Source organism: Rhodococcus sp. BP-160, assembly GCF_019836205.1.
Taxonomy (GTDB): domain Bacteria; phylum Actinomycetota; class Actinomycetes; order Mycobacteriales; family Mycobacteriaceae; genus Rhodococcoides.
In genome coordinates, this window is sequence record NZ_JABUEK010000004.1 from 1 (window position 1) to 115343 (window position 115343).

Consider the following 115343-nt stretch of genomic DNA (forward strand, 5'->3'; position numbering starts at 1 on the left):
CGGTCCCTCCCCGACGGGAAGAAGGAGAAGAACCAGCAAACCAAAACAAAATATTGGCACTGACATTCATCGACACACTGTTGAGTTCTCAAAGAACACGCACACACCACCACCACCCACACGAAGCGGGAGGATCCGGGGCAACCGTTCCAGCCTAACCACACCGCAACACCCGAGTCAAACACCAGGCACCACGTAGATCAGGAAGTTGGACTGTACGCTCAGCCTACACGACGTGCAGACGAACCTTTTCTGTCCGATCGGCCATGCGACTCCGTCCCACCTCGTTCGCCCAGCCCCGTAAGGCCTTCGGTCGGTGTCCGTGTCGCTCTGACTCGAAGAAAGTTACGCCTGTGGACCGCTCCATGCAAATCGGCAGGTGTTCCGCGGTCCACGCGGCGTCGGCCCAGGTCAACGCGTATGTCGGGGCCCGCGCCCGCTCACCCTGGAGCGACAGTCCGACTATGACGCCGCTCACATCGGTGGGGATGCCGCGCCGATCTCGTCCAGATCGGGCGCCGGGACGGGTTCGCCGACCTGCGTCCTCAACGGGAGGACGCCGGCCCACACTCCCCCGGCGGCGATGTCCCCCTCGTCGTCGTTCGGTCCGCCCGACCGTGCCTTCACCGACGCCTCGTACAGCGGCAGTGCCACCACGCGAGTCGCGGCCAGCTCCTTGCGAGTGTTGGCCCTGACCACATCGGTTCGGCCGGGGACCAGCTTGTTCACGATGAGATCGAGTGCGACGGCGCGCTCGCCCTCGTCGTCCACGACACGGGGTGTCCCCCGCACCACGGCACTCCGGTAGTTCATCGAGTGATGGAACGCGGAGCGCGCCAGCACCAGACCGTCCAGCACCGTGATGCTCACGCAGACGTCACCGGGAGCGCCCAGGGTCGTCGCGGCCACCGAGCCGTGGAGGTACAACGTCCCGTCGGCATCGGGACCGTCCAGGTCGTAGGCGAACGCAGTCGGGACGACGAGGGGACTTCCCTGCACCACCACTCCGAGGTGACAGAGCTGTGCGGCGTCGAGCACGTCCGTCAGAGCAGCGCGATCCGCCTGGGCGCGAGCTCGGTTGCGTCGCAACGTCGTTCGGGGTGTCGGAGAGAGAGCTGTCGCCGTCGACGAGGTGTCGGGCCGCCGGCCATGGGCATCGTGCATCGTCATGCGAATCAGTGTGCTGAACGAAGTGGTCCGCCGTCACGGTCCACTTCGATACTGTTCGGCTGGACCACTTCGACCAGCGGGAAGGCATCGACGTCATGGCCTCACACGCGCTACCACTTTCCGTGGACCGATCCTCGACGCGTCCACTCCCGTTGCAGATCGCCGACGCACTACGCACCGCCATCGTCGACGGACTTCTGGTCGCCGGCGATCGTCTCCCGTCGACCCGATCGCTGGCCGCAGAGCTGTCGGTCTCCCGCGGCGTCGCCGATCAGGCCTTCGACCAGCTCGCAGCAGAGGGATGGATCGAGGGCCGCGCCGGATCCGGGACATTCGTCTCCCCCGACCTGCGGTCCGTCACACCGACCACCGCCGCCGTATCCGACGCGCGTCCACGCGCAGAGGCGGACAGCGCTCCCCCCACGCTCGCGCTTCGACCGGGCATCCCCTGGACACCGCCCTCGGCGACCGCGGCATGGCGGCGGGCGTGGCGCATCGCCGGCACGGAGCCCGCTCCCCCCGGTTACCCCGATCCGGCGGGGCCCGTCCGTCTTCGCCGCAGCGTGTGTTCGCTGCTCGGCCGTGCGCGCGGAATGAGCGTCGATCCCGATCGCGTGGTCGTGACGACGGGTGCCACCCATGGGCTGACTCTGGCACTCGCGGCGATTCGCGCGGACCGTCCGGAACCGAGACCTGTTCTGGCGATGGAGGATCCGGGATATCGGACTGCGGCGTCGGCGGCGATCGCGATGGGCTGGGACCTGTACGACGTCCCCGTGGATGCCGGCGGCATGAGGGTCGACACGCTCGCGTCCACGCCCGAGACCACACGCGCCGTGTACGTGACACCGTCTCACCAGTACCCCACCGGCGGAACCCTCGACGTGGGACGTCGTGCCGCTCTCATCGCCCATGCGCAGAGCACCGACACCGTCGTCGTCGAGGACGACTACGACTCCGAGTACCGCTACGACGTCGCGCCGCTCCCCGCCTTGGCGCACCTTGATCCGCATCGCGTCGTCTACCTCGGCACCATCGCCAAGACCCTGGGCGCAGGCGTGCGACTCGGGTGGATGGTGCTGCCGTCGTACCTCGTCCGGCCGGTGCTCGACTACCGCCTGGCCACGGGCGACTTCCCGTCGACACCCCTGTGCTCGGCGATGACGTCACTGCTCGACGATGGCGAGTGGGATCGCACGGTGCGAGCGGCGCGGCGGCGCTACCGCGATCACGATGCAGCAGTACGGGATTCGCTGTCGCCGTTCGGTGAACTCCGTGGCCTGGGCGCGGGTATGCACACGACACTCGTCCTGTCGCCGGGACGAGCGGAGGCGGTCGCCCGCGGCGCAGCACACCGCGGAATCGAGGTACCGACCGTCGCGCTGTCCACTCGATCGCACACCGACGTGGGCGGGTTGGTGATCGGCTACGGCCGACTGACCGACACGGAGCTCCGAACGGCACTCACCGTTCTCATCGACGAACTCCGACGCCACCGCGACTGACGTGCAGCGGCGCGAGCGTCACTGCACGCGTTCGATGTCTCCGCCGAGATCCTGCAGCTGCTCGACGAACCGCGGGTAACCGCGGTCGATGTGATAGACGTCGTGCACCTCGGTGGTGCCGTCGGCCACGAGGCCGGCGAGCACCAGACCGGCGCCCGCGCGGATGTCCGAGGACCAGACCGGTGCACTCGACAGCCGCGACACTCCGCGGACCACCGCGTGGTGGCCGTCCGTTCGCGCGTCGGCACCGAGCCGGATCATCTCCTCGACGAAGCGGAACCGGGCCTCGAAGACGTTCTCGGTGATCATCGACGTGCCGTTGGCCACCGAGGCGAGGCCGATCGCCATGGGCTGCAGGTCCGTCGGGAACCCGGGGAACGGGAGCGTGGCGAAGTTGACGGCCACCGGTCGTTCCTCCTGCACGACGCGGAATCCGTCGGGGCGGAGGGTGACGGTGCTGCCGGCCGCCTTCAGCTTGTTGAGCACGAGGGTGAGGTGCTTGGGATTGACCCCCGACACCGTGACATCGCCACAGGTCATCGCCGCGGCGATGCCCCACGTCGCGGCCACGATGCGATCACCGATGACGCGGTGTTCGGTGGGCTTCAGGCTGGGGACACCGATGATGGTCAGCGTCGGAGTTCCGGCACCCTCGACGCGAGCACCCATCTTGTTCAGCATCGCGCACAGATCGGCGATGTCCGGCTCGCGGGCAGCGTTGTCGATCACGGTCTCGCCGTCGGCCAGCACCGCCGCCATCAGGATGTTCTCGGTCGCGCCCACGGACGGGAAGGCCAGCCGGATCGTCGCGCCGTGCAGCTTCTCCGCTGTCGCGACCACACACCCGTGCTCGATCTCGCTGTGCGCGCCGAGCAGGCGGAGACCCGACTGGTGCATGTCGAGCGGACGCGAGCCGATGGCGTCGCCGCCGGGCAGTGCCACCACGGCCTTGCGACACCGCGCGACCAGCGGTCCCAGGACGCACACCGACGCACGGAACTGGCGTACCGCCGCGAAGTCGGCGTGATACTTCGGCTCTGCGGGGGTGGTGATGCGCACGGCATCCCCCTCGAGTTCGACGTCGCACCCCAGCCCGCGGAGAACGTCGGCCATGAGGGGGACATCGAGAATGTCGGGGCAGTTGGTGAGGGTGGTCGTGCCCTCGGCGAGCAGCGCCGCGGCCATCAACTTCAGCACGCTGTTCTTCGCCCCACCGACCGACACGTCGCCGGAGAGACGACTACCGCCGGTGACCAGGAAACGTTCACTCACGACGTCAACAGTAGAGGCATCGGTCGTCGATCAGAGCATCGGCCGACTGCCAGTAGGGTTGATCCATGGCGGTTCACCTGACCTCGATCTACACCCGTACCGGCGACGACGGGACGACGGGTCTCAGCGACTTCTCCCGCGTCTCGAAGAACGACCCGAGGGTCGTGGCCTACGCGGAGTGCGACGAACTGAACGCTGCTCTGGGACTGGTGTTGGCGGTCGGATCACCGCCCGAGGGCGTGGCGACGGTGTTGCGCCGGATCCAGAACGATCTGTTCGATGCCGGAGCCGACCTGTCGACTCCCATCCAGGAGAACCCGAAGTACCCACCGCTGCGCGTCACGCCGGAGTACGTCACGCGGCTCGAGACGTGGTGCGACGAGTTCAACGACACTCTCGCGCCGCTGACCTCCTTCGTCCTTCCTGGCGGGACGGCTGCTTCCGCGTTTCTACACCAGGCGCGCACCGTCGCGCGACGGGCGGAGCGGGCAGCGTGGGCCGCTGTCGAGGCACATGCCGAGACGACGGGGCCGCTGCCGGCGACCTATCTCAACCGACTGTCGGATCTGCTGTTCATTCTCGGGCGGGTCACCAACCCGGACGGCGACGTCCTGTGGAAGCCGGGCGGCGAGCGTTCGCGCGACTGACCACGGGCCCGAGCGAGCGAGGTGTCAGGCCGGGCCGCTGCCCGGCATGTTGCGCTGCGACCGGTCGGACGGCCTCGACTCGAGCCACGACGTGAATGCAGTGAACGGGCCACGCTCCATGGCGATCTCGTAGCGGCGGTCCCCCGCGTCGAGTTCGACGATCGCGGTCTCGTCACTCATGATGTCGAACTCGGAGCTCTGCGGACTGCGCCGCTCGCCCTGGATCAGAGTCTGGCGGATCATGCGGCGGTCCGGACCCGGACGCAGACTCGACAGCTTGTAGAACACGAGCACGTTCTCGCCGTAGCGGACGATGCCGTGACGCCACCCACTTCCCGCCGCGGCGGGAAGACTGCGCAGGATCACGGCAGTGCCCCCGCGGCGGAGAAGCACCAACCGATACAGAAAAGCCGCGGCGAGCCCTCCGAGCAGCACGACCAGAACGACAAGCACTGTCATCCAGGACGTCATCTCTTCGGAACCCGCCGCGGCTTCTTCTCGTGTACCTAGGCCCGCTCGACCGCGCGGACACGCCCGCGTGCGATCGCGAGCGCCTCCTCGTCGTCGGAGCCCTCGGACAGCACGGACCGCGCAGCCTCGACGTCGATGTCCTCCGCGAACTCGGCGGACTCGGCGAGGATGGTGACGGTCCGGCCGGTGACCGACAGGAAACCACCGTGCACGGCGGCGACGCGCCGTTCACCGTCGCCCGTCGTGATGGCCACGGTGCCGCCCTCGATCAACTGACCGAGAACCGGCTCGTGTCCGGCCATGATGCCGATCTCGCCCTCGGTGGTCTGAGCGCTGACCAGCGTGGCCGTTCCCGACCACAGGCGTTCCTCGACTGCGACCAGTTCGACGTCCATCTCAGCCATCTCGGACTACTTTCCGGAGATCTTCTTGGCTGCGGCCTCGACGTCGTCGAGTCCACCGCAGCTGTTGAAGGCCTGCTCGGGAAGGTGGTCGTACTCGCCCTTGGTGACCTTGTCGAACGCCTCGATGGTGTCGGCCAGCGACACGACCGAACCCTCTTCACCGGTGAACTTCTCGGCGACGATGAAGTTCTGGCCGAGGAACTTCTCCAGACGACGGGCACGGGAGACCGTGACCTTGTCCTCCTCGGACAGCTCGTCCATACCGAGGATGGCGATGATGTCCTGCAGCTCCTTGTACTTCTGCAGGATGCGCTTGACCTCGTTGGCGACGCGGAAGTGCTCGTCTCCGACGATCGACGCCTCCAGGATGCGCGAGGTGGACGTCAGCGGATCGACAGCGGGGTAGATGCCCTTCTGCGAAATCGGACGCGACAGCTCGGTGGTGGCATCGAGGTGGGCGAAGGTCGTCGCCGGTGCGGGGTCGGTGTAGTCGTCGGCGGGCACGTAGATGGCCTGCAGAGACGTGATGGAACGACCACGCGTCGAGGTGATGCGCTCCTGGAGCTCACCCATCTCGTCGGCGAGGGTGGGCTGGTAGCCCACGGCGGACGGCATGCGGCCGAGGAGAGTGGATACCTCGGAGCCTGCCTGCGTGAACCGGAAGATGTTGTCGATGAAGAGCAACACGTCCTGGTTCTGCACGTCGCGGAAGTACTCGGCCATGGTGAGAGCCGAGAGGGCGACGCGCATACGCGTGCCCGGCGGCTCGTCCATCTGACCGAACACCAGGGCGGTGTCCTGCAGAACGCCCATCTCCTCCATCTCGAGGTGGAGGTCGGTGCCCTCACGCGTGCGCTCACCGACGCCGGCGAACACCGACGTGCCGGAGAACTCACGTGCGATACGGGTGATCATCTCCTGGATGAGCACGGTCTTGCCGACGCCTGCGCCGCCGAACAGACCGATCTTTCCGCCCTTGACGTACGGGGTCAGGAGGTCGATGACCTTGATGCCGGTCTCGAGGATCTCGGTCTTGCCCTCGAGCTGATCGAAGGCCGGGGGCTTGCGGTGGATGCCCCACTGCTCGCCGTCACGGCCGAGTCCGGGGCTGTCCAGGCAGTCGCCGAGGGCGTTGAACACGTGGCCCTTGACGACGTCACCGACGGGAACCGAGATCGGCTTGCCGGAGTCGACGACGGGGGTGCCGCGGACGAGGCCGTCGGTGGGCTGCATCGACACGGTGCGCACGAGGTTGTCGCCGAGGTGCTGGGCGACCTCGAGCGTCAGCGTCTTGGCGACGGCCTTCAGCTCGATCTCTGCGTTCAGCGCGTTGAACAGCGCGGGGATGGATCCACGGGGGAACTCGATGTCGACGACGGGACCGATGACGCGCACGACGCGCCCGTTCTCGGACGACTTGGCGCCGGAACCCGTGCTATCGGTTACTGCTGCGGTCATGTTCAGTCTCTTCCTGAGCTCGCGGCAAGCGCGTCGACGCCGCCGACGATCTCGCTGATTTCCTGGGTGATCTGAGCCTGGCGTGCCTGGTTGGCCTGGCGTGACAGGGCATTGACCAGATCGTTGGCATTGTCCGTGGCGGCCTTCATCGCGGTGCGACGAGCGGCCGACTCGGATGCCGCCGCGTCGAGCAGTGCGGCGTAGATGCGGGTGCTCACGTACTTCGGGAGCAGCGCGGACAACAGCGTGTCCGCCTCCGGCTCGAAGTCGTACTGCGCGGTGACCTCCTTCGACGACGGCGAGTCGCTGAGCATGTCTGCACCCAGCTCGATCTCCTCGTCGTCGTAGTCGATCTCCAGAGGAGCCATGCGGCGCACCGTCGGCTTGAGCGACAGCATCGACACGAAGGTGGTGTAGACGATGTGGAGTTCGTCCACACCCTCGACCGTGCCCTCGCCGTTCGGTGCCTCGATCTCCTCGCCGGACCCCGCCATGAACAGCTGGACGAGGTGCTTGGCGGCCTTCGCGGCATCGGTGTACGCCGGCTGCTGCGAGAAGCCCGTCCACGCGCCCTTGACGTCGCGATCACGGAACGTGTAGTACGTCAGGCCCTTTCGGCCCAGAACGTAGATGACCGGCTCCTTGCCCTCGGACTTGAGGAGCTGCTGGAGCTCCTCGGCCTCACGAAGGATGTTGGAGTTGTAGCCACCACACTGACCCGAGTCGCTGGTCACGACGAGCACGGCGGCCCGCTTGGGCTCCGAACGCTCGGTGAGCAGCGGATGGTCCAGCGAACCCGAGGCACTGGCCAACGCCGAGAGCACCTTGGTGATCTCGGTGGCGTACGGCTTCGACGCCTCGACGCGGGCCTGCGCCTTGGTGATGCGCGAGGTCGCGATCAGTTCCTGCGCCTTGGTGATCTTCTTGATCGAGTTGGTCGACCTGATCCGGGAGCGCAGCTCACGAATGCTGGGCATCTGTCACCTCACTCCCTGTTCGACGTGCCACGGGTCCGCTCATCACTTGCTGACAGTCTTGCGAGTGACGGTGACCTTCTCCTGGTCGACGTCGCCCTTGTCGAGCGCGTCGGCCTCTGCCTCGTTGACGATCCGCTCGCCCGAGGACGTCAGGAAGCCCTGCTTGAACTCGTCGGTCGCCTTCGTGATCGCGTCGGCGGCCTCGTCCTTGAGAACCTTGCCGCCGGCGATCGCCTCGTAGGCGCTCGACGCGTTGCGGTGCAGATCCTCGAGGAGCTCGCGGTTGAAGCGACGAACGTCCTCGACCGGGACCGTGTCGTAGTAGCCGGCGTCGACGAGGTAGATCGAGACGATCTGGTCCTCGACGGACACCGGGGTGTACTGGTCCTGCTTGAGCAGCTCGACCCAGCGGGCACCGCGCTCGAGCTGCGCCTTGGACGCGGCGTCGAGGTCGGACGCGAAGGCGGAGAACGCCTCCAGCTCGCGGAACTGAGCCATCTCCAGACGGAGCGAACCGGCAACCTTCTTCAGACCCTTGGTCTGCGCCGCGCCACCGACTCGGGACACCGAGGTACCGACGTTGATGGCGGGACGGACACCCTTGTTGAAGAGGTCCGACTCGAGGAAGACCTGGCCGTCGGTGATGGAGATGACGTTGGTCGGGATGAAGGCCGAGATGTCGTTGGCCTTGGTCTCGATCAGCGGCAGACCCGTCATCGAACCGCCACCGAGCTCGTCGGACAGCTTCGCGCACCGCTCGAGCAGACGGGAGTGCAGGTAGAAGACGTCACCGGGGTACGCCTCGCGGCCCGGCGGGCGACGCAGCAGCAGCGAGATGGTGCGGTACGCCTCGGCCTGCTTGGTCAGGTCGTCGAACACGATGAGGACGTGCTTGCCCTGGTACATCCAGTGCTGGCCGAGGGCCGAACCGGTGTACGGGGCGAGCCACTTGAAGCCGGCCGAGTCGGACGCGGGAGCGGCGACGATGGTCGTGTACTCCATGGCGCCGTGCTCGTCCAGAGCGGACTTGACGCCCGCGATGGTCGAACCCTTCTGGCCGATGGCGACGTAGATGCAGCGCACCTGCTTGTCGGCGTCGCCGGTCTCCCAGTTGGCCTTCTGGTTGATGATGGCGTCGACGCAGACGGCGGTCTTGCCCGTCTTGCGGTCGCCGATGATCAGCTGACGCTGGCCGCGGCCGATAGCCGTCAGGGCGTCGATGGCGGTGATGCCGGTCGCGAGGGGCTCCTCGACGGGCTGGCGCTCGAGCACCGATGCCGCCTGGAGCTCCAGGACACGCTGTTCGTTCGACTCGATGTCACCGAGACCGTCGATGGGCTTGCCCAGCGGGTCGATGACGCGTCCGAGGAAGTTGTCGCCGACGGGGACCGAGAGGACCTCGCCGGTGCGCTTGACTTCCTGGCCTTCCTCGATGTGCTCGTAGTCACCGAGGATGACGGCACCGATCTCACGGTCGTCGAGGTTCAGTGCCACGCCGAGGATGCCGCCGGGGAACTCCAGCAGCTCGTTCGACATCGCGGACGGGAGGCCCGTCACGTGAGCGATTCCATCGCTCGTGTCGGACACCAGACCGACCTCTTCACGAGAGGACTCCGGTGCGTAGTTCGCTGTGTAGCTCTCGATCGCGCTACGGATCTCGTCGGAGGAGATCGTCAACTCCGCCATGTTTTCCTGCTCTCACTGTCTGGTGTTTCGTGGCCGGACCGGCTGTGCGGTCGACGTCCGAAACGCGGGGTGGGGCTTGTTACCGAACTGGGCTTGCTACAGAACTCGGGTGCTGCGATGCGTACCGCTCACCGGAGCGACTTCCTCAGGGAGGCGAGACGACCCGCACCACTGCCGTCGATGACCTCGTCGCCGACACGGACGACCAGTCCGCTCAGCAGTTCCCGGTCCACCTCCACGTGGACGGTCACGGACTTGCCGTAGATACCTTCCAGCCTGGACGTGAGCCGAGAGATCTGATCGTCGCTCAGCTCGGTGCTGCTGCGGACGTGAGCGACCTCCTTGTCACGACGAGTGGCCGCGAGTGCGGACAGTTCGCCGAACACGGATGCCGGTGCAGCACCCTTCAGTCGACCGACGGCCTGGATCGCCAGGGCCTCGGTGATCGCGGTGACCTTGCCGTAGAGCAACGTCGACAGGAGCGATCCCGACGCCTCGGCGGGCTTGCTTCGATCGGACAGCGCCTGCTCGAGGGCAGGATCGCCGGCGATGATGCGGCCGAGACGGAACAGCTCGTCCTCCACGGTGCCCAACTGATCCTGGTCCTGCGCCGCGCGCAGAAGTGCCTCACGGCCCAGGAGTACGAGCGAGTCGGTGAGGTCACGGGCCGACGACCAGTTCTGTGCGACGGCGGCCTGCAGTGCGGCGGTGGCCGCTGCACCGATCTTGCCGTCGAACAGGCGGCCCGCGAGCGCGCGTCGCGCATCCGGAGCAGCCGACGCGTCCGCGAGTGCGGCGCGCAGTGGACGCTGTCCGTCGAGCACCGACACGACCCCGAAGAGGTCGGATCCGGCGCCGGCGGCAGCCGACGTCGCATCCGACGCCGCATCGAGCTCGGCCGTCAGGACGGTGCGGGCCTCGGCGAGGGCTTCACGACTCGCTGCGTACATGGTGCTCACTTCCCGCTAGCGGAATCTGCGCCGACAGAATCGAGTTCGTCGAGGAAACGATCGATCGTGCCGGCACGCTTGACGTCGTCGGACAGCTGCTCGCCGATGACCTTCTCGGCCAGCTCGACAGCCGTACGACCCAGATCGGCACGCAGTTCGGTGACGATCTGCTGACGCTGAGCCGCGAGCTGCTGGTGACCGGAGGCCACGATGCGGTCGCTCTCCGCCTGTGCACTGGTCTTCATCTCCGCGAGGATCTGCTGACCCTGGGTGCGTGCGTCTTCACGGATCTTGGCGGCTTCCTGGCGTGCGTCGGCCAACTGGGCGCGGTACTGCTCGAGCGCCTCCTTGGCTTCGGCCTGTGCCTCTTCGGCGCGCTTGATCCCGCCTTCGATCTGCTCGGACCGGTCGGAGAGCACCTTCTGGAAACGAGGAAGAACGTACTTCCAGAAGAAGAACCCGATGACGGCGATGCAGATCGCAGACCAGACGATGTCGTAGGTGGCGGGAAGGAGAGGATTGACGTCCTCTCCTCCTTCCGCTGCTGCGAGGACTGCGATTGGCGTCGTCATGGCGATGTCAGGCGAAGACGAAGCCGGCGACGAGGCCGATCAGCGCGAGGGCCTCGGTGAACGCGATGCCGAGGAACATGTTGGTGCGGATCTGGCCGGCGAGCTCGGGCTGACGCGCGATGCCCTCGATGGCCTTACCGACCACGATGCCCACACCGATGCCGGGGCCGATGGCCGCGAGGCCGTAGCCGATGGCTCCGTAGCCGCTGCCGGTGATTTCCTGGGCTTCCTGCGCGAGGTAGCTGAGGCTCATTGTGATTCGTTCCCTTTCTGTTGCCCACGACCGGACGGCAGCGGGTCAGGTTCTGTCAGGTGGCTGGTGGTTCGGATGGTCAGTGCGAGTCTGCGTGCAGGGCGAGGTCGATGTAGACCGCCGTCAGCAGCGCGAACACGTAGGCCTGCAGGAAGATGACGAGCATCTCGAACAGAGTGAAGCCGAAGCCGGCCACGAGAGAGAAGATGCCGAACACCTTCATGCCCGCAGCGGCCTCGAAGAAGAAGAACTGCGTCGCGCTGAAGAACAGCACCAGCATGATGTGGCCGGCGAGCATGTTGGCCATGAGTCGCACGGTCAGCGTGAACGGCCGCAGGATGAAGGTCGAGATGAACTCGATGGGGATCAGCAGCACGTGCATCGCGATCGGCACACCCGGAACCACGATGCTGCTCTTCACGTACTTGAAGAACCCGTACTTCTTGATGCCGACGTAGTTGAAGACGATGTACGCGAGGGCCGCCAACACGATCGGCATGCCCACTCGGGCATTCGACGAGATGTTGATGAACGGGATGATGCCCGACACGTTCAGGAACAGAACGGCGAAGAAGATCGTGGCGATGACGGGCAGGAAACGCTTGCCCTGCTCCTTGCCGAGAACTTCGTTCGCGATCTGGTCCTTGACGAAGCCGAGAGCGATCTCGCCGATGTTCTGGATGCCGCGAGGCACGATCTTCGGGCTGCGCATCGCCAGTGCGAAGAAGGCGATCAGCACGACGGTCATCAGGATGCGGACGAGCATCAACCGGTCGAGCTCGAACGGGGTGCCCTCGAACAGGATGGCCGGTGGGAAAAAGTCGGACAGTGACGGCGGATGGAACTCCGCGGCCAAGTTGGTGACGCTCAGCGGTCTCTCCCGTGTTCGGCCGCAGGCGAAGGACACCCACGGTTCGATCGGACGTATGGCATTCGGGCACGATCGAGCTAGGACGATCTACAAGTCGACTCGGGTCGGCTCGAGTAGTCGTCAGCCGCGTCGGACCGTGCTCACGGTCCCGCGTCTGTCGGGTGTCGGCGACTTCGTCGACTCGGTGACGCGACGTCTCGAAACGGACGCTTCGTCGCGGTACACACTCTCACATGGCGTGGACTACGAGAAACAGCTTCGGTGACGTCGATCACCTGCAAAGACGGTTCCGGGCGGCGCGATGTGTCCGTTACGCCCGGTAAGCCCTCGCTCGAAAGGAACTTTATCAACACAACACGCTGAGTTGTGTCGGGGGTCGCTCCGCGGACGACACTACTACAAAATGTCGTACTACTGAACGTCCGAGTCGGGGTCGCCCGCGGGGGAATCGACGTACGGAACACGCTGCCGGAAGATGCCGTACATCTCGGCACCCAGGACGATGACCAGGGACGCGAGCACCACGATGCCCAGTGTCGGGCGGTTGTAGAAGTCCATCCCCCGCAGCAGTCCCAGCACGATCACCGCGATCAGCATCTTCACGATCCACCCGCCCAGCAGGACGGCCCCGACCGCGGTCGGCGGCAACTTGGCCGAGAACAGGACGGATGCGGCGGTGGCGAGGATGAACAGACCACCGACCGCGGACCCGAGCAGCGCGCCCCACAGACCCTCGAGGCCGGCGACGAGCACCGCGATGATCGCGGCGACCACGGCGAGGCCGAGCAGGGCGATGACGCCGTACCGGACGGCGGCGCGGAGCGGTGCGGTGGAGGACGGGATCGGTGCGGGCGAGAAGGTCACGACACGCAGGTTACCGGCGGCCCGGATCCCGGAACGACGGCACCGCGGTGACCACCAGGGCGAAGACGAGTCCGCCGGCGAGCAGCAGCACCACGAGGCGGCGATCGAACAGGGACGCGCCGACCGCCCCGAACGCGAGCACACCGACCCACAAGTAGATGAGCAGCACCACGCGGCGATGCGAGTGACCGATCTGGAGCAGACGGTGATGCAGGTGCATCTTGTCCGGGCTGAAGGGGCTGCGGCCTGCACGCGTGCGACGCACGATCGCGAGCAGCAGGTCGAGGATCGGGATGAACATGATCGCGCCCACCAGCAGCAACGGGGTCAGCAGACCCAGGAGGTCCCGCGTGCCGTAGGCACTGAGCCCGATACGTCCGGACGCACTGGTCGCGACGGTGGCGAGCATGAGGCCGATGACCATGGAACCCGAGTCGCCCATGAAGATGCGCGCCGGCTGGAAGTTGTGCGGCAGGAACCCCAGGCACGCACCGGCGAGGGCCGCGGCGATCATCGCGGGCGGGTAGGCGCTGACGTCACCGCCCTGCTCGTGCAGCAGTCCGACGGAGAACAGACAGATGGCCACCGCGGCGATCAGGCCGACGCCCGCGGCGAGGCCGTCGAGACCGTCGATGAAGTTCATCGCGTTGATCATGACCACGGCGATGAGCACGGTGACGAGACCCGCCTGCAGCTGGTCCAGGATCAGCGTCGACCCCTCGCCCCACGGCAGATACAGCAGGTACCAGCTGACGCCCATCAGCACCAGGACACCGGCCGCGGTGACCTGACCGGCGAACTTGGTCAGCGCGTCCAGGCCCCACCGGTCGTCGACCACACCCACGGCCATGATGATGAACCCGGAGACCAGGGCCGCCTGAACGTCCGTGGTGAACTCGAACCCTCGGGTGAGGGCCGGCAGCTTCTGCGCGAAGAGCAGCGCGACGAGCAGCCCCAGGTAGATACCGATACCCCCGAGCCGGGGCGTCGGGGTGACGTGGACGTCGCGCTCACGCGGTACGGCCACCGCGCCGAAACGCAGAGCGCCGAGCCGGACGGCTCCGGTGACCAGGAACGTCACCACCGCTGCCGTGAGCATGACGAGAAGAAGCTCGCGGATGGGGACACCGGCGCCCCCGTCCGACTGGGCCAGGAGCGCACTCGCGTGCGTGGGCACGGCCGTCACCACGGTGACTCCCGCGGCGGAGCCGAGTGCGGCATTCGTCAGGCGCTTCCGGCGACGAGCGACTCGGCGGTCACGCCGAGGACCTCGGCGATCTCGCTCGTCGAGACCGCGCCGACGCGGAGAATGCGCGGGGTGTCCCCCGTCAGGTCGACGATCGTCGACGCGAGCGCGTGCTCGGCCGGACCGCCGTCGAGATACACGGCCGCGGACCCGCCGAGCTGTACGCGGGCGTCCTCCGCCGTGACGGCGGGCGGGCGGCCGGAGATGTTCGCACTCGAGACGGCCAGGGGGCCCACCTCGCGCAGCAGTTCGAGAGCCACCGGATGCAGCGGCATGCGGAGCATGACGGTGCCGCGGGCGTCGCCGAGGTCCCACGCGAGCGACGGCGCCTGGTGCACGACGAGACTCAGGGCTCCGGGCCAGAACGCGCGGATGAGATCGCGCGCCGCCTGCCGCACTCCCAGCACGAGGCCGTCGATCGTGTGCCAGGACCCGACGAGCACCGGCACCGGCATGTCGCGGCCGCGCCCCTTTGCGCGGAGCAGATCCGTGACGGCGCTGCTGTCGAAGGCGTCCGCGGCCAGCCCGTACACGGTGTCGGTGGGCATCACGACCAGTCGGCCGGACGACAGCGCACGCTTGGCGGCATCGAGACCTGCCGCGCGAGAGGCGGAATCGGAGCAGTCGTAGACGGTGGACACCCGGCCCATCTTGCCACTGCGTGCACGGCACGCCTGCGCAGCGGTGGCGCGATCTCGCGTCCTAGGTGATCCGGCGCTGCCGACGAGCGACGACGAAGCGTGGGCGGTCCGCGAGATCCCGATGCTGGGACACGTCTCCGAACACCGCTCGCCCCTCCAGGAGGGCGACCACCCGGTCTCCGTGGGAGTCGTCGTGCTCGATGCCCACTCCCCCGTCGATCCGCAACCACCGCGCGATGTTCGCGATCATCGGCTCGATGACGGACAGCCCGTCCGGGCCACCGAACAGCGCGACGTGCGGATCGTGGTCGATCACCTCGGGATCGAGCCGCGCACTCGTCGGCACGTAGGGCGGGTTCGCCACGACCAGGTCGACGGTGCCGTCGAGCTCCGTGAGCACCGTCCTCTCGGTCACGTCACCGTGATGCAGATGCACGGGAGTGTCGCCGTCCGACGCCCGCAGGTCGGCGTTGCGCCGCGCCCACGCCAACGCGTGCGGATCCTTCTCCACCGCGTGCACCACGGCGTCCGGGCGAGCGTGGGCGATCGCGAGGGCGAGTGCGCCGCTTCCGGTGCACAGGTCGAGGACGACGGGCGGATGCCGCCCGGCGGACTCGAGGAACGCGAGTGCCCAGGCGAGCAACAGTTCCGTCTCCGGGCGGGGGACGAACACCCCGGGGCCCACCTCGACGTCGATCTCCCCCAGTGACGACGTTCCGATGATGTGCTGCAACGGAATTCGCTTCGCACGCTGCGCGACGGTCGCACGGTAGGCCTCGGCGACCTCGGGCTCCACCAACGGGGTCAGGCCGAGCCGCCCGCGGGGAACCGACAGCAGATGCGCGGCGAGCAACTCGGCGTCGACCCGCGGGCTGGGGACGCCGGCCTCGGTCAGGACGCGGGTTGCCTCGACGATGGCCAGACGTAGCGGGACGCGACTCACCGACACAGCTTCGCACTGCCGGTCGGCCCGGCGATCACGCGGAGGTCATTCCGCCTGGAGCCGCGCCTGTCGGTCGGCCGCGGCGAGCGCGTCGAGGAGCGCGTCCATGTCACCGTCGAGAACGGCGTCCAGGTTGTGCGACTTGAAGCCGATGCGGTGGTCGGTGATGCGGTTCTCAGGGAAGTTGTACGTGCGGATGCGCTCGGACCGATCGACGGTGCGCACCTGGCTCGCACGCCCGGCCGCCGCCTCCTTGTCGGCCGCTTCCTCGGCCGCCGCCTGCAGCCGCGAGGCGAGCACCTGCATCGCCCTCGCCTTGTTCTGCAGCTGGGAGCGTTCGTTCTGACAGGTGACGACGATGCCCGTGGGCAGATGCGTGATGCGCACCGCGGAGTCCGTGGTGTTGACGCCCTGGCCACCCTTGCCGGACGAGCGGTAGACGTCGATGCGCAGATCGGTCTCGTCGATCTGGACGGCTTCGACCTCGTCCTGCTCCGGGTAGATCAGGACGCCGGCCGCCGACGTGTGCACTCGTCCCTGCGATTCGGTGACGGGAACACGCTGCACCCGATGCACGCCGCCCTCGAACTTGAACCGCGACCACACACCGTCGGCGGTGTCGGTGCGCGCCTTGATGGACAGCGTCGCGTCCTTGTACCCACCCAGATCGGAGACGTTCGCGTCGAGGATCTCGACCCGCCAGCCGTGGCGCTCGGCGTACCGGACGTACATCCGAGCGAGATCGGACGCGAACAGGGCGGACTCCTCGCCGCCCTCACCCGACTTGACCTCCAGCACGACGTCGTCGGCGTCGTGAGGATCACGGGGCGCGAGCAGGTCGGTGAGGGTGGTGTCGAGCTCGGCCACGGTCGCCTCGAGCGCCGGGATCTCGGCGGCGAAACTCGCGTCGTCGGCAGCGAGCTCGCGGGCCGCCTCGAGATCGTCGCGCGCGGCACTGAGCTTGGAGTACACACTCATGATCGGGGCCAGCTGCGCGAACCGCTTACCGGCGCGGCGAGCCGCGGCCGGATCGTCGTGCAGCGAGGGATCGGACAGGTCGCGCTCGAGTCCGGCGTGCTCGGCGAGGATGTCGTCGATCGCGGACGGTGTCGCGGAGGCGGCCACGGTGTTCTCCCTGTCGAACCGAAGAATGTCAACGAACAATGGTGCAGAAACGACCGACGCCCGCCCCGAGACGAATCTCGGAACGGGCGTCGGCGGAAGAGCTAGCTGTCGGCGTCGGCCTTCTTGCCTGCGCGCTTGCCGTAGCGAGCCTCGAAGCGAGCCACGCGGCCGCCGGTGTCGAGGATCTTCTGCTTGCCCGTGTAGAACGGGTGGCACTGCGAGCAGACCTCGACGTTGATGCGCTCCGCCGAGTTGGTGCTGCGGGTCTCGAAAGTATGTCCGCAACCACACACGACTGTCGTCGCTGTGTAATCGGGGTGGATTCCTGCCTTCATGGTGTCCCTTTCATGGTCGCCGGGTCGCCTCGACTGTCGAGTGCGTGAACCGGAACCGGACTCGGCCGATCAGTATGCCAGAGCAGCTGTCCGCGCTGGTAATCGTCTCAACATCGGTGCCGAAACGTTTGTTCCGTCGATCCTCGGGGGTCAGTCCTCCGGCGAACCGGGCGCCGTCTTGGAGACCGACATGAGGAACTCGATGTTGTTCTTGCTCTTCTTCAGTCGGTCGATCAGCAGATCGATCGCCTGGTGCGAGTCGAGCCCGGAGAGCACCCGACGCAGCTTGTGCAGCACGGCCGCCTCGTCGGGACTGAGCAGGAGCTCGTCCTTGCGGGTGCCCGACGGATTGACGTCCACCGCCGGGAACACGCGCCGCTCGGCGATCTTGCGATCGAGCTTGAGCTCGGCGTTGCCCGTGCCCTTGAACTCCTCGAAGATCACCGTGTCACCTGTCGAGCCGGTCTCCACCATCGCCGTGGCGATGATGGTGAGCGATCCACCGTTCTCGATGTTGCGCGCGGCGCCGAGGAAGCGCTTGGGCGGGTAGAGCGCCGTGGAGTCGACACCACCGGACAGGATGCGACCCGAGGCCGGCGAGCTGTTGTTGTACGCACGGCCCAGACGCGTGATCGAGTCGAGCAGCACCACCACGTCGCGGCCGTCCTCGACCAGACGCTTGGCGCGCTCGATCGCCAGCTCGGCGACCGAGGTGTGGTCGCCCGGCGGGCGATCGAAGGTGGAGGCGATGACCTCACCCTTCACGCTGCGCTGCATGTCGGTCACTTCTTCTGGACGCTCGTCCACGAGCACGACCATCAGGTAGCACTCGGGGTTGTTCGTCGCGATGGCGTTCGCGATCGCCTGCAACACGCTGGTCTTACCCGCCTTGGGCGGGCTCACGATGAGCGCACGCTGTCCCTTGCCGATCGGCATGACCAGATCGATCACGCGCGTCGTCAGGATGTTCTGCGTGGTCTCGAGGCGCAGCCGCTGATTCGGGTACAGCGGCGTCAGCTTGTTGAACTCCGGCCGCTTGCGGTTGCCGTCCGGCGGCGCACCGTTGACCGTGTCGAGACGGACCAGCGGGTTGAACTTCTGCCGGGAGTTGTTCTGCTCCCCCTCGCGGGCCACTCGCACGGCACCGGTCAGTGCGTCACCGCGACGGAGGCCGTTGCGGCGCACCATGTTCATGGAGACGTACACGTCGTTCGGTCCCGCGAGGTATCCCGAGGTCCGGACGAACGCGTAGTTGTCGAGCACGTCGAGGATGCCGGCGACGGGCTGCACGACGTCGTCGTCGCGCAGTTCGGGCTCGCGCTCACGATCACGCTGGTTGCCGCCGCCCTCGGGAGCACCGTCCCGATCGCGCCCACGGCGACGCTCGCGGAAACGACGTCCCCGCCTGCCGCGGCCCTCGCCGTCCTCGTCGTCGCGGGGACCGTTGTCACGAGGCCCGTTGTTGCGGTCACCCTGGTTGCGGTCGCCCTGGTTGCGATCGTTGCGGTCGCCCTGGTTGCGATCGCCCTGGTTGCGATCGTTGCGGTCACCCTGGTTGCGATCGTTCCGGTCGCCCTGGTTGCGATCGTTCCGGTCGCCCTGATTGCGGTCGTTCCGGTCGCCCTGATTGCGATCGCCCTGGTTGCGATCGTTGCGGTCGCCCTGGTTGCGGTCGCCCTGGTTGCGGCCCTGGCGCTCGCGGCGCGGCCGGTCCCCGTTCTGACGATCACCGTCGCCCTGGTCGCGGTCGTCGCCACCGTCGGTGCGGGTGGTCTCGGCCGGAGCTGTCGTGGTGGACGCTGCCGCGTCGGTCGACTGGTGCGCGCGGCCGTCCTGCGTCGGCGCAGCGTCGTTCTGCGACTCGGCGGCGGTGTCGGTCGACTCCGCGGCGCCGGCACGGCGGGTCGCTCCGCGACGGTTTCGCGTGCGACGCGGGCCGTCGGGGTTCGCGCCGTCGGACGCTGCACCGTCGGAACCCGAGGTGTCGGCGCTGGGGGTACCGGCGTCGGAGCTGGAGGCGCCGGCGCTCGCACCGTCGGCTCCGGAATCCCGGGGGGCCACGGCGTCGGACACACCGGCGGACGGTGCGTCCGACGTGGCGGCGGGCGCGGACCGGCTCACGCGGGGTGCGCGCGACGGTGCCTCGGTGGCAGCCGCGGACGCGGGCACCTGCTTGGCCTCGATCGCGGACACGAGGTCGCCCTTACGCATCCCGGAGACACCTTTGATGCCGAGTTCGGACGCGAGTCCGCGCAGCTCGGTGAGCACCATCCCGGAGAGTCCGGCACCGCGGCGCGACGTGCGCGGGCGCGTGTCGGACTGGGTCGCCGGAGCAGCGATAGATTCCGTATCGGTCACGGAGGTCCTTTCCTTCCCTCGCGCGCCTGGTGCGCAGATCGAGGGTTCGTTCCGCCGTTCGACTCTCGTGTCGAACTCGGATGCCGCGTACGTTCGCGTCGTGCAGAAGAGCGAAGGCTGTTCCAGGATGCGACTTCCCTGGCGGCCGTGGCGCGCCGATCGACGACGGCGGCACCGCTGGAGCTCGAGGCCGGGAAGTAATGCCCTGGAGAAATCGGCGCGCTGACTGCGCACGATGTACGGACGCGTACCACAATAGCCGTGATGCGAGGTACGGGCAAGAATGTCCGCGTCAGCGCGTCGTGACGCCGTCCGCGATGTCCAGCTCCAGCACCGTCATCCCGTCGTCCCCGGCGCGGTCGGCCAACTCGCGCGCGATGCTCGCCGTTCCGAGCACGAGCACGGTGGGTCCGGCGCCCGAGACCGTCGCGGCGTGCCCGTGTGCGCGCAGGGTCTCGACCCATCGCGACGTCACCGGCAGGGCGGAGGCCCGGTAGGGCTGGTGCAGGCGATCCTCGGTGGACACCATCAACAGATCGGGTCGCGTCGTCAGGGCCACGACCGCGAGCGCGGATCGGCTCGCGTTGAACGCGGCGTCGCGGTGCGGAACGAGGTCGGGCAACAGTCCGCGCGTGTGCGCCGTGGACGACCGTTCGGTCGGGATGAGCACCGTCGCACCGATGTCCGGGTGCACGTCGAGACGGGCGGCCGCATAGGCCCGCGGCCCCTCCGGCGGGCCGGACTCGCGGCTCCAGGACACCACGGCGCCGCCGAGCACGCTGGCCGACGCGTTGTCCGGATGACCCTCGAACTCGGCGGCCAGCTGCACCATCTGCTCGGGCGACAACGCGAGAGCCGGATCCAGGGACGCCGCGAGGCAGTTGGCCGCGGCGAGCCCACCGACCACTGCCGACGCCGACGAGCCGAGGCCGCGAGAGTGAGGAATCCTGTTGTGGCAGCGTACTTTCAAGCCGTCCGCCCACACGCCGGCCGACTCGAGACCACGCTCGATCGCTCGCACGACGAGATGCGACGGACCCCACGGAACCTCGCGCGCACCCTCACCGTCGACCTCGATGTCGAGCCCGGACTCCGCCACGGTGACGACGACGTCGTCGAACAGACCCAGGGCGAGCCCCAGTGTGTCGAACCCTGGTCCGAGGTTGGCACTGGAGGCAGGCACGCGGGCGTGCGCCACCGTCCCGGTGGTGAGTGTCCTCGTCACGTCGGCCGGCCCGGCCACTATGCCGACTCGGGAGCAGCCGGGTTCACCGACGACCCTGGTGCCACAGTCGATCCCGCGATCGAGATCCCGATCATTCGGACGTTCCCTCGAGTCGGAGAACGCTGGTGACGGCGGTGACGATGTCGAGTTCCTTCAGCGCGTCCACGGTGGCCGCCAGAGCCGAGTCCTTGGCGCGGTGCGTGACGACGACCAGACGGGCATGCTTGCTCGCGCCCTCCTGGCGCACCGTGGAGATGCTGACGTCGTTCTTGGCGAACTCGGCCGCGACGGCGGAGAGCACTCCGGCGCGATCCGCGACCTGCATGTTGACGTGGTACCGCGTGGGGGTGTCCCCCATGGGCGCGACGGGGAGCTTGGCGTACGTCGACTCCCCGGGTCCACGGCCGCCGTAGAACTTGTTGCGCGCCGCCATCACCAGGTCGCCCATGACGGCGGACGCGGTGGGAGCGCCGCCCGCACCCTGGCCGTAGAACATGAGCCGTCCCGCGGCCTCGGCTTCGACCACGACGGCGTTGAAGGCACCCGACACCGAGGCGAGCGGGTGCGACAGCGGTACGAGCGACGGGTAGACGCGGACGGAGATGCGGTCGTTGCCGTCGTCGTCACTCACACGCTCGCACAGCGCGAGAAGCTTGACGGTGCAGTCGAACGCACGCGCGGTGGCGATGTCCGCCGCGGTGATCGAGGAGATCCCTTCGCGGTGTACGTCGGCCGAGGTGACCCGGGTGTGGAACGCGAGTGAGGCCAGGATGGCGGCCTTCGCCGCAGCATCGAAGCCCTCGACGTCGGCCGTCGGATCCGCCTCCGCGTATCCCAGCCGTCCCGCCTCCGCGAGCGTGTCCGCGTAGTCCGCACCCGTCTCGTCCATGGCCGAGAGGATGAAGTTCGTCGTGCCGTTGACGATGCCGATGACACGGTTCACCCGGTCACCGGCGAGAGACTGCATCAGCGGCCGGACCACCGGAATGGCCCCTGCCACAGCGGCTTCGAAGTACAGGTCGGCGCGGTGGCTCTCGGCGGCGTCGGCCAACTCACCGGTGTACTCGGCGAGGAGTGCCTTGTTGGCCGTGACGACCGACTTGCCGGCGTTGAGCGCGGCGAGGATCAGTTCGCGGGCCGGCTCGATGCCGCCGAGCACCTCGACCACCAGGTCGACATCGTCGCGCGCGACGAGTGCGCGCACGTCGGTGGTCAGCAGGTCGGGGTCGATGCCGCGGTCCTTGCCGATGTCGCGCACCGCGACTCCCCGAAGCACGAGCGGCGCACCGACGCGGGCGGTGAGATCGGTGGCGTGATCGAGCAGGATGCGTACGACCTCGCTGCCGACGTTCCCCATACCGAGGACGGCGACGCCGATCGGCTTGTCCACGGGACTGACGAAGGCCGCGGCCTCCGACGACACTGACGATTCTGGAGCGGTCACCGGTCTACCTCCAAGCTGAGCAGGTCGTCGAACGTTTCGCGGCGGAGTACCAGCCGCGCTTGCCCGTCCCGCACGGCGACGACGGCCGGACGGGGCAGAAGGTTGTACCGGGACGACATCGAGTAGCAGTACGCACCCGTCGCGCCCACGGTGAACAGGTCACCGGGACCGAGATCCTCGGGCTGCCACGTGTCGCGGATGACGATATCGCCACTCTCGCAGTGCTTTCCGACGATCCGGGCCAGAACGGCCGGAGCCTCCGACGTACGCGACGCGAGGCGGCCGACGTACTCGGCCTGATAGAGCGAGGTCCGGATGTTGTCGCTCATGCCCCCGTCGACGCTGATGTAGCGGCGCGTGTGGGTGCTGTCGACGGTGACGTCCTTGACGGTGCCCACCTCGTACAGCGTCACGGTGCCGGGTCCCGCGATCGCACGTCCGGGCTCCACTGCCAGTGTCGGAGTAGGGATCCCGGCGGCCGCCGACTCGGACTCGACGATGTGGGCGAGCTTGGCGGCCAGATCCTGCACGGGGGGCGGGTTGTCCCCCGGCACGTAGTGGATGCCCATGCCGCCGCCGAGATCGACCACGGTGATCTGCGAGGTCTTCTCGGTGCCGAACTCGGCCTTGATGTCGCGCAGCAACCCGATCACGCGGTGAGCCGCGAGCTCGAACCCGTCGACCTCGAAGATCTGGGATCCGATGTGCGAGTGCAGGCCGACGAGGCGCAGATTGTCGGTCTCGAACACCCGACTGACGGCCCGGAGCGCGCTGCCGTCGGACAGGCTGAAGCCGAACTTCTGGTCCTCGTGGGCGGTGGCGATGAACTCGTGCGTGTGTGCCTCGACCCCGACGGTGATGCGGATCAGGACGTCCTGCACCGTTCCCGCCGCGGCAGCGACCTCGTCGAGCCGGTCGATCTCGATCATCGAATCCAGCACGACGTGCTCGACACCGGCGCGCACTCCCGCCTCCAGTTCGGCCCGTGACTTGTTGTTGCCGTGCATCGCGATCCGGTTCGCCGGGAAGCCCGCGTTCAGTGCGATCGCCAGCTCGCCGCCCGAGCACACGTCGAGGGACAGACCCTCGTCCGCGACCCAGCGAGCGATCTCCCCACACAGGAAGGCCTTGGACGCGTAGTGCACCCGCTCGGGGGCACCGAACGCCTCCGCCATCTCGCGGCAGCGCGACCGGAAATCGTCCTCGTCGATGACGAACAGCGGCGTGCCGTACGTGGCGGCGAGTTCCGTCACCGGAACACCGGCCAGCGTCACGACGCCGTCGTCACCACGAGCTGCGTTGCGGGGGAACACCTTCGGATGAAGGTCCGTGAGTGCCGCGCTGTCCGCCGGACGCTCCGGGGTGCCGGGGCCCGACTGCTCGGCGTGCCGCGGCCCGGCGGGATGCGCGCTCACATCTTCTCCGGTGCGCTGACACCGAGCATGGCCAGGCCATTGGCCAGGACCTGCCGGGTGGCGTCGCCCAGGGCGAGCCGCGCTGTGTGGACGGGCATCGGATCCTCGTCTCCTCGGGGAAGTACTCGACACGCTCCGTAGAACCGGTGATAGGCACCCGCCAACTCCTCGAGGTACCGGGCGATCCGGTGGGGTTCGCGCAGCCCCGCCGCACTGGCGACGACGCGGGGGAACTCCCCGACGGTACGGACGAGGTCACCTTCCGCGGCATGGGTCAGCAGCGCGAAGTCGGGATCCGCGGCGGAGACGCCCAGCTCCTCGGCACCGCGGGCGAGAGAACACAACCGGGCGTGGGCGTACTGCACGTAGTACACCGGGTTGTCGTTGCTCCGGCTCGCCCACAGCGCGAGATCGATGTCGATCGACGAGTCGACCGACGACCGCACCATCACGTACCGCGCGGCGTCGATCCCGATGGCCTCCACGAGGTCGTCGAGAGAGATCACCGTGCCCGCACGCTTGCTCATCTTCACGGCGACACCGTCGCGGACGAGGTTGACCATCTGACCGATGAGCACCTCGACGGTCGCCGGATCGTCGCCGAAGGCTGCGGCAGCGGCCTTGAGCCGACCGATGTAGCCGTGGTGGTCCGCGCCGAGCATGTAGATGCACAGGTCGAATCCGCGAGATCGCTTGTCCTGGAAGTACGCGATGTCGCCGGCGATGTACGCGGCGTTGCCGTCGCTCTTGACCACGACGCGATCCTTGTCGTCGCCGTACTCGGTGCTGCGGAGCCACCAGGCCCCGTCCTTCTCGTACAGGTTGCCCGAGGATTTCAGCGTCTCCACAGCGCGCTCGACCGCGCCGGACTCGAAGAGCGAGTTCTCGTGGAAGTACACGTCGAAGTCGGTGCCGAACTCGTGCAGGTCCGACTTGATCTTCGTGAACATCGCGTCGACGCCGAGGGCTCGGAACACCTCCTGCCGCTCGTCGTCGGGCAGACCCATCACGTCCGGTCGCTGCGTGACGACGGCCGCGGCGATCTCGGCGATGTACTCGCCCGCGTAGCCGTCCTCTGGTGCGGGCAGACCCAGCGCCGAGGCGACCAGCGAGCGTGCGAACCGATCGATCTGCGCGCCGTGATCGTTGAAGTAGTACTCGCGGGTGACCGCGGCACCCCGCGAGGTGAGGATGCGCCCCAGGGCGTCGCCCACCGCGGCCCAACGGGCGCCGCCCAGGTGCACGGGACCCGTGGGGTTCGCCGATACGAACTCCAGGTTGATCGAGGTCCCGGTGAGCTCGTCGGACCAGCCGTAGCGATCGTTCTCGCGCTGCACGCGCTCCACGATGGCGCCCTGAGCGGACTTCGCGAGCCGGATGTTGAGGAATCCGGGACCGGCCACGTCGACGGCCTCGACAGCGTCGGCACCGGCCAGAGCGTCCGCGAGCCAGGTCGCCAGGTCGCGGGGGCTGACGCCCGCCTTCTTGGCCACCTGCATCGCGACGTTGGTCGCGTAGTCGCCGTGCTCGGGATTGCGCGGGCGGTCCACCGTCACCGTCGCGGGCAACACGGCAGGATCGAGTCCGTGCTCGGTGAGCACGGCCGCTGCGGTGGCATGCAGCAGTTCGGCGAGGTCGGCGGGAGTCACGGGGCCTTATCCTATGGTCTCGCTGCACAGCACCCCGACCGCGGTCACCGGTGGGTCCGACGGGAGCGCTTCAGCGAGGGCTCGGACTCCCTCCGTACAGTGGGGCTGCCTCGAGTAGGCGGCCACTCATCTCCTCGATCGAAAGAGCGCTCCGACCATGCCAAGCGGTTCCGACAAGAAGTCAGCCAAGGCCATCAAGGTTGCCAGCAAGACCGGCACCCGGAACAAGGGTGGTGTCCCCTCCAGCGTGGGATCGGGCAAGCGGCGCCAGATCCCGTGGCTGACGGTGGCGGCATCCGTCGTGGTCATCGCGCTGATCGGCGCCCTGGCCTGGAACCTGGTGCCCAAGTACCAGGACCGCGCCGAGGCGCAGCGCTTCGCTCCCACCGAGGAGAACCAGGACCCGTCGACCGGCATCGACGGCGTGGTCACGCAGGACTATCCCGCTGCGCTGCACGTCACCGGCTCGCAGCGTGTCGCCTACGACCAGTCGCCGCCGTTCGGTGGCCCGCACGACCAGGTGTGGGCCAACTGCATGGGCACGGTCTACCCGGACGGCCTGCGCACCGAGAACGCCGTGCACTCGCTCGAGCACGGCGCCGTCTGGATCGCCTACAACCCGGACGACCTGAGCGAGGACCAGATCTCGACGCTGGCCGCCAAGGTCGAGAACCAGCAGTACATGCTCATGTCCGCCTACCCCGGACTCGACTCCCCGATCTCCCTGCAGTCGTGGGGCCACCAGCTCAAGCTGGACAGTGTCGACGACCCCCGGATCGACCACTTCATCGCCGCACTCCGCCTGAACCGCTACGCCTACCCCGAGGTCGGCGCGAGCTGCTCCACGACGCCGGAGACCTTCGACCAGGACAGCCCGCCGCCGTTCGACGGCAGTGCACCGGGCCCCGACGCGGTGCCGATGAGCGGCGAGGGCCTGACCCCCGACGCCTCCGAGACGGGTGCGGGTCAGCTCCCGGGCGGGCTGGGCCTGCCCACCGACGGCCTGCCCACCGACGGCGCGGCAGTGCCCACACCGTGAGCGTGACGACGGAGGAGCGGCCCACGGCGCAGCGGAGTCAGCGATCGGCTCTGCTGGTCCTGGGTGCGGTGGCCCTGCTCGTCATCGGGTTCGCCGTCGGCTTCCTCGCGCAGACCCCGTTGCGGGACGATCCGGCACCCACACCGGGCGCCGATTCGGTCGACGTCGGGTTCTCGCAGGACATGACCGTGCATCACAACCAGGCGATCGAGATGGCGACCATCGCGCTCAGTGGCGCCTCCGATCCGCTGGTCAAGAATCTCGCGTACGACATCCTCACGACCCAGCAGAACCAGGCCGGGCAGATGCAGGGCTGGCTGGCGCTCTGGGACGCCGCTCCGTTGCCGACGGGCGGCTACATGGGCTGGATGACGGAGGACGGCGGACACTCCATGTCCGGCTCGTCGATGTCGTCCATGTCCGGGTCCGGTTCGTCCACCGGTCCCGTGCAGACCATGCCGGGTATGGCGAGCACGCAGGACATGACGGCGCTGCGCGCCGCCACCGGTCCGGCACTGGACGTGCTGTTCCTCCAGTTGATGCTGCGCCACCACGAGGGTGGTCTGCCGATGATGGAGTACGGCGCGGTGCACGCGGAGACGCCCGCGGTGCGCAATCTCGCGCAGACGATGGTGAACACCCAGACCTCGGAGGCTCAGCTGATGACGCAGATGCTCACCGAGAAGGGTGCTGCTCCGCTCTGATCGCGTGATGCGCTACTGTTGGCACCGCCCGAAACGGCACATCGGAGTTCGCTCCGGTGCGCCCCCGTAGCTCAGGGGATAGAGCGTCCGCCTCCGGAGCGGAAGGCCGCAGGTTCGAATCCTGCCGGGGGCACCCATCACTCGCCCGGTGCGAGCACCGTCAGTCGTTCGCCAGGAGCGCCGTCATCACGGCGTCGGCCGTCAGCCGGGCCGTCGGTTTCCTCGCAGGCGCCAGGTCGTGTCCCGCAGCCTCGATCGTCACGATGGTCACCGCTCCCCCGATCCGCGCCGTGTGCTCGCGCAGCTCGTCGCCGGTGGCGAACGGGTCCCGCGAGCCGTGCACGATCACGGTCGGCGCGGCGATGCCCGGGAAGTGCTCGGTCCGCAGGGTGTCCGGCTTCGTCGGCGGGTGCAGCGGATAGGACAGTGCGAGAAGAGCGTCCGCGATGTCGGGGTCCTCGGCGAGGAGCATCGAGGCCTGACGGCCGCCGTACGAGTGACCCCCGACGATCACCGGTCCCCGCGCATCCAGCGCCCGCACCGCGGCGGCGATACCGGCACGATCCGCGGCGGCGCCCGCTCGGTTCGGAGGGCCCTTGGGCCGAGCCTGACGAAACGGGAGATCGATCCGCGCCGTCAGTACCCCACGGTCCGCGAGCTCGTTGGCGACGGCCACCAGAATCGCTGCGTCGCAGTTGCTTCCCGCACCGTGGGCGAGCACGGCCGTCGCGACGGGTGCGCCGGCAGGTTCGTGGACGACGCCGTGGATCCCGTCGGCTCGCCACTCCCGCACCGTTCCCTCCGTCATGCCGCGACCGTAACGCAGAACGGGCACCGACCACAGTGGTCGATGCCCGTTCTTCTCGTGCGTCCGGTGTCAGGGAACCTGAGTGAGCCCCACCGTCGGGAAGAACGCGCAGGTCTTGCCGTCGTGCGAGACCTGGCCGAAGATCGCCGACAGCACGGTGCCCGAGCCCGTGGCGACGGGTGCCAGGCGGACACCGGCGTTGGGGAACTTCGAGAGGTTGTTCGTCAGCAGGTCGCGTCCGATGGAACGGAACGGCTCACCCAGTGGCTCGATGATCTCCGCGAGGACGATGTCGGTGAGACCACCCATGTCGGCGAAGCCACCCTTCAGCGTGTTGACGTTGAACCACGCCACCTGCATGCCGGACTTGTTCGCACCGTCGTTCACGATGCCGCCGGGCGCCGGAACAAAGGCGTACAGCGTCTCGCCCGGATCGGCGATCGTGGTGTCGATCCCGGGCAGTGTCGGAATGGTGACACCCGGCACCTTCGGCGTGTACGGGCCGGGAGCCGAACCGGCGACCGCGGGCACGATGCCGAGCGGCGCACCCGGGAGCGCGGAGCAGTTGATCGCGGCCGTCGGGTAGAAGAACGGCGTGAGACCGAAGCCGCCGAGCAGTCCGTTCGCAGCGTCCAGCAGCGCCAGCGGGTTCGTACCGGCGGGCTCCGCGACATCGACCGACGGTGCGGCACCCAGCACGGCGCGCGCCGCCTCGAGGGCGACGTCCCCCGGCGCAGCGGATCCCTCGAGAGTGGCCAGCGCCTGCTGGAACGGGTCCGGAGCGGGTGCCGGATCGGCAGAGGCGACGGCCGGCAGCGCGAGCGCTCCGGCGCAGGCGATGGCCAGGGCGGCCACCGTTCGACGAGGCCGACGGAATGTACGCATGCATGCTCCTGAATGGCTCGGGGTCGACGATCTCGGGATCGAGATGCGCGTGCGGTCCCGTGGGAACCGTGTGGTCCGATTCGATCACGGGTTTCGTCAGGTCACGGTCGTCGAGACTGCATTGATACCAAAGTGTCGCATGATGCAGATGTGACGGATGTGGCGATCGACTCGGTCGCGCGCCGAGTCGATCCACCGTGCGAACGTGGGAAGATCGACCCATGTCGTCAGCGCCGAAGCTTCCGCTGGACCCCATCGCGGAAGCTCACCGTCAGTGGATCCGCCACGGATGGTCGGATGCCGCCGACGGCATGGCCGCGGTCACGTCCATCATGCGCGTCCAGCAGATCATGATGGCGCGCGTCGAAGAGGTCCTCAAACCCACGGGGCTGACCTTCGCTCGCTACGAGTTGCTCACCCTTCTCACCTTCACGAAGACCGGCGCCCTGCCGATGGCGAAAGCCAGCGCACGCCTGCAGGTCCATCCCACCTCGGTGACCAACGCCGTCGACAGGTTGGAGAAGGCGGACCTGGTCACGCGGGTACCGCACCCCACGGATCGCCGCACCACACTCGTCGAGATCACCGAGGCGGGACGGCAATTGGCGGTCAAGGCGACGGAAGATCTCAACGACCGCGTGTTCAGGCTCCCCGGAGTCGCGGGTGCGGATCTGGACAGACTGGTGTCCATCCTCGCAGGGGTCCGGCGGCGCGCCGGGGACTTCGACGACGAGGACACGTCCGGCTGGTGACAGCAGAGATCCGGTGCCACTCCCCTCGCTCGGGCGAGGAGCGTCGCACCGGATCTCGGTACGGCCGGATCAGCGGTGGCGGAACACCGGCTGACGCTTCTCGGTGAAGGCGGTCATGCCCTCGGTCTGATCGTCGGTGGCGAACGTCGAGTGGAACAAGCGACGTTCGAACCGAACACCCTCCGCCAGAGTCGATTCGAACGCCCGATTCACGGCTTCCTTCGCCATGACAGCGATGGGCAGCGACTTCGCGGCGATCGTCTCGGCCGTCTCCAGCGCATCGGCGAGCAGATCGGCCGCCGGCACGATCCGCGACACGAGCCCTGCTCGCTCCGCCTCCTCGGCGCCCATCTTGCGGCCGGTCAGACACATCTCCATGGCCTTGGCCTTGCCGACGGCACGGGTCAACCGTTGGGAGCCACCGATTCCGGGGATCACCCCCAGAGCGATCTCCGGTTGGCCGAACTGAGCCGTGTCCGCTGCGATCAAGATGTCGCACATCATGGCCAGCTCGCAACCCCCACCGAGGGCGTAACCCGCCACGGCGGCGATGGTCGGTGTGCGCACTGCGGCGAACGCGTCCCACTCGGAGAAGAAGTCCTGCGTGTAGACCTCCATGTAGGTCTTGGACTGCATCTCCTTGATGTCGGCACCGGCCGCGAACGCCTTCTCGGAACCGGTCACCACGATCGCCCCGATCGCCGGATCACGATCGAACGCCACGGCAGCCTCGACCACCTCGGTCATCAGCTGAGAGTTCAACGCGTTCAGCGCCTTCGGCCGGTTCAGCGTGATGACGCCGACGCGGCCCCTGGTCTCGACCGTGATCGTCTCGAATTGCTGCGTCTCCACTTTCGGCGTCCCGATGTCGCTCACGCGGTACCGCCCGAACGCTCACGGATGTCCTGCACGATGCCGGAGAAGTCCCTGTCGCCGTGCTCGGCGGCGTACGCCTCGTACATCGCCGAGGCCAGCATGCCCAGCTGCGCCTCGACACCGTTGGCGCGCACGGCCTCCGACACGAGACCCAGATCCTTGCGCATCAACGCGGCGGCGAATCCCGGCGTGTAGTCGTTGTTCGCGGGACTCGTCGGCACCGGCCCCGGAACGGGACAGTTGGTGGTCAACGCCCAGCACTGTCCCGATGCCGTGCTGGCGACGTCGAACAGTGCCTGATTGGTCAGCCCCAGCTTCTCCCCGAGCACGAAGGCCTCGCTGACGGCGATCATGGAGACCCCGAGAATCATGTTGTTGCACAGCTTGGCCGCCTGGCCGTTGCCGCTCTGTCCGCAGTGCACGATCTTGCGACCCATGATCTCGAGCAGCGGATTCGCCTCGGCGACGGCAGCGTCGTCGCCCCCGACCATGAACGTCAGCGTGCCCGCGGTGGCTCCACCGACGCCGCCCGAGACGGGAGCGTCGACGGCGCGGTGGCCCGCGGCCCGCGCGACGTCGGCCGCCGTTCGGGCATCGGCCACGTCGATGGTCGAGGAGTCGATGAACAGCGTGCCGGCGCCGGCAGCGGGGACGACGTCGGCATAGCAGTCGAGGACGTGCTTGCCACTGGGCAGCATCGTCACCACCACCGAGGCACCCGCCACGGCGTCGGCGGCCGACTCGGCGACCGTGATGCCCTTCTCCCGCGCCTGGTCGAGCGAGGCGGGAACGAGGTCGAAGCCTCGGACGTCGTGGCCGGCCGCGGCGAGGTTGGCCGCCATCGGCCCGCCCATGTGCCCCAGCCCCAGGAAGGCGATCACGGTGCTCACGATTGTGGTCCTTTCGAGACGGAGTCCGCCGCAGCGGACGTCAGACCCAACTCGGCGTCGCCGAGCGGTGCGAAGAAACGATCGACGTCGGAGGTGGTGACGTCGTCGAGGTGGGCAGGCGTCCAACGCGGTCGACGATCCTTGTCCACCACCTGCGCGCGGATGCCCTCGACGAGGTCGGGGCTGTCCAGGCAGGCGATGGACACGCGGTACTCGTCGTCGAGGACCTCGTCCAGCGACGACGCCGCGGCCGCGCGGCGCAGTGAGCGGAGCGTGACCGCCACCGACGTGGGGGACTTCGCCTCGATCGCGTCGGCGGCAGCGACGGCCTCGTCGCGGCCGTCGGCACGTAACCGCGCGACGATGCTCGCCGCGTCGTCGCCCGTGTAGGCCGCGTCGATCCACTCACGCTGCGCCGCCAGAGCCGACTCGGGAACGGGCGAGACGAGCGACAGGGCGGTGTCGACGGTGCCCGTGTGCAGGGCCTCGACGAACGCCGGCAGATCCTCGGTGGGCACGAAGTGGTCGGCGAATCCGGCAGCGACGGCGTCGCCCGCCGTCATGCGCGCGGTGGTCAACGCGAGGTGGGTGCCGATCTCGCCGGGCGTCCGGGCGAGGAGATACGTCCCGCCGACGTCCGGAACGAAGCCGATGCCGACCTCGGGCATCGCGACCTTCGACTTCTCCGTCACGATACGGACCGTCGCGTGAGCGGAGATACCCACTCCGCCGCCCATCACCGCACCGTCCATCAGAGCGACGATCGGCTTGCCGTACCGGTTGATCCGCGAGTTCATGACGTACTCGTCCCGCCAGAACTTCGCGGTGGCGGACCCCGTCGGCCAGTTCTCGCCCGCCTTCGCCTTCGCGTCGTCGTGGATCGCGACGATGTCGCCGCCGGCGCACAGACCACGCTCACCGTTGCCGGTGATCAGCACGGCGCGCACCGACGGGTCGTCCTCCCACCGCACGAGAGCCGCGTCGATGTCGCGCACCATCGCGTGGCTGAGCGCGTTGATCGCGCGCGGCCGGTTCAGGGTGACCGTGGCGACCCCGCGGTCGACCGTCAGCAGGACGTCGGAGTTCTCCGCGGCGGTGTCGCTCACGCGGCACCCACCACCGATCGGGCGATGACGATTCGCATGACCTCGTTCGTTCCTTCCAGGATCTGGTGCACTCGGAGATCGCGGACGATCTTCTCCAGACCGTACTCACTGAGATAGCCGTAGCCACCGAGCAACTGGAGCGCGTCGTTGGCCACGGTGAACCCCACGTCGGTGGTGAACTTCTTCGCCATCGCACACAGCTGCACCTTGTCGGGAGCATCGGCGTCGAGAGCACTCGCGGCCCGCAGGAGCAGGACCCGGGCCGCCTCGAGATCTGTCCGCATGTCGGCCAGGCGGAACTGCAGTGCCTGCGCGTCGAGCAGCCGTGATCCGAACGCACGACGGTCGGCGAGGTAGGACACCGCGGCGTCGAACGCCGCCGTCGCGCCGCCCAGCGAGCAGGCCGCGATATTGATGCGACCGCCGTTGAGGCCGTTCATCGCGATGCGGAACCCGTTGCCCTCGCCGCCGAGCAGATTCTCGGCCGGCACCGTGACGTCCTCCAGGATCACCTGGCGGGTGGGCTGCGCGTTCCAGCCCATCTTGGCCTCGTTGGCGCCGAACGACAGTCCCGGCGTGTCCTTCTCGACGACGAACGCGGAGATGCCGGACGGGCCGGGCCCGCCGGTGCGTGCCATGACGACGTAGACGGCGGACTCGCCGGCACCCGAGATGAACTGCTTCACGCCGTTCAGGACGTAGGTGTCCCCGTCGCGCACCGCCTTGGTCGACAGCGCGGCCGCGTCGGATCCGGCGCCCGGTTCGGTGAGGCAGTAGCTGCCCAGGGTCTCCATCGAGCACAGAGCCGGAAGCCACTGTCGCCGTTGATCGTCGGAGCCGTAGGTGTCGATCATCCACGCCACCATGTTGTGGATCGACAGGTACGCGGCGATCGACGGATCACCTGCGGCGAGCTTCTCGAAGATCCGCACGGCGTCGACGCGGCGCAGACCGGAGCCGCCGACGTCCTCGGCGATGTAGATCCCGCCCATACCGAGTGCGGCGGCCTTGCGCAGGACGTCGACCGGGAAGTGCTTGGTCCGGTCCCACTCCACGGCGTTCGGAGCGAGGAACTCCGCGGCGAAATCCGCTGCCGTCTCGCTGATCGCGCGCTCGTCCTCGTCGAGCGCGAAGATGTCCGCCACCGTCAGTCCATCGTCGGGATGACGAAGTGGTTCTGCGCCACAGCTTCCTTGCGGCCGCTGGGCCACCGCTGGGTGACCGTCTTGGTCTTGGTGTAGAACCGCACCGAATCCGGGCCGTGCTGATTGAGGTCGCCGAATCCGGACCGCTTCCAGCCACCGAAGGTGTGGTACGCGATCGGCACCGGAATGGGAACGTTGACGCCGACCATGCCGACGTTCACCCGCGCGGTGAAGTCGCGCGCCGTGTCACCGTCGCGCGTGAAGATCGCGACACCGTTGCCGTACTCGTGAGCCGACGGCAGGCGCAGCGCCTCCTCGTAGTCGGCCGCACGCACGATCTGCAGCACCGGTCCGAAGATCTCCTCCTTGTAGATGCGCATGTCCGTCGTCACCTTGTCGAACAGCGTTGCGCCGGTGAAGAACCCGTTCTCGTGGCCGGCAAGGGAGAAGCCTCGGCCGTCGACCACCAGGTCCGCACCCTCGTCGACACCGATCTGCACGTAGTCCGTGACGCGCTGGACGGCCTCGGCCGTGATGAGCGGTCCGAAGTCGCTGCCCGCATCGTCGCTGCGTCCGACGCTGAGCTTCTCGACGCGCTCGACCAGCTTGGCGCGCAGGGCCTCCGCGGTCTCCTCGCCGACGGGCACGGCCACGGAGATGGCCATGCAGCGCTCACCCGCACTGCCGTAGCCGGCACCGATCAGCGCATCGGCCACCTCGTCGAGGTCGGCGTCGGGCATGACGATGGCATGGTTCTTCGCACCGCCGAAGCACTGGGCGCGCTTGCCGTGCGCCGCCGCCGTCTCGTAGATGTACTGGGCGATGGGCGTGGAGCCGACGAAGCCCACCGCGCTGACGCGGGGGTCGGTCAGGATCGCGTCGACTGCTTCCTTGTCACCGTTGACGACGTTGAAGATTCCGGGAGGGCCACCGGCTTCGAGGAAGAGTTCGGCCAACCGCAGCGGCACGGAGGGGTCCCGCTCGGACGGCTTGAGGATGAACGCGTTGCCGCAGGCGATGGCGGGCGCGGCCTTCCACAGCGGGATCATCGCGGGGAAGTTGAACGGGGTGATACCGGAGACGACACCGAGAGGCTGACGCATCGAGTACACGTCGATACCCGTTCCGGCACTCGCCGTGAACTCACCCTTGAGCAGATGCGGGATGCCGGTGGCGAACTCGACGACCTCGAGTCCGCGCTGGATGTCGCCCTTGGCATCGGCCACGGTCTTGCCGTGCTCGGACGAGAGCAACTGGGCGAGCGGCTCCATGTTCTCGTTGATCAGGGCCAGGAAGCGCATCAGGACACGGGCACGCTTCTGCGGGTTCTGCAGCGCCCACTCGACCTGCGCCTCCTCGGCGTTCGCCACGGCCGCCTCGACCTCCGCCGTACTGGCGAGCGGAACGCGGGCCTGCACCTCGCCGGTGTTCGGGTCGAAGACGTCGGCGAAACGGCCCGACTCCCCCGCTACGTGCTGTCCACCGATGTAGTGCGTCAGTTCTCGGGTCACGGATCCACCTTCGTCGTCGTTGAGTGAGGTGATCCTATAGTCGGACGTCCATGTATGTCCAGGATCACGCCCCGCCCATCCGCCGATAGAGCGCATCGAGCTCCGCCATCGCGGACCGCACCCCGCGCTCGTCGACGTCCGCAGTCCGCAACGCGATGCGCAGCAACGACGCCTCGAGATCGTCCGACGCCGGCGAGAACAGCGGGTCCGGCAGCGCGGGCAGCGTCGTCGCGTCACCGAAGTGATCGTCCGGATCGACCGTCGCCTCCGCGTCCTCGACGAACCCGACCAGGGCATCGAGGTCGACTCCGCGCAGCGCCAGCAGGCGGGTCGGGTCCTCGTCGATCCGCTCCGCGGCGAGATACGTCAGCGCCGCGGCGTGCTTGCAGGGCCACCCGCTGTCGGGGCAGGTGCAGTCGAAATCGAGCTGCGACGCACTCGACAGCAGCAGCCGCGGCCCCAGCGCCCGCGGAACCGAGCCGGAGGCGAGCTCGGTCAGCATGCCGGGCGACTCCTGTACGTCGGACATCAGCGCGTCCATGTCGAACGGATCCAGGACAGCGATGCTCACGGACGCCGAGAACGGCTCCACCTGACTGCCCTGGACGTCGCCGTCGATCCGCCCCGGTCGGAGTTCGAGGGAGATCACCTGCCCGCCGCGGGCGTACGTCCGTCCGCGCGAGAGCCGCCCGGCGTCGGCGATCGACTCGATGGTCTCCACGAACTGCTTGCCCCACCACGTGCGACCGAAGGCGCCCCGAGAGGTCTTCGCCGCGATGCCGTCCGGGATCCGCCGCCGGGGGCCGAACTGGTCGAACTGCGCCATCAGTCGCCCACCGCGTCCTCGGAGAGCGTGAGCAGATCGCGCAACTCCCCCGTCGACAACTCGGTGATCCAACTCTCGCCGGAGCCCACCGCAAGATCGGCCAGATCCTTCTTCGTGGTGAGCATGGTGTCGATGCGCTCCTCCACAGTGCCGACGCACAACAACTTGCGCACCTGGACGTCCTTGCGCTGGCCGATGCGGAACGCGCGATCCGTCGCCTGGTTCTCCACCGCCGGATTCCACCACCGGTCCAGGTGCACCACGTGATTGGCGGCCGTCAGGTTGAGGCCGGTGCCACCCGCCTTGAGCGAGAGCACCATGATCGGAGGACCGCCGGCGGACTGGAACTCCTCGACCATCGCGTCCCGTCGGCCCTTGCTCACACCACCGTGCAGGAACGGGACGGGAACGCCGAACCGGCGTTCGAGGTACGGCGCCACCATCGATCCGAACGCCGTGAACTGAGTGAACAACAACGCCTTCTCGCCGTCGCCGAGGACCGAGTCGAGGATGTCGTCCACGAGTGCGAGCTTGCCGGAGCGGTGTTTGCCACGACGCAACACCGTCGACCCGTCGTCGAGGAAGTGCGCCGGGTGGTTGCACACCTGCTTGAGCCGGGTCAGCGCGCCGAGCACCGCACCCTTGCGCGCCATGCCCTCGCTCTCGGCGATCTGTCGCATCATCTCGTCGACGACGGCCTGGTACAGGCTCGCCTGCTCGGCGGTGAGGTTCGAGCGCACGGTCATCTCGAACTTGTCGGGCAGATCCGCGATGACCGTCTTGTCGGTCTTCACCCGCCGCAGAACGAACGGTGACGTGAGGGAGCGCAACCTGGCCACGGCGGTCTCCTCCTTCTCGCGTTCGATCGGGATCGCGAAGCGTGCCCGGAACGTGGCCGGGGTGCCCAGGATGCCGGGGTTGCAGAAGTCGAAGATCGACCGGAGCTCGTCCAACCGGTTCTCCACGGGCGTGCCCGTCAGCGCGATCCGGTGCGCCGCGGGAATCGCCCGCGCCGCGCGGGCCTGCGCCGTGCTGCTGTTCTTGACGTGCTGGGCCTCGTCGAGCACCACCCGTCGCCAGGTCTGCGCCGACAGTTCGCCCACGTCGCGGGCCAACAATGCGTACGTCGTGACCACCAGATCGTGCGAGCGCACCGCAGCCGTCAGGTCGTCCCCCGTCGCGCGATCCGGCCCGTGGTGCACCAGCACGCGCAGGGTCGGCACGAACCTCGCCGCCTCGCGCTGCCAGTTGCCCACCACCGACATGGGCGCGACGAGCAACGTCGGTGTCACCGATCGCTCGTGCGCCAGGAGAACCAGCAGCTGCAGCGTCTTCCCCAACCCCATGTCGTCGGCCAGTACCGCCCCGAGGCCGGCCGAACTCATGAAGGCGAGCCACTCCACACCGCGCTGCTGATACGGCCGCAGCGTCGCGTGCACCGAGTCGGGCACCTCCACCGGTTCCGGCCGGCGGTCCGGGTCGAGCAACTTCTGCGCCCAGCCGGTGGCCTCGATCCGCTCGACGGGAACCGGCGGCGGCTTCTCGGCGGACAACTGCCCCAGCACGTCGGCGAGCGGCAGGGCGCGGTCCCGGTTCTGCTTCTTCACGTACTCGATCGCGCGGCTCAGGGCGGTTCCGTCGGCCTGCACCCAGGTGCCGCGCAGTCGCACCAGGTCGCCCTTCGTCGACGCGAGCCGGGCCATCTCCTCCGGCGTCAGTTCCATGTCGCCGATGGCCAGTTGCCAGTCGTACGAGACGATCTCGTCCAACCCCACCGCCCGGTTCTCCGCGGTGGGCGACGGCGGCGAGTCGACCTTCAGCCGCAACGACGCGTCGAGGCGACTCCACGCCCGCGGAAGCAGCACCCCGACCGACACGGCACGCAGCTTCTCGACCCCGTGCAGCACGAAGTCGGTCACCGCCGCCGTGGGCAGCAGCATGTCGAGCGAGCCGGTGTCCGTCGCCATCGAGCGCAGCGGCTCGTACGCGGCCATCGCCTCGCCGAGCTTCGCCACCGCGACCCGGAACAGTTCCGCGTCGCGCACACCCGGCGCTCCGCCACCGTGTGCACCGGGCGCGCCGCCGCGGTGCACCACCACCGGCGTCGGCGCCTCACCGTCCGGACGCAGCAACACCTCGAGCGGCCACAACGGCTCCCCGGTCTCCTCGTCGTCGTCCGGTTCGGTGAGCCGCAGGACCAGCTCGGGCTCGTCGCCGCGCAGGCTCGCCCGCCACTGCTCCAGTGCCGCCTCGGAGCGAGCCGATCCCTCCTGGTACGGCTCCTCCTCGACGAGGGACCACAAGAGCGGATGCTCGACTCCGGGGCGTCCGATGACGCGGCGCACGATCGGATCCGTCACCTCGGCGAGCAGGTCGTCGAGGACGGCGCGCGCACCGCCCTCCGCACTCTGCACCGGCGGCATCGCGGCCGCCAGTTCCGCGCGCCACGCGCGCTGTGGCTCCCCTCCGACCAGTCGCCACCGCAGCCACCACTGCGACTCGAACCGCACCTGCACCGGGACCACCCGCGCGGCACGGACCCACCGCTCCACCCCGGCCACCACGAGGGCGAGATAGCGCAGATCACCGGAGATCGCGGGGTGGCGGGGCGGAACGCGCAACAGCAGTTCCGCTGCGTCCGCCGGCGCCAGCGCGATCGACGGCATCGACACCGCCACGTGTCCGCGCGGCGTCGGCAGGGTGACGTCGGCACGGTGCCGCATCCGTCGGGACATCACCTTGGCCAGGTGAGGCGGGAGCTCCGGCGTGTCGGCCGAGTGACGGTCGCCGCTCGGGGCGTCGTCGTCCTCCCACAACATCAGGCCTCGACCGGGGGTCCAGAGGCCGTGGAGCATGGTGCCATCCAATCACTGCGAGGCCTGTGCAGAACGTCCCGCGTCCTGTCGGACCCACCCGGCATACTCGCTCCTCGTGACCTTCTCCTCGACCCGGCCGACGCGGCGTCTCGCGTCCGCGCTCGTCGCCGCGATGGTCCTGGCTGTCCTCACCGGCTGCTCGACGCTGCTGGGCGCGCCCACTCCCGCACCGGGCAGTCCCCCCGCGACGACGATCGAGTCACTGCTCGCGCAGGTCGCCGTCGTGGACTCCCGGCCCGACGTGCCGGGGTACGAGCGCAGTTGCAAGGCCGGGGACGGATGCGTGTTCGGTCCCGCCTGGACCGACGACTACGACGGTCCGGGCGGACACGACGGCTGCGGCACCCGCGACAACGTGCTGCAGCTCGCGCTCACAGACGTGCAGTTCCGGCCGGGAACCAACGACTGCGTCGTCGTGGCGGGATCGTTGAACGATCCGTTCACGGGATCGGTGCTGCCGTTCAGCAAGCAGAGCGCAGGCGACGTGCAGATCGACCACACCTACCCGCTGGCGGCGGCGTGGGACATGGGCGCCTGGCAGTGGCCGCTCGATCAGCGCATCCGTTTCGCCAACGACATCACGTACAACCTCATGGCCGTCTCGGGTGCGGAGAACCAGTCGAAGAGCGACAAGACCCCCTCGGACTGGATGCCTCCCAACGGCGCGTACCACTGCTACTACGCGGGGCGGTTCCTCACGGTGGCCGTCCGGTACGGGCTTCCCGTCACGGTGGCCGACCGGGACGTGCTGACCACGGTGTCGAACTCCTGCCCCTGACTCCGTCCGAACCCGAGCCGTCGCCGGAACCGTTACGCTGCCCGTCATGTCGCGTGTGTTCACCAAAGACACCCAGCTCTGCATGTCGTTGTCCGGGCGGCCCAGCAACATCGGGACCCGGTTCCACAACTACCTCTACGACGAGCTGGATCTGAACTTCGTCTACAAGGCGTTCACCACCACCGACCTCCCCGCGGCCGTCGCCGGAATCCGTGCGCTCGGAATCCGCGGCTGCGGAGTGTCCATGCCGTTCAAGGAGGCCTGCATCGAGCACGTCGACGTCATGCACGACTCGGCGTCCGCGATCGACTCGGTGAACACCATCGTCAACGAGGACGGCGTGCTGCACGCCTACAACACGGACTACCAGGCCGTCGCGGACCTCGTCCGGGAGGCCGGTCTCGACCCGTCGTGGTCGGTCGCGGTCACGGGCAGTGGCGGCATGGCCAAGGCCGTCGTCGCCGCGCTGCGGGACACGGGCTTCACCACGGGAACTGTCGTGGCGCGCAACGAGAGAACCGGACCGGCTCTCGCCGAGAAGTACGGCTACGGCTGGTCGGCCACCGCCGACGACGTCTCGGCCGACGTCCTCGTCAACGTGACACCCGTCGGGATGGCCGGCGGTCCGGACTCCGACGCGCTGCCGTTCGCCACCGAGCAGATCGCCGCCGCTCGCGCCGTCGTCGACGTGGTCGCGGTGCCGTCAGAGACACCGCTGATCGTCGCGGCGCGCGCCGCCGGAAAGCCCGTGATCACCGGTGCGCAGGTGGTGGCACTGCAGGCCGCGGAGCAATTCGCGCTGTACACCGGCGTGCGCCTGCGCACCGAGCAGATCCAGCGGGCCTCCGAGTTCAGTCGGCGCTGAGGTCGTTCGACCAGCCGACTACTCACGGAACATTCTGGCGGTGACCTCGAGGGCGGCGCGACGTGGGAGCAACCGCACACCGGCCGACTGCAGCTTGTTGTTCACTCCGGACACCACCGAGGCCGGGGGCCGCTTGGCCGCGAGCGCCGCGAACGTCGTGTCCATGACCTGTTCCGACGTCTGCATCTTCCCGAACGCGGCGTCCTTGCTGCCGAGCACCTCGAAGAACTCGGTCTCGGTGGGACCCGGCGAGACCGCCATGACGGTGACACCGGTCCCGCGAGTCTCGACGGCCAGCGCCTCGGTGAAGCTGAGCACGAACGCTTTGCTCGCCGCGTAGACGGCCATTCCCGGGAGCGGTTGGTACGCCGCCGTGCTCGCGAGCGTGACCAGCACACCCGCGCCGTGCTCGATCATGCCCGGCAGGAACGCACGCGAGAGATCGACGACAGCAGCGATGTTCACGGCGATCTCGTTGCCGAGCGTCACCGGATCCTCCTCGACGAACGGCTGGTGCGTCCCGAATCCCGCATTGTTGATCAGCGAGTGCACCGTGATGCCGCGGTGACCGAGAGTCGCCTTCAGCGCCGATCCCGCACCGGGCACGGCGAGGTCCGCGGCGATCGGGGTGGCGGTGACACCGTGCCGGGAGGAGATCTCCGCCGCCAGCTCCTCGAGGCGATCGAGTCGCCGCGCGACGAGCACGACGTCGCACCCGAGGGACGCGAAGCGTCGTGCGAAATCGGCACCCAGGCCCGAGCTCGCGCCGGTGACGAGGACGGTGGATCCGCGGAGACGCGTACGCAGTGTCGACATGGTCATCCGCTCACTGTAGGGACCGGACGTCCGACGATCAGAAGTGCTGCCATGTGGGTTTCTCCGACAACGCGTACCGGTAGTAGTCACTCGACCCCAGCGCCGACGCCGCGCCCTCGTCGACGACCACGGTCACGTGCGGATGCATCTGGATCACCGACGCCGGACAGGACGCGGCCAGCGGCCCCTCCACCGACGCGGCGAGAGCGTCCGCCTTCCCTTCGCCGAGTGCGACGAGGACCAGATGGCGGGCCTCGAGAATCGTGCCCAGACCCTGGGTCACCACGTGATGCGGTACCTCGTCGGCGGAGTGGAAGAAGCGTGCGTTGTCCTCCCGCGTGCGGCGCGTGAGGGTCTTGACCCGCGTGCGGGAGACGAGCGACGACCCCGGTTCGTTGAAGCCGATGTGGCCGTCGGACCCGATGCCCAACAGTTGCACGTCCACACCGCCCGACGCGGCGATCGCGGCGTCGTAGCGAGCGCACTCGGCCGCGACGTCCGCCGCCTCGCCGTTCGGACCGTCGATGGCATCCGGGTCGATGTCGATCTCCGCAGCGAACTCCGTGGCGATCACCGAACGGTACGACTGCGGATGGGCGGCCGGCAGACCCACGTACTCGTCGAGGAGGAACGCCCGGCAGGACGCGAACGACAACGCCTCCTCGCGATGCCGCCGACCGAGCTCCCGGTACGTCCCCAACGGGGTGGACCCCGTCGCCACGCCCAGCACCGCGGCACCCTGCCGAACCCTGCGTTCGACGATGTCCGCCACGGTGCGGTGCACCGCCGCTGCGTCGTCACGGATGACGATCTCCATCCGGCACACCCACTTCCACTCGTCCGCGCCTCACGACGCTCGTCACGGTCAGATCGGCATCGGTGATCACGATGTCCGCGCGCATCCCGGCCGCCAGGCGCCCCACCGTGTCCTGCAGGCCGAGGAACCGAGCCGGTGTGGTCGCCCCCATGCGCACCGCCGACACCAGGTCGACTCCCGACTCGGCCACCGCCCGTCGCACGATGTCGAGGACTGTCGACGTTCCGCCCGCGATGGCTCCCGGCTCGTCGCCGTCCTGCGTCAGGCGCGCCACCCCGTCCGCGACCGTCACGTCGAGCGAGCCCAATCGGTAAGGGCCGTCGCTCATCCCGGCCGCGGCCATGGCGTCGGAGACGAACACGATGCCGTCGGGTCCGACGAGGTCGACCACCATGGCGACCGTCCAGGAATCGAGATGCACTCCGTCACCGATGAGTTCGAGCACCATCTCGCCGCGTCCCGCCGCCGCGAGACACGCGGCCACCGGTCCGGGCGACCGATGGTGCAGCGGCGGCATCCCGTTGAACAGATGGGTGGCGCTCACCGGCCCGGTCAGCCGCGCCAGCGCTGCCGTGACCGTGGCCGCATCGGCGTCGGTGTGGCCCACGCTCGGACGGATGTCGTTCTCGGCCATCACCCGAGCGAGGGCGTCCAGGTTCGCGGTCTCCGGTGCCAGCGTCATCGACCGCACGGCTCCCCCGCCGGCCGTCACCACGGCCTCGAGAAGACGCGGATCACCCGGAACGATCGCCGCCGGATCCTGTGCACCGCAACGGCTACGGGCGAGGAACGGCCCCTCGAGATGAACGCCCGCGATGTCGCCGCGGCGCCACAGATTCGCCAGCAGTGTCGTCCTGTCGACGAGCACCTCGCGCGGGGCGGACACGAGGGAGGCCAGCATGGTCGTCGTCCCGCTGCGCACGTGATGCGCGACAGCGGCATCGACGGCGTCGGCCGTGGCATCGGGAAAGCCTGCTCCCCCGCCGCCGTGGCAGTGCACGTCCACCATGCCCGGCAGAATCGTCGAGGACGACGGCGGGACGGCGATGTCCGTCCGCCCGCGGGCCGGGCCCACCCGGACGATCCGATCGTCCTCGAACTCCACCACCCCGTCCTCGAGCACGCCGTCCACCAGGACGACGCGCCCGCGGAGGAGGGTCACGCCGAGCCGCCGCCGGCCGGCTTGTCCGTCGGCGCGGTCGTGGCGTCCGTCGATGCGGTGGTGGCCGCCGGTGCGCCGGTGGTCACCGCCGCGTCGTCGAGGGTCACGTCGTCCTCACGTCCGGGCGTGCGCAGGTTCCACCGCTTGATGACGAAGCTGAACAGCACGTAGTAGATGACGGCGTAGACCAGGCCGATCGGGATGAGAAGCCATGCCTTGGTGGCGATGCCGTAGTTCAGCAGGTAGTCGATACCGCCCGCGGAGAAGAAGAAGCCGTCGTGGATGCCCAGTGCGTTGGTCAACGCCATCGAGGTACCGGTCAGCACCGCGTGCACGATGTAGAGCGGCCAGGCGACGAACATGAACGAGTACTCGAGCGGCTCGGTGATACCGGTGACGAAGGCCGTGAGACCGGTCGAGAGCATGATGCCGCCGACGAGCTTCTTCTGCGACGGCTTCGCGTTGCGGTAGATCGCGAAGGCAGCGGCGGGCAGCGCGAACATCATGATCGGGAAGAAGCCGGTCATGAACACTCCGGCGCTCGGGTCCCCGGCGAAGAAGCGGTTGAGGTCGCCTCGGACGATCTGGCCGCTCGCGTCCGTGTAGTCACCGACGAGGAACCACACGACGGAGTTGAGGATGTGGTGCAGGCCGGTCGGGATGAGCATGCGATTGGCGAAACCGTAGATACCGCTGCCCACGACGGAGTGATCGGCGACGGTGGTGCCCACCCAGTTCAGGGCGCTGTAGAACAGCGGGTACACGAAGGACATCAGGACGCCGACCACGAGACCGGTGATCGCCGTCAGGATCGGGACGAGGCGTCGGCCGCTGAAGAAGCCCAGGTAGTCGGGCAGCTTCTGACGGTAGAAGCGTTGCCAGAGAACGGCGGAGAGCAGACCGATGATGATGCCGGCCAGCACGCCGTAGTCGATGACGGCAGGGTCGCCGTTCGCGTCGACCTCGCCGTCGAGCACCACCGGCGACATGGCCGTGAAGACGCCGTCGACCACCATGTAACCGACCACCGCGGCCAACGCGGTGGAGCCGTCCGACTTCTTCGCCCAGCCGATCGCGATGCCGACTGCGAAGATGAGGGGAAGCCACGTGAAGACCGACTGCCCCGCGGCCGAGATCACCGATGCGGTGGTCTCGAGCGGGGTGAAGCGTCCGAGCAGATCGGGCTGGCCGATGCGGAGCAGGATGCCTGCGGCGGGGAGCACTGCGATGGGCAGCATGAGACTGCGCCCGAATCGCTGCAACCCGGCGAGTGCGCGGGAGTCCTTCTTCTCGGTGGGCGTCTGTGGTGCGGTGTTCCCGGTGGCAGTCGTGCCGGCCATGGCGACCTTCTTCTCGTGTGTGTTGTGGACCGGTTCCATCACGGGTACTGTCCGGTCATAACCAGTTGTAGTTTGACCAGGTGGCAGCCTGATGTCAAACAGAAAGTGTGAGCACGCCCACCTGCATCGCATCGCGCCGGGGGCGGGTCACCGAGCGGAAGGAGCACCGCATGTCCAAGGCGGACGCCATCGTCGCCGGGCTCGGAGGAGCCGGGAACATCGTCGAGATCGAAGCCTGCATCACGCGGCTCCGCACCGAGGTGCGAGACGGAGCACTCGTGAACGAGGCCGCTCTCAAGGCCGCCGGAGCACACGGGGTCTTCCACAAGGGGACGGCCGTGCAGGTCATCGTCGGGCCCGAGGCGGACACCCTCGCCGAGGACATCGACGACATCCTGTGACCGACACCGCCGTGGGCAGCCCGCTCGCGGGCACCGTCATCGCACTGGCCGACGTCCCCGACCCGGTGTTCTCCTCGCAGATGGTCGGCGCCGGCGTGGCTGTCAGACCCGCTTCGACGACCGGAATGGTGGACGTCCACTCGCCCGTGTCCGGGCGCATCCTCAAGCTGCACCCTCATGCCTTCGTGGTTCTGACGGAGGACAGGAAGGGAGTGCTGGTGCACGTCGGTATCGACACCGTGACGATGAAGGGCGAGGGTTTCGAACTCGTCGCGGCCGAGAAGGACTCGGTGTCGGCCGGAGACGTCGTCGTGCGCTACGACCCGGCCGCCGTCGCCGCCGCCGGATTCGACGACGTGTGCCCCGTCGTCGTGATGGACTCCGCCGCGGACTCCTTCGCGACGCCGTCGGTCGGGTCGTCCGTCACTGCCGGCGAGCCGCTCTTCGTCCTCTGACGGGCCGGGGTCAGGCCAGCCCGACCAGCTTCTCCGACTCTCTCCACAGCCCGTCGACCACGGCGGGATCGTCGACCTGCCCGTTCGTGCGACCGCGAGCCTTGTGGCGGCTGTAGTAAATCCCGGCGACCTCGGCGTCCGGCTTGTCGACGGCCACCGACACCAACGGCTCGGCGCCCGACTCGGCACTGATCGAGGCCACGTACTTCAGCGGAGTCCGGTAGATCACCCGGAACAGGACGTTGGCGTTGCCGAAGTTGCTGCGCACCGCTCCGGGATGGACGGCCACCGACGTGATGCCGCGGTCGGACCACCGCTCCGTGGCGCCGCGGGTGAAGCCGATGTTCATCAGCTTGCTGGTGCAGTAGGCGCGGAACTCGGCCGGCGAGGAACGGTCGTAGGCGATGTCCTGCAGATCGATTCGTCCACCGAGGTTGCCCACGGACGACGTGTTGACGATACGACTGCCCGCCGTACCGCCGAGTCGGTCGAGCAACAGATGGGTGAGCAGGAACGGCGACAGGTGATTGATCTGGACGTTCGGCTCGCGCCCGTCGGCGGTGCGCTTCGACGGATCGAACGTTCCACCCGCGTTGTTCAACAGGACGTCGATGTGATCGACGGAATCCCGCAGCTCGTCCGCGACCCGTCGTACGTCGTCGAACGAGGCGAAATCGGCCACGAACGCGCGACCACCGATCTCCGAGGCCGCGGCGGCGGTCTTCTCCGGTGAGCGGCCCACGACGAGCACCTCCGCACCGCGTTCCGCCAGGGTGCGCGCCGCGATGCGCCCGATCCCGTCGCTCGCTCCCGTCACGACGATGGTGCGACCGGTGAGCGAACGGGGAGTGGGCACGGAGGAGCCTTTCGATCTGCGGATGGAACGCCTCGACCGAAGTGTACGAGCGGACGGCGTCAGCGACGCTGTCGGCCGTGGACGTCAGCGACGCTGTGGCCGCCGCCCGCCCTGGACCTCCATCGTGAGCTGGTACCGATCGCAGCGGTACCAGCTCTCCGTGTGTTCGATCGGCCGGTCACCGCTGAACGACACCCGGTCGAAGTACAGCACCGGCGCCCCACGCTTCGTCCCCAGCAGCGTCGCGGTGTCGTTGTCGGCCGCCGTCGCGCTGACCGTCTGCTCGGCGCGATCGATGGTCTGCCCGTAGTGGGAGGACACCGCGTCGTAGATGGACTTGCTCAGATCGAGATCGACCAGGCCCGGCAGCACGGCGGCGTCGTACCACCCGTCGTCGACGCTGACGGGCTCTCCGTCCGCCAGTCGCAGCCGCTTGATGTGGTACGCCTTGCCGCCCGCGGCGATGTCCAGCGCACGGATGGTGGCCACCGACGGATCCTCGAGCCGCGCGAAGAGAACGACCGTGGTGGGTTCGAGACCCTGAGCGCGCATCTCCTCCGAGAACGACGCCAGGTGGAGCCTCGACTGGACGGGCCGACTGGCGACGAACGTGCCCTTGCCGCGCACCCGCACCAGGTGGCCCTCGTTGACGAGCTGACCGATGGCCTCGCGCACGGTGATCCGACTGACCCCGTAGTCCTCCATGAGGCGCCGTTCGCTCGGCATCAGATCGCCGGGCTGGAGTTCCTTGGTGCACCGGTGCAGCAGGATCGCGCGGAGCTGCTCGTGCTTGGGTACGGCACTGTCGCGAAGGTGGACGGGCATCACCACGGCGTGTACTCCCGAGAATCGGCGCGACCGGAGCGATCTGTGGCGCGAGCGGTACGGACTGGTCCCGTCCAACTTACTACCGTGGCTTCGCCCCGTGCGCCTTTTGCGCACCCTGGGATACGCGAAAGGCGCACGGGGATGGAATCCTCACCCGCATGACCGAGAGCACCGTCCCGTCCGCAGCCGACTGCCCCGTCCTGTGGCCCGTCGCCACCCGCTGGGAGGACAACGACCACTACGGGCACGTCAACAACGTCACGTACTACTCGTACTTCGACACCGCGGTGAACGGGTGGCTCATGCAGAGCACCGGCCTCGACATCCGCACACTCCCGGCCATCGGCGTCGTGGCCGAGACGTCCTGCAGGTTCCTCAGCCAACTGAGCTTTCCCGACGATCTGCAGGTGGGTATCGCCGTCGAGAGACTCGGCAACACCTCGATCGTGTACGCACTGAGCATCTTCCGGGTGGACGGCGAAAACCTGACCCCGGCGGCGGCGGGACGGTTCGTGCACGTCTACGTCGACGCCGAGACCCGCCGCCCGACACCGGTCCCCGACGAGATCCGCGCGGTCGTCGAGGCACTCGGACAGTGACAGCCCCCGGCCGGGTGTCCCTCGCCGTGCCGATCGGCGCGGGGGTGGTCACCGCGCTCGTCGGGTTCACCAGCTCGTTCGCGGTGGTCCTCACCGGCCTCCGATCCGTGGGTGCCAGCGAGGCGCAGGCCGCCTCCGGGCTCTTCGCCATGTCTCTGGTGATGGCGCTGGGGATCACGGGTCTCGCACTGCGCTACCGCATTCCGATCACACTGGCCTGGTCCACACCCGGTGCCGCGTTGCTCGCGGGTACCGGAGCGGTGGTCGGCGGATGGCCGGCGGCCGTGGGGGCGTTCGTGACCGTGGGCATCGCAATCGTGCTCACCGGAGTGTGGTCCGGCCTCGGCCGCGTCATCGCGGCGATCCCGGTGTCGTTGGCACAGGCGATGCTCGCCGGCGTCATCCTGCCGCTGTGTCTCGAACCCGTGCGGGCCCTCGCGGACAATCCCGCGGCGGTCGCCCCCGTCGTCGTCACATGGGTCGTGCTGCTGCGCTTCTCCCCGCGCTGGGCGGTACCGGCGGCCTTCGCCGTCGCCGCAGTGGTCATCGGCATCTCGCTCACGACGGGCGACACCGAGATCGGCGCCCGATCGCTGCTCCCGAGCCTCGACCTCGTCGCACCCACCTGGACGTGGCAGGCGCTGATCGGCATCGCACTGCCGCTCTACATCGTGACGATGGCGTCGCAGAACATCCCGGGAACGGCCGTCATGGCCTCCTTCGGCTACGCGGTACCGTGGCGAGCCTCGATGACCGTCACCGGCGTCGGCACAGCGATCACCGCACCCGCCGGCGTTCACGCCGTCAACCTCGCTGCCATCAGCGCAGCGCTCGCGGCCGCCCCGGACGCGCACCCGGACAAGGATCGTCGGTGGATCGCGGCGGTGGCTGCCGGGGCGTCCTACCTGGCCCTCGCGCTCGCCTCGGCGGCGCTGGCGACCCTCGTCGCCCTCGCGCCGGCCGGCATCGTGGAAACCGTTGCGGGACTGGCGTTGCTGGCCACCCTCGCGGCATCGCTGGCCGCCGCGTTGAGTACCGAGGCGGACCGGGTGCCGGCAGCCATCACGTTCGCGGTCGCCGCCTCGGGTGTGGCGATCGCGGGGATCGGCTCGGCCTTCTGGGCGCTCGTGCTCGGTCTCGTCGTCCGACTGGGCCTCACCCGACGCGCCTGAGGACCGGGGCTCCTCGTGCGCCTTTCGCGTACCCAGGGGTACGCGAAAGGCGCACGGGGGCGGAGCCCACTCAGAGGATCCCGGCCTCCTCCGCCGTGGCGACGGCGCGGCCGATGATGCCGTCCACCAGATCCGTCGTCGGCGAACCGTCGCGCGCCCGGTTGCGCTCGTCGTCGATGGCCCGGCGCATGACGCCCTCGGCGATGACGGACAGCTTCCACAGCGCGAGGGCGTGCCAGTACCCCACCGCGGAGACGTCGCGGCCGGTGGCGGCGGCATAGAGCTCGACCAGCTCGTTCCTCGTCGGGAAGCCCGGCAACGTGGAGGACATGAACATGCCCGCGTTGTCGTCGTCGGCCTCCGACCAATAGGCCAGCAACGCACCGACGTCCGCCAGTGGATCGCCGAGCGTGCACAGCTCCCAGTCGACCACCGCGACGATCGCATCGTCGACACTTCCCTCACCGGATCCGCTGGTGATGATGTTGCTCAGATGGAAGTCGCCGTGCACCAACGAGACCTCGGCCTGCTCCGGAGCCGACGCCGCCAGCGCGGTGGCCAGGCGCTCGATGTCCGGAACGTCCCGCGTCTTCGATTGCTCCCACTGAGCCGACCACCGCTTCAGTTGCCGTGCAGCATACGGCTTGTGACTCGCCAGGTCGGTGAGTCCGGTGCTGTCGAGATCGACCGCGTGGATCTTGCCGAGCGTGGCGGGCATGGCCTCACCGATCGTCCGACGACGTGCCTGCGACAGTGTCTCCGCGACAGTCGGGCTGTCGACCACCAACCCGTCGACGTGACTCATCAGCACGAGGGGCGCACCGGTGACGGCGGGGTCGTCGGTGAGGGCGATCGTCGTCGGAACGGGCACCGCGGTGTCCTGCAGCGCGGACAGGATGCGGTACTCGCGAGCGACGTCGTGCGCCGACGCGAGCAGCGTGCCCAGTGGCGGGCGCCGCAGCACCCACCGACCGTCGGCAGTATCGGTGACCGCGAACGTGAGATTGGACTGCCCGTTGCCTATGCGCTCGAAGGTCAGTGGCCCCGAGGCCCCGATATCGAGGCTTTCCATCCAGGCCGTCACCGCACCGTCGTCGAGGCCCGGCGTGGTTCCGGTGCTCACTTGTCGACCTTGCGGTACGGCGCGAGCTCGGTGCGCGCGATGGTCCGCTTGTGCACCTCGTCCGGACCGTCGGCGAGACGCAGGGTCCGCAGGTGGGCGTACATGCTGGCGAGCGGGAAGTCGTCGGAGACACCGCCGCCGCCGTGGACCTGGATGGCGCGGTCGACGATCTTCAGGGCCATCGCGGGCGCGGCGACCTTGATGGCCGCGATCTCCACGCGCGCTTCCTTGTTGCTGAACTCGTCCATCATCCAGGCGGCCTTGAGCGTGAGGAGGCGGGCCATCTCGATGTCGATGCGGGCTTCGGCGATCCAGTCCTGGATGTTGGCCTGCGCCGCGATCGGCTTGCCGAACGCCACGCGTGACGACGCACGGTCACACATGAGTTCCAGTGCGCGCTCGGCCATGCCGATCGCACGCATGCAATGGTGGATACGGCCGGGGCCGAGACGTGCCTGGCCGATCATGAAGCCGGCACCAGGTCCGGCGAGCACGTCCTTGCCGGGGACGCGGACGTTCTCGAACAGGACCTCGGCGTGACCCTCGCGGTCCTGGTACCCGAACACGGGCAGTCCGCGCAGGACGGTGACGCCCGGCGCGTCGATCGGCACGACCATCATCGACTGCTGTTCGTACGTCGACGCCTCGGGCGCGGTCTTGCCCATGACGATCAGCACCTTGCAGTTCTGGTGCAGGGCGTTCGAGGTCCACCACTTGCGGCCGTTCAGGATCCAGTCCTCGCCGTCGGCCACCATGGACATCGCGATGTTGGTCGCGTCGGAGCTGGCGACATCGGGCTCCGTCATGGCGAAGGCCGAGCGGATGGTGCCCTCGAGCAACGGGGCGAGCCACTTCTCCTTGTGCTCGTCCGTGCCGAAGCGGGTGAACACCTCCATGTTGCCGGTGTCCGGTGCGGCGCAGTTGCAGGCCTCGGGCGCGATCGCGGGGCTGCGGCCCATGATCTCCGCGAGCGGTGCGTACTCGGCGTTGGTCAGACCGGGGCCGTAGGCGGGATCCGGATGGAAGAGGTTCCAGAGGCCGCGCGACTTCGCGTCGGCCTTGAGCTCCTCGAGGATCGGCGGCTGGAAGTGCGGATCACCGGACTCCAGGATCTGCTGGGCGTAGACCGCCTCCGCCGGATAGACCTTCTCGTCCATGAACGCCAGCAGGCGCTGCTGGTAGTCCTTGCACCGATCCGAGTACGCGAAATCCATGTCAGCGATCCTGTCCTGGCCGTGCGGCCGTCTCGAGAGATGTTCGGTACCGACGCATCCCGGCGATCCACCGGTCGTAGTCGGCACTCTTGTGCGAGTAGAACGTGAGCACCTCGGGGTGCGGGAGAACGAGGAACTTCTCGGTCTCCATCGCCTCGAGGACGATGCGAGCGACGTCCTCCGGTTCGAGGACGGTGCCGGCGCCGGTCACGGCGGAGGCCGCCACCGAGGCACCCTCGGCGTCACTGTCGAAGCCCGAGTTCAGGAGCGCCGTGTTGACGCCCATCGGGCACAGGCAGCTCACCGCGATGCCCTTGTCGCCGTAGGTGACCGACAACCATTCGGCGAAGCCGACGGCGGCGTGCTTGGACACCGAGTAGGTGGCCGATCCGATCTGGGTGAGCAGGCCCGCCGCGGACGCGGTGGACAGGAAGTAGCCGTGCGTTCCGCGCTCGATCCATCGCGGGATCACCACGCGCGCAGCGCGCACATGGGCGAGGACGTTGACCGACAGCGCGGTGTCCCAGGCGGCGTCGGTGCTGTCGAGCCCCATCCCTGCCGTCGTCCCGGCATTGGCGATGTAGATGTCGAGTGGCCCGAACGCCTCCTCGACCCGCTCGATCATCTGGGCGATCACCGCGTCGTCGGCGACGTCGCCGCCGACGGCGATGCACCGCTCCCCCAGTCGCGCGGCGACCGCATCGGCGGCCGCCCCGTCGAGATCGGCGACCAGGACCGAGTTCCCGGCCTCGACCAGTGCAGTGGCGAGGGCGGCGCCGATACCGGCGCCACCTCCCGTGACGATGGCGACCTTGTCTGTGACCCGCATCATTCAGATAGTAGGCATGCGCAGTGGGTGACGGGCTTTCAGGGTCAACGAACTCGAGGTCGACCTCGAGTTCAGAAAGAGGTCCGGTGCCGCTCCTGCTCGACGATCTCGTCGATGTCGCCGAGCCGCTCCATCGAACTGACCGCTCGGCGCGTGCGCATGTTCTTCGCCAGCCGCTCGCGGTGCTTGTGCGTGAACGCCCAGTACCCCGCCGTGAACGGACACGCGTCCTCCCCGACCCGCTTCTTGGGGTCGAACGCGCAGCCCTTGCAGTGGTCGGTCATGCGGTCGATGTACGCGCCGCCGGACGTGTAGGGCTTGGTCGCGATCACTCCCCCGTCGGCGTGCTGACTCATGCCGAAGACGTTGACGGGCATGACCCACTCGTACCCGTCGACGAAGTGCTCGGTGAACCACCGGGTGAGCGCCCGCGGGTCGTACCCCCGTTGCAGCGCATGGTTTCCCAGGATCATCAGGCGCGGGATGTGGTGCACCCACCCGCGATCGCGCACGCCGGCGAGGGCGTCGGACAGGCACGCTGCGGTGACCTCCTCCGCGTCGAGGGTCTGGAACCATCCGGGCAGCGGGGTGTCGGCGTCGAGCGCGTTCGTGCGCATGTAGTCCTCGCCCAGATGCCAGTAGAGGTGCCACACGTACTCGCGCCACCCGAGGATCTGGCGTACGAACCCCTCGACGCTCGCCAGCGGTGCCGTCCCGTCCCGGTAGGCCTGCTCGGCGGCGCGCGCCGCGTCCAACGGGTGCAGCACACCGAGGTTGAACGGCACCGACAGCAGCGAGTGCGACATGGTCCAGTCCGCCGCCATCACGGCGTCCTCGTAGGGACCGAACGTGGCGAGACGGGTGGCCACGAAGGTCTTCAGCGCCGACGCCGCCTCAGCTGCGGTGACGGCGAAGAGACGCGGTCCGTCCTCGCCGGACCAGTCGACGTCCATGGCGTCGAGATCCGCGCGCACACCGGCGTCGATGTCGTCCTCCTCCGGCCACCACGGTTCGGGAACACCGAGTGTCGTCCGCTTCTTGGGCGGCTTCTCCCTGTTCTCCGCGTCGAGGTTCCAGGTGCCGCTCACCGGGTTCTCGCCGTCCATCAGGATGTCGAACCGGCGGCGCTGCTCTCGGTAGAAGTTCTCCATCAGGAACGACTTCTTGCCGCCCGCCCACTCGGCGAAGTCCGCACGGGACAGGGCGAACGTCGGGGTCGGCACGATCTCCTCGACCAGACCCTCGTCGGCCAGCCGACGGACGAAGGCCTCCGCACGCCGCGACGTCGGTTCGTGCACGACGACCGGGCGCCCGACGCGGGCGAGGCCCTCGCGGTAGGTGTCGGCTCGGATGTACGTGGCACGGTCGCCGAGTTCGTCCGCGAGGTGCCGCATGCCGCTGAGCAACAGATGCGCCTTCTGCCGATGACCCCGTCGACGGCCCAACGCACGCGCCGACTCGATGATGACGACGTCGCGGTCCACCATCTCCTCGGACGAGTGGACATGGGGGCCGAGCTGATCGGCGAACACCCAGAGCGGAGCCGGAGAGGACATGCTCTGCTGTTCCCCGTCCTCCGCGGAGCCAACCGGCCGGGCACCGCTACGCGTGACCGTCCGCCACCGTCATCCGATGCCCATCCTGCTCGTTCTGTGCGTGTCGGTGAGGCAATCGCCGAGCGAGTTGCTCACTCTCGTACACATCACTTGCGCAATGCGGTCAGGCGAGCATGCTGTGAGGTGAGCCACACCCGGTTCGTCCACACTGTGCGCCCTCCTCTCACGACGAGGTCCGCGCACCGGCGGAGAGGAAGCCCATGACCCGATCGGACACATCACCGCGGGGCCATCGCATCGCGCATCCCGTGCAGCTCGTCCAGCCCGACGGCCGGCGAGTGCACGACCCCGAGCACTGGCGACTCGTCGCCGACGTCGACGCCGCTCACATGCTCGACATGTACCGCGACATGGTGGTCGCTCGCCGCATCGACACCGAGGCGACCGCGCTGCAGCGCCAGGGTGAGCTGGGACTGTGGGCACCGCTGCTGGGTCAGGAAGCAGCCCAGGTGGGCTCGGCCCACGCCGTCACCGGGGACGACTACATCTTCACGAGCTACCGCGAGCACGCGGTGGCGTACTGCCGAGGCGTGCCGGTGGAGAAGCTCACCGCACTGTGGCGCGGCACCGCACACTCCGGCTGGGATCCGGACGAGTACAACATCACCAACCCGGCGATCATCGTCGGAGCGCAGGGTCTGCATGCCACCGGCTACGCCATGGCGGCGCGACTCGACGGTGCCGAGATCGCCACGGTCGCCTACTTCGGCGACGGCGCCACGAGCGAGGGCGACATCTCGGAGGCGTTGTCGTTCTCGGTCTCCTTCGGGGCCGGCGTCGTCTTCTTCTGCCAGAACAACCACTGGGCCATCAGCGAGCCCGTCGCGCTGCAGAGTCCGCTGCCGCTCGCGTCCCGTGCCGCCGGCTTCGGCATGCCCGCCCTGCGGGTCGACGGCAACGACGCCCTCGCCGTCCTCGCCGTCACCCGTGCCGCCGCGCACCGCGCCCGCACCGGCGGAGGCCCCACGTTCATCGAGGCGATGACCTACCGCATGGGCCCGCACACCACGTCCGACGATCCGACGCGGTACCGCGCCGACGCCGAGCGCGACGTGTGGGCGGCGCGCGATCCGTTGGACCGCCTCGACAGACTGCTCACCCGCGAGGGCGCCCTGACACCGTCCGTGCGCGAGGACATCGCCGCGACCGCGGACGACGTCGCCGCCCGGCTGCGCTCCGCCACGATCTCCGCCGTCGATCCGGAGTCGTCCACCCTGCTCGACCACGTCTACGCCGAACCCCACGCTGTGGTGGACCGCCAGAAGGAGACACTGCGATGACCACCGGAACCCTCTCCCGCGCCGGCGCGACCACCGCGTCGTCCGATCTCCACGTCAAGGGCACCCTCGGTGGTGCGATCAACGCAGGTCTCCGCGCCTCCCTCGAAGCCGACGACAAGGTCGTGCTGATGGGCCTCGACATCGGCAAGCTCGGCGGTGTGTTCCGCGTGACCGACAGACTGCAGAAGGACTTCGGCGACCAGCGCGTGCTCGACATGCCCCTCGCCGAGTCCGGCATGGTGGGCACCGCGTTCGGCATGGCGCTGCGCGGCTACCGCCCCGTCGTCGAGATCCAGTTCGACGGGTTCGTCTATCCGGCCTTCGACCAGATCGTGTCCCAGGTGGCCAAGATCCGGTACCGCACCGCCGGTCGCATCGGCGCCCCGATGGTCATCCGCATTCCCTTCGGCGGCGGCATCGGAGCCGTCGAACACCATTCGGAATCTCCCGAGGCGTACTTCGCTCACACGGCGGGCCTGCGGGTGGTCAGCCCGAGCACGCCCCACGACGCGTACTGGATGATCCAGCAGGCCGTGCACTCGGAGGACCCCGTCGTCTTCCTCGAGCCCAAGCGTCGGTACTGGGACAAGGGCGAATGGGCCACCGATGCGCCCGATCTGCCGCTGGACGCCGCTCGCGTGTGCCGCACCGGTACCGACGCGACAGTGGTGGCCTACGGGTCGATGGTGCAGACCGCACTGAAGGCAGCCGAGGTGGCGGAGTCCGAGGGCCACAGCCTCGAGGTCGTCGATCTCCGGTCCCTCTCACCGCTGGACACCGACACGGTCTGTCGGTCCGTGCGTCGGACCGGGCGCCTCGTCGTCGTGCACGAGGACACGGGCTACCTCGGCATCGCGGCGGAGGTGGCGGCCCAGGTGTCGCAGGAGTGCTTCTACTCCCTCGAAGCACCCGTCCAGCGGGTCACGGGCTTTCACGTTCCGTACCCGCCGGCACGCCTCGAGCGGCACCACCTCCCGGACGTCGATCGGATTCTCACGGGAGTCGACACGGTTCTCGCAGGCTGACGCGCCGCACGGGAATCACTGCGCCGGGTCACAGGAATCTGCCAGCCTCGTGCGCCATCATGGGGACCCGTGAGTACCACGACGACGCAACAGATCGCGCTTCGCGCCCGACGCACCACCCCTCGGTGGTGGGCACTGACAGGAGTGTCCGCGGCGGCACTGGTCGTGCTCTACGCCGTCCTGCCGCTGCTGGGCGTGCGCTACCCACCGGCGTCGGTCGCGCTCGAGGCCCTGTACGCCCCGGCCGACACGGTGCTCGACGTCATCGACGTGACGACCGTGCTGGTGGTGGTCGCCGCGCTGACGGTGGTCGCGGTGGTGCGCAAGTTGCCGTACGGCATCGGCGCGATCCTCATGCTGTGCCTCGGGTCGACCCTGACCGCGGCAGCCGGGTCGGCATGGCTGTCCGATCACATCGCGACGTCGGCACTTCCCGACGGCCGCGTGGTCGCAGCATCCTCAGTGATCGCGTCGGGTGCGCTCGTCGTGCCCGGTCGGCTGCGTCCCGTCGTCCTGGGGCTGGGCTCGGCCCTGGTCGCCGGCGTGGCCCTCGCCGCCGTGGTCACCGTGGGTGCGACAGGCATCGGCATCGTCGGGGCGCTGCTGGTGACCGGGATGTGGTGGGGCGCCGCCGGTGTCGTCATGGCGCACTCCCCCGTCGCCGCTGCCCGCGAGGCGAAGAACCCTCTCGACACCGCGGCCCTGATGCTCCGCCGCCGGTGAGCGGGCGGGGCATCAGGGCCGGGTACACCTAGAGGGCTTTGAGTTCCTCGATGACGGCGTTGACGGATTTCTTCGCGTCGCCGAAGAGCATCGACGTGCGGTCCGCCGTGAACAGCGGATTGTCGATACCGGCGTACCCGGAGCTCATCGACCGCTTGAGCACGATCACCGACCGCGACTCGTCCACGTTCAGAATCGGCATCCCGTGGATCGGCGAACTCGGATCGTTGCGCGCCGCCGGGTTGGTGACGTCGTTCGCGCCGATGACCAGGGTGACATCGGTGCGGGAGAACTCCCCGTTGATGTCGTCCATCTCCTTCATCGCCTCGTACTCCACGTCCGCCTCGGCGAGCAGCACGTTCATGTGACCCGGCATGCGCCCGGCCACCGGATGGATCGCGTACTTCACCTCCACGCCCTTGGACTCGAGGATCGACGCCATGTCCTTGACCGCGTGCTGAGCCTGCGCGACCGCGAGACCGTAGCCAGGGACCACGATGACCTGCGAGGCGTATGCCATCTGGATTGCCGCATCCGCCGCCGAGGTGGATTTCACCGTGCCGCCGGCATCGTCGGGGCCACCGACCGCGGACGCGCCGCCGCCACCGAACGACCCGAACACGATCGCCGGGATCGACCGGTTCATCGCCGTCGCCATCAGGTTGGTGAGGATGGTGCCGGACGCGCCGACGATCATGCCCGCCACGATCATCGCGGTGTTGTTCAGCGCCAATCCCGCCGCCGCAGCCGACAGACCCGTCAACGCGTTCAGCAGCGAGATCACCACCGGCATGTCCGCGCCGCCGATGGGGAACACCACGAACAGGCCCATCAGGGCAGCCGCGACGAGCACCAGCACGATCCACCACTGCGAGGTGCCCTCACCCGGGGTGGCGCGCAGACCGATGTAGACCGACACCGCCACCGCCAGGAGCAGCAACACGATGTTGGTGAGCTGGAAGATGCGGGCGTTCTTCACGAACGCCTTCTCGACCTTCTTGTTCAGCAGCTCCTGCAGCTTCAGGAACGCCACCAGCGAACCCCAGAACGACACCGACCCGATGACCGCCGCGAACAGTGACCCGATGACGATGTGCACCGTCGGCTCTTCACCGTGCTTGAACGCCGAGAAACCGTCGGTCTCGATGAACTCCGACCACGCGATCAACGCGACCGTGCCGCCGCCCACGCCGTTGAACAACGCCACCAGCTGCGGCATCGCCGTCATCTTCGTGCGCTTGGCCGGCGGGACACCCAGCAGGACACCGATGGCCAGACCGGCGGCGATGAGGATCCAGTTGATCGCCGCGGTGTCGCGGACCTCGATCAGAGTCGCCACCACGGCGATACCCATACCGACAGCGGCGATCCAGTTGCCGCGCACCGCCGTCTTCGGGCCGGTCAGACCCATCAGGCCGTAGATGAACATCGCGAACGCGACGATGTAGAGGATGTTGACGAGATTGTTCATCAGGAATCAGCACCCTTCTCCACAGCAGCGGGCGCCTTCTTGCCCTTGAACATGCCGAGCATGCGGTCGGTCACCAGGAACCCACCGACGACGTTGAGCGTGCCGAAGATCAACGCGACGAACGCGATGATCCGCACACCCCACGGCGCGTCCTCCGGCAACCGGCCCAACACGATGAGGGCGCCGAGCACGACGATGCCGTGGATGGCGTTGGTGCCCGACATCAGCGGCGTGTGCAGCGTGTTCGGCACCTTGGAGATGACAGCGAAACCGACGAACCCGGCCAGGACCAGGATCGCGATGTTCGCGAGCAACGGTGTGTACATCAGTCGTCCGCCTTCACGGTGGTGTCGGCCGTGCGCGTCACGCACGACTTCGCGAGGACCTCGTCGGTGAAATCGGGGGCGAGGGCACCGGCATCGTCGAGCATCAGCTCGATCAGCGCCGAGATGTTCTTCGAGTACAGCTCACTCGCGTGCTCGGGCATCGTCGCCGGCAGATTCAGCGGCGAGGCGATGATGACGTCGTTCTTCACCACCGTGCGACCCGGCTCGGTCAGCTCGCAGTTGCCACCGGTCTCCCCCGCCAGGTCGACGACGACACTGCCCGGCTTCATCCCGGCAGCCGCCGCAGCGGTCACCAGCTTCGGCGCCGGACGCCCCGGCACCAGAGCGGTGGTGATGACGACGTCGAACGTCGAGATCGCCTTCTCCAGCGCCGCCTGCTGCTGGGCACGCTCGTCCTCGGTGAGCTCACGGGCATACCCGCCCTCACCGGCAGCGTCGATCCCCAGATCCAGCCACTGCGCACCGACCGACCGCACCTGATCGGCGACCTCGGGACGCACGTCGTACCCGGTGGCGCGGCCACCGAGACGCTTCGCCGTCGCCAACGCCTGCAACCCCGCCACACCCACACCGAGCACCAGCACCGTCGCCGGCTTCACCGTGCCCGCCGCGGTGGTGAGCATCGGGAAGAACCGCGTCGACTCCGACGCCGCGAGCAACACAGCCTTGTAGCCGGCGACGTTGGCCTGCGAGGACAACGCATCCATCACCTGTGCGCGAGAAATCCGCGGAATCGCTTCCACCGCGAAGGCCTGCACGCCCGCAGCGGTCAACTCCGGAATGATCGTGTCCGCGTTGCGCGGCGCGAGGAAGCCGACGAGCGTCGACCCGCGGCGCAGCTTGCGCACCTCGGCCGAAGACGGCGGCGCCACCTTGACCACCACGTCGGCGCTGTACGGATCGCCGATGCTCGCACCGGCGTCGACGTACAGCTGATCGGGGATCAGAGCGCCCAGCCCGGCACCCGCCTCCACCACCACGCGCACACCCTTGCCCGTCAGCGCGGCGACCACCTTGGGGACCAGCGCCACCCGGCGCTCCCCCTCGTTCGTCTCACGCACGACGCCGACCAGCGTCCCTGCTTCTCGAGAATCTTCCACCAGCTGTACTTCCTGTGAATGGCGGCACGTCCGCGTCCCGCGGAGCTGCACTGCCGCCGACTGTCGTCGGTTCCGAGAACGACCTCGTCGACGGTGGCTCATGTTCGCCCGCGTGAGAGGTCCTGGAGTCGGCCGGGTGGGCCCACCGCAAGGTAACGCACGACACAGACATACCGAGCGTCGAGGTCGAATGTGAGGCGGAGGTCATAACGGACCGAGTGTGTCGGTGCGACTTGGCACACTCGCTTCATGACCACCGACAGTGCCGACCCCGCATCCGACGTTCCGCAGCCCGTGCTGGAGGCCGTCCGGTCCGCGTCCCACGTCGCCGTGCTCACCGGGGCCGGGATGTCCGCGCAGTCGGGCGTGCCGACGTTCCGCGACGCGCAGACCGGGCTGTGGGAGCGGTACTCCCCGGAGGAGCTGGCCAGCCCCGACGCGTTCGTCCGCGATCCGGATCTGGTGTGGGCCTGGTACCGCCGACGAGCGCAGCTCGTGGCCGCCTCGAGCCCGAACGCCGGTCATGTGGCCCTCGCGCAGTGGCAGAGGTCCGCACCGCAGCAGACCGTCGAGATCGCCACACAGAACGTCGACGACCTGCACGAGCGCGCCGGGTCCACCGTGCTGGCCCACGTCCACGGCACGCTGGCCGCGGTGCGGTGCTCGATCTGCGAGGAGCCTTTCGAGGGACCGGTCGACGACGTCGAGGACGGCGCGGAACGCATCGCGCCGCCTGCGTGCGGTCTCTGCGGGAGTCCGGTCCGCCCCGGTGTCGTGTGGTTCGGCGAGCCGCTTCCGGAAGCGGAGTGGGCAGCGGTCGCGGCGTCAGTCGAGGCCGCCGACACCGTCCTGGTCGTGGGAACGTCCGGCGTGGTCTACCCCTTCGCGGGGCTTCCCGCTCAGGCTCGCAGCGCGGGCGCCGTCGTCATCGAGATCAACCCGGACGAGACCGCGGTCTCCGACATGGCCCACCACGTCTGGCGGGCGACCGCGGGCGACTCCCTGCCTGCACTCGTCGCCGCCGTCACGGAGCAGCAGCGATGACCGAGTGCGTGTTCTGCGACATCGTCGCCCGCCGCGCCCCCGCGACGATCGTCCACGAGACCGACTCGGTGCTCGCGTTCCTCGACATCCGGCCCGTCACCCGCGGGCACACCCTGGTGGTTCCCAAGGTGCACTCCTCGGGGCTCGAGACACTCGACCCGGTCGTGGGTGGGCAGGTCTTCGCCGCCGGCCAGGCCCTGGCCGGCGCGATGCGCCGCAGCACCCTGGCGGCGGACGGGGTCAACCTCGCCATGAACGACGGACGCGCCGCCTTCCAGACCGTGTTCCACTCGCACCTGCATGTCGTACCTCGCCACCACGGCGATCGCATCCGCTTCGTCGCCGGCATGATCACGCGGCGTCAGAGCGAGCCCGAGGCGACCGCCCGGGCAATTCGGGCCGCACTCGCCTCCTGAGGTCCGATGCAGCCGCTCAGGCGGCGGCGAAGAACCAGGAGACCACGAGAGCACCGGGGTCGATGACGCCGCGCGCCGCGTCGCCGATGTAGCTGGCGCGGCCACGCTGGGCGACGGTGTCCGTCGTGGACTCGGCACCGCGCGTCGCAGCCTCGGCAGCCGCGGCGAGGGCCGCCGAGAGCTCGACCGATCCGGCGTCCCCCAGAGCTCGTGACGCCGGGTCCAGCGCGTCCACCATGGTCTTGTCCCCCGGCTGCGCACCGCCGAGATCGGTGATGGCGGCCAGTCCGTCGGCCACTCCCGCGGCGATGCTCGCGGTGCTCGCCCCGGGACCGTCGAGGGCGACCGAGACCCGGTGGAAGAACGCACCGAAGAGAGCGCCGGACGTTCCGCCCGCATTGCCGAGGAATCCACGAGCCAGGATCTCGAACACCGCTGCGGGCGAGGCACTCTCGTCCACCGCGAAGTCGGCCAGACCGATCTGCATATTGACTCCGAAGTCGCCGTCACCGGCTCGGCGATCGAGGTCGGTGAGCTCGTCGATCGACGACCGGACACGCTCGACGAACGACGAGACCCAGGTGGTGACGAACGGGTCGGCCGCGCCGCCCGGAAGCTCCGACGCCACTGCCGCGTCCGTGTCGTCCTCGGCGTCGTCGTGCAGGTCCTGCGCCGGCGAGCGGGGCCACGCGGGCGCCTCGGTCGGGGCGTCCCACAAGCCGAGGATCTCGTCGTCGCAGCGGACGGCGGTCAACGACACCCCCGCCATGTCGAACGCCGTCACGAGGCTCCCGACGAGCGTGCGTCGGACGGTGATGCCGCGCCCCTCGAGATACCGCAGCGCGGCACCGAAGACGATGTCGAGTTCGAGCGGATGGGTCGCGCCGAGTCCGTTGACGATGAGCACGACGTCCTCGCCGCCGGACAGTCCCAGCGAATCGGCCACGGGTCCGAGCAGCGCCTCGGCGATCTCGGTGGCGGTGAGCGTCGCGACGCGCGCGGTGCCGCGTTCGCCGTGGATACCGACACCGAGTTCGACCTCGTCGTCGCCGAGCTCGAAGGACGGGGACGACGCGCCCGGGACCGTGCACGGACGGAAGGCCACCGCCATGCTGCGAGCGCCCTGGGCGACCCGCCGCCCCAGCGCGGCGACGGAGGCGAGGTCGTCGCCGCGAGCAGCGGCGGCGCCGCAGATCTTCTCGACGGCCACCGTCGCGGCGGTTCCGCGTCGGCCGGGCCCGTCCTCGCTCTCGGACGCGACGTCGTCGGCCACGAGCACCGTCTCGACCGTGATGTCGTCGGCAGCACACAGATCGGCCGCGATGCGGAAGTTGATGACGTCGCCGGTGTAGTTCTTGACCACGTGGATCACGCCGGCGCCGGCCTCGACCGCCCGCGTCGCCGCCTCGATCTGGAGCGCGTTCGGGCTCGTGAACACAGACCCCGGCACCGCCGCATCCAACATCCCGGCACCGACGAAGCCGGAGTGGAGCGGTTCGTGGCCGGAACCACCGCCCGACATCACGGCCACGCGCCCGTCCGTCGTGCGCTCGCGGCGCGTGAAGTATCCGGGCCGTTCGACGAAGCGGAGGTCGGCGCTGCGCCGGGCGGCGGCGCGGCAGGCGTCGACGATGACGCGGGACGGATCATCGATCATCTTGTGCAGCGACATGCACCCGACACTAACCACGTCTGCACACCCGACGCGTGCGTACTGACCTACGCTCCCGCCATGCGCCTGTTCCTCGCGTCCTACCGATTCGGGCTCGCCCGTGACCGGTTCCTCGAACTCACCGGACCACCCGGCCGCATCGCCGTCATCGCCAACGCGGCGGACTCCTGGCCCGACGCCGCGCGCGCGTCCGCGGTCACCAGTGAGTTCACCCTCCTGCGCTCGGCGGGTTTCCTCCCTGTCGAGGTCGACCTGCGCGAGTTGATGCCGAGCACGGCCCACGACGTCCTGGCTGCCTTCCCCGCCGTGTGGGTCCGCGGTGGGAACACCTTCGTGCTCCGGCGCAGGATGGCCTCGTCCGGTGCAGACGAGGCGATCGCTCGACTGCTCGCGGAGGATGCCGTCGTGTACGGCGGGTACAGCGCCGGAGCCTGCGTCCTGGGTCCGACGCTGCGGGGCGTGGAGTACGCCGACCCGCCCGGCGAGGTGGAGCCGACCACGGGCGAGGACGTGCTGTGGACCGGCCTGGGGATCATCGACGACGTGCTCGTTCCGCACTGGGCGTCGGACACTCTGGATCCCGACGGAGCGTCGGCCGCGATGGCCGCGGCGTGCGACGCGGCGGGAACGCCGTACCGCACGCTCACCGACGACCAGGTCTACGTCGTCGACGGCGGCGATGCCGCGGTGATCTGACTGTCAGCCGCTGTGCGCGATGGGCATCTGGAACGGCGCGAGCCGGTCCATCGCCGACCACGCGAGCCGGCAACGCCGCACGGTCATCTCGTCGGCGTCACGGAGCAACGCATCGAGCAGCAGGCCCGGACGTTCGGACCACTGGGCGGCGAGGGCGTCCATCTCGGCGTCGGTGAACAGTCCCGAGCGTCGTAGCGCCGACGTCCACTCGGTCACCTCGCCACGATGGAGCGACTCGAGGGTGTCGTAGTCGACGCCGCCGGAGACGAAGTCGTAGGAGAACAGCGCCGCCGCGCACTCGAACGGTGTGTTCTTCGTCGGTCTGCGCGACGCTGTCGTCGATGGTGCAGATGCCGACCGTGTGATGTCGTGTGACGGTGCCATGAGTGCCTCCTTCTCGCCCCCTCGGTCTCGGCCCACGTGCCGATCTCCGTCATCCGGACGCTAATCCTCCGACGTGCTCTTGTCGGCACCCATCGGGGCACGATCTGGTAACAGAGTTGCTCGTGTGACTGATGTGAACATCGGCCGGACGTCGACCCGGCCACCGTTCGACGCGGTCTCCCACTGTCCCGCACCGTGTCTCGTCATTCCGGCGAGGTCACGGGCAGGGCTGGGGGTAGCGTCGAGACGTAGGACCCGCCGGTCGAGGAAGGTGAGCATCATCGACGATCTCGTGACGTCCCTGACAGACGCGGTCGGAGCCGCCATCGTGGTGACCGATCCGGACATCACCGCCGGCTATCGCCAGGACTGGGCCCGCGATCCGAACGCCGGCACTCCCCTCGCCGTCGTGCGCGCCACCAGCACGGCCGACGTCCGCGCCGTCATGCTCTGGGCCACCGAGCATTCCGTCCCGGTGGTGCCGCGCGGCGCGGGATCCGGTCTGTCCGGTGGTGCGACCGCCGTCGACGGCGGCATCGTGCTGACGACCGAGGCGATGCGCGCCGTCACCGTCGACCCGGTGACGCGGACGGCCGTGGTCCAACCCGGTCTGCTCAACGTCGAGGTCAAGGCCGCTGCGGCCGAACACGGCCTGTGGTACCCACCGGATCCGTCGTCGTTCGAGATGTGTTCGATCGGCGGCAACGCCGCCACCAACGCCGGCGGCCTGTGCTGCGTCAAGTACGGGGTGACCACCGACTACATCCTCGGTCTCGAGGTGGTCCTCGCCGACGGCACCGTCGTGAACCTGGGCGGCCCGCGTCTGAAGGACTCGGCCGGCCTGTCGCTGACCAAACTCTTCGTCGGCAGCGAGGGCGTCCTCGGCATCATCACCGAGGTGACGCTGCGACTGATCCCGGCTCAGCCACCCGCGAGCACGGTCGTGGCCACCTTCACCCGCCTGTCCGACGCGACCGACGCCATTCTGGCGATCACCCGCTCGCTGCGGCCCGCCATGCTCGAGTTCATGGACTCCACGTCGATCAACGCCGTGGAGGACGCCATGAAGATGGGCCTCGACCGCACCGCGGCAGCGATGCTCATCGCCCGCTCCGACTCACCCGGCGCGCACCGCACCGAGGAGACCGAGACCATGGCCGCGGCGTGCACGGCCGCCGGCGCCGACGAGGTGTTCGTGACCGACGATCCCGACGAGGGCGAGGCGTTCGCCGCAGCCCGGCGCTTCGCCATCCCCGCCGTCGAACGCACCGGATCCCTCCTGCTCGAGGACGTCGGAGTTCCGCTGCCCGCACTCGCGGACCTGGTGCAGGGAATCGCGAAGATCGCCGATGCCCGCGGCGTCGTCGTCGCCGTCATCGCCCATGCGGGCGACGGGAACACGCACCCGCTGATCGTGTTCGACCCCGAGGACGCGGACATGGAGGAGCGTGCGCACCAGGCATTCGGCGAGATCATGACGCTCGCGATCTCGTTGGGCGGCACCATCACCGGGGAACACGGTGTCGGCCGGCTCAAGAAGGCGTGGTTGCCGGATCAGGTGGGCGAGGACGTCATGGAGCTGACCCGGCGCATCAAGCACGCCCTCGATCCCGCGGGCATCCTGAATCCCGGTGCCGTGCTCTAGTTCCGGGTGTACCCGTCGGCGACCTCGAGCACCTCGTCGAGGATCTCGAGTCCCCGACGGATGTCCTCCTCCGTCGTGACGAGCGGCGGCGCGATCTGCAGCCGATTGCCCGCCACGAACGGCCACAGCCCGCGCTCCTTGGCCGCCTTCGTGACGGCCGCCATGGGAGCTGCGGCGGCGCCGGTGGCGTTGAACGGTGTCAGCGGCTCGCGGGTGCCCTTGTCCGTCACCAGTTCGACGGCCCAGAAGAACCCCATGCCCCGCACGTCACCCACGCTCGGATGCGCCTCACCCAGCTTGGTGAGCCCCGGCCCGAGGACGTCCTCCCCCACGGCGCGGACGTGGCCCAGGATGTCGTCGCGCTCGAACACCCGGATCGACGCGATACCGGCGGCGCAGCCGAGCACGTGGCCCGAGTAGGTCAGACCTCCCGGATACGGCGTGTGGTCGTACCGCTGCGCGATCTCCTCGGAGATCACCACTCCGCCGAGCGGGACGTAGCCGGAGTTCACACCCTTCGCGAACGTGATCAGATCGGGCTCGACGCCCCACGCCTGGCACGCGAACCAGTGCCCGGTCCGGCCGAAGCCCACCATCACCTCGTCGGCGATGTACACGATGCCGTAGCGAGTGCAGAGTTCGCGGACACCGGCCAGATATCCCGGCGGCGGGACCAGTACGCCGTTGGTGCCGACCACCGACTCGAGAATGAGCCCCGCGATGTTCTGCGGTCCCTCCAGCGTGATGACCATCTCGAGGTGGGCCAGCGCCGCGGCCGTCTCCTCCTCGGGGCCGGTCGAATTCCAGGGTGACCGATAGGGATACGGCCCGAAGAACCGGACGACGTCGACGTTGGTCGGCTCGGTTCCCCACCGGCGCGGCTCTCCCGTCAGACCGATGGCCACACCGGTGCCGCCGTGGTACGACCGGTACGCGGCCAGCATCTTGGTCCTCCCGGTGTGCTGGCGAGCAAACCGCACGGCGTGCTCGACGGCCTCGGCCCCGCCCGTGGTGAAGAAGACCCGGTTCAGGTCACCGGGAGCGCGCTCGGCGATCAGTCGAGCGAGTTCGCTGCGCTTGTCGTTCGCGACCGTCGGGGAGATGGTGGTGAGCACACCGGCCTGCTCGACGATCGCCGCCACGATATCGGGGTGCTGGTGTCCGATGTTGACGTTGACCAGCTGCGAGGAGAAGTCGAGGTACTTCCTGCCCTGGTCGTCCCAGAAGTAGGACCCGGACGCCCCGGTGATGGTGACCGGGTTCAGCTCCGCCTGGGCGGACCAGGAATAGAAGACATGGTCGGTCATGTACCACCTCCGTTATCGGGCGATTCCGGATTCCGTCGCCACCTCTGACGTCATCATGGCAGGAAGAACCGACTCGCCGTAGGCATCCAGCGTCGCGGTCTTCGCATCGTGTTGGAGGTAGACCGCGAACTGGTCCACACCGAGCGACTCGAGCTGTCGGAGTCGCTGCACGTGCTGCTCGGGCGAGCCCAGGATGCAGAACCGGTCGACGATCTCGTCGGGCACGAAGTCGGCGTGCGTGTTGCCGGCTCTGCCGTGTTGGTTGTAGTCGTACCCCTGGCGGCCGGCGATGTAGTCCGTGAGAGCGGCCGGGGCACCGGAGGTCGCTCCGTAGCGGGACACGATGTCCGCCACGTGGTTTCCCACCATGCCGCCGAACCACCGGCACTGATCACGGGCATGCGCGGCGGCGGCCGCGGAACCGTCGGTGACATAGGCGGGGGCGGCGACGCAGATGGTCACGGCATCGGGGTCGCGCCCCGCCTTCTCGGCGGCGTCGCGGACGGTGGCCACGGTCCACTCGACGATGTCGGGATCAGCGAGTTGCAGGATGAACCCGTCGGCGACCTGCCCGGTGAGTTCCAGTGCCCGCGGGCCGTATCCGGCGATCCACACCTCGAGCTCGGACCGCGACGCCCACGGCAGCCGCACGGTGGTCTCGCCGATGCGGGCGGACCGCCCGTTGCCGAGTTCGCGGATGATCTCCACCGACTCGGCGAGCCGCGCGATCGTGGTGGGCTTCCCACCCAGAGTGCGCACCGCGGAGTCGCCGCGACCGATCCCGCACACGGTGCGGTTGCCGTACATCTCGTTGAGTGTGGCGAACGTCGATGCCGTCACCGTGACGTCCCGCGTCGACGGGTTGGTCACCATCGGTCCGACGACCACCGTGCGGGTGCTCGCGAGGATCTGACTGTGGATGACGTAGGGCTCCTGCCACAGCAGGTGTGAGTCGAAGGTCCACACGTGGGAGAAGCCGTGCGTCTCGGCGATGCGAGCGAGTTCGACCACCCGCGAACTGGGCGGTGTGCACTGCAGCACCACTCCGAAGTCCATCCCTCACACCAGATTCTGGGACAGGTCGCGGCGCACGAAACGGCCGTGCCCGGCGCGGCCCAGGTACTCGCCGCGGTCGACGACGACGGTTCCGCGGGAGATCACCGTGTCGACGTGGCCGTCCACGGTCATGCCCTCGTAGGCCGAGTAGTCCATTCTCATGTGGTGTGTCTCGACTCCGATGGTGGTGCGGCCGTTCGGGTCGTAGACCACCAGATCCGCGTCGGCACCGGGCGACACGATGCCCTTGCGCGGGTACATCCCGAACATGCGTGCCGGCGTCGTGCAGCACACCTCGACCCACTTCTCGAGCGTGATATTCCCCGACACCACACCCTGATACATCAGGTCCATCCGATGCTCGACCGACCCGATTCCGTTGGGGATCTTGGAGAAGTCGCCGATACCCATCTCCTTCTGGTCCTTCATGCAGAAGGGACAGTGATCCGTGCCGACCGTCGAGACGTCGCCCGTGCGGAGGTACCGCCACAGCTCGTCCTGGTGCCCCTCGGCACGGGACCGGAGCGGGGTCGAGCACACCCACTTCGCACCCTCGAAGCCCGGCGCACCGAGTTGCTCCTCGAGCGAGAGGTACAGATACTGCGGACACGTCTCTGCGAAGACGTTCTGCCCCGTGCCTCGTGCCGTCGCGATCTGCTCGAGCGCCTGTTTCGCCGACACGTGGACCACGTACAGCGGCGCTCCCGTCACGTCGGCCAGCATGATCGCGCGATGCGTCGCTTCCTCCTCGAGCTGCCACGGCCGGGACGTGCCGTGGAAGTACGGCGCCGTGTCACCGCGTGCGATCGACTGCTCGACCAGGACGTCGATGGCGATGCCGTTCTCCGCGTGCATCATCAGCAGCGCGCCGGTCGCCGCGGCAGTCTGCATCGCCCGCAGGATCTTCCCGTCGTCCGAGTAGAAGACGCCGGGATAGGCCATGAACAGCTTGAAGCTGGTGACTCCTTCGGAGACCAACTCGCTCATGGCCTTCAACGAGTCGCTGTCGACGTCTCCGATGATCTGGTGGAATCCGTAGTCGACGGCGCACGAACCGGCAGCCTTGTCGTGCCACGTGGCGAGGGTGTCCTGCACGCGCATCCCGGGGTTCTGGATGGCGAAGTCGACGATCGTGGTGGTTCCGCCCCACGCGGCAGCGCGCGTCCCCGTCTCGAACGAGTCGGAGGCGAAGGTGCCGCCGAACGGCATCTCCATGTGGGTGTGGCCGTCGACCCCTCCGGGGATCACGTACTTCCCGGTCGCGTCGACGACGACGTCGCTCGACGACGCGAGGTCGGCGCCCAGAAGCGTCGAACCCGGTTGCAGCACTGCGACGATCGTCTCACCGTCGATCAGGACGTCCAGGGGCTGCGACCCCGTCGGCGAGACGACGATGCCCCCGTGGACGAACGTGGTCGTCACGGTGTCACCAGGGGACCGTAGGCGTCGGGTCTGCGATCGCGGTAGAAAGCCCACCGATCGCGGACGGTCGCGATGAGCGACAGGTCCAGATCGCGGACGATCACTTCGGCCGCGCTGTCCGAGGCGACGTCGCCGACGAACTTCCCCTCGGGATCGACGAAGTAGCTCGTACCGTAGAAGTCGTTGTCGCCCAACTCCTCGACTCCCACTCGGTTGATCGCGCCGATGTAGTACTCGTTGGCCACGGCCGACGCCGGTTGCTCGAGCTTCCACAGGTAGTTCGACAGGCCTCGCGAGGTGGCGGACGGATTGAACACGATCTCCGCACCGGCCAGTCCGAGTGCGCGCCAGCCCTCCGGGAAATGGCGGTCGTAACAGATGTAGACCCCCACCTTGCCGACGGCGGTGTCGAACACGGGCCAGCCCAGGTTGCCGGGGCGGAAGTAGAACTTCTCCCAGAAGCCGTTCAGGTGCGGAATGTGGTGCTTGCGGTACTTGCCCAGGTACGTACCGTCCGCGTCCACCACGGCAGCGGTGTTGTACAGAATGCCTGGCTGTTCCTTCTCGTAGACCGGCAGCACCATCACCATGCCGAGTTCCTTCGCGAGAGACTGGAAACGCTCGACGGTGGGTCCGGGAACCGATTCGGCGTAGTCGTAGAAGGACGCGTCCTGCACCTGGCAGAAATAGGGGCCGTAGAACAGTTCCTGAAAACAGATCACCTGCGCGCCCTGCTCGGCTGCCTGGCGGGCGTACTCCTCGTGGGCCTGGATCATCGATTCCTTGTCGCCGGTCCAGGTGGTCTGAACCAGTGCTGCTCGAACGACAGTCATGACATGACACCTCCGCGTCGGCCCCGTACCGGTGATCCTGCACCCGATCGGCCGGGTCGTCCACCGGTGGAAATCAGCCGTTCGCCACTTCGGGAGGCAGCGGATCGAGCATGTCCACCGAGGATCCGTTCCACCGGTAGCGAACGAGTGCCGGACCGCCGGAGGCTTCCGCGGTGGCCTCGTCGCCGACGAGCCACCGGTACGAGATCGTCACGGTGTCGTCGGTCTGCGCATACGGGTCGAGATCCGTGAACGCGTACGGACGGGCGGTCGCCGTTCCGAGGTATGCGCCGTCATGGAAGAACAGGACCGTCGTGGGACTCGAACCGGTGGCACCGTCGGGAACGGCCATCGCCCAGGCCAGCGTGGCGCACGGATCGCCCTGGCTGTACAGGCTCCAAGCGCTGTCGGAGAAGGTGGGCAGAGAGTCGATCGCGGAGGCGACCACCAAGTCGTCCAGGCACGGATCGGCAGGAGTCTGCCTGTTGCCGTCCACCACCTCCTGCGGCAGGTCGTCCAGCATCACCACGGACGATCCGTTCCAGGTGTAGCGGACTAACCCGGGTCCGCCGGACTGCTGCGAGGTGGACTCACCCTCCCGGAGCCACCCGTATGACACCGTGACCGTGTCGTCGGTCTGCGAGGCGACGTCGGTGAACGAGTACGGCAACGCGGTGGCGGTACCGAGATAGGTGTCGTCGTGGAAGAACAAGACGGTCCACGGACTCGACCCCGTGCCCCCGTCGAGCGCCGCGAGCGCCCACGACAGCGTCGCGCAGGGATCGCCCTGGCGGACGAGCCGCCACCCGCTACCGAAGAACTGGGGCAGCGATTCGATGCCCGCCGCCACGACGGAGTCCTCCACACACGCGGTCGACGGTTCCGGCGCGGCCGACGACGCGGGTTCCGTACCCGGTGCCGGACCCAACGCTGTCGAGGTCGTGGTGGTGGTCGGAGGAGGTGGCGCCGCGGAGCCCTGGTCGGAGTCGGAGCACCCGCTCGCGAACAGCACGGTGGCAGCCAGGGTCGCGAGAAGTGTTCGTCTCATGATCGGTCCATCCGAGCGAACAGACCGATCGTTACGTCGTCGACGAATTCGTCATCGATCCGTGACCCGAAAGAATAGGAAACATCATTGTTGTAGAAAGGGTGACCATATCTAGGTCAGCCTGACCTTGCTGGTGAAGACGCATTTCGAGTATTACCGTCAGCGTCATGACTTCCCTCGAAATGCCCCGCGTCAGTGAGTGCAGTGTCAGCGCCTGTTCGTACAACCACGACGGATGCCACGCCTTCGCCATCAATGTCGGAGGCTCGAACGGAACGGCCGATTGCGGCACGTTCATCCCCTTGAGCACCAAGGGCGGCCTCGACACCGTCTCCACCCAGGTCGGCGCGTGTCAGCGCGTCGACTGCTCGTTCAACGACAACCTCGAGTGCAGCGCGGCAGCGGTCCGCATCGGCGCCGGCGAGTCGTCGGACACCGCGAACTGCCTCACCTACAGCAAGGCCTGACGGACCTCAGCTGAAGCCGAGCACCTTCTCGCCCCAGATCTCGCGCAGCTCACGGTCCGGATCCTCGACCAGAGCATCACGCCCGTCGATGACGAGAGTGCGACGGCGCTCGTCGTAGGGCGCCCAGTGCTTCGACCCGTCCAGCGCAGCAGGAACTCCGTGCCACGCGAACGCCACCCAGCGTCGCTGAATTCGCCGGGAGACCTGCTGCGCTGCCTTGCGCCCACCCAGCCAGAAGGTCGGGTCCCGGTCGAAGGTCCCGAAATTGCCGAAGACGTACGGCAACTCGGTGGCGTGACCGGCGCCGATACGTGCCGCGCGCAGCACGGGTGTCGCGTGATCGAAGCGGTAGACGAACGTCGGCGCTCGTCGGCAATGGGCCTCCGCGATCCACAGGCTCGGCATCCGGAACCCTGCGTCGCGCGAGAGGGCCAGCGCGCCCGCACTCTTCGGCAGATCCGGGTACGCGGAGAGGATGTCGGCGATACGAGCCGGTGAGAGATCGGGATGATCGACGGCGATCGCCTCGAACATCGTGCTCACCGTGTCCGAGGTGACGGGCATCAACGGCGACTTCATCAGGCGGAACACCGATGCCTCGTCGTGATTCGACCCGATGATGAGCGGGACGTCGTGCGAGAAGCCCTTCTGGAACGCGGCCACCGGATACCGGGGCACCACGTCACCGTCGACGACGGGTGCGAATCCCAATGTGCCGGGCACCTTCTCGGGAACCTCGTAGACCAGCTTCTCGGCTGCGTCGACCAACCTCTCCACCGGCATCGTCCGCAGCTCCTCGGCACGCTCCGCGGGCAGATCGACGAGTTCGAGGAATCGCTGCGCGACGGTGCGCGCGCGTTCCGGGCCGTACACCGAGGTGGCCGGGGAACTCTGGGCGATCGCCTTGTGGAACAGACCTTCCGCGTGCGGTGACGTCATGAGAGTGGTCACCGACGCGCCACCGGACGACTCACCGAAGACGGTGACGTTGGTCGGGTCGCCGCCGAACGCGGCGATGCAGTCGCGCACCCACGTGAGCGCCGCGATCTGGTCGCGGAGCCCGAGATTGGTCTCGAAGACGCTGCCGTCGGTGTCGAACGACGACAGGTCCAACCACCCCAGCGCTCCCACCCGGTAGTTGACGGTCACCACCACCACCTCACCGAGGCGGGACAGGTTGCGCCCGTTGTAGATCCGTTGCGCAGATGATCCCAGGACGTAGGCGCCGCCGTGGATCCACACCATCACCGGACGGGAGATGCCGTCCGGTGTCGGGGCCCAGACGTTGAGAGTCAGGCAGTCCTCGTCCATCGGGATGGACGAGTCCATGGGAATCGGGCCGTCGCGGCCCTGCGGTGCCATCGCACCGAAGGTCCTGCCGTCGCGGACCCCGTCCCACCGCTCCGGTGGGCGTGGTGCGCGGAATCGGTGCTCCGCCACGGGTGGCGCCGCGAACGGGATGCCCTTCCAACTGACCACGTCGCCGTGCCCGTAGCCGCGGATCTCACCGTCGCGCGACGAGACGACATGGCTGCTCTCGGTTGCCCCCACGAGGACCGACGTTACAGGGAGTGCGGGGATCGGACCCCGATGGTCGTCACGCTGTCACCAGTCGACCGAGCGCGAACAGGGCCGCTGGAGAGTAGCCGAGGACGAGCGGTGCCAGACCGTCCACGACCAACCACGTCGACGAGCCCGACCCCGCGCTGTCGACACCGTGTTCCAGGGTGAGCCCGGCACTCGGAGCGCCGATCCACGCGCGCCACGACCACACCCGTGCGGCCTCGTCCACGGAGTGGACCTCGAAGGACACCCGCACGCCGAGGGGTCCGCGCACCGTGCCGGTCGTGCCGGCGGCGAGACGGTCGGTGGACGCGTCGACCCCCATGATCTGCGGTGCCCACGTCGACCAGAGCGACAGGTCCATGTACCGCTCCCACGCGACGTCGGCGGAGGCGTCGCCGGTGCGTCGCAGAGTCTTCTTCATGACCGGCGGGATTCACCGTTCCGGCGCTGCTCAAACTGCCGTCAGGTCGCCGCTCCACAGCGGTCGCGCCGGGCGTAGGGTCCGAACCAAGCGAAACTCCTCCGCCATCGACCGGCGCGGCCGGTGGCCGACATGTAGGTGGACAAGGATGACCACACAGGCATCGGCCAATCACACGGCCAAAGTCATCGGCGTGACCATTGCGGCCGCCGTCGGCGGCTTTCTCTTCGGTTTCGACAGTTCCGTCATCAACGGCGCCGTCGACTCCATCCAGGGCAGATTCGCCCTCGGCGAGTTCCTCACCGGCTTCACCGTCGCGATCGCCCTGCTCGGGTGCGCGGCGGGCGCCTGGTTCGCCGGCGGACTGGCCGACCGGTGGGGACGCAAGAAGGTGATGCTGCTCGGGTCCGCGCTCTTCATCATCTCGTCGGTCGGCTCGGGTCTGGCCTTCAGCGTTCCCGACCTGATGCTGTGGCGTGTGCTCGGCGGTCTCGGCATCGGCATCGCGTCGGTGATCGCCCCCGCGTACATCGCGGAGATCTCGCCGGCCCGGATGCGCGGCAGCCTCGCGTCGCTGCAGCAGCTGGCCATCACCATCGGCATCTTCGCCGCACTGCTCTCGGACGCCGTGCTGGCGGATCGTGCGGACGGTGCGTCCAACGACCTGTGGCTCGGCCTCGAGGCCTGGCGGTGGATGTTCATCGTCGGCGTGATCCCCGCCGTCGTCTACGGCGTCCTCGCGTTGCTCATCCCCGAGTCGCCGCGTTACCTCGTGGGCAAGCACCTCGACGAGGAGGCCGCGCAGATTCTCGCGAACATCACCGGCGAGAAGCACCCCAACGAGCGCATCCACGAGATCCGCCTGACCCTGCGCAAGGAGCAGCGCTCGTCGTTCGCCGACATCCGCGGTCCGCGCTTCGGTCTGCAGCCGCTGGTGTGGGTCGGCATCATCATGGCCGTCCTGCAGCAGTTCGTCGGTATCAACGCGATCTTCTACTACTCCACCACACTGTGGAAGTCGGTGGGCTTCACCGAGAGTCAGTCCTTCACCACGTCGGTCATCACCTCCGTGATCAACGTGGCCATGACGTTCGTGGCCATTCTCTTCGTCGACCGGGTGGGTCGGCGCAACCTGCTCATGGCCGGCTCCATCGGTATGTTCGTCGGTCTCCTCATGGCGGCGATCGCGTTCTCCCAGCAGATCGGCACCGGCGACGAGGTCTCCCTGCCCGATCCCTGGGGCGTCGTGGCGCTGATCGGCGCAAACCTGTTCGTGATCTTCTTCGCGTCGACGTGGGGACCGATCATGTGGGTCCTGCTCGGCGAGATGTTCCCGAACCGTATGCGCGCCATGGCTCTCGGCATCGGTACGGCCGCGAACTGGGTGGCCAACTTCGTCATCTCGCTGCTGTTCCCGTCGCTCACCGAGATGGTCGGACTCTCCATCGTCTACGGCGGCTTCGCACTCTTCGCCGCCCTGTCGTTCTTCTTCGTGAAGTCCAAGATCCCCGAGACGAAGGGCATGGAACTGGAGGACATGAAGTAGCCGCACGACCGCCGGTGCTATGGTCGGCGAGTTCTGACACGGGGTGCTTCGCGTCGCGAGGCTGAGACCACACCCGAGAACCTGATGCAGGTAATTCTGACGAAGGGATGTCACGGCCATGACGCCGTACGACCATGCGGTCGACGCTGCCTCCACCACGGATGCAGCCGACCTCACACGCTTCACCGACCTCCTCTGGGACCGCACGGCAGGCCTGCGGGCCCGGATCGACGACCTTGAGTTCCTCACCCGACTCGGCGACGGCACCCTGCCGATCACGTCGTTCCGGACCTACATCGAGCAGGACGGCCTCTACCTCGAGGGATACGCGAAGGCCTTGGCCCTCCTGTCCTCGCGCGCCGTCGATCCGGAGGCCGGAGCGTTCTGGGCCACATCGGCGGCCACGGCCGCGACGGTCGAGAAGTCCTTGCACACCAGCCTTCTCGCCGACGTCGCACTCGGCGGTCCGTCGGAGAAGCCGGTCGAGCACAGCCAGGCGTGCCTCGGGTACGTCTCGTTCCTCACGGCGACGGCGGCGACCGACACCTACGCCGTCGGCGCCGCGGCCGCGCTCCCCTGTTTCTGGATCTACGCCGAGGTCGGCCGCGGACTCGCGGCCTCGGCCCGCGCCGTGCTCGACGCTGATCCGCACCACCCGTACGCCCGGTGGGTGACGACGTACGACGCCGAGGACTTCCAGACCTCCGCCGCGCGCGCCCGCGAGCTCGTCGACGCGGCTGCCGAGGTGGCCGGCCCGGCCGAACGACAGCGGATGAGTGACGCGTTCGTCGTGGCGATGCGCTACGAACTGCTGTTCTGGGACACCGCCCTGAACACCGTGCCCTGGCCTGCTTCGGGGTCGGACGCATGAGGGCGCGGCACACGAGGGTCGGGCGCGTCGCGGCTCTGCTCACCGTGTCGCTCGTCGCCGCCGCGGGTCTCGCGGGCTGCGCCACGTCCGATGCCTCCGACGCGAACACGATCCGCTTCGCGCTCGACTGGACACCCAACACGAACCACACGGGCCTGTTCGTCGCCCAGCAGGAGGGCTACTTCGCGGACGCCGGGCTGAACGTCGAGATCCTGCCGTACAACTCGACGTCCCCCGACACGCTGATCGACTCCGGCAACGCCGAGTTCGGGATCAGCTTCCACAGCTCCGCCACCTACGCCCGCGCTGCCGGTGCGAAGGTGACCTCGGTGATGGCGCCGCTGCAGCACTGGGCCACCGGCATCGGCGTCCGCGCCGACCGGCAGGACATCCGGAGCCCCCGAGACCTGGACGGGCGGACCTACGCCGGGTTCGGCGATGCGGGCGAGGAGGCCACCCTCCGCAAGGTGATCGAGAACGACGGTGGCACCGGCGATTTCGAGACCGTGGTGCTCGGGACGTCCGCGTACGAGGCGGTCTACTCCGGTACCGCGGACTTCACCGTCTCCTACTTCGCGTGGGAGGGTCTCGAGGCCGAGCGGGCCGGAACCCCGATGACGTACTTCGACTACACCGACTTCGGCTTCCCCGACTCGTACGCGATCGTCGTCGACGGCGGTGACGAGTGGATGGCCGAGCACCCCGAACAGGCGCGACAGTTCGTGCAGGCCTTGCAGAAGGGTTACCAGAAGGCCGCCGACGATCCCGACGCGGGCGCGCACGATCTGATCGACGCCAACCCGGGAGCATTTCCCGACGAGGACCTGGTCGTCGAGAGTCAGCGCATGCTGGCGGAGGACTACATGCTCGACGAGAACGGCCGCGTCGGGACGCAGACCTTGGAGCGATGGTCCGGGTACTCGAAGTTCCTGTTCGACGCCGGTGTCCTGGCCGGGCCCGACGGCGCACCGCTGACCACCGAGCCCGACTGGTCGACCTACTTCACCGATGAGTACCTCGATCAGGGCTGAGCGCGGCGGACAGGTGGGGCGGTACGCGCCGGCGCTGCTGCTCGCGGCGGGCCTCGTGGCGGCCTGGCAGGTGTACGTGGTCGTCAGCGGCATCTCGCCGCGCGTACTCCCCTCCCCCGCCCGCGTCGTCGATCAGGGCTGGACGAACCGTGCCGTCATCGCGGGTCACGCATCGTCCACCGTTCAGGTCACTCTGCTCGGTTTCGCCGTCTCCCTGACGATCTCGTGGATCATCGCCACGGCCGTGGACTTCTCGCCGTGGCTGCGCCGCGCCATCGTTCCCCTGCTCGTGGTGTCGCAGACACTGCCGGTCATCGCCGTCGCTCCCCTGATGATCATCTGGTTCGGATTCGGCATCCTCCCCAAGCTCCTGGTGATCGCGCTGGTGACGTTCTTCCCGATGACCCTCGGCCTGATCGAGGGATTCGCCTCCGCGGACAAGGAGTCCGACGCACTGCTGCGCAGCATGGGAGCGTCACGGCGACAACAGTTCCGGTACGTCCGGCTCCCGTCCGCGCTGCCGCGCTTCTTCACCGCGCTCCGCATCGGGATCACCTACGCCGTCGTCGGTGCCGTCTTCTCCGAGTACGTCGGCGCCACGTCGGGTCTGGGCATCTACATGGCGCAGCAGAAGAACGCGTTCCGCACGGATCTCGTGCTGGCCGCGGTCGTGGTCACGGCGGTGTGCAGCATCGCACTCTTCCTCCTCACGTTCGTGGCCGAGCGGCTTCTCGCGCCGTGGGCGCTCGCGGCGAAGGAGGGAACGCGATGACGGATCCTGTTCTGGAGCTGACCTCGGTGCGCAAGTCCTACCCGGGCACACCGGTACTGGACGGGATCGACCTCGCCGTCGAGGGGGGACAGTTCGTGTCGATCGTCGGCCCGAGCGGCTGCGGCAAGAGCACGCTGTTCACCCTCCTCGCCGGTCTCGACACCGCGGACAGCGGCACCGTGGTGACACCGCGCTGCGCGTACATGCCGCAGAAGGACCTGTTGTTCCCGTGGCGTTCGGTTCTGGCGAACACCGCACTCGGGCTGGAGGTACAGGGGGTTCCGAAGGCGCAGGCGCGGAGCCGGGCCCGCGACCTGTTCCCGGTCTTCGGCCTCGACGGCTTCGAGGACGCACGCCCCTCGTCGCTGTCCGGCGGGATGCGGCAGCGGGCCGCACTGCTCCGGACCGTCGTGCAGGGACGCGACGTCCTGCTGCTGGACGAGCCGTTCGGCGCTCTCGACTCGCTGACCAGGACGGCCATGCAGGACTGGATGCAGGAGGTGTGGCAGCGGTACCGCTGGACGGTCCTGATGATCACCCACGACATCCGGGAGGCGGTGCAGGTGTCGGACCGGGTCGTCGTGCTGTCACCGCGGCCCGCGCGGGTGGTCGCCGACGTGAGCATCGATCTGCCGCGGCCGCGACGCGCCGAGACCGCCACCACGCGGGAGTTCGCGACCTACGAACGCGCACTGCTGGACGCTCTGGGAAGCACAGGCCCTCGTCCCGGCGCGGGCGAGTAGGTTCGGTCCATGGCAGACACAGACGACACCCGCGTGGAGCACCATCCCGATCGTCAGCGTTTCGAGATCCTCGTCGGTGAGGAGGTCGCCGGCTACGCCGAGTATCGGCAGACCGATCCGACTGTCCGGGACTTCGACCACACCGTGACGCTTCCCGAGTTCCGCGGCCGCGGACTCGCGGCCGTCCTGGTGCGTCACGCACTCGACGACACACGCGCCGCGGGGCTGAAGATCGTCCCGTCGTGCTCCTACGTGCATCACTTCGTCGAGACGCACGAGGAGTACGCCGATCTGACCGTGTGAGCCGGGACTCGCGACACCGTGTCGGTGGGCCGCGTTACGGTCGCCCCATGAACGACCTGAACAGTGTCGACCTCTCGCCCGAGGCCGCCTGGAGCCGGTTCCGCACCCTGCTCGCCGATCACCTCGACGGGATGCCGGCGGGACACTCACTGGTGCTCGCGTGCCCGCACGCCGGCTCCGATCCGGTTCCGCCCTGCCTGCAGTTCTACGGATGGGACGACGAGACGGTCCGGTGCGAGGTGCTGGCGGACGAGTACCTCGCCGAGCACCGCCGGTGGACGTCCGAAGGGCGCGCACTGCTGGAGCAGTTCGGGTTCGCCCCGCCGCCGTCGCTCCCTCACACCACGCGCCGCGACGACGAGCCGGTGAACTGGTTCGTCGATCGCCCGCGGCGCTACGCCGACCAACTCGCCGACGCCGCTGTCCGCGTCCTGCACTCGGTGTGGGGTGTCCCGCACCCGTCGTTCCTCGAGCTGGACGGCGACCTGTGCGGCCCCGTGATCGAGGACCGGTTCGGCGCGTCGTCCACGGACCCCGAGGACGCGCCGCCGTCCGACGCTGTCCCGTTCGACCCGCTGCGGCCGGTCCGCACGTCCGGTCCCGAGGCCCGTCTCGAGATCATCGAGCAGACGCTCCTGCACATCCTCGGGTTCGTGCCGCACCCCGACGAGGACGGCGACTACCCGTTCCGTCTCGGGCCGGCCTGGCTCTACCTGTGCCCCACCCCGGAGGCGCCGTTCGTACAGATCCTCGCGCCGCTCGCGGCCGGCGTCACCGACGAGGCGCGAGCACTGTCGGTCGTCAACGACGTCAATCGCCGGTGGCCGCACGTCAAGGTGCTGCTGGACGAGGATCGCATCGTCGCCACCATCGACGTCACGGTGGTGCCTTTCGTCCCGCAGCACGTGGCCGACATGCTGGCCGTCATGGAGAAGTTCGCCGGCGAGGCCGCCGAGCATCTCCGGGCCGGGCTCGGGGCGCGGCCCTACCTCGACGCGTTCGGTGAACCGACGCCCGAGTACGACGCGGGTGACGGGACGGACGAGCACGGCGGTCCGGTGATTCCCGAGGCACTGCGCGCGATCGCCGAGGCAGTGTGGGAGCGCGGCGCCGACATCGACGTCGAGGAGGTGCTGAACGCGTGCGGACACGATCGCACGCGCGTCGTCCGCTTCCTGGACGTGGCGCGCGAGTGCGAGCTCTCCGCCCTCGATCGCACGCTCGACGACACCGATCCGCGAGTCGCCGCGTCGGCCGGTCTCGATGCGCGGGTCTGGCGCACCACCTCCGCGCTCCTCACCTCCGCGCACCGGCGTCTGGCCGCCGACCGCGTCGACGGACCGACGCGGTCGTCCGGCTCCCAGCTCGACCTGTTCGGGACCGACCTCGCCGGCGGAACCGGTGACAGCCTCTTCGACTGACGAGAAGGGTGCTGCCGATAGCCTTCGATGTGTGGTGACCACTCCGCGCTACGGCGGCGACAGCCTGTCCGATCTTCTGCCGTCGGTGCTCGGCGCACTCGGCGTCCCCGGTGAGTCCGACACCGTCGGGCTGGGGTTGTCCGGGGTCCGGCGGATCTGCGTACTGCTGGTCGACGGCCTCGGAGCTCGACAGTTGGCGGCGCACGCCTCGGCAGCGCCGACACTCTCCTCGCTCACCGAGCGGGTCGTCACCGCCACGTTCCCGTCCACCACCGCGACGTCGTTGGCGTCACTGGGCACCGGACGCACGCCCGGTGAGCACGGCATCGTCGGCTACCTCACCGCCGTGCCCGGCTTCGACCGTCCGATGAATCCGCTGCACTGGCGTCTGCACGGTCAGGGACCCCGCGTCGATCTGCTCGCCGAGCTGGTTCCGGAACAGTTCCAACCTCGCGACACCGTGTTCGAGCGCGCCGCGGCGGACGGGGTGTCCGTCACTCGCATCGCGCCGTCCTACCAGCGCGAGTCCGGGCTCACCCGCGCCGTGCTGCGCGGCGGGGACTTCTCCGCGTCGGTGTCCGCGGGCGACCTCGTCGCCGAGACCTCGCGCGCGCTGCGGCGCGGCCGGCGGTCCCTCGTCTACTCGTACTGGTCCGAACTCGACCTCACCGGCCACGTGCGCGGGCCGGACTCCGACGCGTGGCGCCACGAGCTGACTCAGGTCGACACCATCGTCGCCGGCATCCTCGGCGAGTTGCCCTCCGACGCAGCGCTGATCGTCACCGCCGATCACGGGATGGTGCAGATCGGCACCCGCGTGGACATCGACGCGACGCCCGCGCTCACCGCCGACGTCCGGATGATCTGCGGCGAACCCCGCGCGCGCCACGTCTTCGCCGACGCCGGCGCCGCTGCCACGGTGCTCGATGCCTGGCGGGAGACCCTGGGTCCGGACCACCTGGTGGTGGGCCGCGACGATGCGGTCTCCCGGGGCTGGTTCGGGCCGTCCGTGCGCCCCGACGTCGCGGCGTGCATCGGTGACGTCCTGGCTCTGGCTCTCGGCGACGGCGCCCTGATCCGCCGCGGGGCCGAACCGAACCAGTCGGCGCTGCCCGGCCATCACGGCTCCCTGACCGACGTCGAGATGACCGTTCCTCTCCTCGTGGCACGGGGCTGACACGCCAAGAATCGCCCTGATTCCAACGCTTCGCGGGGCGCCGCGACGGTCCTACGGTGGGACGAGTGACCCTCGACAACTCTTCTCTCGCCCTGCACTGGTTCCTTCCCACCTACGGCGACAGCAGGGCGATCGTCGGCGGCGGACACGGCACGCGAGTCGGCGCCGCGGGCGGAGATCGTCGCGCGAGCATCGGGTACCTGTCGTCCATCGGCCGCGCGGCCGAGGAGTTCGGCTTCACCGGTGCACTCACCCCGGCCGGCGCGTGGTGCGAGGACGCGTGGCTCACCACGGCGATGCTCGCCCGCGAGACCGAGAAGCTCGCATTCCTCATCGCCTTTCGACCGGGTCTGATCAGCCCGACCCTCGCGGCGCAGATGTCGGCGACGTTCAGCAATCATGCGCCCGGCCGACTCCTGCTCAACGTCGTCACCGGTGGCGAGGCTCACGAGCAGCGTCAGTACGGCGATCACCTGTCCAAGGACGAGCGGTACGCCCGCACGGACGAGTTCCTCACCATCGTCCGCGGCCTCTGGCGCGGCGAGTCGGTGACGCACCAGGGCACGCACATCCAGGTCGAGGACGCGTCGCTGCCGTTCCTCCCCGACCCCACGCCTCCGCTGTACTTCGGCGGCTCCTCTCCCGCTGCGGGCCCGGTGGCGGCGGACCACTCCGACGTGTATCTCACGTGGGGTGAGCCGACCACGGCCGTGGCGAAGAAGATCGAGTGGATCCGCGGACTCGCGGCCGAGCGCGGACGCACCGTGCGCTTCGGCATCCGTCTGCACGTGATCACCCGCGACACGTCCGAGGAGGCCTGGAAACAGGCGGGCGCGCTCGTCGAGGCGCTCGGCGAGGACGCCGTCGCGACGGCGCAGTCCAACCTGGCGCGGAGCGAGTCGGTGGGCCAGCGCGCGATGCTCGCTCTGCACGAGGAGAGCCGCAGGACCGGGTCCTGGAAGGACCCGCGCGCACTCGAGATCTCCCCCAACCTGTGGGCCGGTGTCGGCCTGGTGCGCGGCGGGGCCGGAACGGCCCTCGTCGGGAGCCACACCGAGGTGGCCGATCGCATCGCGGAGTACGCGGCCGTCGGCATCGACGAGTTCGTTCTCTCCGGTTATCCACACCTCGAGGAGCTGTACTGGTTCGGCGAGGGTGTCATCCCCCAGCTGCGCAGCCGCGGATTGTTCTCCGGCGGCGCCGCGGCACGCGCCACGGGCCACATCCCGTTCCTCCCCGCCCGATGACCACCGAACCCGGCCCGAAGACCCTGCCGCCGGTGCTCGACGACGACGCTGCGCTGGCCGTCGCCGCCGCGCTCGGGGCGAAGATCGCCCCGTCCGCGATCGAACGTGACCGCGATCGACGGCTGCCCGGCCCGGAACTGGACCTGCTGTCCGCGTCGGGGCTGCTGGGCATCACCGTGCCCGCGGAGTTCGGCGGCAGGCCGGTCTCGGCGCGCACCCTCGCCTCGGTGTTCCTCTCGCTCGCTCGCGGGGACGCCAGCATCGCGCAGATACCGCAGAGCCACATGACCTTCCTCGACGCGCTGCGGCGACAGGGATCGACGGAGCAACAGCGACGCTTCTTCGCCGAGGCCCTCGCCGGTCGCCGCTTCGCCAACGCCCAGAGCGAGCGCGGCACACCCTCCATCGCGGTCGACCGGACCACGGTGACGTCCCGTCCGGACGGCACCTCGTCGCTGAACGGCACCAAGTACTACTCGACGGGCGCGCTCTTCGCACACTGGTTGGTGGTCCGCGGCGTGCAGGCGAGCCCCGGCGAGCAGGGTGATCAGAGCCGAAAGGTGCTGGCCTACATCCCGCGGACGCACCCGGGGTGCTCGTCGAGGACGACTGGGACGGGCTCGGGCAGCGCACGACGGCCAGCGGCACCGTGACCCTGACGGACGTCGTGGTGCCCGCCGACTCCCTCGTGCCGTACTCCGCCCTGTTCGACGACGCGACCACCTACGGGGCGCGCGCTCAGCTGCTGCACGCCGCCATCGACGCCGGCATCGCCCGCGCCGCCGTCGACACCGCTCGCGAGGTCGTGGTCGTCGCTCGCCCTCCGGTGGACGCCGACGTGGCGACGGCCGACCGGGATCCGTTGCTGCTGCAGCAGTTCGGCGAGGTGGAGATCGGGGTGCGCGGGGCCGAGGCGCTCGTGCGCGAGGCCGGCGAGGCGATCGACGTCGCCGAGCGCGAGCTCACACCGGACAGCTCCGCGGCGGCCTCCATCGCGACAGCAGCGGCCAAGGTCGCCTCGGCGCGTGCGTCCCTCGACGCCACCACGGCACTGTTCGACGCGGGCGGAACTCGCAGTGCCGCAGCCTCTCTACGGCTGGACAGGCTGTGGCGCGACGCGAGGACCCACACGCTCCACGACCCTGTGCGATGGAAGACTCAACACGTCGGCCGGTACGCGCTCACCGGGGCGCACCCGCCGCGCCACGGACTGATCTAGTCGCGTACCGGTGTCGCGGCGTAGGGACGCCCGAACTGCGTTCGCACACCGTCGGAATACAGCACGGAGTCCGGCGGACGGGAGGCCAGGTCCCCCACGCCCGCCGCGGCCATCAGCTGGTCGTCGCAGCACACCAGGGTCGCCGCGCGCAGCGGCCACCGGCGGTGGGTGTTGGGGACGAAGACGGGTCGGCCCGCGACGGACGTGTGCATCCCCCACCGAGCAGTGAGGAACACCGACAGCGGATCGTCGGACATGTCGGTGTCGCCGGGGGACACGGTGAAGTCGGTCGTCGCACCACGGTGCGGCGGTGCCAGTCGCCGAGAGCGGTAGCCGACGACCCGGTTCCGAGGATCACCGTCGTCGACGATGTCGATGTGCGACCAGCGGTACCGCACCCCCGCCGCGTTCGTGGCCAGCACCACTGCGGCACGGGTGGCGTCGAGAGAACGGAACACGACCCCTCGGCGACCGTCACCGTCACGGCTGTAGAGCCGCACGTTGATCTCGCCGAAGGTTCCGAGTCGCGGTACCGGTCGGCCGTACCCCAACCCGGCCCCCACCATCTCGAAGCCGATCAGTCCGACATAGGTGTACCCGTCCATCGTGTCGGGGACGATGCCGCGAGGCAGCAACGGCGCGACGACGTCCGGGGCGACACGCCAGTGCAGGAACACGAGGCGTTCCCACCGCTGGTCCATGATCACGGGGCGCGGCAGCACAGGCGGGCGAGGCCAGAGATCGACGCTCCGATCACGCACCGAAGAGGTTCTTGGCCTTGAGGATCAGCTCGTAGACACCCCAGGCGAAGGGAACCCCGACCCACAGCCAGGACACCACCACGACGGGCACACGCGCGCCCTGCTTCGTCTCGCTCATACCGTCGCCTCGTTCTTGTCGTTCGTAACCTCGTCGGTCGCAGTGCCCGGCGTCGTCGCCTCCGGGTCCGGCTCCGAGTACTTCGGATCCACGGGCTTGATCAGTTCGTTCGCGACGAAGCCGATGGACAGCAGGACGATCATCGTCACGAACGCGGGAACGTACCGTCCGGTGGTTCCCTCCTCGCCGAGGTCGGCGATCGCGTTGACGATCAGTGGTCCGAGCACGCCCGCGACCGACCAGGCCGTCAACAGTCGTCCGTGGATGGCACCGACCTGATAGGTGCCGAACAGGTCACGCAGGTAGGCGGGCGCCGTGGCGAAGCCTGCACCGTAGAACGACAGGATCACCATCGCGCTGACGAGGAACAAGACCTTGTTCGTGTTCGTGAAGAGCGAGATGTACAGGTAGAGAAGCGCGCCCACACCGAGGTAGAGACGATAGATGTTCTTGCGACCCACCAGGTCGGACACCGACGACCACACGAACCGGCCGAGCATGTTCGTCAGCGAGAGGAACGCGACGAAGCCCGCGGCCGCTGCCACCACGGATTCCGGGGCGGTGGGGTCGGGAAAGAAGTCGGTGTAGATGCCCGCGGCGCGCTCGAGGATGCCGATGCCGGCGGTGACGTTGAAGCACAACACGATCCACAGCAACCAGAACTGCGGGGTCTTGACGGCGTTCGCCGCGGACACGCGTGCGGTGTGCTGACCCGCCGGGGTCTGCGGTGGCGTCCACCCGACCGGCTTCCAGTCGTCGGCGGGAACCCGGATCAGCACGACGCCGAGCGCCATGAAGACGGCGTAGCCGAGGCCGAGCGTGAGGAACGTCGTGGCGATCGAGGCATCGGTGTTGCCGCCGTACGCGGACAGGAGCTTGGTGGTCAGGGGCGAGGCCACCAGGGCGCCGCCGCCGAATCCCATGATCGCGATACCCGTCGCCATGCCCGGGCGATCGGGGAACCACTTGATCAGCGTGGAGACCGGGGAGATGTACCCGATGCCGAGGCCGATGCCGCCGACGAGTCCGTATCCGACGATCACCAACCAGAACTGGTCGAGGCTCATGCCGAGGGCGGAGATGAGCAGCCCGGAGCAGAAGAAGAGGAGCGACATCGTCATGGCCCACCGCGGACCGTGCGTCTCCACCTTCGTCCCGAGCACGGCTGCGGAGAGGCCGAGCATGACGATGGCCAGCTGGAACGGGATCGCGGTCATCGTCCCGCTCAGTCCCATGGCGGTGTCGGAGGAGATGGCGGCCTTGAACACGCTCCACGCGTAGGCCTGGCCGATCGCGAGATGAATCGCGAGGGCGGCCGGCGGAATGAGCCAACGGCTCCATCCCGGTGGCGCGACGATACGGGCGCGTTCGAGTACTGCTGGCATGGAGGTCGTCCTTCCGGCGCGGGTCACGCGCTCAGAGGTCGACCGCGTACTACCGTGCTTTCACCGATCCGACTCGTTCCAAACAGGACGACGGCACGGGCGAACGTCAGAGCGTGTCCCGCGAGATCTGATCGGACACCGAATGGGTGTTGTCGGCCGAGATCTCCCGCGTACCGGACCGGGAGATGAGATCGTCGATGCGCTGGTCGAGGCCCACGGTGCGCTGCACGGCGTCCAGGCTCCGGTGCTCGATCTCCGCCACCGCGATCTCGTCCACCACGCGGGACAACGCGGCGACCCGGTCGATCACCTGATCCCACACCGGGATGAGATCGGCTCGGCGCACGAGCACCTCGCGTCGACCCTCCTCGTCCACCGTGTCCCCCTGCGCCTCGAAGGCCGCGGTGAGTTCCGCGTCCAACTGGGCGAGTGCGACCACGTCCACTGCGATCTGCACCAGTTCGGTTCCCGGGTCGAGCTGCGCCCGGGCCACCGCGAACAGGTCCGAGCGCCAGATCCGCGAGGAGAGGATCCGGTCGTGGTACATCCCGGCGAGGAACAGCAGGGTGTCGTAGCGATCGGCGAACCGATCCGCGTCCGTGCCCGCGAGGGTGCGGACGACGTCGGCGCCCCGCGCGTGCAGCGTGTCGAGGCGCTCCGCCGCGGCGCCGCCGAGGATCCCTCGGGCTCGCGAGAGTGGACCCGGTCCGACACCGAGCGGAGTCGGCGTGTGCCGCAACGCCTCGAAGAGGGCGGTGCGCTGGTCGACGTCGAGGTGGATGCCCTCGCGCCGCTCCCGGCGGATCGCGCGGACCCCCGACGCGTAGTGACCGGAACTCATCACGAACCGCGTGCGGTACGACCCCAGTCGACGTTCGAGCAGCACGTGCCGTTGCAACAGAGCCAGGCGCGTGGGCCCGGTGCGCAGTACGGCCGTGCGACCGTCGATCCAGTGCAGCTCCTCCGTGATCAGCCGCAGGGTGCCGAATCCGCCCAGTGCGGGGAACTTCCGGCCGGCGCGCAGGCGCGCGAGCGCGATGCCGCGCGTCTCCTCGTCGAGACGACCCAGTGCGACGAGCAGCGCGGCGCGGTCGGACAGCGGCTCGTGAGCGCGTCCGGACCGGTCCGACTCGATGCGCGTCGACTCGGCGATGGTCCGCACGGTGTCCGCTCGACGGGCACGCACGTCCGCGGGGTCACTCGTCACCGTTCTCCACCTCCCCCACCGATTCTGCAGGTGCCACCAGTGTTGCAGATCGAGTCGGGACACGGTTCTCACGTCCGCGGCCACCCCCGCGCGGCACTACCATCGAAGCGTGACGAACATCGAACGACTACGCCACCTCGCCGGGCTCCACGGCGTCGCCACGTCGTACGAGGGGTGGGACAAGGCCCGCCGCGACGTCGGTGAATCCACCCTCCGCTCGGTCCTGACGGCGCTCGACGTGCCCGTCGACAGCGACGACGACATCGAGACCGCGATCGTCGATCACGACGAGGCACCCTGGCGGCGCACCGTGCCGGCGGTCGTCGTGGTCACGTCCGGCAAGGATCACCACGTTCCCGTCCACGTGCCGCACGGGACGTCCGTGACGGTCACCGTCGAGCTCGAGGACGGCGGCACGCGCGAGGCGGCTCAGCAGGACGTCTGGGTCGACCCCCGCGAGATCGACGGCGCCCTCGTCGGCCGAGCCACGTTCGCCGTCCCGGTCGATCTCCCGCTCGGATGGCACACGCTGCGCGCGGAGGGGGACGACGGTCTCGAGGCGTCGTGCACGCTGGTCGTCACGCCGGCCCGTCTGTCCACCGCCGAGGCACTGTCCGATCGTCAACGATGGGGCGTGCTGGCGCAGCTCTACTCCATCCGGTCCGCACAGTCGTGGGGCATCGGCGATCTGGCCGATCTGGCCGACATGGCGGCGATCCTGGGCGGCGAGCACGGAGCGGACTACGTCCTGGTCAATCCGTTGCACGCCGCGGCGCCGCGGCCACCGATCGAGGCCTCGCCCTATCTGCCGACCACCCGTCGATTCTTCAATCCGCTCTACATCCGCGTCGAGAACATCCGTGAGACAGCGATGCTGCCGCGCGACAGGTATGCCCGCATCCGCGACACCGCGCGCCGACTGCACCGCGCCGACGGTCGCACGGACGATCTGGACAGGGACAAGTCTCTGCGCGCGAAACTCCGTGCGCTCGAAGCGATCTTCCTCGTTCCGCGGAGCGCGTCCCGCCAGGCCGCGTTCGACGAGTTCCGCGCCGCGGAGGGCGTGGGCCTGCACAACTTCGCCACGTGGTGCGCACTGACGGAGAAGCTGTCGCCGGACGACACGCGATGGCAGACGAAGGCCGCCGCCCCCGGCACGCCGTGGGTCCAGCGGCAGCAGGCGAAACTCGCGCATCGCATCGAGTTCCACAGCTGGCTCCAGTGGATCTGCGACGAGCAACTGGCCGAGGCCCAGGCCACCGCGCACCGGGCCGGAATGGCCATCGGTGTCGTGCACGATCTGGCTGTGGGAGTGCAGCTCTCGGGTGCCGACGCCTGGTCCCTGGGTTCCGCACTGGCCGAGGGCGTGACCGTCGGCGCTCCCCCGGACGACTTCAATCAGCAAGGGCAGCAGTGGAACCAGCCACCCTGGCGGCCCGACCGGCTGGCCGAACTCGGGTACGCACCGTATCGCGACATGCTGCGCACCGTGCTCAAGCACGCGGGCGGGCTGCGGGTCGACCACATCCTCGGACTGTTCCGGCTCTGGTGGATCCCCACCGATGCCGAGACTCCCGCGGGCGGCACCTATGTCACGTACGACCACGAGGCGCTCATCGGCATCCTCGCGCTCGAGGCGGAACTGGCCGGCGCCGTGGTCATCGGTGAGGACCTCGGCGTCTTCGAACCCGTCGTCCAGGACTACCTGGCCGAGCGGGGCGTGCTGGGCACGTCCATCCTGTGGTTCGAGCGGGACGACGACGGCCCCATCGCCCCGGAGAAGTACCGCGAGCTGTGCCTGACCTCGGTGACCACCCACGACCTGCCGCCCACCGCCGGGTACCTGGCGGGTGAGCACATCGATCTGCGATCGCGGCTCGGCCTCCTCGAGAGAGCCGTCGACGAGGAGCGTGCGCAGGACGAGGAACAGCGTGAGTCCGTGCTGGACCTCGCGCGCGAGCGTGGCCTGCTCGCGGACGGTGCGTCCACCCGGGAGACGGTCGCGGCGCTGTACCGGCTGATCCAGCGCAGCCCGTCCCTGCTCATCGGAGTGGCACTGGTGGACATGGTCGGCGAGCACCGCATCCAGAACCAGCCGGGAACCGACGAGACCCAGTATCGGAACTGGCGCGTTCCCCTCGCCGACGCCGCGGGCCGCGCGGTCTCGGTGGAGGACCTGCGGCGCGCGGACCCGTTGGTGCAGTACTGAGACGCCCTCACCCCGCCGACGCGGCGGGGTGAGGGTGGTCGTCAGATCGCGCCGAGCAGGGACTCGTCGTCGCGCTTCTCGCCGCTCTTCAGCATCTCGCGCGCGGTGTCGAGTCCTTCCCACACGTTCCACATCAGCACACCGCGCAGCACGGAGTCGTCGTCGAGGTAGTACACGACACCCTCCTTGCCTGGCGTCTTCCAGTCCTCGACCGTCCTGAGGTCGGTGCTCATCGTGCCCACCGCCTGGTAACCGTTGTCGAACACGTCGGAGTAGAAGTACGGCGTGTACGTGTACGGCTCGGTGGAGCCGGCCATGATCTTGCCGACCGTCTTTCCCATGCTGTTGGCGTTGTCCACGTGCTCGATGCGACGACGGCCCAGAATCGCGTCGGGGTAGTTGGCGACGTCGCCCGCGGCGTAGACGTGCTCGTCCGCCGTGCGCAGGAACTCGTCGACCACGATGCCGTTGTCGACGTCGAGCCCCGACTGCTCCGCGAGGTCGGTGTTCGGCGTCACGCCGAGCCCGAAGACCACCGCGTCGGCATCGATCGTGGAGCCGTCGCTGAGGGTCAGCGACACCGCATTGCCCTGCTGCGCACCGGAGTCGACCTTCACACCCGTGCGGACCGTGACGCCGTGGTCCTCGAAGTCCTGCTGGAACACCGACGCGAGGTCCGCGGGAAACATGTGGCCGCCCACCACGTCGTCACTGCTCACCAGGGTGACGGTGACCTTGTTCTGCGCGAGCGCCGCGGCGATCTCGGTGCCGATGTAACCACCGCCCACCACGACGATGTGGGTGCCCTCCGTCGCCAGCGCCCGCAGGCGCCGGTAGTCCGCGAAGGTGCGGAAGTAGACGACCCGCTCGGACGGACGCAGGTCCAGCGTCGTCGGGGTCGCCCCGGTCGCCAGCAACAGCGATCCGTAGTGGTGGGTGTCCCCCTTGTCGGTGGTCACCGTGCGGGCGTCGCGATCGATCGACGTGACCGTCGTCGACAGCACCAGCGTCGCACCCGTCTCCTCGGTGCCCAACGGCACCTCGTCGGTGGTGAACTCCGCGTCGGTCCACAGCTTCTTGCTCAGCGCGGGGCGGGTGTAGGGACCGTCGACGTCGGAGCCGACGACGAGGATGGTGCCGTTCTCGTCGTGCTCGCGGATCCCCTTGGCGGCGTTGTCGGCCACCATTCCTCCGCCGACGATGACGTAGTCGTACTCGGACACGTTGTACCCCTCTTCATGAGCCGTGCGCGCCGACCGAGTCGGGCCGCGCGTCACCTGCACAGGGAGTAGCCGATGCGGGCTCCGCGGAAACCCGACCGTGTCGTACCTGCGTGCTGTGATGAGTTCCGACGCTCGGCCGAGTCACACCCGACGGGCGCATCGTCGTGTCACGTCCGGAAGGGAAGTCTCATGGCCTCACGCAGTTCGGGTGCCACCGCCATCAGCGCGGTCGGCCTCGTCAAACGGTACGGGGGCGTCGACGCACTCGACGGTCTCGATCTCGAGGTGCCCGAGGGCACGGTCATGGCACTGCTCGGGCCCAACGGAGCCGGGAAGACCACCACCATCCGCGTGCTCACCACACTGCTGCGGGCCGACGCCGGCACCGCACGGGTGGCGGGCCTCGACGTCGTCGCCGACGCGGCGGAACTCCGCTCACGCATCGGCGTCTCGGGGCAGTACTCCGCGGTGGACGAGTATCTGACGGGCTTCGAGAACCTCGACATGGTCGGCCGGCTGTACCACCTCGGGAAGAAGCGCAGCCGTGATCGGGCACGTGAACTGCTCGAACGGTTCGACCTCGTCGAGGCGGCCGACCGGCCGGTCAAGGGCTACTCGGGTGGGATGCGCCGACGCCTGGACCTGGCGGGCGCCCTCGTCGCCGATCCACCGGTCCTCTTCCTCGACGAGCCCACCACCGGGCTCGATCCTCGCGCCCGCCTCGAGCTGTGGTCGGTGATCGAGGAACTGGTGCAGGGCGGGACGACCCTGCTCCTCACCACCCAGTACCTCGAGGAAGCGGACCAGCTGGCCGACGAGATCGCGGTGATCGATCGTGGTCGCGTCATCGAGCGCGGCACCGCCGACGAACTGAAGTCGCGAGTGGGCGGAGCCAGGCTGGAGTTCGCCTTCGACACGGACGGCGATCTGACGACGGCGCAGGGCGTCATGGAGCGTTTCGCACCGGGTCAGGTCACCTCCGATGCCGCGTCCCGGCGGCTCACGGTCGGTGCGGACGACGGGACCACCACGTTCGTCGACGCGCTGGTCCTGCTCCGCGAGAACGGCGTCACCCCTGCCGACGCCTCGCTGGGCAAGCCCAGCCTCGACGACGTCTTCCTCACTCTCACCGGCCAGACGTCGACCCGGCCCGACGCGGCCGACCAGCAGCCCAGAGGACAGGAGACGGCCCGATGAACTCACCCGCCACGGCGCTGAGCGACGGCGCGACCATCGCCCGACGCAACCTCATCAAGATCAAGCGCGTCCCCGACCTCATCGTCTTCACGCTGCTGTCGCCGATCATGTTCGTCCTGGTCTTCGCGTACATCTTCGGGTCGGCCATCGAGATCCCCGGGATGTCCTACCGCGAGTTCCTCATCGCCGGCATCTTCGCGCAGACCGTCATCTTCGGGTCCACGTGGACCGGCCTCGGGCTCGCGGAGGACATGCAGAAGGGCATCATCGACCGCTTCCGCTCCCTGCCCATGGCTCCGTCCGCGGTGCTCGTCGGACGGACCAGCAGCGACATCGTCATCAACGTCATCAGCCTGGTCGTGATGTCCCTGACCGGTCTGCTGGTCGGATGGCGCATCCGGTCGTCGTTCTGGGAGGCCGCGGCGGGATTCGGGCTGCTGCTGCTCTTCGCCTACGCACTGTCCTGGGTGATGGCGGTGATCGGACTGTGGATCCGGACGCCAGAGGTGTTCAACAACGCCAGCTTCATCGTCATCTTCCCGCTGACGTTCATCGCCAACACGTTCGTGCAGAGTCAGGATCTGCCCGGGATCCTGCAACCCATCGCCGAGTGGAATCCTGTCTCCGCCATCACGCAGGCGAGCCGGGTGCTGTTCGGGAACACGAACCCGACGATGCCGCCTCCGGACGCGTGGCCACTCCAACACCCGGTGCTCGCGACGGTGGGATGGTCGATCCTCATCCTGATCGTCTTCGTACCGTTCGCCATCCATCGCTACACCAAGGCGGTGAGCCGCTGACGTGCTGAGCCGGGGCGGCCGCACCTCGCGTTCACAGCCTGATCACACGAAGTTCGTGTAGAAATTATCTCCTGTGACGGCAACCAGACCTTCTGCGGAGACTGCAGCGGCCGCCCCGTCCGGCGGGGCGCGCCGACCGCAGGAGATGCTGCGTCGCGCCCGCCGCGCGGACATCGCGGTCCCGGCGATCGCCTTCCTCCTGCTCGCCCCGCTCTACAGCGCACTGTCCGTCGTCGGTCAGCACCAGCTGCGCACCTCCGGTTTCGACCTCGGCATCTTCGTGCAGCAGATCGCCTCGTACGCACGCCTCGACGCGCCGACGTCGGATCTGCTGGGCACGGGCTACAACACGCTCGGTGATCACTTCTCTCCGATCACCGCACTGCTCGCGCCCTTCTACCGACTCGCCCCTGTCCCCGAGACCCTGCTGATCGCCCAGGGCGTCCTGTTCGCCGTGGGTGTCGTGCCCCTCTCCCGGTGGGCGTGCCGCAGCCTCGGCACCGTCGCGGGCATCGTGGTGGCCCTCGGCTACGGACTGTCGTGGGGCCTGCAGTCGGCACTGAACTTCGACTTCCACGAGATCGCCTTCGGCGTCCCGATGCTGGCCTTCGCCATGGCAGCGCTCGGCCAGGGGCACTGGCGTGCCGCGGTGGCGTGGACGCTCCCGCTCGTCTTCGTCAAGGAGGACATGGGGCTGACCGTCATCGTGATCGGCGCCCTGATCGCCTGGTGGACCACGGGTCGCACACGGATTCTGGGCCTGGCGACGGCCGCGTGGGGCGCGGCGTGGATCGTGCTGGCCATCACGGTGGTCATACCGCTGCTGAGCGCCGACGACGCCTACGGTCAGGGTTCGAAACTTCCGCCCCTCGGTGAGGGCATCGCCGACACGACACACGGTCTCGTCAGCGGGGACTCGCGTGCCGCGACCGTGCTACTGCTGTTGGCCGTCACCGGCTTCGCAGCACTGCGGTCACCGTTGACGCTGGTGGCAGTACCCACCGTCGCATGGCGGTTCCTCAGCGACAACACCAATTTCTGGAAGCCGATCTTCCATTACAACGCGATCCTGATGCCGATCCTGTTCGCCGCGTTGATCGATGCACTCATTCGCGGTCGGCGCGACATGCACCTGTCACCGCGTGCCCAGAGAGTGGTGCTCGCCGCCGTCGCCGCCGTCGCTCTGGTCGCGCTGCCCTTCCAGCCGCTGGCTCGGCTCGCCGACGCCGACGGGTGGCGCGTCGACCCGCAGGTGACCACCGCGAGAGCCGTGTCGGCATCCATACCGCCAGGGGACCGCGTGTCGGCCTCCAACAACCTGGTCCCGCAGTTCGTGTCCGACCACCCCGTCTCGGTGTTCCCGCAGCGGGAGACCGATTCCACGACACCGGACTGGATCGTCGTGAACATCGGCCGGCCCGCCGGGTGGCCCAAGGACGAGTCGGGCGACAACACGGCGATCAGTGCAGCTCTCGCGGACGGTTACTCGGTCGTCTCCGACGTGAACGGCATTCTCGTACTTCGTCGGTGACGGGTCAGCGTCCGGGAACGGGATTCGTCCAGCCCGGGTCGGGTGCCGCGTGCCGACCTTCTCCGGACGGCTGCACCGACTGCGGCGCGGTGTCGCTCACCGACGGCGGAGCCGGGTTGCTCACCGACGGCGGAGCCGGGTTGCTCATCGTCGCAGCTCTCGGCGACGGCTGACGGGGCTCGTCGTCGTCACCGGGAGGCGGCGACGGAGGATCGATCGGGTCGCGATCCGGATCGGGGCCGGTGTGCGGCCCAGGACCACCGGACTGCACCTGGGGAGTGGCGGGGAGCGGCGCGGGGCCGGGACCCGGTGTCGGGTCGGGGCGCGACGGTGCGGGGTCCGGCTCGGGAACCGGTGCCGGCGCGGCAGGTGCCGTGACGGCCGGCGTCGGCGCGGGAGCCTCCTCGACCTCGACGACGTCGGCGACGTCGTCGACCACCGGAGCCGGGGCCGTCGCGGGGGGCGGCGGTGCCGTGTCGACCGGCGGCGCGACCGGCTCGGGTGCCGTGACCGCCGGGGCGGGCGGCGTGACGCCGGGGATCTCGAACGGAAGCGGCGGAAGCTGGAAGACGAACGGTGCCGGCGCCGGCGCGGTGCCGTTCTGCACGGCTGCGGCCTGGTCCTCTCGCCGCTCTCTCCGCTCGTCGGCTTCCTGCGCCGCGAGGTCGTCGGCTGCCTGCTTCGCTTCCTTCTCCTGGCGTTCGCGTTCCGCGTCCTCTGCCGCGCGCTCCTTCTGCGACAACTCGTCGCGACGCCTGCTCTCGGCGACCTTCTCCGCCGCCGTGTTCGGTTCGTCGTTCACCGATGTCGGGGCAGCGGACGCCGCGGGAGCGACGAGGACGGACGCGCAGGTCACCAGCCCCCAGGCACCCACGGCCATCGCACTCACGGCCAGACCGGATCCCACTGTGCGTCGGCGGCGTACGGGCGCGCGGTGCGTCATCGTGTGTCTCTCTCGAGTCGTGGCGGGAGGAGGGCCGGAAGACGAATCACGGAGCGGGACAGACGCCGGTGCAGTCGATCTTGCGGACGATGGCGAAGCCGTCGTCGTCCTCCCGCACCGTGAATTGCTGGTCGTACCGGAACTCCCGGCCGTCCGGAACCGTGAGTGTCAGGACGGCGTCGAAGACGAGCGGGTCGGAGGTGGACGCCACGTCGATGCGGTGCCGTATCGCCGGGTCCACCGCGTCGATGGATCGCTGCAGATCGGCCACCGTGGCGTCCACACCGGCCGTGTCGGACAGATCCCAGAGCGCTGCGGCCGCTGCGGCGTCGCGATCTCGGTAGTACAGATCGTCGTAGCGCACGATCACGGCGGGACCACTCGCGCGGGCCGCATCGATCGGCGGCGGCGCCGCCGACGCGGTCTGATCGGCCGCGTCCGCACCGACACCCGCGGTGGCGACCGGGACCGGTGCGGAATCCGCGGGGGCGCGCTGCATCATGACGGCGGTGCCGAGTCCTCCCGCGACGAGAAGGGCACCGAGGGCGGCGAGGGCGGGAAGTCGCCCGCTGCGACGACTCGGCCGGGTGTCGGCAGAGCGCGCGCGCAGTGTCGCCGTCGTGCTGTCGAAGGAGGGTGTGTGGTCGTCGGCGTGCAGACCCGGGTGCGCGTCGGGAACGATCGGGCGTACGGGCCCGCGCGTCCGCATCACGACGGCGGCGACGTGCGACCAGGCGCGGCGAACGTCCGCATCGGAGTCCGACGTGGACGGCACGTCCAGCACGGTGCGGACGCCCGCATCCCCGAGCACGCGTCGCAGATCCGTGGAGCCGGATCGCGAACCGGCATGTACCGCATCGTGTTTGACGACGACGATGCGGTCCGACCAGGTGTCGCGGCCGCTGCCGCGGAGCGAGTCCATCAGTGCCACGACGCGCAGTGCGGCGGCCTCGGAATGGGGAATCGGGACGACGATCGAGTCCGCGTCGTCGATCATCGCGACGAAGTGCTGCTCGTCGCTGCGGGCGTGCACGACGACGGTCTGCCGGTGGTGCGTCAGGACGGTCAGAACGGCCTCGATGGCGTGCGGGTCCTGCAGCGACGCATCCGCTCCGAGAGCATCGTGCCCTTCGGGCCGGGTGTCGACGTAGTGGGACAGTGCTCGCGGATCGCACTCGGGCGCCACCAGGGCCTCGACGTCCTCGGCGATCTGCGCGGCGGCACCGTGCCCGGTGGCCTCACCGGCCAGATCCCAGGCGATCACGCCCCCCGGCCGACGCTCGCCGACCGCGGCGGACATCCCGGCCAGCGCATCGCTGCCGAGGATCTCGCCGAGACCGATGTCGGCGATCACGATGCGGTGTCGGACGGGGAGAGCGCCGGACAGAACCCGCCGATCCTCGCTCTCGGTGGTCCCGGGGTGCGAGCCGAACAACCCGCGGCGGTGCGGTCGCGGTTCGTGTTCGACGCCCGGGGTGAGGAATGTGGACACTAGGCGAGCTCGTCGTGGCTCGGTGCCGAGGTGGACCGGACGACGGGCAGGTGGTGACGACTCCTCATACCCTGTCCCCCGTCCTGTTTTCACCGCCTGTAACGGTCCCCCCGACCGCAGTCGAGGAGAATATAGCGCACACGCACGACGTGCGGGCAGTGCTCGGAGAACCGACTGCCACGAGACGCCGCGCGCGCGGTGGATCAGGAGTGACCGAAGGGCACCGGCGAGTCGCGACGCAGTCCGCTGGCCCGCAGCACCCGGCGACGGACACCGGCGCGCACCGACTCCTCGCTGCCGATGATGCGCACGGTGCGGCGGGCGCGCGTGATGGCCGTGTACAGCAGTTCCCTCGTCAACAGCGACGACGTCTCGTCCGGGATGACCACCGAGACGGTGTCGTACTGGCTTCCCTGACTGCGGTGAATCGTCATGGCGTACACCGTCTGCACGGCCGACAGCCTGCTGGGATGAACGAGGAACGGAGTCGACCCGCGCGCGAACGCGGCGACCACGCCGCTGTGTCCGTCGTCGACGACCACGCCGGTGTCGCCGTTGTAGATACGGTTGTCGTGGTCGTTCGTCGTCACCAGGAGCGGTTGCCCGAGATACCACTGTGCGGCGTCGAGGAAGGTCGAGGTGTCGGCGCCCACGCGGTCCATCGCCCACCGTGCCCAGTGATCCACACCGGAGGGGCCCTCGCGGTGCGCGCACAACAGGCGGTGCCGCTCGAGAGCGGCGAGGGCCGCGGCCGCATCACCGGACGCGGCGGCCGCGGTCACGGCCCGGGCCGTGGAGACCACATCGCGTTCGAGCGATGACACGTCGGACCGCGGACCGAACTCGAGGGCGGGATCGCCCGAGTTCAGCAGGCGCACCACCTCGTCCTCGTCGCCGTCACGCACAGCGACGGCGAGATCGGCGATGACACCGCCGAACCGACGCCCGCGGCTCAGTCGCACGGTGCCCGCGGCGAGTCGGCGCACCTCGCCCGTCGAGAGACTCTTCTCCGACGAGTCCCCCGCCGCCGGGACGGACCCGAGGTCGGCGCCCACCAGGGCGGTGACCACCTCCGGCAACGCCGCCGTCACCGGCCGCGCGACCAGATCGGCCAACACCGCGCCCGCGTCCACCGAGGTCAGCTGGTCGGGATCGCCGACCAGCACGAGCCTGGTGTCGGCGCGGACCGCCTCCATGAGTCGGCTCATCAGCGTGGACGACACCATGGACGTCTCGTCGACGACGACCACGTCGTACGGGAGCCTGTTGTGTGCGTCGTGGCGGAACCGACTGCGGCTGCCGGGCTGCCAGCCCAGCAGCCGATGCACCGTCATCGCCGGGATGTCGTCTCGCAGTCCCAGTTCCGGTGCCTGCTCGGCCACCGACTCCTGCAGTCGCGCAGCCGCTTTCCCGGTCGGCGCGGCGAGCCCGATCCGTAGACCGGGGCCGTGCACGGCGGTGAGCAGAGCGAGAATACGAGCGACCGTGTGCGTCTTGCCCGTTCCGGGGCCGCCCGCGATGACAGTGGTCCACCCGGTCGCCGCGAGTGCCGCCGCGATGCGCTGCCTGTCGGGCACCTCGGTGCTCGGGAAGTAGGTGGCCAGTCCCTGCCGCACCGCCTCCACGTCGACAGCCGGCGCGTCGAGTGCGCGCGCAGCCAGCACGTCCCGGATCACTTTCTCCTGCAAGTAGTACCGCTGTAGGTAGAGCAACGGGCCGTCCGCAGTGTCCACCACGAGCACCGGTCGCAGCGGACCGCTCTCCCCGCCCAGGACGAGTGGGCTCGCCCGGAGGGCGGCCACGACCGCCGCGTCGTCCGGCCACGGCAGAGCGTCCGTGTCGACCCCGTCGTCGGCCGTGACGTCGCGCAGGCGGGTCAGGTCCAGGCACACCGAGCCGACGCGCACCGCGCGCACGGCGAGTGCCACGGCGAACAGCGCCAGTTCGTCCCGTTCCCCGCCGAGCGCGCCGAGTCGGAGGGCGACGTGCACGTCGGCCGCGGTGAGGACGCCGACGTCGTTGAACGCGCGCAGCACTCCCTTGCCGCGCTGCGCGACAGCGCCCGGGTACGCCGCGGTCACGACCGGACTCCTGCGAGCAGATCGGACAGCGCCGTCACGAGATCGGGGGACGGCGCCCAGGAGAAGACCCCGCGCCCGGGCGGAGTGTCCGGGCCGATCATGCCTCGGACGAAGTGGTACTGCACTCCTCCGAGGTGTATCCGGGGGTCGTATCCCGGTCGACGCCACCGCAGATAGCGATGCAGCGCAACGGAATAGAGCAGTGCCTGCAGCGGATAGTGCGACTCCATCATCTCGCCGGCCATGTCCTCGACCGTGAAGTCGTCGACGGTGAGGTCGCCACTTCTGATGCGATTGGTCTTGTAGTCCACCACCACGTAGCGGGATTCGTCGGACGACCCGACACGCAGGACCGTGTCGACACTGCCGGTGAGGTAGCCCCGGAGCGTCCGGTCGTCGAGTCGGCGCATCCGCTGCGGATAGGCCGCGAGCACGTCGTCCGAAGCGAGGTGGTCCGCCACGAGATCGGCGACGGCGTGCACGGTCACGTGCGCCGTCGCGGCGTGGTCACCGCCCGACAACGGGATCTCGAAGTCCATCTCGGCGAGCCTGTTCGACGGGTGGACCTCGGCGAGCGTGCCGGTGCCCGCCGCGCCGAAGTCCAGGGGCGTGCGCAGGACGGCCGTCAGCGCCCGAGAGAGATGATCCGCGTCGATGTCGGCACCGTGTGCCGAGACGGCATCGACACACCGGCGCTGCACCTCTGCAGGCAGATCGTCGACGGAGGTGTCGACGTACTCGAGAATCTCGTGCACCAGGGTGCCGAACGCGGCTCCCGCGGGCAGACCGTTCATGAGCGAGGGGGCCCCCGCGCCCACACCTGCCGCGAACGGGTCCTCCACCGGTTCGTCGCCGAGTATCGGGTCCTCGGATTCGACGACCTCGACCGGCTGATCGTGCGCGCCCGCGGTCAGCGCAGAGTAGGACGTTCGCCGCCACGCGGTGTCCGGCCTCCGGTCGAAGTGCGCGACGGCCAGTGCGCCACCGCTTCTCTCGGACGTCCGCGCGGGCCGGGCCACCACCGTCACGTCCTGCACCGCCTCGACGCCGATCGCGCTGCCGCAGCGCGACTGCAGGGTCGTCGTCGCGGAGGCATCGTCCTGCAGGCGCACCGTCGACTCCGGTTCCGCGATGCCGGGCACTCTGCCGAAGAGCAGTCGATGCAACGGGGACGCCGCCGTGATCGCCGTCGGTGCCCACCACAGCACCAGACGGCACTGCGCGCGGGTCAGAGCGACGTAGAGGAGGCGCATCTCCTCGCCCGCCGCCTCCTCGTCGTGGCGCTGCTTGCGTTCGCGGTACCCCGGAGTGGAGGACCCACCGACGTCGCGCACACGCGCACCCTCGTCATCGTGGAAGAGCAGGGTGTCCGGATCGAACGATCCGGCGGCACCCCACGCGAACGGGACGTACACGATCGGGAACTCCAACCCCTTCATCGCGTGCACCGTGGCCACCTGCACGGCCTCGGCATCGCTGTCGAGCCGTCGGCTGCGGTCGGCCACAGCGCCGCTCGTGGGGTCCTGGATCCGGTCGGCCAGCCAGCGGGTCAACGAGGTCACCCCGTGTCCGCCCTCGAGCGACTCGCGCTGGACGAGTTGCGCGACGTGCCGCAGGTCCGTCAGATCGCGTTCACCGGATTCGGTTGCCAGCAGACGTTTCTGGAGCTCGGTGGATCCGGTGAGATTCTCGACCATCGCCGCGAAGCCCACCCCCGTGACGAGCGCGGACCACTCGCGGCAGCGCGCACTCAGTGCGGAGGTCGCGGCGTCGCCACCCTCGTCGAGGCTGCGAGCAGACCATCCGAGCAACGGTGTGAGCGCGGCGCGCCGCACGACGTCGGCACGGTGCGGTTGCTCCAGTGCCTGCAGGAGCAGCAGCCAGTGCACCGCGGACTCGGTGGCGAACACCGACGAGCCGCCGTACAGCACGGACGGCACGCCGGCGCGCTCGAGAGCGGACCGCACCTGCTCGGCCTGTCTGCCCGACCGGACGAGCACGGCGATGTCTCCGGGAGCGACAGGCCTCGGCGACGCGCCGTCGACCGTCAGCGTCGCGTCGCCGTCGAGAAGCGCGACGATGTCCTGCGCGACGTCGTCGGCGATACGCAGTCGAACCTTCTCGGTGGCCGGGAGGCCCTTGTTGTTCAGCGGACCGGAGCCCGTTCGACCGAACACGCGCAGGCGCACTGGAAGCAGCGGGTCCCGCGTCGTGGCGGCCAGCAGACGAGGTTCCCGGTGCGATGCCGTCACCGGAGTGACGACGATGTCGGGATGTCCCAGTGCGGCACCCTCGTACAGGTGCGCGAGCGAGCCGATCACGGCCGCGTCGCTCCGCCAGTTGGTGGTGAGTGCCAGATGCCGGTCCGCCACCGCGACCGCGTCGAGGTAGCTGAGCACCTCGGCGCCGCGGAACGCATAGATGGCCTGCTTGGGATCACCGACGAGAACCAGGGTGCAGTGCCCGTGGAACGCCCTCCGCAGGATGGACCACTGCAGCGGGTCGGTGTCCTGGAACTCGTCGACGAGCACCACCGTGAACTTCTCGCGGACACGCGCGCACGCGGCCGGGCCGTGCGTCTCGTCCGACAGCACGCCGTGCAGGAGTTCGAGGAGGTCGTTGAAATCACGGACCCCGAGCCTCCGCTTCCGGCGCTCGGTCTCCTCCCGCGCCTCGCGGGCCACCGCGACCCGCTGACCGGCCGCCGTGTCGTCGGGAGCGTCCGGACTGAGCACGGCCCGCCGGTCCGAGACCGCGGCCCGGGCCACCGTGCGCGCCTGCGCGACGGTCAGGGGCGGCGAACCGACCTCTGCGCTGTAGCGACGCAGATACAGGTCGTCGACCACGTCGTCGACGAGATCGTCCACGGACTCGACGAAGGTCGCGTCCGGTTCCCGCTCGCCCGCGATCCCGAGTCCGTCGAGCATGCGTTGGCAGAAGCTGTGCGTCGTGGCGATCGTCCCGGCGTCGAACTCCGACAGCGCCGTCAGCAGCCGAGTGCGCCGCAGCACCACCTCGTCGTGGTCGACGTCGGCGAGCAGTGCGATCAGCTCGTCACCGCCCGTACGGGCCGCCGACGGATCCGCCAGGGCGGCCGCGACCTCGGCGAAGCGTGCACGCGTGCGTTCGCGAAGCTCGCGCGTCGCGCCCTTGCTGAACGTCACCAGCAGTACGCCCGCGATGTCGGTGACGCCCTCAGCGACGTAGCGGGCGGCGAGGCCCACGATGGCGTAGGTCTTGCCCGTGCCGGCGCTCGCCTCGAGCACGGTGGTGCCCAGCGGGAGCGGCCCTGTCAGATCGAACGTGCTCATCGCTGCTCCGATCTCTCGAGAGCGCTCATCGCTGCTCCATGCTCTCGTGGGTGAGCAACGGCTGCCACACTCGTCGCGCGAGCACACCGAAGCGCGTGCCGTCGGCCGACCACGCCGCCTCGTCGGCGGCCGGAGGAATCGCTGTCCACTGCCCGAAGTCGACTCCGCTTCCGTGCACCAGAAGTACCGCCGGCTCCGTGACGTCGCCGAACCGATCCGAGAACTGCTGAGCTGCCGCCGCGAGGGCCATCTCCTCGCTGCTTCCCCGAACGACTCTGGTGGCGTATGCCTCCCCGGACTTCAGCGCCAGGGGCAGTGGCTCGCGCAGACCGCGGTCGCGCAGGTCCGCCAGCTCTGCCAGAACCGCGCGGGCGTCCTCGGGTGTCGTGAGGGTCGACCGCGACACGGGCCGTGAGGACCGACCCCGCGCGGTGGTGACCGCCGTCCATCCGTCCGAGCCGCTCTGCGCCGCGACCGCCAGCAGGTGTATCCAGGCCTCCAGTCGCCGCTTCGGGGCCATCCTCGAATAGGACGTGCGCGCCACGGTGGTGCCGTGCACCCCGGGAACGGTGCCCGTGAGCCGCCGCCCCCCGTCCAGATCCACGACGACGTCCACACTCTCCGGCGGCCCGACGTGGATCTCGGCCGCCGCGTCGGCGATGGGCACCACGTCGTTCTCGATCTGCTCGAGCAGGCGCGCACCCTGGGCGAAGGGCGGCAGCGTTCCGCGGCGCCATTCCGCGGCCCGGAAGTCGGCCAGTTCCACACCGGTCAGGAGCGCCGACAGCATGCGCTCTCCGATGTCCCAGGCCGACAGCGCGTCCAGCTCCACGGCGAGGGCGTCGACGACGTCGTCGTCCCGCCCCGACAGACCCACCTTCAATCGCTGCCGCACGAACGCGGTGACAGGGCTCTGCACGAACGCCACCAGCTCCGCCAACGCCACGTCCGCGGAGTCTCGCGCTGGAAGCGGACCGTCGAGGAACGGCTGCCGCGGCACGAAGGGAGCGCTCGCCGCCACCGCGCCCGCGAGCGCGGCACTGTCGAACCCGGCGGGAGCGCTGCCGTCGAAGATCGACGGATCGAACGGCTGCAGCGGGTGCCGCGTGACCGCGCGGTTGTTCTCGACCCCCGCCGTGGCCGCCACGACCTCGATGACCTCGGACAACGGGATGGCGGGAGGTTCGTGGGCACCCGACACCGGATTCGCCCCGGTGTGGAAGAGAACCAGTTTCTCGCCGGCCGACATGAGGGCGTCGAGCAGCAGCTGACGGTCCTCGCTGCGGATGTCACGCTCGCCGATCAGCGCACCGCGTGCGAGGACGTCGTCGCCGTCGAGGTGGCCGGCGCGCGGGAAGACGTCGTCGTCGAGCCCGAGCAACACCACCACCCGGTGCGGCACCGACCGCATCGGGACCATGGTGCACACCGTCAGTTCTCCGGTGCGGAAGTTCGATCGCGTCGGGCGCCCGGCCAGGCGATCGCGCAACATCGACCGGATGTCGGCGAGCTGCAGGGAGATGTCGTCACCGTGTTCCAGCGCGGCGGACAGTTCCCGCAGCGCGTCGACCCGATGTCGGACGTCTGCCGGCCCGACCTCGGTGAGCAGGTCGATCGCTCGGATCAGGCTCGCGCGCCACGTCCGGACCGGATGCTCGCCCCGCATACCGCGCAACACGACAGAGACCCGGTCGACCAGTTCTGCGTACCGACCGGCGAGATCGATGTCGTTCCCGTCGACGTCGTCCACGGGAAGAGCCAGGCCCAGCCAGTCCCCCGTGGTCTCGTCGGCAGCGGCGCCGAGGAGCAGTCGGTCCATGGCCGCGGTGAACGTGTTCTGACGAAAGTCGCCCAGACCGAACAACTCTCGCTGCACAGAATCGATGCCCCAGCGCGCACCGGACACCCGTGTCCACTCGGCGAGACGTTCGAGATCGTCGTCGGAGAAGCGGAACCGGGTCCGCACAGCCTCGGACGCAGCGAGATCGAGCATCTGCGACGCGGTGACGCGGTCCCCTGCCATCTCGATCATCGCCGCGATCACGTCGAGCACGGGATTGGTGCGCCGGAGCCCCCGATCCGCCAGCCGCACGCGGAGTCCGTGCGCCGGGTGCGCCGAGGGATCACCCACCGCGCCCTCGTTCCCGAAGGCCGCTCGCACGAGCGGAGCGAAGGTGTCCACGTCCGGGCACATGATCAGGACGTCGCGCGGTTCGAGCGTCGGATCGTCCTGGAACAGGTGCAGCAAGGTGTCGCGCAGCACGTCGACCTGCCGGGCGGGGCCGTGGCAGGCGTGGATCTGCACGCTGTCGTCCATCCCCGGGACGTCGGGCGCGGCCGGGGCGCGGTCGGCCACGATGTCGTTCTGCATCCGCCTCAAGACGGTCGTCGACGCCTCGACACGCCGCGCGTCGGACCGCTCCGGATCGGGGAGATGGCGGTCCGCATCGGCCGTCGGTTCGAGAAGCGGTTGCAACTCGCGCACGTCGCGGCCGAGGCTCACCAGCAGGGGATGACCCGCCGTCGACACCGGCGGCGCGTCGACACGCCGCACCGACCCGGCGCCCGCACGCCGGGACGTCGCAGCCCACGAGACCGGGCTGGGGTGTGGCAGCCACAGATGGACGTCGCGGTGATCGGCCACCGCCCGCAGCACGCGTCGCTGCAGGGTGGTGAGACGGGTCGCCCCGAACAGGGACAGGCGCGACGGAAGATCGAGCATCGACCCGTCCTCGGCGAGGGCGTCGCAGACCGGGTCCAGTCTCTCCGCGGGGCCGGGCACCCCGATGCGCTCCCGCACCCGGCGCCACAGCTCCGCCTGCCACAGGAGATCCGGCGCGAGCGGGGCACCGGCGCCGTCCGTGTCGGCACCGGACGCCCAGTCGACGATCATCGAGGGCCGTTGTGCGGCATACGAACGGAAGAGCCCGGACACGTGGGACGCGGTGGACCAGCGTCGACCACGGCGGTGATCGTCGGGCGCCGCCGCCGCACCGCCGATGCTCCGGGAGAGAACCGAGCACCAGGGTTCGGTCGAACACTCGTCGATCACGCGTAGGACAGTCCACAGCAACGGGCCCGCGGCCCACGGATCCGAGTCGGCGTCCACGCCCGTCACCACGGCCAGGACGTCGTCGACCAGGCGGCCGGGCGACGGGAAGTCGATGTTCGCCGCGATGCCGTCCGACACTCCTGCCGCCCCCAACGAGAGGGAGAGCCGTTGTCGGAGCCACCGCTCCACGCCCTTCGCCGGGACCGCGACGACGTCTGCGGCGAAGGCGTCCGCGAGGGGCTCGGCGAGCAGCGTCGCGAGACCGGTGGCCAACGTGCTCGCGCGTTCGGCGCGGTGGAGCTCGAGCACGTGGCCCTCCTGGAACGTCATGGTGTCCCACCGACCGTGAGGTCCGGTGTCGACCCGACCGTAGCGCCCGGCTCCGACAGATCGCCGTTGACATCCACTGTGCCGTGGTTCACACTCAACCTGTCAGACAGCCTGACAGCAAGCGAAGGAGAACGCCGTGGCCGCCACCCGTACCGAGCACGACCTGCTGGGAGAGCGCGAGGTGCCCGCCGACGTGCTGTGGGGCATCCACACTCTGCGCGCCACCGAGAACTTCCCCATCACCGGACGACCGATCTCGTCGAACACCAAACTGATCCGCGCGCTGGCCGCCGTGAAGTACGCGGCCGCGGCGGCCAACATCGAACTGGGTCTTCTCGACCAGGTGCGCGGCGACGCGATCCTGCAGGCCGCCCGCGAGATCCTGGACGGCCGGTGGCACGACCAGTTCGTCGTCGACGTGATCCAGGGCGGCGCCGGCACGTCGACCAACATGAACGCCAACGAGGTCATCGCCAACCGCGCGCTGGTGCTGCTCGGCCACCGTCCGGGCGAGTACGCGCACCTGCACCCCAACGAGCACGTCAACCTCGGCCAGTCGACCAACGACGTCTACCCGACCGCCTGCAACATCGCGACGATCCTCGCGGTGGCCGAACTGTCCGAGTCGATGCGCATCCTGCAGGACGCCTTCCGCGCGAAGGCAGAGGAGTTCCGCTCCATTGTCAAGATGGGCAGGACCCAGTTGCAGGACGCCGTGCCGATGACACTGGGCCAGGAGTTCGGCACGTTCGCCGTCATGATCGACGAGGACCGCGCCCGCCTCGAGGAGGCGTCACTGTTGGTGCACGAGATCAACATCGGCGCCACCGCGATCGGTACCGGACTCAACGCCGCCCCCGGCTACCGCGAGGCAGCGGTCCGGCACCTCCGCGAGATCACCGCACTCCCCCTCGTCAGCGCGACGGATCTCGTCGAGGCCACGCAGGACGTCGGTCAGTTCGTGCATCTCTCGGGAGTACTCAAGCGGTGCGCCGTGAAGCTGTCGAAGGTGTGCAACGACCTCCGCCTCCTCTCCTCGGGACCGCGTGCAGGGTTCGGCGAGATCGACCTGCCCGCAGTACAGGCGGGCTCGTCGATCATGCCCGGCAAGGTCAACCCCGTCATCCCCGAGGTGCTCAACCAGGTGGCCTTCCAGGTCATCGGCCAGGACGTCACCATCACGATGGCGGCCGAGGCAGGTCAGCTGCAGCTCAACGCCTTCGAGCCCATCATAATGGAGTCGCTCACCTCCGGCATGACGCACCTGGGTGCGGCCTGCCGGACGCTCGCGGACAAGTGCGTCGTGGGGATCACCGCGCACGAGGCCCACCTGCGAGACAGCGTCGAACACTCCATCGGACTGGTCACGGCACTCAACCCGCACATCGGATACCAGGCCGCCACCGAGATCGCCAAGGAGGCACTCGAGAGCGGACGAGGAGTCGCGGAGCTGGTGCTCGAACGCGGCCTCCTGACAGCGACACGTCTCGAAGAACTGCTCCGCCCCGAACATCTCGCGAACCTCCAGAACTGAGGACCCGATGACCACGACCACCGATCAGCACGGCGCCGACGACGCCCTCCACGCCGCCGAGAACGACGGCTATCACAAAGGCCTGAAAACGCGGCAGGTCCAGATGATCGCCATCGGCGGCGCCATCGGAACCGGCCTCTTCATGGGTGCAGGTGGGCGTCTGGCGCAGGCCGGCCCGGCACTCGTCATCGCGTACGCGGTATGCGGGTTCTTCGCTTTCCTCATCCTTCGGGCGCTCGGCGAACTGGTGCTGCATCGGCCCACGTCCGGGTCCTTCGTGTCCTACGCTCGCGAGTTCTTCGGGGAGAAGGCCGCCTTCGTCTCCGGGTGGCTGTACTGGCTCAACTGGTCGATGACCGCCGTCGTCGACGTGACCGCCGTGGCGCTCTACATGAACTTCTTCGGCCGCTACTGGGACCCGATCGCGTCGGTACCGCAGTGGGTCTTCGCCCTCGCTGCACTGCTGCTGGTTCTGTCGCTGAACCTGGTGTCGGTCAAGGTCTTCGGCGAGCTGGAGTTCTGGTTCGCCCTGATCAAGGTGCTCGCCCTGGTGGCGTTCCTGTGCATCGGCCTCTACCTCCTCGTCAGGGGGACACCGAACCAGGAGCAGGGCCTGTCGATGATCGCCGACAACGGCGGGCTGATCCCCAACGGTCTGCTGCCCGCCGTCGTCATCATCCAGGGCGTCGTGTTCGCCTACGCCTCCATCGAGCTGGTCGGTACCGCCGCGGGCGAGACGCCGAACCCCGAGAAGGTCATCCCGAAGGCGATCAACACCGTCATCATCCGCATCGCGGTCTTCTACGTCGGGTCCGTGCTGCTGCTGTCGCTCCTGCTGCCCTACTCCGCCTACCGCGCGGGTGAGAGCCCGTTCGTCACGTTCTTCGGCTCGATCGGAGTCGAGGGCGCGGACACCGCCATGAACCTCATCGTCCTGACGGCGGCGCTGTCCTCGCTCAATGCCGGGCTCTACTCGACCGGTCGCATCCTCCGATCGATGGCCGCGGCGGGCAGCGCGCCGCGCTTCGCGATGAAGATGAGCAAGGCCGGCGTGCCCTACGGCGGGATCCTGCTCACGGCAGCGGTTACCCTGCTCGGAGTGGTGCTGAACGCGGTGGTGCCCGAGCAGGCGTTCGAGATCGTGCTCAATCTCGCCGCGCTCGGCATCGTCAGCGCCTGGGCCATGATCGTGTTGTGCCAGCTCAAGCTCTGGCACCTGTCGAAGGAGGGCGTGGTGACGCGGCCGTCCTTCCGGTTGTTCGGCGCCCCGTACACCGGCATCGCCACCCTCGTCTTCCTGGTGGTCGTCCTGGTCCTGATGGGCTTCGACTACCCGATCGGCACCTGGACGCTCGCCTCCCTCCTGGTCATCGTTCCCGCGCTGGTCATCGGCTGGCGCGCAGCGCGCCCGGGCATCGAGCGGCTCGCCCGCGAGCGCGCCCGTGCGGGAGGGGGAACGGTCGCCCGATGAGTTCACCCGCACTGCCGACGGTCGTCGTCCTGACCACCGGCGGAACCATCGCCAGCCGCGTCGGCCCCGACGGTGTCAGCACCACGGGCCGTCACGCCCACGACGTCCTGGTGGATGCCGGACTCCGCGTGGGAGTCCGGGTCCGAGTCACCGACGTCCTGTGCGTCGACAGTGCCGCGATGTCGCTCCTCGACATGGACACCGTCCGCGGCGCCGTCACCGAGGCGCTGCGTGACGACGCGGTGAGCGGTGTCGTCGTCCTGCACGGCACCGACTCCCTCGAGGAGACGGCGATGCTGATCGATCTCTCCCACACCGACGTTCGCCCCGTCGTGATCACCGGCGCCCAACGCACCGCGGACCACGTCGAGAGCGACGGCCCGCACAACGTCGAGTCGGCGCTCCGCGTGGCCGCCGATCCCGAGCGACGGGGCCACGGTGTACTCGTCGCCTTGGGCCCGCGCGTTCTCCGGGCCCGCGGGGTACGGAAATCGCACACGACCGCGCTCGATGCCTACTCCGGAACGCCGGCGGTGGACCCGGTTCCGCGGGAGACGCTGCCGGACAGTTCGATCGACGGGATCCGGGTCGACGTGGTCGCGCTCTACCCGGGTGTCGACGGACTCGTCATCGACGCCCTGCGGTCCGCCCGCACCGACGGGATCGTGCTGCAGGCGATGGGCGCGGGCAATGCGAATGCCGCCGTCGTCGACGCTGTGCGCCGGTGTACCGATGCCGGTGTCCCGGTGATGTTGTCGACGCGGGTGCCGTCCGGCGGTGTCGTCACCACCTACGGCGGCGGCGGAGGGGGCGCCGACCTGGTACGTGCCGGTGCGGTGTCCGCGGGCGACCTCAGTCCCGCCCAGGCGCGAATCCTGCTGTGCGCGTTGCTGAGCAACCGCCTGCCGGTCACAGCGGATCTGGCCTCGATCAGTACTGCTCGGTGACCATCACCGCAGTCGTCCCGTTCTCGAGTGCCTCGAACACGTGGGGCACGTCGCCGGGGTACGACAGGTAGTCCCCCGGCCCCAGCTCCTCGGTCGCGTCCACCGGCCCGCACACCGCCCGGCCGGACGACACCACCACGTGTTCGATCACCCCGTGCATGTGCGGATCGGACAGCCGGGGCGTCCCCACCTCGGCGGCGAGCAGGTACAGGTCGCGGCGGGCGGTCGGTGGGCAGGACGACAGCAGTGTCGCGGTGTAGTCCGACGACTCCGCGGCGATCGACGGACCCTCACCGCGTCGTACCAGGCGGACCTCCTGCCGCGGCGGTTCCACCAGGCGCGCGAAGGGCACGTTCAGCGTCACGCTCAGAGCCCACAGCGTCTCGACGCTGGGATTGCCCGTTCCCGACTCGAGCTGGGAGAGGGTCGACTTCGCGATACCCGCGCGCCGGGCCACCTCGGCGAGAGACAGGCCCGTACGTCGACGCTCCCGGACGAGCGACGCGGCGATCGCGGCGATGGGTGCGCTGTCGGACATGACTGCATGATGCCACAGTGTTCGTCTCACACTCCCCTCGTTCGCCTTGACGAACGGCACCGCGACCGTTCACCATGAGCACCATGCGTTCGATATGGCGAACACCCCTGTGGCTCACGCTCCGGGACGACCCCGACGTGGCGGTGCGGGACATTGCCGTGGTGTGCCTGGCCGACACCCTGGTCGGTGCCTCGCTCGGTGCGATCGCCGTCGCCTCCGATCTGCCGTGGTGGCTCCCCTGCCTCCTGTCGATCGCGGTCTTCGCGGGCGCCTCGCAGTTCGTCTTCGTCGGAGTACTCACCGGCGGCGGCAGCGTTGTGGCCGCGGTGTCCAGCGCGCTCCTCATCAACGGCAGACTGCTTCCGCTCAGCTTCTCGGTGGCACCGCTGCTCGGTGACCGACCCGCCGCACGACTGCTCGGGGCCCATCTGGTCACCGACGAGTCGGTCGCCTTCTCGATGGCCTCGACCACCAGGCGGGGCAGGACCCTCTCGTTCTGGTTCTGCGGCGCGTTCCTCTTCCTCGCGTGGAATCTGGGCGTGCTGGCCGGTGTGGGCCTCGGCGCCGGCGTGGAGAGCGCGGAGTCGCTCGGACTCGACGCCGCCTTTCCTGCCGTCCTGCTCGCACTCGTGATGCCCTCCCTGCGCGATCGCGTGACACGCATCGCCGCGGGTGTCGGCGCCGTGGTCGCCGTCGCCGCTGGGGTCGTGGTGCCCGCCGGCGTCTCCGTGGTGCTCGCCCTGATCGCCGTCATGCCGTTCGTGCTCCGACACGGGCGTAGGAACGACGCCTCGTGAGCACCGGGGCCATTCTCGCGGGTGTCGCCGCACTCGCCGTCGGCACGTTCGCGTTCCGCCTGATCGGGATCGCGCTGCGCGGGCGCCGGGAGCTGTCCGCGCCGGCCGAGAAGTCGATGACCACGGCGGTCGCCGTCGTGTTCGTCGCCCTCGTCGCGACCTCGACGTTTCCCCGTGACGCGGGCCTCGCACTCCCCGCCGGGGTCCTCGTCGCCGCTGTTCTCGCCTGGCGCAGAGCGCCTTTCGTGCTCGTGGTCGTCGCCGCAGCGGCAGTCACCGCGGGCCTGCGCTGGCTCGGCGTCAGCTGACCCGGGCACGGGCGTAGCATCGTCCGAGTGCCCTTGCTCCTGACCTCGCGTCGCTACGTCGACCTTCGCCTGCAGGCCAGCGCCATCTGTCGATAGACCGTGTTCCTCCCCGGTCCACTCGTCCACCGCGCACCCTTTTTCTCGGCCGTTGTTCTCGGCCGCCCCAGCATTCTCGGAAGGCACCACCATGTCCGCGCCCAGCGCTGCCCCCACCCGTCGACTGCCGCACTGGCTCACGTCGTTCGGGCCCCAGATCGTCGCCGGGTTGATCCTCGGCGTCATCGTCGGACTGATCGCCCGATCCATGCCCGACGCCGCCGACGGCAACCCCAACTGGCTCGTCGAGACGGTGTCGACCATCGGATCGAGCTACGTCAAACTGCTCACCGTCGCCGTGGTGCCCCTCGTGTTCACGGCCATCGTCAGTTCCATCGCCAACCTGCGCGCCGTCACCAACGCGGCACGCCTGGCAGGCCAGACCCTGCTGTGGTTCGCCATCACCGCATTCATCGCCGTGATCGTCGGCATCATCATCGGGCTTGTTGCGCAACCGGGTTCGCGCACCGGCGTCTCGCCAGATCTCGGGAAGGAACCGTCGAGCACAGGGTCGTGGTGGTCCTTCCTCACCGGCCTGGTTCCCAACAACTTCCTGGCGCTCGGCGCCCGCACCAGCGAGACCGAGGGTGCGCTGAGCACCACACTGAACTTCAACATCCTGCAGCTGCTCGTCGTCGCGCGGCGATCGGTATCGCCGCGCTGAAGGTGGGCAAAGCGGCCGAGCCGTTTCTGACGTTCAACGCCTCTCTGCTCGCGATCGTGCAGAAGGTGCTGTGGTGGATCATCCGGTTGGCCCCCATCGGTACGGCGGCGCTCATCGCCAACGCCGTCGCCACGTACGGATGGGACGCGATCGGCTCGCTGGGTGTCTTCACGGTCTCGGTGTACGTCGGACTCGCCATCGTGTTCTTCGTCGTCTACCCGATCATCGTTCGGGCGCACGGTCTCTCGATCCGCAACTTCTACTCGGGCGTGTGGCCCGCGACGCAGCTCGGGTTCGTCTCCCGCTCGTCCATCGGCACCCTGCCGCTGACTCAGCGCGTCACCGAGCGCAATCTCGGTGTGCCCCGCGAGTACGCGTCGTTCGCGGTTCCGCTCGGCGCCACCACCAAGATGGACGGGTGCGCGGCCATCTACCCGGCCATCGCCGCGATCTTCGTCGCCCAGTTCTACGGCGTCGATCTCACGATCACCGACTATCTGCTCATCGTGGTCGTCTCCGTGATCGGTTCCGCGGCGACGGCGGGCACCACCGGTGCCACGGTCATGCTGACCCTGACGCTGTCCACGCTCGGCCTGCCGCTCGCCGGTGTCGGTCTGCTGCTCGCGGTCGAGCCGATCGTCGACATGGGTCGCACCGCCGTCAACGTCACCGGCCAGGCGCTGATCCCGGCCATCGTCGCCAAGCGCGAAGGCATCCTGGACCAGGAGCGGTTCGACGCCCCGCGCAACGGCGACCCGTTCGTCGACGACGTGGAGCTCGCGCGCTAACTCACGAACAGCGGCCCGCGCACGAAACCCACGATCAACACCAGTAGTCCGCCGATCTCGGTGGCCGCGAGCGCATACATGAACGCATGCGTTCCCGGCACCGGGCGGACGAACTGGTTGTCGGTGTCGCGCAGGAATCCGTGCACCACGTAGCTGACGATCGCGGCGACGAAGAAGAAGACGACAGCCCCCGACGCCACCAGATTCACCCACGTCGGCCACGCGCCGAAGTGCACCAGAGGCACCAGGACCAGAGTCGCGAACGAGTACATCAGCGCCGCCCGGTGAGCGATGTCCACGTACGGGTGCGCCTGCCCGTTCTCGGACGTCGCCATCTGGCGAAACTTCCAGACGCCGAGGATCAACGCGGCCAACAGGATCAGTGCGGACGCCAGGATCAGGAGCGTCGCGTCCCAGTCGACCACGCGTGCGGGAAGGCCGGAGGCCGGTCGGGTCGGGCCGCTTCGGAGCGTCACGCGAGCATTGGACCATGGTGGGGCAGAATCTCCACCATGCGCCCCACGTCGTCCCCACCCTCACCGTCAGGGCTGCACAGCTCCGTCGAGGAGTACCGCGCGCGGTGGGATCACTTCGCCGCGGCCACGGCAGCGCTGTCGGCCGCCGTCGAGACGTTCGTCTCCGAGGCGGACATCGACATCGACGCCGTCGAGGCACGTACCAAGTCCGTGGAGTCCGCTGCCGGCAAGTTCGCCCGCCTCCGTGAGGACGGGTCGCTCGAGTTCACCGATCCGCTCGCCGAGGTCACCGATCTCGTCGGGATCCGTGTCATCACGTATCTGACGTCGGACATCGACCGCGTCGCGGACGCCATCTCGAAGCACTTCGTGCTGCTCAAGACCATCGACAAGTCGTCCCTCGCCCAGGAGTCCGGCGTGTTCGGCTATGCCGGACGGCACCTCATCCTCAGTGCGGACGGCGACCGCGTCCCGGCGGGATGCGAGCAGTTCACCGGCCTCGGCTTCGAGGTGCAGATCCGCACCGTGCTGCAGCACGCCTGGGCGGAGATCGAGCACGACATCCGGTTCAAGAACTCCCGCACGCAGGGTTCGCCGACCATCGACCGAGCGTTCACGCTCGCGGCGGGGCTGATCGAACTTGCGGACGCCCAGTTCGAACTCGCCGATCGGCACCACAAGGAGAAGATCACGGAACTGCGCGCGGCCGATGCCGCACGCGGGATGGATCTCCAGCTCACCGCCGATCAGCTGCGCACCATCGTCACCGACCTCCTTCCCGACTACACCCCCAGTCGGAGCGGTCACTACGAGTGGCTGCTGACTCTCGTCAACGCGAACGGGATCACGACGGGCGCGGAACTCGAGGAGGCCCTCGACCCCGCACGAGTCGAGTACGTGACGGCGGCCATGGACTACCAGTACCGCCCCGGTCAGGTGCGGATGGTGGACGACCTCCTGCTGGACCGCTTCGGCGAGGCCCACATCGCGCGCACCTCCTCGCTCACCACCGAGCGTGACCGTCCGGGCAAGCTGCGCTACCGACTGAGCAAGTTGCAGGGCCAGTCCGGCTGACGGGTGTCCGCTCGGTCTGGTATCCCTACGGCGTGACGACGCCACCGAACGACGCTCTGTCCACCATCACCGTGCGCGGCGCGCGGGAGAACAATCTGCGTGACATCGACATCGATCTCCCCAAACGGTCGCTGATCGTGTTCGCCGGGGTCTCGGGGTCCGGGAAGAGCTCGCTCGTGTTCGACACGATCGCCGCGGAGGCGCAGCGGCAGATCAACTCCACGTTCAGCGCGTTCGCCCAGACCTTCCTGCCGTCCTACGGTCGGCCGGACGCCGATCTCATCGCCAACCTGTCGGCCGTCGTCATCGTCGACCAGAAGCGCCTCTTCGGCAGCCCTCGCTCCACCGTCGGCACCATCACCGACATCGGCGACTGGCTCCGCATGCTGTGGTCGCGCGGAGTCACCCCGCCCATCGGCTATGCCAACGCGTTCTCGTTCAACGATCCTGCCGGCATGTGTCCCGAGTGCGAGGGGTTGGGCGAGGCGAAGGTCATCGACATCGACGAGTTGGTGGATCAGTCGAAGTCGTTGCGTGAGGGCCCCGTGAAGCACCCGGACTTCCTGCCCGGCAAGTGGCCCTACCGGCTGTACGCGGACTCGGGACTGTTCGATCTCGACGTTCCCCTCGAGCAGTACTCCCCGCGCGAGAGGCACCTGTTCTTCGACGCGTCGCCCGGCGAGGTCGAGATGGTCAACCCGGACGCCGTGTTCAAGACGTACGAGGGGCTGCTCTCCCGGTTCCGTCGAAGCTATCTCTCCAAGGATGCCGACGCGTTGAAGGGCAAGTCGAAGGAGGCGTACGACCGTATCGTCACGCGGGGAGTGTGCCCGTCCTGCAGGGGAACTCGCCTCAACGAGACGGTGCACGCCGCGACGCTCGAGGGACTCTCGATCCCCGACGCGTTCGCGATGCAGGTCTCCGACCTCGCCGACGTGATGGACACGTGGGCGCTCGGCGACCTGGACGGCCCACGCCGCGAGGTGG

Annotated in this window: 104 protein-coding genes, 1 tRNA gene, 2 pseudogenes and 1 riboswitch (1 of these 108 running past the window's edge); of the genes and pseudogenes, 42 read left to right on the top strand and 65 right to left on the bottom strand. The window is 68.8% G+C overall.

Annotated elements, in window-relative coordinates; all coding sequences use genetic code 11:
- Positions 1–474: 474 nt before the first annotated feature.
- Positions 475–1170 carry a pyridoxamine 5'-phosphate oxidase family protein gene (locus tag HQ306_RS16270; RefSeq protein ID WP_261770148.1) on the bottom strand — a complete coding sequence of 232 codons (696 nt, stop codon included), beginning with the start codon at positions 1168–1170 and terminating at the stop codon, positions 475–477.
- Between the two features lie 95 nt (positions 1171–1265).
- On the opposite strand from HQ306_RS16270, the gene HQ306_RS16275 reads away from it, so the two are divergent.
- The gene (locus HQ306_RS16275; RefSeq protein ID WP_222632717.1) at positions 1266–2675 is read left to right on the top strand and encodes a PLP-dependent aminotransferase family protein; all 1410 of its coding nucleotides are present in this window, start codon (positions 1266–1268) and stop codon (positions 2673–2675) included.
- An 18-nt stretch (positions 2676–2693) separates the two neighbouring features.
- Here the strand turns inward: HQ306_RS16275 and murA are convergent, their stop codons facing one another.
- Positions 2694–3947, bottom strand: coding sequence for a UDP-N-acetylglucosamine 1-carboxyvinyltransferase (gene murA / locus HQ306_RS16280; RefSeq protein WP_027507211.1), 1254 nt, complete (start codon positions 3945–3947; stop codon positions 2694–2696).
- Positions 3948–4012: 65 nt separating this feature from the next.
- On the opposite strand from murA, the gene HQ306_RS16285 reads away from it, so the two are divergent.
- Positions 4013–4594 carry a cob(I)yrinic acid a,c-diamide adenosyltransferase gene (locus HQ306_RS16285; protein ID WP_222632719.1) on the top strand — a complete coding sequence of 194 codons (582 nt, stop codon included), beginning with the start codon at positions 4013–4015 and terminating at the stop codon, positions 4592–4594.
- 24 nt (positions 4595–4618) lie between these two features.
- Here the strand turns inward: HQ306_RS16285 and HQ306_RS16290 are convergent, their stop codons facing one another.
- From HQ306_RS16290 to argS, 20 genes are all read right to left on the bottom strand, one after another.
- A complete protein-coding gene (locus HQ306_RS16290) occupies positions 4619–5053 on the bottom strand; it encodes a DUF2550 domain-containing protein (RefSeq protein WP_231476479.1) in 435 nt (144 codons plus the stop codon).
- A 47-nt stretch (positions 5054–5100) separates the two neighbouring features.
- Positions 5101–5469 (bottom strand): F0F1 ATP synthase subunit epsilon, encoded by a 369-nt coding sequence (locus HQ306_RS16295; RefSeq protein ID WP_027507214.1) that lies wholly within the window; start codon positions 5467–5469, stop codon positions 5101–5103.
- A gap of 6 nt (positions 5470–5475) precedes the next feature.
- Positions 5476–6927, bottom strand: a complete 1452-nt coding sequence (atpD, locus tag HQ306_RS16300) for a F0F1 ATP synthase subunit beta (RefSeq protein ID WP_027507215.1) — start codon at positions 6925–6927, stop codon at positions 5476–5478.
- A 2-nt stretch (positions 6928–6929) separates the two neighbouring features.
- A complete protein-coding gene (locus HQ306_RS16305) occupies positions 6930–7904 on the bottom strand; it encodes a F0F1 ATP synthase subunit gamma (protein ID WP_222632721.1) in 975 nt (324 codons plus the stop codon).
- A 42-nt stretch (positions 7905–7946) separates the two neighbouring features.
- Complete coding sequence (gene atpA / locus HQ306_RS16310; RefSeq protein WP_027507217.1) at positions 7947–9590, bottom strand: F0F1 ATP synthase subunit alpha; 1644 nt, start codon at positions 9588–9590, stop codon at positions 7947–7949.
- 128 nt (positions 9591–9718) lie between these two features.
- On the bottom strand, positions 9719–10549 hold the full coding sequence (locus HQ306_RS16315; RefSeq protein WP_200933823.1) for a F0F1 ATP synthase subunit delta: 831 nt from the start codon (positions 10547–10549) through the stop codon (positions 9719–9721).
- Positions 10546–11112: a F0F1 ATP synthase subunit B gene (locus tag HQ306_RS16320; RefSeq protein WP_204868634.1), complete on the bottom strand. Its 567-nt coding sequence runs from the start codon at positions 11110–11112 to the stop codon at positions 10546–10548. Before HQ306_RS16320 ends, HQ306_RS16315 begins: the two co-directional genes overlap by 4 nt.
- A 7-nt stretch (positions 11113–11119) precedes the next feature.
- Entirely contained in the window at positions 11120–11365 is a 246-nt protein-coding gene (locus HQ306_RS16325) for an ATP synthase F0 subunit C (RefSeq protein ID WP_204868635.1), read from the bottom strand.
- 79 nt (positions 11366–11444) lie between these two features.
- Positions 11445–12170 carry a F0F1 ATP synthase subunit A gene (atpB, locus tag HQ306_RS16330; protein WP_374197686.1) on the bottom strand — a complete coding sequence of 242 codons (726 nt, stop codon included), beginning with the start codon at positions 12168–12170 and terminating at the stop codon, positions 11445–11447.
- A 477-nt stretch (positions 12171–12647) separates the two neighbouring features.
- On the bottom strand, positions 12648–13109 hold the full coding sequence (locus HQ306_RS16335) for a hypothetical protein (protein WP_197027871.1): 462 nt from the start codon (positions 13107–13109) through the stop codon (positions 12648–12650).
- Between the two features lies 1 nt (position 13110).
- Positions 13111–14199 (bottom strand): glycosyltransferase family 4 protein, encoded by a 1089-nt coding sequence (locus tag HQ306_RS16340; protein WP_081821490.1) that lies wholly within the window; start codon positions 14197–14199, stop codon positions 13111–13113.
- 125 nt (positions 14200–14324) lie between these two features.
- Positions 14325–14987, bottom strand: a complete 663-nt coding sequence (locus tag HQ306_RS16345) for an L-threonylcarbamoyladenylate synthase (RefSeq protein WP_027507224.1) — start codon at positions 14985–14987, stop codon at positions 14325–14327.
- Between the two features lie 61 nt (positions 14988–15048).
- On the bottom strand, positions 15049–15930 hold the full coding sequence (gene prmC, locus HQ306_RS16350; RefSeq protein WP_056448594.1) for a peptide chain release factor N(5)-glutamine methyltransferase: 882 nt from the start codon (positions 15928–15930) through the stop codon (positions 15049–15051).
- A gap of 45 nt (positions 15931–15975) precedes the next feature.
- Positions 15976–17055, bottom strand: a complete 1080-nt coding sequence (gene prfA, locus HQ306_RS16355) for a peptide chain release factor 1 (RefSeq protein ID WP_204868638.1) — start codon at positions 17053–17055, stop codon at positions 15976–15978.
- Between the two features lie 101 nt (positions 17056–17156).
- Positions 17157–17390: a 50S ribosomal protein L31 gene (gene rpmE / locus HQ306_RS16360; protein WP_027507227.1), complete on the bottom strand. Its 234-nt coding sequence runs from the start codon at positions 17388–17390 to the stop codon at positions 17157–17159.
- A gap of 150 nt (positions 17391–17540) precedes the next feature.
- Complete coding sequence (gene rho, locus HQ306_RS16365) at positions 17541–19748, bottom strand: transcription termination factor Rho (protein ID WP_308115440.1); 2208 nt, start codon at positions 19746–19748, stop codon at positions 17541–17543.
- A 292-nt stretch (positions 19749–20040) separates the two neighbouring features.
- On the bottom strand, positions 20041–20973 hold the full coding sequence (gene thrB / locus HQ306_RS16370; protein WP_222632725.1) for a homoserine kinase: 933 nt from the start codon (positions 20971–20973) through the stop codon (positions 20041–20043).
- 91 nt (positions 20974–21064) lie between these two features.
- The gene (locus tag HQ306_RS16375; protein WP_155957165.1) at positions 21065–22417 is read right to left on the bottom strand and encodes a homoserine dehydrogenase; all 1353 of its coding nucleotides are present in this window, start codon (positions 22415–22417) and stop codon (positions 21065–21067) included.
- Positions 22414–23832 carry a diaminopimelate decarboxylase gene (gene lysA / locus HQ306_RS16380; RefSeq protein ID WP_056448484.1) on the bottom strand — a complete coding sequence of 473 codons (1419 nt, stop codon included), beginning with the start codon at positions 23830–23832 and terminating at the stop codon, positions 22414–22416. The genes HQ306_RS16375 and lysA overlap by 4 nt, the downstream gene beginning before the upstream one ends.
- Positions 23829–25481, bottom strand: coding sequence for an arginine--tRNA ligase (argS, locus tag HQ306_RS16385; RefSeq protein ID WP_027507232.1), 1653 nt, complete (start codon positions 25479–25481; stop codon positions 23829–23831). The genes lysA and argS overlap by 4 nt, the downstream gene beginning before the upstream one ends.
- A gap of 157 nt (positions 25482–25638) precedes the next feature.
- On the opposite strand from argS, the gene HQ306_RS16390 reads away from it, so the two are divergent.
- From HQ306_RS16390 to HQ306_RS16400, 3 genes are all read left to right on the top strand, one after another.
- Complete coding sequence (locus HQ306_RS16390; protein WP_222632727.1) at positions 25639–26520, top strand: DUF3105 domain-containing protein; 882 nt, start codon at positions 25639–25641, stop codon at positions 26518–26520.
- A gap of 2 nt (positions 26521–26522) precedes the next feature.
- On the top strand, positions 26523–27224 hold the full coding sequence (locus HQ306_RS16395) for a DUF305 domain-containing protein (protein ID WP_027507234.1): 702 nt from the start codon (positions 26523–26525) through the stop codon (positions 27222–27224).
- 60 nt (positions 27225–27284) lie between these two features.
- Positions 27285–27357 (top strand) — tRNA-Arg (locus tag HQ306_RS16400).
- 27 nt (positions 27358–27384) lie between these two features.
- On the opposite strand, the gene HQ306_RS16405 is transcribed toward HQ306_RS16400, so the two are convergent.
- Together HQ306_RS16405 and HQ306_RS16410 are read right to left on the bottom strand one after the other, a co-directional pair.
- On the bottom strand, positions 27385–28032 hold the full coding sequence (locus tag HQ306_RS16405) for an alpha/beta family hydrolase (protein WP_222632729.1): 648 nt from the start codon (positions 28030–28032) through the stop codon (positions 27385–27387).
- A gap of 69 nt (positions 28033–28101) precedes the next feature.
- Entirely contained in the window at positions 28102–28917 is an 816-nt protein-coding gene (locus HQ306_RS16410; protein ID WP_222632731.1) for a hypothetical protein, read from the bottom strand.
- 221 nt (positions 28918–29138) lie between these two features.
- On the opposite strand from HQ306_RS16410, the gene HQ306_RS16415 reads away from it, so the two are divergent.
- A complete protein-coding gene (locus HQ306_RS16415; RefSeq protein ID WP_222632732.1) occupies positions 29139–29669 on the top strand; it encodes a MarR family winged helix-turn-helix transcriptional regulator in 531 nt (176 codons plus the stop codon).
- A 69-nt stretch (positions 29670–29738) separates the two neighbouring features.
- On the opposite strand, the gene HQ306_RS16420 is transcribed toward HQ306_RS16415, so the two are convergent.
- From HQ306_RS16420 to HQ306_RS16450, 7 genes are all read right to left on the bottom strand, one after another.
- A complete protein-coding gene (locus tag HQ306_RS16420) occupies positions 29739–30536 on the bottom strand; it encodes an enoyl-CoA hydratase (RefSeq protein ID WP_308115462.1) in 798 nt (265 codons plus the stop codon).
- 5 nt (positions 30537–30541) lie between these two features.
- On the bottom strand, positions 30542–31435 hold the full coding sequence (gene mmsB, locus HQ306_RS16425; RefSeq protein ID WP_056448476.1) for a 3-hydroxyisobutyrate dehydrogenase: 894 nt from the start codon (positions 31433–31435) through the stop codon (positions 30542–30544).
- Positions 31432–32541, bottom strand: a complete 1110-nt coding sequence (locus tag HQ306_RS16430) for an enoyl-CoA hydratase/isomerase family protein (protein ID WP_222632733.1) — start codon at positions 32539–32541, stop codon at positions 31432–31434. The genes mmsB and HQ306_RS16430 overlap by 4 nt, the downstream gene beginning before the upstream one ends.
- The gene (locus tag HQ306_RS16435; RefSeq protein WP_027507241.1) at positions 32538–33677 is read right to left on the bottom strand and encodes an acyl-CoA dehydrogenase family protein; all 1140 of its coding nucleotides are present in this window, start codon (positions 33675–33677) and stop codon (positions 32538–32540) included. The genes HQ306_RS16430 and HQ306_RS16435 overlap by 4 nt, the downstream gene beginning before the upstream one ends.
- A gap of 11 nt (positions 33678–33688) precedes the next feature.
- Positions 33689–35197, bottom strand: a complete 1509-nt coding sequence (locus HQ306_RS16440) for a CoA-acylating methylmalonate-semialdehyde dehydrogenase (RefSeq protein ID WP_027507242.1) — start codon at positions 35195–35197, stop codon at positions 33689–33691.
- A gap of 64 nt (positions 35198–35261) precedes the next feature.
- Positions 35262–36023 carry an SWIM zinc finger family protein gene (locus HQ306_RS16445; protein ID WP_037187418.1) on the bottom strand — a complete coding sequence of 254 codons (762 nt, stop codon included), beginning with the start codon at positions 36021–36023 and terminating at the stop codon, positions 35262–35264.
- Positions 36023–38878, bottom strand: coding sequence for a DEAD/DEAH box helicase (locus HQ306_RS16450; RefSeq protein WP_222632734.1), 2856 nt, complete (start codon positions 38876–38878; stop codon positions 36023–36025). Before HQ306_RS16450 ends, HQ306_RS16445 begins: the two co-directional genes overlap by 1 nt.
- Before the next feature lie 133 nt (positions 38879–39011).
- On the opposite strand from HQ306_RS16450, the gene HQ306_RS16455 reads away from it, so the two are divergent.
- Both HQ306_RS16455 and HQ306_RS16460 read left to right on the top strand, forming a co-directional pair.
- Complete coding sequence (locus HQ306_RS16455) at positions 39012–39677, top strand: HNH endonuclease family protein (protein ID WP_056448586.1); 666 nt, start codon at positions 39012–39014, stop codon at positions 39675–39677.
- A gap of 46 nt (positions 39678–39723) precedes the next feature.
- Entirely contained in the window at positions 39724–40542 is an 819-nt protein-coding gene (locus HQ306_RS16460) for a shikimate 5-dehydrogenase (RefSeq protein ID WP_027507246.1), read from the top strand.
- A gap of 18 nt (positions 40543–40560) precedes the next feature.
- Here HQ306_RS16460 and HQ306_RS16465 read toward each other — a convergent pair whose 3' ends face one another.
- The 4 genes from HQ306_RS16465 to HQ306_RS16480 are packed head-to-tail and all read right to left on the bottom strand — an operon-like array spanning position 40561 to position 44575.
- Positions 40561–41364 (bottom strand): SDR family oxidoreductase, encoded by an 804-nt coding sequence (locus HQ306_RS16465; RefSeq protein WP_261770152.1) that lies wholly within the window; start codon positions 41362–41364, stop codon positions 40561–40563.
- 31 nt (positions 41365–41395) lie between these two features.
- Positions 41396–42175, bottom strand: coding sequence for a glucosamine-6-phosphate deaminase (nagB, locus tag HQ306_RS16470; protein WP_222632735.1), 780 nt, complete (start codon positions 42173–42175; stop codon positions 41396–41398).
- On the bottom strand, positions 42156–43337 hold the full coding sequence (locus HQ306_RS16475; RefSeq protein WP_308115441.1) for an amidohydrolase family protein: 1182 nt from the start codon (positions 43335–43337) through the stop codon (positions 42156–42158). Before HQ306_RS16475 ends, nagB begins: the two co-directional genes overlap by 20 nt.
- Positions 43334–44575 (bottom strand): PTS transporter subunit EIIC, encoded by a 1242-nt coding sequence (locus HQ306_RS16480; RefSeq protein ID WP_374197685.1) that lies wholly within the window; start codon positions 44573–44575, stop codon positions 43334–43336. Before HQ306_RS16480 ends, HQ306_RS16475 begins: the two co-directional genes overlap by 4 nt.
- Before the next feature lie 272 nt (positions 44576–44847).
- On the opposite strand from HQ306_RS16480, the gene HQ306_RS16485 reads away from it, so the two are divergent.
- Together HQ306_RS16485 and HQ306_RS16490 are read left to right on the top strand one after the other, a co-directional pair.
- Positions 44848–45078 (top strand): glucose PTS transporter subunit EIIB, encoded by a 231-nt coding sequence (locus HQ306_RS16485; protein ID WP_027507251.1) that lies wholly within the window; start codon positions 44848–44850, stop codon positions 45076–45078.
- On the top strand, positions 45075–45533 hold the full coding sequence (locus HQ306_RS16490; RefSeq protein WP_056448462.1) for a PTS glucose transporter subunit IIA: 459 nt from the start codon (positions 45075–45077) through the stop codon (positions 45531–45533). Before HQ306_RS16485 ends, HQ306_RS16490 begins: the two co-directional genes overlap by 4 nt.
- 10 nt (positions 45534–45543) lie before the next feature.
- Here the strand turns inward: HQ306_RS16490 and HQ306_RS16495 are convergent, their stop codons facing one another.
- Positions 45544–46389: an SDR family NAD(P)-dependent oxidoreductase gene (locus tag HQ306_RS16495; RefSeq protein ID WP_222632736.1), complete on the bottom strand. Its 846-nt coding sequence runs from the start codon at positions 46387–46389 to the stop codon at positions 45544–45546.
- A gap of 84 nt (positions 46390–46473) precedes the next feature.
- Entirely contained in the window at positions 46474–47217 is a 744-nt protein-coding gene (locus tag HQ306_RS16500; RefSeq protein WP_056448583.1) for a GntR family transcriptional regulator, read from the bottom strand.
- A gap of 158 nt (positions 47218–47375) precedes the next feature.
- Here HQ306_RS16500 and HQ306_RS16505 point away from each other — a divergent pair, with 158 nt between their 5' ends.
- Both HQ306_RS16505 and HQ306_RS16510 read left to right on the top strand, forming a co-directional pair.
- Positions 47376–47816 (top strand): thioesterase family protein, encoded by a 441-nt coding sequence (locus HQ306_RS16505; RefSeq protein WP_027507255.1) that lies wholly within the window; start codon positions 47376–47378, stop codon positions 47814–47816.
- Entirely contained in the window at positions 47813–48988 is a 1176-nt protein-coding gene (locus HQ306_RS16510) for a benzoate/H(+) symporter BenE family transporter (RefSeq protein ID WP_222632737.1), read from the top strand. Before HQ306_RS16505 ends, HQ306_RS16510 begins: the two co-directional genes overlap by 4 nt.
- 70 nt (positions 48989–49058) lie before the next feature.
- Here the strand turns inward: HQ306_RS16510 and HQ306_RS16515 are convergent, their stop codons facing one another.
- The 4 genes from HQ306_RS16515 to HQ306_RS16530 form a co-directional block, all read right to left on the bottom strand.
- Positions 49059–50060 carry a phosphotransferase family protein gene (locus HQ306_RS16515; protein WP_222632974.1) on the bottom strand — a complete coding sequence of 334 codons (1002 nt, stop codon included), beginning with the start codon at positions 50058–50060 and terminating at the stop codon, positions 49059–49061.
- 47 nt (positions 50061–50107) lie between these two features.
- Positions 50108–51325, bottom strand: a complete 1218-nt coding sequence (locus HQ306_RS16520) for an acyl-CoA dehydrogenase family protein (RefSeq protein ID WP_222632738.1) — start codon at positions 51323–51325, stop codon at positions 50108–50110.
- A gap of 1 nt (position 51326) precedes the next feature.
- On the bottom strand, positions 51327–52154 hold the full coding sequence (locus HQ306_RS16525; protein ID WP_027507259.1) for an SDR family oxidoreductase: 828 nt from the start codon (positions 52152–52154) through the stop codon (positions 51327–51329).
- Between the two features lie 71 nt (positions 52155–52225).
- Positions 52226–53710 carry a cryptochrome/photolyase family protein gene (locus HQ306_RS16530; protein WP_222632739.1) on the bottom strand — a complete coding sequence of 495 codons (1485 nt, stop codon included), beginning with the start codon at positions 53708–53710 and terminating at the stop codon, positions 52226–52228.
- 260 nt (positions 53711–53970) lie between these two features.
- On the opposite strand from HQ306_RS16530, the gene pdhA reads away from it, so the two are divergent.
- The 3 genes from pdhA to HQ306_RS16545 all read left to right on the top strand — a co-directional run bounded on the left by pdhA (position 53971) and on the right by HQ306_RS16545 (position 56798).
- Positions 53971–55050 (top strand): pyruvate dehydrogenase (acetyl-transferring) E1 component subunit alpha, encoded by a 1080-nt coding sequence (pdhA, locus tag HQ306_RS16535; RefSeq protein ID WP_222632740.1) that lies wholly within the window; start codon positions 53971–53973, stop codon positions 55048–55050.
- Positions 55047–56075, top strand: coding sequence for an alpha-ketoacid dehydrogenase subunit beta (locus tag HQ306_RS16540; RefSeq protein WP_222632741.1), 1029 nt, complete (start codon positions 55047–55049; stop codon positions 56073–56075). Before pdhA ends, HQ306_RS16540 begins: the two co-directional genes overlap by 4 nt.
- Positions 56076–56144: 69 nt before the next feature.
- Positions 56145–56798, top strand: coding sequence for a hypothetical protein (locus HQ306_RS16545; RefSeq protein WP_222632742.1), 654 nt, complete (start codon positions 56145–56147; stop codon positions 56796–56798).
- 28 nt (positions 56799–56826) lie between these two features.
- Here HQ306_RS16545 and HQ306_RS16550 read toward each other — a convergent pair whose 3' ends face one another.
- From HQ306_RS16550 to HQ306_RS16560, 3 genes are read right to left on the bottom strand one after another with little or no spacing between them, the layout of a single operon-like run.
- Positions 56827–58269, bottom strand: coding sequence for an NAD(P)(+) transhydrogenase (Re/Si-specific) subunit beta (locus tag HQ306_RS16550; protein ID WP_222632743.1), 1443 nt, complete (start codon positions 58267–58269; stop codon positions 56827–56829).
- Complete coding sequence (locus HQ306_RS16555; protein ID WP_222632744.1) at positions 58269–58595, bottom strand: NAD(P) transhydrogenase subunit alpha; 327 nt, start codon at positions 58593–58595, stop codon at positions 58269–58271. The genes HQ306_RS16550 and HQ306_RS16555 overlap by 1 nt, the downstream gene beginning before the upstream one ends.
- Positions 58595–59719, bottom strand: coding sequence for an NAD(P) transhydrogenase subunit alpha (locus HQ306_RS16560; protein ID WP_261770203.1), 1125 nt, complete (start codon positions 59717–59719; stop codon positions 58595–58597). The genes HQ306_RS16555 and HQ306_RS16560 overlap by 1 nt, the downstream gene beginning before the upstream one ends.
- 246 nt (positions 59720–59965) lie before the next feature.
- On the opposite strand from HQ306_RS16560, the gene HQ306_RS16565 reads away from it, so the two are divergent.
- Both HQ306_RS16565 and HQ306_RS16570 read left to right on the top strand, forming a co-directional pair.
- Positions 59966–60760, top strand: coding sequence for an NAD-dependent deacylase (locus HQ306_RS16565; protein ID WP_222632746.1), 795 nt, complete (start codon positions 59966–59968; stop codon positions 60758–60760).
- Complete coding sequence (locus tag HQ306_RS16570; RefSeq protein ID WP_027504969.1) at positions 60757–61176, top strand: HIT family protein; 420 nt, start codon at positions 60757–60759, stop codon at positions 61174–61176. Before HQ306_RS16565 ends, HQ306_RS16570 begins: the two co-directional genes overlap by 4 nt.
- A gap of 16 nt (positions 61177–61192) precedes the next feature.
- On the opposite strand, the gene dhaL is transcribed toward HQ306_RS16570, so the two are convergent.
- Entirely contained in the window at positions 61193–62848 is a 1656-nt protein-coding gene (gene dhaL, locus HQ306_RS16575; protein ID WP_222632747.1) for a dihydroxyacetone kinase subunit DhaL, read from the bottom strand.
- 60 nt (positions 62849–62908) lie between these two features.
- Here dhaL and HQ306_RS16580 point away from each other — a divergent pair, with 60 nt between their 5' ends.
- Complete coding sequence (locus HQ306_RS16580; RefSeq protein WP_222632748.1) at positions 62909–63544, top strand: Type 1 glutamine amidotransferase-like domain-containing protein; 636 nt, start codon at positions 62909–62911, stop codon at positions 63542–63544.
- Positions 63545–63547: 3 nt separating this feature from the next.
- On the opposite strand, the gene HQ306_RS16585 is transcribed toward HQ306_RS16580, so the two are convergent.
- Positions 63548–63928 (bottom strand): hypothetical protein, encoded by a 381-nt coding sequence (locus HQ306_RS16585; RefSeq protein ID WP_231476246.1) that lies wholly within the window; start codon positions 63926–63928, stop codon positions 63548–63550.
- Positions 63929–64199: 271 nt separating this feature from the next.
- Here HQ306_RS16585 and HQ306_RS16590 point away from each other — a divergent pair, with 271 nt between their 5' ends.
- A complete protein-coding gene (locus tag HQ306_RS16590) occupies positions 64200–65573 on the top strand; it encodes an FAD-binding oxidoreductase (protein WP_204868670.1) in 1374 nt (457 codons plus the stop codon).
- Here the strand turns inward: HQ306_RS16590 and HQ306_RS16595 are convergent.
- The 5 genes from HQ306_RS16595 to HQ306_RS16615 all read right to left on the bottom strand — a co-directional run bounded on the left by HQ306_RS16595 (position 65570) and on the right by HQ306_RS16615 (position 71239).
- On the bottom strand, positions 65570–66880 hold the full coding sequence (locus tag HQ306_RS16595; RefSeq protein WP_222632749.1) for an aspartate aminotransferase family protein: 1311 nt from the start codon (positions 66878–66880) through the stop codon (positions 65570–65572). The two genes, HQ306_RS16590 and HQ306_RS16595, sit on opposite strands and share 4 nt — an antisense overlap.
- Positions 66881–66892: 12 nt before the next feature.
- Positions 66893–67936 (bottom strand): TIGR03842 family LLM class F420-dependent oxidoreductase, encoded by a 1044-nt coding sequence (locus tag HQ306_RS16600; protein ID WP_222632750.1) that lies wholly within the window; start codon positions 67934–67936, stop codon positions 66893–66895.
- A gap of 3 nt (positions 67937–67939) precedes the next feature.
- A complete protein-coding gene (gene hydA, locus HQ306_RS16605; RefSeq protein WP_222632751.1) occupies positions 67940–69358 on the bottom strand; it encodes a dihydropyrimidinase in 1419 nt (472 codons plus the stop codon).
- Positions 69355–70191, bottom strand: coding sequence for a nitrilase-related carbon-nitrogen hydrolase (locus HQ306_RS16610; protein WP_056448423.1), 837 nt, complete (start codon positions 70189–70191; stop codon positions 69355–69357). The genes hydA and HQ306_RS16610 overlap by 4 nt, the downstream gene beginning before the upstream one ends.
- Positions 70192–70264: 73 nt before the next feature.
- A complete protein-coding gene (locus HQ306_RS16615; protein WP_222632752.1) occupies positions 70265–71239 on the bottom strand; it encodes an LppP/LprE family lipoprotein in 975 nt (324 codons plus the stop codon).
- A 167-nt stretch (positions 71240–71406) separates the two neighbouring features.
- Between HQ306_RS16615 and HQ306_RS16620 the strand changes: the two genes are divergently transcribed.
- Positions 71407–71706 (top strand): DUF1540 domain-containing protein, encoded by a 300-nt coding sequence (locus tag HQ306_RS16620; RefSeq protein ID WP_027504961.1) that lies wholly within the window; start codon positions 71407–71409, stop codon positions 71704–71706.
- Positions 71707–71712: 6 nt separating this feature from the next.
- Here HQ306_RS16620 and HQ306_RS16625 read toward each other — a convergent pair whose 3' ends face one another.
- Together HQ306_RS16625 and HQ306_RS16630 are read right to left on the bottom strand one after the other, a co-directional pair.
- A complete protein-coding gene (locus tag HQ306_RS16625) occupies positions 71713–73257 on the bottom strand; it encodes a carboxylesterase/lipase family protein (RefSeq protein WP_222632753.1) in 1545 nt (514 codons plus the stop codon).
- A gap of 46 nt (positions 73258–73303) precedes the next feature.
- Positions 73304–73693 carry an SRPBCC family protein gene (locus HQ306_RS16630; RefSeq protein WP_222632754.1) on the bottom strand — a complete coding sequence of 130 codons (390 nt, stop codon included), beginning with the start codon at positions 73691–73693 and terminating at the stop codon, positions 73304–73306.
- Between the two features lie 148 nt (positions 73694–73841).
- Here HQ306_RS16630 and HQ306_RS16635 point away from each other — a divergent pair, with 148 nt between their 5' ends.
- The 10 genes and pseudogenes from HQ306_RS16635 to HQ306_RS22775 all read left to right on the top strand — a co-directional run bounded on the left by HQ306_RS16635 (position 73842) and on the right by HQ306_RS22775 (position 84023).
- On the top strand, positions 73842–75239 hold the full coding sequence (locus HQ306_RS16635; RefSeq protein ID WP_027504958.1) for a sugar porter family MFS transporter: 1398 nt from the start codon (positions 73842–73844) through the stop codon (positions 75237–75239).
- A gap of 29 nt (positions 75240–75268) precedes the next feature.
- A riboswitch (TPP riboswitch) is annotated at positions 75269–75364 on the top strand.
- A complete protein-coding gene (locus tag HQ306_RS16640) occupies positions 75358–76110 on the top strand; it encodes a TenA family protein (RefSeq protein ID WP_222632755.1) in 753 nt (250 codons plus the stop codon). It overlaps the preceding riboswitch by 7 nt.
- Positions 76107–77141, top strand: coding sequence for an ABC transporter substrate-binding protein (locus tag HQ306_RS16645; RefSeq protein ID WP_222632756.1), 1035 nt, complete (start codon positions 76107–76109; stop codon positions 77139–77141). Before HQ306_RS16640 ends, HQ306_RS16645 begins: the two co-directional genes overlap by 4 nt.
- Positions 77119–77913 carry an ABC transporter permease gene (locus HQ306_RS16650; RefSeq protein ID WP_222632757.1) on the top strand — a complete coding sequence of 265 codons (795 nt, stop codon included), beginning with the start codon at positions 77119–77121 and terminating at the stop codon, positions 77911–77913. The genes HQ306_RS16645 and HQ306_RS16650 overlap by 23 nt, the downstream gene beginning before the upstream one ends.
- Entirely contained in the window at positions 77910–78656 is a 747-nt protein-coding gene (locus HQ306_RS16655) for an ABC transporter ATP-binding protein (RefSeq protein WP_222632758.1), read from the top strand. The genes HQ306_RS16650 and HQ306_RS16655 overlap by 4 nt, the downstream gene beginning before the upstream one ends.
- 9 nt (positions 78657–78665) lie before the next feature.
- On the top strand, positions 78666–78959 hold the full coding sequence (locus HQ306_RS16660; protein WP_027504953.1) for a GNAT family N-acetyltransferase: 294 nt from the start codon (positions 78666–78668) through the stop codon (positions 78957–78959).
- Positions 78960–79006: 47 nt separating this feature from the next.
- Positions 79007–80380: a YbjN domain-containing protein gene (locus HQ306_RS22255; RefSeq protein ID WP_261770156.1), complete on the top strand. Its 1374-nt coding sequence runs from the start codon at positions 79007–79009 to the stop codon at positions 80378–80380.
- A gap of 31 nt (positions 80381–80411) precedes the next feature.
- Positions 80412–81557 (top strand): alkaline phosphatase family protein, encoded by a 1146-nt coding sequence (locus HQ306_RS16665; protein ID WP_308115443.1) that lies wholly within the window; start codon positions 80412–80414, stop codon positions 81555–81557.
- Between the two features lie 65 nt (positions 81558–81622).
- Positions 81623–82804 (top strand): LLM class flavin-dependent oxidoreductase, encoded by a 1182-nt coding sequence (locus HQ306_RS16670; protein ID WP_308115444.1) that lies wholly within the window; start codon positions 81623–81625, stop codon positions 82802–82804.
- A pseudogene (locus HQ306_RS22775) lies at positions 82801–84023 on the top strand (SfnB family sulfur acquisition oxidoreductase). Before HQ306_RS16670 ends, HQ306_RS22775 begins: the two are co-directional and overlap by 4 nt.
- On the opposite strand, the gene HQ306_RS16680 reads toward HQ306_RS22775, so the two are convergent.
- From HQ306_RS16680 to HQ306_RS16690, 4 genes are all read right to left on the bottom strand, one after another.
- Positions 84020–84784, bottom strand: coding sequence for a DUF2071 domain-containing protein (locus HQ306_RS16680; RefSeq protein ID WP_308115446.1), 765 nt, complete (start codon positions 84782–84784; stop codon positions 84020–84022). The pseudogene HQ306_RS22775 and the gene HQ306_RS16680 overlap by 4 nt on opposite strands.
- Positions 84777–84902: a hypothetical protein gene (locus HQ306_RS22270; RefSeq protein ID WP_261770158.1), complete on the bottom strand. Its 126-nt coding sequence runs from the start codon at positions 84900–84902 to the stop codon at positions 84777–84779. The genes HQ306_RS16680 and HQ306_RS22270 overlap by 8 nt, the downstream gene beginning before the upstream one ends.
- Positions 84899–86287, bottom strand: coding sequence for an OFA family MFS transporter (locus HQ306_RS16685; protein WP_222632760.1), 1389 nt, complete (start codon positions 86285–86287; stop codon positions 84899–84901). The genes HQ306_RS22270 and HQ306_RS16685 overlap by 4 nt, the downstream gene beginning before the upstream one ends.
- A 106-nt stretch (positions 86288–86393) precedes the next feature.
- The gene (locus HQ306_RS16690; RefSeq protein ID WP_222632761.1) at positions 86394–87494 is read right to left on the bottom strand and encodes a hypothetical protein; all 1101 of its coding nucleotides are present in this window, start codon (positions 87492–87494) and stop codon (positions 86394–86396) included.
- Positions 87495–87603: 109 nt separating this feature from the next.
- Between HQ306_RS16690 and malQ the strand changes: the two genes are divergently transcribed.
- Positions 87604–89703, top strand: a complete 2100-nt coding sequence (malQ, locus tag HQ306_RS16695; protein WP_222632762.1) for a 4-alpha-glucanotransferase — start codon at positions 87604–87606, stop codon at positions 89701–89703.
- 41 nt (positions 89704–89744) lie between these two features.
- On the opposite strand, the gene HQ306_RS16700 is transcribed toward malQ, so the two are convergent.
- Positions 89745–90926: an FAD-dependent oxidoreductase gene (locus tag HQ306_RS16700; RefSeq protein ID WP_308115447.1), complete on the bottom strand. Its 1182-nt coding sequence runs from the start codon at positions 90924–90926 to the stop codon at positions 89745–89747.
- A gap of 189 nt (positions 90927–91115) precedes the next feature.
- Between HQ306_RS16700 and HQ306_RS16705 the strand changes: the two genes are divergently transcribed.
- The 3 genes from HQ306_RS16705 to HQ306_RS16715 all read left to right on the top strand — a co-directional run bounded on the left by HQ306_RS16705 (position 91116) and on the right by HQ306_RS16715 (position 94454).
- Entirely contained in the window at positions 91116–92123 is a 1008-nt protein-coding gene (locus HQ306_RS16705; protein WP_222632763.1) for an ATP-binding cassette domain-containing protein, read from the top strand.
- Positions 92120–92923, top strand: a complete 804-nt coding sequence (locus HQ306_RS16710; RefSeq protein WP_222630815.1) for an ABC transporter permease — start codon at positions 92120–92122, stop codon at positions 92921–92923. The genes HQ306_RS16705 and HQ306_RS16710 overlap by 4 nt, the downstream gene beginning before the upstream one ends.
- A 73-nt stretch (positions 92924–92996) precedes the next feature.
- Entirely contained in the window at positions 92997–94454 is a 1458-nt protein-coding gene (locus HQ306_RS16715) for a DUF2079 domain-containing protein (RefSeq protein WP_222632764.1), read from the top strand.
- A gap of 4 nt (positions 94455–94458) precedes the next feature.
- Here the strand turns inward: HQ306_RS16715 and HQ306_RS16720 are convergent, their stop codons facing one another.
- From HQ306_RS16720 to recC, 5 genes are all read right to left on the bottom strand, one after another.
- On the bottom strand, positions 94459–95397 hold the full coding sequence (locus HQ306_RS16720; RefSeq protein WP_222633005.1) for a hypothetical protein: 939 nt from the start codon (positions 95395–95397) through the stop codon (positions 94459–94461).
- A 46-nt stretch (positions 95398–95443) separates the two neighbouring features.
- The gene (locus HQ306_RS16725; protein WP_222632765.1) at positions 95444–96889 is read right to left on the bottom strand and encodes a hypothetical protein; all 1446 of its coding nucleotides are present in this window, start codon (positions 96887–96889) and stop codon (positions 95444–95446) included.
- A gap of 203 nt (positions 96890–97092) precedes the next feature.
- Positions 97093–98970 carry an exodeoxyribonuclease V subunit alpha gene (gene recD, locus HQ306_RS16730; protein WP_222632766.1) on the bottom strand — a complete coding sequence of 626 codons (1878 nt, stop codon included), beginning with the start codon at positions 98968–98970 and terminating at the stop codon, positions 97093–97095.
- Positions 98967–102281, bottom strand: a complete 3315-nt coding sequence (locus tag HQ306_RS16735; protein ID WP_222632767.1) for a UvrD-helicase domain-containing protein — start codon at positions 102279–102281, stop codon at positions 98967–98969. Before HQ306_RS16735 ends, recD begins: the two co-directional genes overlap by 4 nt.
- Positions 102282–102306: 25 nt before the next feature.
- Positions 102307–105642, bottom strand: coding sequence for an exodeoxyribonuclease V subunit gamma (recC, locus tag HQ306_RS16740; RefSeq protein ID WP_222632978.1), 3336 nt, complete (start codon positions 105640–105642; stop codon positions 102307–102309).
- A gap of 157 nt (positions 105643–105799) precedes the next feature.
- Between recC and HQ306_RS16745 the strand changes: the two genes are divergently transcribed.
- Genes HQ306_RS16745 through HQ306_RS16755 form a run of 3 tightly spaced genes read left to right on the top strand, consistent with a single transcriptional unit; the run spans position 105800 to position 109615 of the window.
- Positions 105800–107197, top strand: coding sequence for an aspartate ammonia-lyase (locus HQ306_RS16745; protein WP_222632768.1), 1398 nt, complete (start codon positions 105800–105802; stop codon positions 107195–107197).
- A 7-nt stretch (positions 107198–107204) separates the two neighbouring features.
- A complete protein-coding gene (locus HQ306_RS16750) occupies positions 107205–108668 on the top strand; it encodes an amino acid permease (RefSeq protein ID WP_222632769.1) in 1464 nt (487 codons plus the stop codon).
- Positions 108665–109615: an asparaginase gene (locus tag HQ306_RS16755; protein WP_222632770.1), complete on the top strand. Its 951-nt coding sequence runs from the start codon at positions 108665–108667 to the stop codon at positions 109613–109615. The genes HQ306_RS16750 and HQ306_RS16755 overlap by 4 nt, the downstream gene beginning before the upstream one ends.
- Here the strand turns inward: HQ306_RS16755 and HQ306_RS16760 are convergent.
- Positions 109599–110153 (bottom strand): helix-turn-helix domain-containing protein, encoded by a 555-nt coding sequence (locus HQ306_RS16760; RefSeq protein WP_056448549.1) that lies wholly within the window; start codon positions 110151–110153, stop codon positions 109599–109601. The genes HQ306_RS16755 and HQ306_RS16760 overlap by 17 nt on opposite strands.
- Before the next feature lie 74 nt (positions 110154–110227).
- On the opposite strand from HQ306_RS16760, the gene HQ306_RS16765 reads away from it, so the two are divergent.
- The 3 genes and pseudogenes from HQ306_RS16765 (at position 110228) to HQ306_RS16775 (ending at position 112806) form a co-directional block, all read left to right on the top strand.
- Complete coding sequence (locus tag HQ306_RS16765) at positions 110228–110950, top strand: AzlC family ABC transporter permease (protein ID WP_261770161.1); 723 nt, start codon at positions 110228–110230, stop codon at positions 110948–110950.
- Positions 110947–111258, top strand: coding sequence for an AzlD domain-containing protein (locus tag HQ306_RS16770; protein ID WP_222632771.1), 312 nt, complete (start codon positions 110947–110949; stop codon positions 111256–111258). The genes HQ306_RS16765 and HQ306_RS16770 overlap by 4 nt, the downstream gene beginning before the upstream one ends.
- 187 nt (positions 111259–111445) lie before the next feature.
- Positions 111446–112806: pseudogene (locus HQ306_RS16775) on the top strand (dicarboxylate/amino acid:cation symporter).
- Here the strand turns inward: HQ306_RS16775 and HQ306_RS16780 are convergent.
- Positions 112803–113231, bottom strand: coding sequence for a hypothetical protein (locus HQ306_RS16780; protein WP_222632980.1), 429 nt, complete (start codon positions 113229–113231; stop codon positions 112803–112805). The pseudogene HQ306_RS16775 and the gene HQ306_RS16780 sit on opposite strands and share 4 nt — an antisense overlap.
- Positions 113232–113318: 87 nt before the next feature.
- Here HQ306_RS16780 and HQ306_RS16785 point away from each other — a divergent pair, with 87 nt between their 5' ends.
- Positions 113319–114356 (top strand): GTP pyrophosphokinase family protein, encoded by a 1038-nt coding sequence (locus HQ306_RS16785; RefSeq protein ID WP_056448346.1) that lies wholly within the window; start codon positions 113319–113321, stop codon positions 114354–114356.
- A gap of 32 nt (positions 114357–114388) precedes the next feature.
- Positions 114389–115343: the 5' portion of an excinuclease ABC subunit UvrA gene (locus HQ306_RS16790; RefSeq protein WP_222632772.1), read on the top strand. 1319 nt of this gene lie beyond the right edge of the window; 955 of the gene's 2274 nt are visible here — the first part of the coding sequence; its start codon is at positions 114389–114391; the stop codon falls past the right edge of the window.

Coding starts and splice junctions, on each gene's coding strand:
- HQ306_RS16270 (WP_261770148.1), bottom strand. CDS start 1,170: ATGACGATGCACGATGCCCATGGCCGGCGGCCCGACACCTCGTCGACG.
- HQ306_RS16275 (WP_222632717.1), top strand. CDS start 1,266: ATGGCCTCACACGCGCTACCACTTTCCGTGGACCGATCCTCGACGCGT.
- HQ306_RS16285 (WP_222632719.1), top strand. CDS start 4,013: ATGGCGGTTCACCTGACCTCGATCTACACCCGTACCGGCGACGACGGG.
- HQ306_RS16290 (WP_231476479.1), bottom strand. CDS start 5,053: ATGACAGTGCTTGTCGTTCTGGTCGTGCTGCTCGGAGGGCTCGCCGCG.
- HQ306_RS16295 (WP_027507214.1), bottom strand. CDS start 5,469: ATGGCTGAGATGGACGTCGAACTGGTCGCAGTCGAGGAACGCCTGTGG.
- atpD (WP_027507215.1), bottom strand. CDS start 6,927: ATGACCGCAGCAGTAACCGATAGCACGGGTTCCGGCGCCAAGTCGTCC.
- HQ306_RS16305 (WP_222632721.1), bottom strand. CDS start 7,904: ATGCCCAGCATTCGTGAGCTGCGCTCCCGGATCAGGTCGACCAACTCG.
- atpA (WP_027507217.1), bottom strand. CDS start 9,590: ATGGCGGAGTTGACGATCTCCTCCGACGAGATCCGTAGCGCGATCGAG.
- HQ306_RS16320 (WP_204868634.1), bottom strand. CDS start 11,112: ATGACGACGCCAATCGCAGTCCTCGCAGCAGCGGAAGGAGGAGAGGAC.
- HQ306_RS16325 (WP_204868635.1), bottom strand. CDS start 11,365: ATGAGCCTCAGCTACCTCGCGCAGGAAGCCCAGGAAATCACCGGCAGC.
- HQ306_RS16340 (WP_081821490.1), bottom strand. CDS start 14,199: ATGCTCACGGCAGCGGTGGTGACGTTCCTGGTCACCGGAGCCGTCCGG.
- rpmE (WP_027507227.1), bottom strand. CDS start 17,390: ATGAAGGCAGGAATCCACCCCGATTACACAGCGACGACAGTCGTGTGT.
- HQ306_RS16390 (WP_222632727.1), top strand. CDS start 25,639: ATGCCAAGCGGTTCCGACAAGAAGTCAGCCAAGGCCATCAAGGTTGCC.
- HQ306_RS16405 (WP_222632729.1), bottom strand. CDS start 28,032: ATGACGGAGGGAACGGTGCGGGAGTGGCGAGCCGACGGGATCCACGGC.
- HQ306_RS16410 (WP_222632731.1), bottom strand. CDS start 28,917: ATGCGTACATTCCGTCGGCCTCGTCGAACGGTGGCCGCCCTGGCCATC.
- HQ306_RS16415 (WP_222632732.1), top strand. CDS start 29,139: ATGTCGTCAGCGCCGAAGCTTCCGCTGGACCCCATCGCGGAAGCTCAC.
- HQ306_RS16445 (WP_037187418.1), bottom strand. CDS start 36,023: ATGGCGCAGTTCGACCAGTTCGGCCCCCGGCGGCGGATCCCGGACGGC.
- HQ306_RS16450 (WP_222632734.1), bottom strand. CDS start 38,878: ATGCTCCACGGCCTCTGGACCCCCGGTCGAGGCCTGATGTTGTGGGAG.
- HQ306_RS16455 (WP_056448586.1), top strand. CDS start 39,012: ATGGTCCTGGCTGTCCTCACCGGCTGCTCGACGCTGCTGGGCGCGCCC.
- HQ306_RS16460 (WP_027507246.1), top strand. CDS start 39,724: ATGTCGCGTGTGTTCACCAAAGACACCCAGCTCTGCATGTCGTTGTCC.
- HQ306_RS16465 (WP_261770152.1), bottom strand. CDS start 41,364: ATGACCATGTCGACACTGCGTACGCGTCTCCGCGGATCCACCGTCCTC.
- nagB (WP_222632735.1), bottom strand. CDS start 42,175: ATGGAGATCGTCATCCGTGACGACGCAGCGGCGGTGCACCGCACCGTG.
- HQ306_RS16480 (WP_374197685.1), bottom strand. CDS start 44,575: ATGCTGCCCATCGCAGTGCTCCCCGCCGCAGGCATCCTGCTCCGCATC.
- HQ306_RS16485 (WP_027507251.1), top strand. CDS start 44,848: ATGTCCAAGGCGGACGCCATCGTCGCCGGGCTCGGAGGAGCCGGGAAC.
- HQ306_RS16505 (WP_027507255.1), top strand. CDS start 47,376: ATGACCGAGAGCACCGTCCCGTCCGCAGCCGACTGCCCCGTCCTGTGG.
- HQ306_RS16515 (WP_222632974.1), bottom strand. CDS start 50,060: ATGGAAAGCCTCGATATCGGGGCCTCGGGGCCACTGACCTTCGAGCGC.
- HQ306_RS16520 (WP_222632738.1), bottom strand. CDS start 51,325: ATGGATTTCGCGTACTCGGATCGGTGCAAGGACTACCAGCAGCGCCTG.
- HQ306_RS16525 (WP_027507259.1), bottom strand. CDS start 52,154: ATGCGGGTCACAGACAAGGTCGCCATCGTCACGGGAGGTGGCGCCGGT.
- HQ306_RS16530 (WP_222632739.1), bottom strand. CDS start 53,710: ATGTCCTCTCCGGCTCCGCTCTGGGTGTTCGCCGATCAGCTCGGCCCC.
- pdhA (WP_222632740.1), top strand. CDS start 53,971: ATGACCCGATCGGACACATCACCGCGGGGCCATCGCATCGCGCATCCC.
- HQ306_RS16540 (WP_222632741.1), top strand. CDS start 55,047: ATGACCACCGGAACCCTCTCCCGCGCCGGCGCGACCACCGCGTCGTCC.
- HQ306_RS16550 (WP_222632743.1), bottom strand. CDS start 58,269: ATGAACAATCTCGTCAACATCCTCTACATCGTCGCGTTCGCGATGTTC.
- HQ306_RS16555 (WP_222632744.1), bottom strand. CDS start 58,595: ATGTACACACCGTTGCTCGCGAACATCGCGATCCTGGTCCTGGCCGGG.
- HQ306_RS16565 (WP_222632746.1), top strand. CDS start 59,966: ATGACCACCGACAGTGCCGACCCCGCATCCGACGTTCCGCAGCCCGTG.
- HQ306_RS16570 (WP_027504969.1), top strand. CDS start 60,757: ATGACCGAGTGCGTGTTCTGCGACATCGTCGCCCGCCGCGCCCCCGCG.
- dhaL (WP_222632747.1), bottom strand. CDS start 62,848: ATGTCGCTGCACAAGATGATCGATGATCCGTCCCGCGTCATCGTCGAC.
- HQ306_RS16580 (WP_222632748.1), top strand. CDS start 62,909: ATGCGCCTGTTCCTCGCGTCCTACCGATTCGGGCTCGCCCGTGACCGG.
- HQ306_RS16585 (WP_231476246.1), bottom strand. CDS start 63,928: ATGGCACCGTCACACGACATCACACGGTCGGCATCTGCACCATCGACG.
- HQ306_RS16595 (WP_222632749.1), bottom strand. CDS start 66,880: ATGACCGACCATGTCTTCTATTCCTGGTCCGCCCAGGCGGAGCTGAAC.
- HQ306_RS16600 (WP_222632750.1), bottom strand. CDS start 67,936: ATGGACTTCGGAGTGGTGCTGCAGTGCACACCGCCCAGTTCGCGGGTG.
- HQ306_RS16610 (WP_056448423.1), bottom strand. CDS start 70,191: ATGACTGTCGTTCGAGCAGCACTGGTTCAGACCACCTGGACCGGCGAC.
- HQ306_RS16615 (WP_222632752.1), bottom strand. CDS start 71,239: ATGAGACGAACACTTCTCGCGACCCTGGCTGCCACCGTGCTGTTCGCG.
- HQ306_RS16620 (WP_027504961.1), top strand. CDS start 71,407: ATGACTTCCCTCGAAATGCCCCGCGTCAGTGAGTGCAGTGTCAGCGCC.
- HQ306_RS16630 (WP_222632754.1), bottom strand. CDS start 73,693: ATGAAGAAGACTCTGCGACGCACCGGCGACGCCTCCGCCGACGTCGCG.
- HQ306_RS16635 (WP_027504958.1), top strand. CDS start 73,842: ATGACCACACAGGCATCGGCCAATCACACGGCCAAAGTCATCGGCGTG.
- HQ306_RS16640 (WP_222632755.1), top strand. CDS start 75,358: ATGACGCCGTACGACCATGCGGTCGACGCTGCCTCCACCACGGATGCA.
- HQ306_RS16645 (WP_222632756.1), top strand. CDS start 76,107: ATGAGGGCGCGGCACACGAGGGTCGGGCGCGTCGCGGCTCTGCTCACC.
- HQ306_RS16650 (WP_222632757.1), top strand. CDS start 77,119: ATGAGTACCTCGATCAGGGCTGAGCGCGGCGGACAGGTGGGGCGGTAC.
- HQ306_RS16655 (WP_222632758.1), top strand. CDS start 77,910: ATGACGGATCCTGTTCTGGAGCTGACCTCGGTGCGCAAGTCCTACCCG.
- HQ306_RS16660 (WP_027504953.1), top strand. CDS start 78,666: ATGGCAGACACAGACGACACCCGCGTGGAGCACCATCCCGATCGTCAG.
- HQ306_RS22255 (WP_261770156.1), top strand. CDS start 79,007: ATGAACGACCTGAACAGTGTCGACCTCTCGCCCGAGGCCGCCTGGAGC.
- HQ306_RS22270 (WP_261770158.1), bottom strand. CDS start 84,902: ATGAGCGAGACGAAGCAGGGCGCGCGTGTGCCCGTCGTGGTGGTGTCC.
- HQ306_RS16685 (WP_222632760.1), bottom strand. CDS start 86,287: ATGCCAGCAGTACTCGAACGCGCCCGTATCGTCGCGCCACCGGGATGG.
- HQ306_RS16705 (WP_222632763.1), top strand. CDS start 91,116: ATGGCCTCACGCAGTTCGGGTGCCACCGCCATCAGCGCGGTCGGCCTC.
- HQ306_RS16710 (WP_222630815.1), top strand. CDS start 92,120: ATGAACTCACCCGCCACGGCGCTGAGCGACGGCGCGACCATCGCCCGA.
- HQ306_RS16720 (WP_222633005.1), bottom strand. CDS start 95,397: ATGACGCACCGCGCGCCCGTACGCCGCCGACGCACAGTGGGATCCGGT.
- HQ306_RS16735 (WP_222632767.1), bottom strand. CDS start 102,281: ATGAGCACGTTCGATCTGACAGGGCCGCTCCCGCTGGGCACCACCGTG.
- HQ306_RS16750 (WP_222632769.1), top strand. CDS start 107,205: ATGACCACGACCACCGATCAGCACGGCGCCGACGACGCCCTCCACGCC.
- HQ306_RS16755 (WP_222632770.1), top strand. CDS start 108,665: ATGAGTTCACCCGCACTGCCGACGGTCGTCGTCCTGACCACCGGCGGA.
- HQ306_RS16760 (WP_056448549.1), bottom strand. CDS start 110,153: ATGTCCGACAGCGCACCCATCGCCGCGATCGCCGCGTCGCTCGTCCGG.
- HQ306_RS16765 (WP_261770161.1), top strand. CDS start 110,228: ATGAGCACCATGCGTTCGATATGGCGAACACCCCTGTGGCTCACGCTC.
- HQ306_RS16785 (WP_056448346.1), top strand. CDS start 113,319: ATGCGCCCCACGTCGTCCCCACCCTCACCGTCAGGGCTGCACAGCTCC.